Annotated in this window: 111 protein-coding genes and 1 tRNA gene (2 of these 112 running past the window's edge); 66 read left to right on the top strand and 46 right to left on the bottom strand. The window is 60.3% G+C overall.

The features are described 5' to 3' along the window. Positions 1-95, bottom strand: partial view of a cold-shock protein gene (locus ASD95_RS19780; protein ID WP_002554837.1) — the 5' portion only. The gene continues 115 nt to the left of window position 1, outside the view; only the first 95 of its 210 coding nucleotides appear in the window; its start codon is at positions 93-95; its stop codon lies beyond the left edge, outside the window. A 353-nt stretch (positions 96-448) separates the two neighbouring features. Here ASD95_RS19780 and dcd point away from each other — a divergent pair, with 353 nt between their 5' ends. Both dcd and ASD95_RS19790 read left to right on the top strand, forming a co-directional pair. Next, entirely contained in the window at positions 449-1,015 is a 567-nt protein-coding gene (gene dcd, locus ASD95_RS19785) for a dCTP deaminase (protein ID WP_007940589.1), read from the top strand. Positions 1,016-1,122: 107 nt separating this feature from the next. Then, entirely contained in the window at positions 1,123-1,332 is a 210-nt protein-coding gene (locus ASD95_RS19790; RefSeq protein ID WP_033047523.1) for a hypothetical protein, read from the top strand. A 132-nt stretch (positions 1,333-1,464) separates the two neighbouring features. Here the strand turns inward: ASD95_RS19790 and ASD95_RS19795 are convergent, their stop codons facing one another. The 6 genes from ASD95_RS19795 to ASD95_RS19820 form a co-directional block, all read right to left on the bottom strand. After that, positions 1,465-2,229: an ABC transporter ATP-binding protein gene (locus ASD95_RS19795; protein ID WP_056720881.1), complete on the bottom strand. Its 765-nt coding sequence runs from the start codon at positions 2,227-2,229 to the stop codon at positions 1,465-1,467. Positions 2,230-2,242: 13 nt separating this feature from the next. Further along, entirely contained in the window at positions 2,243-3,361 is a 1,119-nt protein-coding gene (locus ASD95_RS19800; RefSeq protein WP_056720879.1) for a succinylglutamate desuccinylase/aspartoacylase family protein, read from the bottom strand. A gap of 26 nt (positions 3,362-3,387) precedes the next feature. Beyond that, positions 3,388-4,098: an ABC transporter permease gene (locus tag ASD95_RS19805; RefSeq protein ID WP_056720877.1), complete on the bottom strand. Its 711-nt coding sequence runs from the start codon at positions 4,096-4,098 to the stop codon at positions 3,388-3,390. Then, positions 4,095-4,823, bottom strand: a complete 729-nt coding sequence (locus ASD95_RS19810; RefSeq protein ID WP_056720874.1) for an ABC transporter permease — start codon at positions 4,821-4,823, stop codon at positions 4,095-4,097. The genes ASD95_RS19805 and ASD95_RS19810 overlap by 4 nt, the downstream gene beginning before the upstream one ends. Positions 4,824-4,879: 56 nt before the next feature. Beyond that, complete coding sequence (locus tag ASD95_RS19815) at positions 4,880-5,662, bottom strand: transporter substrate-binding domain-containing protein (protein WP_056720873.1); 783 nt, start codon at positions 5,660-5,662, stop codon at positions 4,880-4,882. A gap of 353 nt (positions 5,663-6,015) precedes the next feature. Beyond that, a complete protein-coding gene (locus ASD95_RS19820; protein ID WP_056720871.1) occupies positions 6,016-8,466 on the bottom strand; it encodes a penicillin acylase family protein in 2,451 nt (816 codons plus the stop codon). A 186-nt stretch (positions 8,467-8,652) separates the two neighbouring features. On the opposite strand from ASD95_RS19820, the gene ASD95_RS19825 reads away from it, so the two are divergent. Further along, positions 8,653-9,210, top strand: coding sequence for a cysteine hydrolase family protein (locus ASD95_RS19825; protein ID WP_056720869.1), 558 nt, complete (start codon positions 8,653-8,655; stop codon positions 9,208-9,210). A 76-nt stretch (positions 9,211-9,286) separates the two neighbouring features. Here the strand turns inward: ASD95_RS19825 and ASD95_RS19830 are convergent, their stop codons facing one another. The 4 genes from ASD95_RS19830 to ASD95_RS19845 all read right to left on the bottom strand — a co-directional run bounded on the left by ASD95_RS19830 (position 9,287) and on the right by ASD95_RS19845 (position 11,061). Then, on the bottom strand, positions 9,287-9,505 hold the full coding sequence (locus tag ASD95_RS19830; RefSeq protein WP_056720867.1) for an SEC-C metal-binding domain-containing protein: 219 nt from the start codon (positions 9,503-9,505) through the stop codon (positions 9,287-9,289). Further along, on the bottom strand, positions 9,502-9,996 hold the full coding sequence (locus ASD95_RS19835; RefSeq protein WP_056720865.1) for an LEA type 2 family protein: 495 nt from the start codon (positions 9,994-9,996) through the stop codon (positions 9,502-9,504). The genes ASD95_RS19830 and ASD95_RS19835 overlap by 4 nt, the downstream gene beginning before the upstream one ends. An 86-nt stretch (positions 9,997-10,082) precedes the next feature. Further along, positions 10,083-10,559: a YchJ family protein gene (locus ASD95_RS19840; protein WP_056720863.1), complete on the bottom strand. Its 477-nt coding sequence runs from the start codon at positions 10,557-10,559 to the stop codon at positions 10,083-10,085. Positions 10,560-10,563: 4 nt separating this feature from the next. Next, positions 10,564-11,061, bottom strand: a complete 498-nt coding sequence (locus ASD95_RS19845; protein WP_056720861.1) for a DUF6231 family protein — start codon at positions 11,059-11,061, stop codon at positions 10,564-10,566. A gap of 189 nt (positions 11,062-11,250) precedes the next feature. Between ASD95_RS19845 and ASD95_RS19850 the strand changes: the two genes are divergently transcribed. The 4 genes from ASD95_RS19850 to ASD95_RS19865 all read left to right on the top strand — a co-directional run bounded on the left by ASD95_RS19850 (position 11,251) and on the right by ASD95_RS19865 (position 13,915). After that, the gene (locus ASD95_RS19850; protein WP_056720858.1) at positions 11,251-11,940 is read left to right on the top strand and encodes an OmpA family protein; all 690 of its coding nucleotides are present in this window, start codon (positions 11,251-11,253) and stop codon (positions 11,938-11,940) included. 89 nt (positions 11,941-12,029) lie between these two features. Continuing rightward, positions 12,030-12,737 (top strand): OmpA family protein, encoded by a 708-nt coding sequence (locus ASD95_RS19855; RefSeq protein ID WP_056720855.1) that lies wholly within the window; start codon positions 12,030-12,032, stop codon positions 12,735-12,737. 148 nt (positions 12,738-12,885) lie between these two features. Continuing rightward, positions 12,886-13,164 (top strand): DUF1145 domain-containing protein, encoded by a 279-nt coding sequence (locus ASD95_RS19860; protein WP_056720853.1) that lies wholly within the window; start codon positions 12,886-12,888, stop codon positions 13,162-13,164. Next, positions 13,157-13,915, top strand: coding sequence for a collagen-like triple helix repeat-containing protein (locus ASD95_RS19865; protein ID WP_056720851.1), 759 nt, complete (start codon positions 13,157-13,159; stop codon positions 13,913-13,915). Before ASD95_RS19860 ends, ASD95_RS19865 begins: the two co-directional genes overlap by 8 nt. Before the next feature lie 61 nt (positions 13,916-13,976). On the opposite strand, the gene ASD95_RS19870 is transcribed toward ASD95_RS19865, so the two are convergent. Then, positions 13,977-14,441, bottom strand: coding sequence for a CopD family protein (locus ASD95_RS19870; RefSeq protein ID WP_056720849.1), 465 nt, complete (start codon positions 14,439-14,441; stop codon positions 13,977-13,979). Positions 14,442-14,539: 98 nt separating this feature from the next. Here ASD95_RS19870 and dinG point away from each other — a divergent pair, with 98 nt between their 5' ends. The 5 genes from dinG (at position 14,540) to pdxH (ending at position 22,431) form a co-directional block, all read left to right on the top strand. Further along, entirely contained in the window at positions 14,540-16,684 is a 2,145-nt protein-coding gene (dinG, locus tag ASD95_RS19875) for an ATP-dependent DNA helicase DinG (RefSeq protein ID WP_007992389.1), read from the top strand. A 96-nt stretch (positions 16,685-16,780) separates the two neighbouring features. Beyond that, on the top strand, positions 16,781-19,273 hold the full coding sequence (locus ASD95_RS19880) for a beta-galactosidase (protein ID WP_056720847.1): 2,493 nt from the start codon (positions 16,781-16,783) through the stop codon (positions 19,271-19,273). Positions 19,274-19,492: 219 nt separating this feature from the next. Continuing rightward, entirely contained in the window at positions 19,493-20,638 is a 1,146-nt protein-coding gene (locus tag ASD95_RS19885; RefSeq protein ID WP_056720845.1) for a serine hydrolase domain-containing protein, read from the top strand. Positions 20,639-20,751: 113 nt separating this feature from the next. Beyond that, positions 20,752-21,759, top strand: coding sequence for an OmpA family protein (locus ASD95_RS19890; protein WP_056720843.1), 1,008 nt, complete (start codon positions 20,752-20,754; stop codon positions 21,757-21,759). A 24-nt stretch (positions 21,760-21,783) separates the two neighbouring features. Beyond that, positions 21,784-22,431 (top strand): pyridoxamine 5'-phosphate oxidase, encoded by a 648-nt coding sequence (gene pdxH, locus ASD95_RS19895; RefSeq protein ID WP_056720842.1) that lies wholly within the window; start codon positions 21,784-21,786, stop codon positions 22,429-22,431. Positions 22,432-22,436: 5 nt separating this feature from the next. Here pdxH and ASD95_RS19900 read toward each other — a convergent pair whose 3' ends face one another. Then, positions 22,437-22,673 carry a hypothetical protein gene (locus ASD95_RS19900; protein WP_056720840.1) on the bottom strand — a complete coding sequence of 79 codons (237 nt, stop codon included), beginning with the start codon at positions 22,671-22,673 and terminating at the stop codon, positions 22,437-22,439. A 165-nt stretch (positions 22,674-22,838) separates the two neighbouring features. Between ASD95_RS19900 and ASD95_RS19905 the strand changes: the two genes are divergently transcribed. Next, positions 22,839-23,303 carry a glycine zipper 2TM domain-containing protein gene (locus tag ASD95_RS19905; protein ID WP_056720838.1) on the top strand — a complete coding sequence of 155 codons (465 nt, stop codon included), beginning with the start codon at positions 22,839-22,841 and terminating at the stop codon, positions 23,301-23,303. Positions 23,304-23,407: 104 nt separating this feature from the next. On the opposite strand, the gene nhaA is transcribed toward ASD95_RS19905, so the two are convergent. Continuing rightward, on the bottom strand, positions 23,408-24,595 hold the full coding sequence (nhaA, locus tag ASD95_RS19910) for a Na+/H+ antiporter NhaA (protein ID WP_056720836.1): 1,188 nt from the start codon (positions 24,593-24,595) through the stop codon (positions 23,408-23,410). A gap of 247 nt (positions 24,596-24,842) precedes the next feature. Here nhaA and ASD95_RS19915 point away from each other — a divergent pair, with 247 nt between their 5' ends. Continuing rightward, on the top strand, positions 24,843-25,940 hold the full coding sequence (locus ASD95_RS19915) for a PLP-dependent cysteine synthase family protein (protein WP_177336453.1): 1,098 nt from the start codon (positions 24,843-24,845) through the stop codon (positions 25,938-25,940). 95 nt (positions 25,941-26,035) lie between these two features. On the opposite strand, the gene ASD95_RS19920 is transcribed toward ASD95_RS19915, so the two are convergent. The 3 genes from ASD95_RS19920 to ASD95_RS19930 all read right to left on the bottom strand — a co-directional run bounded on the left by ASD95_RS19920 (position 26,036) and on the right by ASD95_RS19930 (position 29,178). Continuing rightward, on the bottom strand, positions 26,036-27,649 hold the full coding sequence (locus tag ASD95_RS19920) for an NAD(P)/FAD-dependent oxidoreductase (protein ID WP_056720832.1): 1,614 nt from the start codon (positions 27,647-27,649) through the stop codon (positions 26,036-26,038). Positions 27,650-27,744: 95 nt separating this feature from the next. After that, complete coding sequence (locus tag ASD95_RS19925; protein WP_056720830.1) at positions 27,745-28,413, bottom strand: COG3650 family protein; 669 nt, start codon at positions 28,411-28,413, stop codon at positions 27,745-27,747. Between the two features lie 168 nt (positions 28,414-28,581). After that, positions 28,582-29,178 carry a short chain dehydrogenase gene (locus ASD95_RS19930; protein WP_056720829.1) on the bottom strand — a complete coding sequence of 199 codons (597 nt, stop codon included), beginning with the start codon at positions 29,176-29,178 and terminating at the stop codon, positions 28,582-28,584. Between the two features lie 105 nt (positions 29,179-29,283). Between ASD95_RS19930 and ASD95_RS19935 the strand changes: the two genes are divergently transcribed. Continuing rightward, the gene (locus tag ASD95_RS19935; protein WP_046041267.1) at positions 29,284-30,192 is read left to right on the top strand and encodes a LysR family transcriptional regulator; all 909 of its coding nucleotides are present in this window, start codon (positions 29,284-29,286) and stop codon (positions 30,190-30,192) included. Positions 30,193-30,352: 160 nt separating this feature from the next. Here ASD95_RS19935 and ASD95_RS19940 read toward each other — a convergent pair whose 3' ends face one another. The 5 genes from ASD95_RS19940 to ASD95_RS19960 all read right to left on the bottom strand — a co-directional run bounded on the left by ASD95_RS19940 (position 30,353) and on the right by ASD95_RS19960 (position 35,356). Next, entirely contained in the window at positions 30,353-31,054 is a 702-nt protein-coding gene (locus ASD95_RS19940) for an ABC transporter ATP-binding protein (protein ID WP_015093834.1), read from the bottom strand. Beyond that, a complete protein-coding gene (livG, locus tag ASD95_RS19945; RefSeq protein ID WP_056720826.1) occupies positions 31,055-31,822 on the bottom strand; it encodes a high-affinity branched-chain amino acid ABC transporter ATP-binding protein LivG in 768 nt (255 codons plus the stop codon). Further along, positions 31,819-33,075 carry a high-affinity branched-chain amino acid ABC transporter permease LivM gene (locus tag ASD95_RS19950; protein ID WP_056720824.1) on the bottom strand — a complete coding sequence of 419 codons (1,257 nt, stop codon included), beginning with the start codon at positions 33,073-33,075 and terminating at the stop codon, positions 31,819-31,821. Before ASD95_RS19950 ends, livG begins: the two co-directional genes overlap by 4 nt. Beyond that, complete coding sequence (livH, locus tag ASD95_RS19955) at positions 33,072-33,995, bottom strand: high-affinity branched-chain amino acid ABC transporter permease LivH (RefSeq protein WP_007947264.1); 924 nt, start codon at positions 33,993-33,995, stop codon at positions 33,072-33,074. The genes ASD95_RS19950 and livH overlap by 4 nt, the downstream gene beginning before the upstream one ends. Before the next feature lie 233 nt (positions 33,996-34,228). Further along, positions 34,229-35,356, bottom strand: coding sequence for a branched-chain amino acid ABC transporter substrate-binding protein (locus ASD95_RS19960; RefSeq protein WP_056720823.1), 1,128 nt, complete (start codon positions 35,354-35,356; stop codon positions 34,229-34,231). 350 nt (positions 35,357-35,706) lie between these two features. On the opposite strand from ASD95_RS19960, the gene ASD95_RS19965 reads away from it, so the two are divergent. Next, a complete protein-coding gene (locus ASD95_RS19965; protein WP_056720820.1) occupies positions 35,707-36,012 on the top strand; it encodes a DUF2288 domain-containing protein in 306 nt (101 codons plus the stop codon). Positions 36,013-36,266: 254 nt separating this feature from the next. On the opposite strand, the gene ASD95_RS19970 is transcribed toward ASD95_RS19965, so the two are convergent. Beyond that, positions 36,267-38,462, bottom strand: coding sequence for a hypothetical protein (locus tag ASD95_RS19970; protein ID WP_056720819.1), 2,196 nt, complete (start codon positions 38,460-38,462; stop codon positions 36,267-36,269). 196 nt (positions 38,463-38,658) lie between these two features. Between ASD95_RS19970 and ASD95_RS19975 the strand changes: the two genes are divergently transcribed. Beyond that, positions 38,659-39,555: an NAD(P)-dependent oxidoreductase gene (locus tag ASD95_RS19975; protein ID WP_056720818.1), complete on the top strand. Its 897-nt coding sequence runs from the start codon at positions 38,659-38,661 to the stop codon at positions 39,553-39,555. Here ASD95_RS19975 and ASD95_RS19980 read toward each other — a convergent pair. Together ASD95_RS19980 and ASD95_RS19985 are read right to left on the bottom strand one after the other, a co-directional pair. After that, positions 39,512-41,728 (bottom strand): putative bifunctional diguanylate cyclase/phosphodiesterase, encoded by a 2,217-nt coding sequence (locus ASD95_RS19980; protein WP_317850372.1) that lies wholly within the window; start codon positions 41,726-41,728, stop codon positions 39,512-39,514. The genes ASD95_RS19975 and ASD95_RS19980 overlap by 44 nt on opposite strands. Before the next feature lie 147 nt (positions 41,729-41,875). Beyond that, positions 41,876-42,241 carry a YkgJ family cysteine cluster protein gene (locus ASD95_RS19985; protein WP_046043993.1) on the bottom strand — a complete coding sequence of 122 codons (366 nt, stop codon included), beginning with the start codon at positions 42,239-42,241 and terminating at the stop codon, positions 41,876-41,878. 257 nt (positions 42,242-42,498) lie between these two features. Between ASD95_RS19985 and ASD95_RS19990 the strand changes: the two genes are divergently transcribed. After that, on the top strand, positions 42,499-43,848 hold the full coding sequence (locus ASD95_RS19990; protein ID WP_056720816.1) for a spinster family MFS transporter: 1,350 nt from the start codon (positions 42,499-42,501) through the stop codon (positions 43,846-43,848). Between the two features lie 169 nt (positions 43,849-44,017). Here the strand turns inward: ASD95_RS19990 and rapA are convergent, their stop codons facing one another. Beyond that, the gene (gene rapA, locus ASD95_RS19995) at positions 44,018-46,864 is read right to left on the bottom strand and encodes an RNA polymerase-associated protein RapA (RefSeq protein ID WP_056720815.1); all 2,847 of its coding nucleotides are present in this window, start codon (positions 46,862-46,864) and stop codon (positions 44,018-44,020) included. 217 nt (positions 46,865-47,081) lie between these two features. Here rapA and ASD95_RS20000 point away from each other — a divergent pair, with 217 nt between their 5' ends. The 3 genes from ASD95_RS20000 (at position 47,082) to ccoM (ending at position 47,939) form a co-directional block, all read left to right on the top strand. Further along, positions 47,082-47,423 (top strand): hypothetical protein, encoded by a 342-nt coding sequence (locus tag ASD95_RS20000; RefSeq protein WP_056720814.1) that lies wholly within the window; start codon positions 47,082-47,084, stop codon positions 47,421-47,423. 99 nt (positions 47,424-47,522) lie between these two features. Continuing rightward, complete coding sequence (locus ASD95_RS29470) at positions 47,523-47,684, top strand: hypothetical protein (protein WP_008074569.1); 162 nt, start codon at positions 47,523-47,525, stop codon at positions 47,682-47,684. A 144-nt stretch (positions 47,685-47,828) separates the two neighbouring features. Then, the gene (gene ccoM / locus ASD95_RS30165; RefSeq protein WP_007976669.1) at positions 47,829-47,939 is read left to right on the top strand and encodes a cytochrome c oxidase subunit CcoM; all 111 of its coding nucleotides are present in this window, start codon (positions 47,829-47,831) and stop codon (positions 47,937-47,939) included. Between the two features lie 177 nt (positions 47,940-48,116). Here ccoM and ASD95_RS20010 read toward each other — a convergent pair whose 3' ends face one another. Together ASD95_RS20010 and ASD95_RS20015 are read right to left on the bottom strand one after the other, a co-directional pair. Next, positions 48,117-49,592: an inorganic phosphate transporter gene (locus tag ASD95_RS20010; RefSeq protein ID WP_056720812.1), complete on the bottom strand. Its 1,476-nt coding sequence runs from the start codon at positions 49,590-49,592 to the stop codon at positions 48,117-48,119. A 376-nt stretch (positions 49,593-49,968) separates the two neighbouring features. Continuing rightward, positions 49,969-50,169, bottom strand: coding sequence for a hypothetical protein (locus ASD95_RS20015; protein ID WP_008054177.1), 201 nt, complete (start codon positions 50,167-50,169; stop codon positions 49,969-49,971). 690 nt (positions 50,170-50,859) lie between these two features. On the opposite strand from ASD95_RS20015, the gene pcaR reads away from it, so the two are divergent. The 11 genes from pcaR to pcaC all read left to right on the top strand — a co-directional run bounded on the left by pcaR (position 50,860) and on the right by pcaC (position 61,708). Further along, on the top strand, positions 50,860-51,702 hold the full coding sequence (pcaR, locus tag ASD95_RS20020) for a pca regulon transcriptional regulator PcaR (protein ID WP_008054175.1): 843 nt from the start codon (positions 50,860-50,862) through the stop codon (positions 51,700-51,702). A 123-nt stretch (positions 51,703-51,825) separates the two neighbouring features. Then, positions 51,826-53,172 carry an MFS transporter gene (locus ASD95_RS20025; protein ID WP_056720808.1) on the top strand — a complete coding sequence of 449 codons (1,347 nt, stop codon included), beginning with the start codon at positions 51,826-51,828 and terminating at the stop codon, positions 53,170-53,172. Positions 53,173-53,445: 273 nt separating this feature from the next. Next, the gene (locus tag ASD95_RS20030; protein WP_008054173.1) at positions 53,446-54,303 is read left to right on the top strand and encodes a CoA transferase subunit A; all 858 of its coding nucleotides are present in this window, start codon (positions 53,446-53,448) and stop codon (positions 54,301-54,303) included. Next, a complete protein-coding gene (locus tag ASD95_RS20035; RefSeq protein ID WP_056720807.1) occupies positions 54,303-55,082 on the top strand; it encodes a CoA-transferase subunit beta in 780 nt (259 codons plus the stop codon). Before ASD95_RS20030 ends, ASD95_RS20035 begins: the two co-directional genes overlap by 1 nt. Further along, complete coding sequence (gene pcaF / locus ASD95_RS20040; protein ID WP_177336451.1) at positions 55,079-56,284, top strand: 3-oxoadipyl-CoA thiolase; 1,206 nt, start codon at positions 55,079-55,081, stop codon at positions 56,282-56,284. The genes ASD95_RS20035 and pcaF overlap by 4 nt, the downstream gene beginning before the upstream one ends. 37 nt (positions 56,285-56,321) lie before the next feature. Beyond that, positions 56,322-57,026: a protocatechuate 3,4-dioxygenase subunit beta gene (gene pcaH, locus ASD95_RS20045; RefSeq protein ID WP_056720805.1), complete on the top strand. Its 705-nt coding sequence runs from the start codon at positions 56,322-56,324 to the stop codon at positions 57,024-57,026. Position 57,027: 1 nt separating this feature from the next. After that, positions 57,028-57,594, top strand: a complete 567-nt coding sequence (gene pcaG, locus ASD95_RS20050; RefSeq protein WP_056720804.1) for a protocatechuate 3,4-dioxygenase subunit alpha — start codon at positions 57,028-57,030, stop codon at positions 57,592-57,594. A gap of 192 nt (positions 57,595-57,786) precedes the next feature. Continuing rightward, positions 57,787-59,091: an MFS family transporter gene (locus tag ASD95_RS20055; protein ID WP_056720803.1), complete on the top strand. Its 1,305-nt coding sequence runs from the start codon at positions 57,787-57,789 to the stop codon at positions 59,089-59,091. A 45-nt stretch (positions 59,092-59,136) separates the two neighbouring features. Next, on the top strand, positions 59,137-60,501 hold the full coding sequence (locus ASD95_RS20060) for a 3-carboxy-cis,cis-muconate cycloisomerase (protein ID WP_056720801.1): 1,365 nt from the start codon (positions 59,137-59,139) through the stop codon (positions 60,499-60,501). Positions 60,502-60,513: 12 nt separating this feature from the next. After that, entirely contained in the window at positions 60,514-61,305 is a 792-nt protein-coding gene (gene pcaD, locus ASD95_RS20065; protein ID WP_056720799.1) for a 3-oxoadipate enol-lactonase, read from the top strand. Positions 61,306-61,315: 10 nt separating this feature from the next. Beyond that, positions 61,316-61,708 (top strand): 4-carboxymuconolactone decarboxylase, encoded by a 393-nt coding sequence (pcaC, locus tag ASD95_RS20070; protein ID WP_056720797.1) that lies wholly within the window; start codon positions 61,316-61,318, stop codon positions 61,706-61,708. Positions 61,709-61,803: 95 nt separating this feature from the next. On the opposite strand, the gene ASD95_RS20075 is transcribed toward pcaC, so the two are convergent. The 4 genes from ASD95_RS20075 to emhA all read right to left on the bottom strand — a co-directional run bounded on the left by ASD95_RS20075 (position 61,804) and on the right by emhA (position 69,185). After that, the gene (locus ASD95_RS20075) at positions 61,804-63,063 is read right to left on the bottom strand and encodes an OprD family porin (RefSeq protein WP_056720795.1); all 1,260 of its coding nucleotides are present in this window, start codon (positions 63,061-63,063) and stop codon (positions 61,804-61,806) included. Positions 63,064-63,402: 339 nt separating this feature from the next. Beyond that, positions 63,403-64,863: an efflux RND transporter outer membrane subunit EmhC gene (emhC, locus tag ASD95_RS20080; RefSeq protein ID WP_056720793.1), complete on the bottom strand. Its 1,461-nt coding sequence runs from the start codon at positions 64,861-64,863 to the stop codon at positions 63,403-63,405. Continuing rightward, positions 64,860-68,024 carry an efflux RND transporter permease subunit EmhB gene (emhB, locus tag ASD95_RS20085; RefSeq protein WP_056720791.1) on the bottom strand — a complete coding sequence of 1,055 codons (3,165 nt, stop codon included), beginning with the start codon at positions 68,022-68,024 and terminating at the stop codon, positions 64,860-64,862. The genes emhC and emhB overlap by 4 nt, the downstream gene beginning before the upstream one ends. Before the next feature lie 3 nt (positions 68,025-68,027). Then, positions 68,028-69,185, bottom strand: a complete 1,158-nt coding sequence (emhA, locus tag ASD95_RS20090) for an efflux RND transporter periplasmic adaptor subunit EmhA (protein ID WP_056720789.1) — start codon at positions 69,183-69,185, stop codon at positions 68,028-68,030. A gap of 264 nt (positions 69,186-69,449) precedes the next feature. Here emhA and emhR point away from each other — a divergent pair, with 264 nt between their 5' ends. After that, positions 69,450-70,082, top strand: a complete 633-nt coding sequence (gene emhR / locus ASD95_RS20095; protein WP_056720787.1) for an efflux system transcriptional repressor EmhR — start codon at positions 69,450-69,452, stop codon at positions 70,080-70,082. A gap of 260 nt (positions 70,083-70,342) precedes the next feature. On the opposite strand, the gene ASD95_RS20100 is transcribed toward emhR, so the two are convergent. The 3 genes from ASD95_RS20100 to ASD95_RS20110 are packed head-to-tail and all read right to left on the bottom strand — an operon-like array spanning position 70,343 to position 72,921. After that, positions 70,343-71,392, bottom strand: coding sequence for an alkene reductase (locus tag ASD95_RS20100; protein WP_056720785.1), 1,050 nt, complete (start codon positions 71,390-71,392; stop codon positions 70,343-70,345). A gap of 21 nt (positions 71,393-71,413) precedes the next feature. Next, positions 71,414-72,583 (bottom strand): MFS transporter, encoded by a 1,170-nt coding sequence (locus ASD95_RS20105; RefSeq protein ID WP_056720782.1) that lies wholly within the window; start codon positions 72,581-72,583, stop codon positions 71,414-71,416. 35 nt (positions 72,584-72,618) lie between these two features. Continuing rightward, positions 72,619-72,921, bottom strand: coding sequence for an ArsR/SmtB family transcription factor (locus ASD95_RS20110; protein ID WP_007976715.1), 303 nt, complete (start codon positions 72,919-72,921; stop codon positions 72,619-72,621). A 170-nt stretch (positions 72,922-73,091) separates the two neighbouring features. Here ASD95_RS20110 and ASD95_RS20115 point away from each other — a divergent pair, with 170 nt between their 5' ends. Continuing rightward, positions 73,092-73,670, top strand: a complete 579-nt coding sequence (locus ASD95_RS20115; protein ID WP_056720780.1) for an acyl carrier protein phosphodiesterase — start codon at positions 73,092-73,094, stop codon at positions 73,668-73,670. Positions 73,671-73,732: 62 nt separating this feature from the next. On the opposite strand, the gene ASD95_RS20120 is transcribed toward ASD95_RS20115, so the two are convergent. Beyond that, entirely contained in the window at positions 73,733-74,524 is a 792-nt protein-coding gene (locus ASD95_RS20120) for a lysophospholipid acyltransferase family protein (RefSeq protein ID WP_056720778.1), read from the bottom strand. Then, positions 74,524-75,279, bottom strand: a complete 756-nt coding sequence (olsB, locus tag ASD95_RS20125) for an L-ornithine N(alpha)-acyltransferase (RefSeq protein WP_046041475.1) — start codon at positions 75,277-75,279, stop codon at positions 74,524-74,526. Before olsB ends, ASD95_RS20120 begins: the two co-directional genes overlap by 1 nt. Positions 75,280-75,429: 150 nt before the next feature. Between olsB and ASD95_RS20130 the strand changes: the two genes are divergently transcribed. The 9 genes from ASD95_RS20130 to ASD95_RS20170 all read left to right on the top strand — a co-directional run bounded on the left by ASD95_RS20130 (position 75,430) and on the right by ASD95_RS20170 (position 84,743). After that, positions 75,430-76,308 (top strand): acyl-CoA dehydrogenase family protein, encoded by an 879-nt coding sequence (locus tag ASD95_RS20130; RefSeq protein ID WP_056720777.1) that lies wholly within the window; start codon positions 75,430-75,432, stop codon positions 76,306-76,308. Positions 76,309-76,477: 169 nt separating this feature from the next. Next, positions 76,478-77,572 (top strand): serine hydrolase domain-containing protein, encoded by a 1,095-nt coding sequence (locus ASD95_RS20135; protein WP_056720775.1) that lies wholly within the window; start codon positions 76,478-76,480, stop codon positions 77,570-77,572. Beyond that, positions 77,569-77,892: a hypothetical protein gene (locus ASD95_RS20140; RefSeq protein ID WP_056720773.1), complete on the top strand. Its 324-nt coding sequence runs from the start codon at positions 77,569-77,571 to the stop codon at positions 77,890-77,892. The genes ASD95_RS20135 and ASD95_RS20140 overlap by 4 nt, the downstream gene beginning before the upstream one ends. Positions 77,893-78,037: 145 nt before the next feature. Continuing rightward, positions 78,038-79,213, top strand: coding sequence for a M20 aminoacylase family protein (locus ASD95_RS20145; RefSeq protein ID WP_056720771.1), 1,176 nt, complete (start codon positions 78,038-78,040; stop codon positions 79,211-79,213). Between the two features lie 82 nt (positions 79,214-79,295). Further along, on the top strand, positions 79,296-80,606 hold the full coding sequence (locus ASD95_RS20150) for a citrate-proton symporter (RefSeq protein ID WP_056720769.1): 1,311 nt from the start codon (positions 79,296-79,298) through the stop codon (positions 80,604-80,606). After that, on the top strand, positions 80,603-82,051 hold the full coding sequence (locus tag ASD95_RS20155) for an amidase (RefSeq protein WP_269083132.1): 1,449 nt from the start codon (positions 80,603-80,605) through the stop codon (positions 82,049-82,051). Before ASD95_RS20150 ends, ASD95_RS20155 begins: the two co-directional genes overlap by 4 nt. Positions 82,052-82,120: 69 nt before the next feature. Further along, positions 82,121-82,891, top strand: a complete 771-nt coding sequence (locus tag ASD95_RS20160) for an IclR family transcriptional regulator (protein ID WP_056720768.1) — start codon at positions 82,121-82,123, stop codon at positions 82,889-82,891. A 102-nt stretch (positions 82,892-82,993) separates the two neighbouring features. Then, positions 82,994-83,584, top strand: coding sequence for a YceI family protein (locus ASD95_RS20165; protein ID WP_056720766.1), 591 nt, complete (start codon positions 82,994-82,996; stop codon positions 83,582-83,584). Position 83,585: 1 nt separating this feature from the next. Further along, positions 83,586-84,743, top strand: coding sequence for a phospholipase D-like domain-containing protein (locus ASD95_RS20170; protein WP_056720764.1), 1,158 nt, complete (start codon positions 83,586-83,588; stop codon positions 84,741-84,743). Between the two features lie 75 nt (positions 84,744-84,818). Here the strand turns inward: ASD95_RS20170 and bglX are convergent, their stop codons facing one another. Continuing rightward, entirely contained in the window at positions 84,819-87,110 is a 2,292-nt protein-coding gene (gene bglX / locus ASD95_RS20175) for a beta-glucosidase BglX (RefSeq protein WP_056720762.1), read from the bottom strand. A 262-nt stretch (positions 87,111-87,372) separates the two neighbouring features. On the opposite strand from bglX, the gene ASD95_RS20180 reads away from it, so the two are divergent. The 6 genes from ASD95_RS20180 to ASD95_RS20205 all read left to right on the top strand — a co-directional run bounded on the left by ASD95_RS20180 (position 87,373) and on the right by ASD95_RS20205 (position 90,574). Then, a complete protein-coding gene (locus ASD95_RS20180; RefSeq protein WP_056720761.1) occupies positions 87,373-87,978 on the top strand; it encodes a LemA family protein in 606 nt (201 codons plus the stop codon). A 135-nt stretch (positions 87,979-88,113) separates the two neighbouring features. Then, on the top strand, positions 88,114-88,869 hold the full coding sequence (locus ASD95_RS20185) for a TPM domain-containing protein (protein ID WP_056720758.1): 756 nt from the start codon (positions 88,114-88,116) through the stop codon (positions 88,867-88,869). Positions 88,870-88,897: 28 nt separating this feature from the next. Beyond that, entirely contained in the window at positions 88,898-89,515 is a 618-nt protein-coding gene (locus ASD95_RS20190; protein ID WP_056720756.1) for a TPM domain-containing protein, read from the top strand. A gap of 131 nt (positions 89,516-89,646) precedes the next feature. Then, complete coding sequence (locus ASD95_RS20195; protein WP_082562879.1) at positions 89,647-89,940, top strand: helix-turn-helix domain-containing protein; 294 nt, start codon at positions 89,647-89,649, stop codon at positions 89,938-89,940. Then, positions 89,937-90,296 (top strand): putative holin, encoded by a 360-nt coding sequence (locus ASD95_RS20200; RefSeq protein WP_056720754.1) that lies wholly within the window; start codon positions 89,937-89,939, stop codon positions 90,294-90,296. Before ASD95_RS20195 ends, ASD95_RS20200 begins: the two co-directional genes overlap by 4 nt. Next, entirely contained in the window at positions 90,293-90,574 is a 282-nt protein-coding gene (locus tag ASD95_RS20205; protein WP_056720752.1) for a phage holin family protein, read from the top strand. Before ASD95_RS20200 ends, ASD95_RS20205 begins: the two co-directional genes overlap by 4 nt. A 16-nt stretch (positions 90,575-90,590) precedes the next feature. On the opposite strand, the gene ASD95_RS28825 is transcribed toward ASD95_RS20205, so the two are convergent. After that, positions 90,591-91,019, bottom strand: a complete 429-nt coding sequence (locus ASD95_RS28825; protein ID WP_082562878.1) for a helix-turn-helix domain-containing protein — start codon at positions 91,017-91,019, stop codon at positions 90,591-90,593. 300 nt (positions 91,020-91,319) lie between these two features. Between ASD95_RS28825 and ASD95_RS20215 the strand changes: the two genes are divergently transcribed. The 6 genes from ASD95_RS20215 to ASD95_RS20240 all read left to right on the top strand — a co-directional run bounded on the left by ASD95_RS20215 (position 91,320) and on the right by ASD95_RS20240 (position 94,778). Continuing rightward, positions 91,320-91,598, top strand: coding sequence for an ogr/Delta-like zinc finger family protein (locus ASD95_RS20215; protein WP_056720750.1), 279 nt, complete (start codon positions 91,320-91,322; stop codon positions 91,596-91,598). A gap of 2 nt (positions 91,599-91,600) precedes the next feature. Continuing rightward, positions 91,601-91,963 (top strand): hypothetical protein, encoded by a 363-nt coding sequence (locus tag ASD95_RS20220; protein WP_056720744.1) that lies wholly within the window; start codon positions 91,601-91,603, stop codon positions 91,961-91,963. 132 nt (positions 91,964-92,095) lie between these two features. Continuing rightward, entirely contained in the window at positions 92,096-93,313 is a 1,218-nt protein-coding gene (locus ASD95_RS20225; RefSeq protein ID WP_056720742.1) for a class I SAM-dependent methyltransferase, read from the top strand. A gap of 134 nt (positions 93,314-93,447) precedes the next feature. Then, entirely contained in the window at positions 93,448-94,029 is a 582-nt protein-coding gene (locus tag ASD95_RS20230) for a DJ-1/PfpI family protein (RefSeq protein ID WP_008051822.1), read from the top strand. Between the two features lie 13 nt (positions 94,030-94,042). After that, the gene (locus tag ASD95_RS20235) at positions 94,043-94,348 is read left to right on the top strand and encodes a ribbon-helix-helix domain-containing protein (RefSeq protein ID WP_008051823.1); all 306 of its coding nucleotides are present in this window, start codon (positions 94,043-94,045) and stop codon (positions 94,346-94,348) included. 85 nt (positions 94,349-94,433) lie between these two features. Next, a complete protein-coding gene (locus ASD95_RS20240; RefSeq protein ID WP_056720740.1) occupies positions 94,434-94,778 on the top strand; it encodes a YegP family protein in 345 nt (114 codons plus the stop codon). Positions 94,779-94,936: 158 nt separating this feature from the next. Here the strand turns inward: ASD95_RS20240 and ASD95_RS20245 are convergent, their stop codons facing one another. Further along, positions 94,937-95,956: a DUF4917 family protein gene (locus ASD95_RS20245; RefSeq protein WP_056720738.1), complete on the bottom strand. Its 1,020-nt coding sequence runs from the start codon at positions 95,954-95,956 to the stop codon at positions 94,937-94,939. A gap of 130 nt (positions 95,957-96,086) precedes the next feature. On the opposite strand from ASD95_RS20245, the gene ASD95_RS20250 reads away from it, so the two are divergent. From ASD95_RS20250 to ASD95_RS20265, 4 genes are all read left to right on the top strand, one after another. Further along, positions 96,087-96,995, top strand: a complete 909-nt coding sequence (locus ASD95_RS20250) for a LysR family transcriptional regulator (protein WP_056722260.1) — start codon at positions 96,087-96,089, stop codon at positions 96,993-96,995. Between the two features lie 181 nt (positions 96,996-97,176). Further along, on the top strand, positions 97,177-98,370 hold the full coding sequence (locus tag ASD95_RS20255; RefSeq protein ID WP_056720737.1) for a CaiB/BaiF CoA transferase family protein: 1,194 nt from the start codon (positions 97,177-97,179) through the stop codon (positions 98,368-98,370). Next, positions 98,367-99,293, top strand: a complete 927-nt coding sequence (locus ASD95_RS20260) for a hydroxymethylglutaryl-CoA lyase (protein ID WP_056720735.1) — start codon at positions 98,367-98,369, stop codon at positions 99,291-99,293. The genes ASD95_RS20255 and ASD95_RS20260 overlap by 4 nt, the downstream gene beginning before the upstream one ends. A 185-nt stretch (positions 99,294-99,478) precedes the next feature. Next, positions 99,479-100,810: an MFS transporter gene (locus tag ASD95_RS20265; protein ID WP_056720733.1), complete on the top strand. Its 1,332-nt coding sequence runs from the start codon at positions 99,479-99,481 to the stop codon at positions 100,808-100,810. A gap of 78 nt (positions 100,811-100,888) precedes the next feature. On the opposite strand, the gene ASD95_RS20270 is transcribed toward ASD95_RS20265, so the two are convergent. Then, positions 100,889-101,377 (bottom strand): DMT family transporter, encoded by a 489-nt coding sequence (locus ASD95_RS20270; RefSeq protein ID WP_056720731.1) that lies wholly within the window; start codon positions 101,375-101,377, stop codon positions 100,889-100,891. Positions 101,378-101,454: 77 nt separating this feature from the next. Here ASD95_RS20270 and ASD95_RS20275 point away from each other — a divergent pair, with 77 nt between their 5' ends. The 5 genes from ASD95_RS20275 (at position 101,455) to ASD95_RS20290 (ending at position 105,367) form a co-directional block, all read left to right on the top strand. Continuing rightward, positions 101,455-102,390: a LysR family transcriptional regulator gene (locus ASD95_RS20275; RefSeq protein WP_056720729.1), complete on the top strand. Its 936-nt coding sequence runs from the start codon at positions 101,455-101,457 to the stop codon at positions 102,388-102,390. 59 nt (positions 102,391-102,449) lie between these two features. Next, positions 102,450-103,088, top strand: coding sequence for a LysE family translocator (locus ASD95_RS20280; protein ID WP_056720727.1), 639 nt, complete (start codon positions 102,450-102,452; stop codon positions 103,086-103,088). 79 nt (positions 103,089-103,167) lie between these two features. After that, positions 103,168-104,514: a sensor domain-containing protein gene (locus ASD95_RS20285; protein WP_056720726.1), complete on the top strand. Its 1,347-nt coding sequence runs from the start codon at positions 103,168-103,170 to the stop codon at positions 104,512-104,514. Between the two features lie 118 nt (positions 104,515-104,632). Then, positions 104,633-104,791, top strand: coding sequence for a KGG domain-containing protein (locus tag ASD95_RS28830; RefSeq protein WP_082562877.1), 159 nt, complete (start codon positions 104,633-104,635; stop codon positions 104,789-104,791). A gap of 72 nt (positions 104,792-104,863) precedes the next feature. Further along, complete coding sequence (locus ASD95_RS20290; protein WP_056720724.1) at positions 104,864-105,367, top strand: DUF4142 domain-containing protein; 504 nt, start codon at positions 104,864-104,866, stop codon at positions 105,365-105,367. A 55-nt stretch (positions 105,368-105,422) separates the two neighbouring features. Here the strand turns inward: ASD95_RS20290 and ASD95_RS20295 are convergent, their stop codons facing one another. Beyond that, entirely contained in the window at positions 105,423-105,833 is a 411-nt protein-coding gene (locus ASD95_RS20295; protein WP_056720722.1) for a low affinity iron permease family protein, read from the bottom strand. A 213-nt stretch (positions 105,834-106,046) separates the two neighbouring features. On the opposite strand from ASD95_RS20295, the gene ASD95_RS20300 reads away from it, so the two are divergent. Together ASD95_RS20300 and tam are read left to right on the top strand one after the other, a co-directional pair. Beyond that, a complete protein-coding gene (locus ASD95_RS20300) occupies positions 106,047-107,132 on the top strand; it encodes a type I restriction endonuclease (protein WP_056720720.1) in 1,086 nt (361 codons plus the stop codon). Between the two features lie 170 nt (positions 107,133-107,302). Then, on the top strand, positions 107,303-108,073 hold the full coding sequence (gene tam / locus ASD95_RS20305) for a trans-aconitate 2-methyltransferase (protein WP_056720718.1): 771 nt from the start codon (positions 107,303-107,305) through the stop codon (positions 108,071-108,073). 494 nt (positions 108,074-108,567) lie between these two features. On the opposite strand, the gene ASD95_RS20310 is transcribed toward tam, so the two are convergent. From ASD95_RS20310 to ASD95_RS20325, 4 genes are all read right to left on the bottom strand, one after another. Next, on the bottom strand, positions 108,568-108,837 hold the full coding sequence (locus tag ASD95_RS20310; RefSeq protein WP_007997797.1) for a hypothetical protein: 270 nt from the start codon (positions 108,835-108,837) through the stop codon (positions 108,568-108,570). A 463-nt stretch (positions 108,838-109,300) separates the two neighbouring features. After that, positions 109,301-110,845, bottom strand: coding sequence for a Fic family protein (locus ASD95_RS20315; protein WP_056720715.1), 1,545 nt, complete (start codon positions 110,843-110,845; stop codon positions 109,301-109,303). Between the two features lie 362 nt (positions 110,846-111,207). Then, positions 111,208-111,281 (bottom strand) — tRNA-Gly (locus ASD95_RS20320). A gap of 179 nt (positions 111,282-111,460) precedes the next feature. Further along, a protein-coding gene (locus tag ASD95_RS20325; protein ID WP_056720712.1) for an alpha/beta fold hydrolase crosses the window boundary here: on the bottom strand, positions 111,461-111,928 show its 3' portion. 417 nt of this gene lie beyond the right edge of the window; 468 of the gene's 885 nt are visible here — the last part of the coding sequence; its start codon lies beyond the right edge, outside the window — the gene reads right to left on this strand; its stop codon occupies positions 111,461-111,463.

Genomic DNA, 111,928 nt, shown 5'->3' on the forward strand with positions numbered 1-111,928 from the left:
TGAACGAACAGGTCGTCACCGGATTGTGGAGTGATGAAGCCGAAGCCTTTTTCATCGTTGAACCACTTAACGGTACCGGTTTGGCGATTAGACATGGTGTAACTCCTTGAACAAAGATAACTGCGACTCAGGAAGAACCCTGGCCGAGACTGAGTGCAAAGAGCAGGAAAAATTCTTGTAGATGGTTGGATCGAAATTCAACATATCGTGTAGAGATTCTCAGTGACACAAGCAGCACAGTGACGCCACCTTAACCCTTTTTCCGGGACGTGCCAATGCTTCTTGCACAGGTTTCTCTGTTTTAAGGATCGGCGGTGTGACGGTTCGTCGCCAGAGCCCGTAATTCCTGCCTGTTCGGCGAGAATTGCACCGCGGACTTTGAACCCGGCGGCGCGCCCGGTAAGATGCCGGACAGAATTTTTCGACCTCGCTATTCAGGACACCCGCCATGAGCATCAAATCGGACAAGTGGATTCGCCGCATGGCGCAGGAACACGGCATGATCGAGCCTTTCGTCGAGCGCCAGATGCGCGGCAGCGACGATAGCCGTGTGATCTCCTACGGCGTGTCGAGCTACGGCTACGATGTGCGTTGCACCAATCATTTCAAGGTGTTCACCAACATCAATTCGGCCATCGTCGACCCGAAGAACTTCGACGCCGGCAGCTTCGTCGATATCCATAGCGACGTGTGCATCATTCCGCCGAACTCGTTCGCCCTGGCCAGCACCGTCGAATATTTCCGCATTCCGCGCAACGTTTTGACCATTTGCCTGGGTAAAAGCACCTACGCGCGCTGCGGCATTATCGTCAACGTCACGCCGCTCGAGCCTGAGTGGGAAGGCCATGTGACCCTGGAGTTCTCCAACACCACCAATCTGCCGGCGAAAATCTACGCGAACGAAGGCGTGGCGCAGATGCTGTTCCTTGAGTCTGACGAAGAGTGTGAAGTGTCCTACAAGGACCGTGGCGGCAAGTATCAGGGCCAGCGTGGCGTGACCCTGCCGCGCACCTGAGTCAACCGTCTGACAAATGTCGGGAATTCCTGAGCGGGCGTACACTCTATGGGGTGTACTGTTCCGATCCGCGCAAGGCGGGTCGGGCCATCGCTCAGGAGTGCCGAATGAAGATCGATCCGCGAATCAGTGCCGAACTGGCAAGGCTTGAACCCAATCAGGTTGGCGTTCTGGCCTGGTCCTTGTTGGCGCACCCGCCCGTCAGCATGGCAGGGGGTATTCCCGGCCAGCCTGATCCTGATACCCCGAATGAGCAGCCTAACGAACCGGGTGAGCCTACGCTGCCGGATGAGCCGCCGCCTGCGCCTGTCGCCTGATTCTCAGTTATTACAGATCAAAAAAATGTGGGAGCGAGCCTGCTCGCGATAGCGGTCGATCAGTCAACTTCAATGCTGGCTGTACCGGCGCTATCGCGAGCAGGCTCGCTCCCACAGGTTTTGCTGTAGTCGTTACTTCAGGTTGCCGCTGAGGAACTGCTTCAACCGCTCGCTTTTCGGATTGCCCAGCACGTCTTCCGGCGCGCCTTCTTCCTCCACCAGGCCCTGGTGCAGAAACAAGACCTGGCTCGACACTTTGCGGGCGAAGCTCATTTCGTGGGTCACCATGATCATGGTCCGGCCTTCTTCGGCCAGGCCCTGGATCACCTTGAGCACTTCACCTACCAGTTCCGGGTCCAGCGCCGAAGTCGGCTCGTCGAACAACATGACCTCGGGCTCCATGGCCAGTGCGCGGGCAATCGCTACCCGTTGTTGCTGACCGCCGGACAGGAAGGCCGGGTATTGGTCAGCCACACGGGAAGCCAGCCCCACCTTGTCGAGGTAGCGCCGGGCGCGATCCTCGGCTTCTTTCCTGTCGCAGCCCAGCACCCGGCGCGGCGCCATGGTGATGTTTTCCAGCACCGTCATGTGGCTCCACAGGTTGAAATGCTGGAACACCATGGCCAGGCGGGTGCGAATCCGCTGCAGCTCATCGGCGTCGGCCACGTGCATGCCCTGGCGATCCTTGATCATGCGGATGTTCTGCCCGTCGAGGCTCATGGCGCCGTCATTGGGTTGTTCCAGGAAGTTGATGCAGCGCAGAAAGGTACTTTTACCCGAGCCGCTGGCGCCGATCAGGCTGATGACGTCGCCGGTCTTGGCCTTGAGCGAAACACCTTTGAGGACCTCATGGTCGCCGTAGCTTTTATGCAGGCCTTCGATGGTCAGTTTGTACATGGGGCGTGCATCCTCAAGGCGAAAGTAGATAGCCGCTGCGATAGGCTTCGGTGCCCGCGACATGGGCGATCACCATGCCGGCAGTGGCCATGCGGCGCAGCGAACGGGCATACATCAGCCCGGCTGTGGCGCAATGAACGGGAGTGACCAGATCGTTGACCGGATCAATGATCTCGGCGATCAGTTGCCCGGCTTCCAGGTACTGGCCCGGTAGCGCGCTGAACACCAGCAGGCCGCCCACCGGTGTGGCCACCGGTTCTACGCCGGCCAGCGGTGTCGCCGGGTAGGGCAGGTCGGGCAGGGGCGCGGTTTCGCCGGCGATCGCGCCGAAATGGATCAGGTAGTCGATCAGTGCCTGGCAATCGCGGCTGGCCAACGGGTGATTGACGTCGCCCTGGCCGCGCAGTTCGACGGTCACTGAAAAGCTGCCCGGCGGAATGTCGAAGTGCTCGCCGAAGCGTTCCTTCAACTGCCACCAGAGCAGGGTGAAGCATTCGTCGAACGACTGACCACCGGAATCGGTTGCCAGCAGGCTGGCTTGGGCGCCGATATAGCGGGCCAGCGGCTCGACCCGCGGCCAGGCATCCGGCGTGGTGTAGAGGTGAGCGACCGCTTCGAAATCGCAATGCAGGTCGAGCACCATGTCGGCGTCGCAGGCCAGTCGTTGCAGGGTCAGGCGCTGGGATTGCAATTGGGTGCCGGCGGTCTGCCGGGCCAGCGCATCGCGCAGGTTGCTGCGGATCAGTTGCAGGTTGTGCTGCGGATCGTCACTGAGCTTGCCTTCGATCGCGTTGCCGACTTCCTCACTGAGGTCGACGAACCAGCGGTTGAAGTTCTGGCCGCTTTCCAGTTCGTAGCGACCCAGCGGCACATCCATCAGTACCTGTTCCAGGCCCACCGGGTTGGCGATGGGCACCAGCACGATTTCGCTGCGCAGGCGACCGGCGGCTTCCAGTTCCGCCAGGCGTTGCTTGAGGTGCCAGGCCACCAGCATGCCGGGCATTTCGTCGGCGTGCAGGGAGGCCTGGATGTAGATCTTGCCGTTGGCCGGTTGGGGGCCGAAGTGAAAACTGTGGATTTGTCGTGCGGTCCCGGGCAGCGGGGCCAGCAGGTCATGTTTCTGGTGGCGCATCTGTTTTTCCTGAAACTGGTTGAGTCCTAGTGGGTCGGCCCGAGGAAGGCCAGCCATCGGCGTTCGGCAAGGCGGAACAGGCCGACCAGCGCAAAAGTGACGGTCAGGTAGATCAGCGCGGCGATGCCGAACGACTGGAAGGTCAGGAAAGTCGCCGAGTTGGCGTCCCGCGCGACTTTCAGGATGTCCGGGATGGTCGCGGTGAAGGCCACGGTGGTCGAGTGCAGCATCAGGATCACTTCGTTGCTGTAGTACGGCAACGAGCGACGCAAGGCCGACGGCATGATCACGTAGGCATACAGCTTCCAGCCGGTCAGGCCGTAAGCCTTGGCCGCTTCGACTTCGCCGTGGTTCATGCTGCGAATGGCCCCGGCGAAAATCTCCGTGGTGTAGGCGCAGGTGTTCAGGGCGAAGGCCAGGATCGTGCAGTTCATCGCATCGCGAAAGAATGCGTCCAGTACGGGCTGGGCCCGAATGGCGGCCAGGCTGTAGATCCCCGTGTAGCAGATCAGCAACTGGATATAGAGCGGCGTGCCGCGGAACAGGTAGGTATAGAACTGCACCGGCCAACGGATGTAGATGCGCGGCGATACACGGGCGATGGACAGCGGGATCGACACGATAAAACCGAAGAAGATCGAAGCGCTGAGCAGCCACATCGTCATGGCCAGGCCGGTGATGTTGTTGCCGTCGCTATAGAGGAAGGGTTTCCAGTATTCCTGCAGAAGTTCGATCATCGTACGGCCTCCCGGGTACCGGCGGAGTAACGACGTTCGAGCCAGCGCAGAATGAAGTTGGATGCGCTGGTGATCAGCAGGTAGATCAGCGCGGCAAGCACCAGGAAGTAAAACAGCTGATAGGTGCTTTTACCGGCGTCCTGGGCAGCCTTGACCAGATCGGCGAGGCCGATGATCGACACCAGGGCCGTGGCCTTGAGCATCACCATCCAGTTATTGCCGATACCCGGCAGGGCATAACGCATCATCTGCGGGAACACCACGATCCAGAAACGCTGGCCGCGCTTGAGGCCATAGGCGGTGGCCGCTTCGACCTGACCCCGTGGGACGGCGAGAATCGCGCCACGGAAGGTTTCAGTGAAATACGCACCATAGATGAAGCCCAGGGTGATGACCCCGGCACTGAACGGGTTGATCTCGATGTATTCCCATTCCATGTAATCGGTAAAAGAGGTCAGCCAGGTTTGCAGGCTGTAGAAGATCAACAGCATCAGGACCAGGTCCGGAACGCCGCGAATGAGTGTGGTGTAGAGTTGGGCAGGCACGCGCATCAGTTTGACTTTTGACAGCTTGGCACTGGCGCCGATCAGCCCGAGCAACACGGCTACCAACAGTGACAACGCCGACAACTTGATCGTCATCCAGGTGCCTTGCATCAGCAGCGGACCGAAGCCCTTGAGGCTGAAGGCAGAGAGCCCCAGATTTTCTAATAGGTTTTCGAACATAAATCAGCAACCTGATCGGATGAAAAAAGCGCCCATCGAAAGATGGGCGCCGGGCATTATTTGCCGCTGTACAGATTCAGATCGCCAAAGTGTTTCTTCTGAATGGTGGCGTAGGTGCCATCATCGTGTAACGCTTTGATACCTTTATCCAAAAGTGCTTTCAGCTCGGTGTTACCTTTCTTAATGCCGATGGCCGTTTTGGCTGGCAGCAAAGCGTTGTCGACCGGCTTGCTGACGTCGTAGTCGGCACCCTGTGGCGACTTCAGGAAGCCCAGTTCGGCTTGCAACATGTCCTGAATCCCTGCGTCGAGACGACCGGAAGTCAAGTCGGCGTAGACCTGGTCCTGATTGGCGTAGGCCTGGGTTTTCACGCCGGCCTTGTCCAGAACGGCTTTGGCATAGGCTTCCTGAATGGTGCCTTGTTCGTAGCCGACGGTCTTGCCCTTGAGCGAGGCGACGTCTTCGGTCACGCCAGAACCTTTCTTGGACACGTAGGCGGTTGGGCCGGAGAACAGTTCGCTGGAGAAGTCGATGACTTTTTCACGGGCTTCGGTAACGGTCATCGACGAGATCACACCGTCGAATTTATTGGCTTTCAGGCCCGGGATCATACCGTCGAAGTCACTTTCGACCCATTTGCACTTGACCTTCAGCTCGGCGCAGATCGCGTTGCCCAGATCAATGTCAAAGCCTACCAGGCTGCCATCGGCCGCTTTCGATTCGAACGGTGCGTAGGAAGGGTCAACGCCGAAACGCAGTTCTTTGTACTCCTTCGCCATGGCGGAGCCGGCAGCCATGCACAACGCCAGTGCAGAAAGGGTCAGCAATGCTTTTTTCATTATTCAATCCCTAAAAACCAATATGAGCGCTTGTGGCGCAGAATTATTGTTACTGGAAAGCGTAAGACCTGTTGAAAGTAGCAATTTCCGAACCAGAGTGCCGAACAAGCGTTTTAAAAGGTGCTTGGAAATGGCCGGAGACAGATTTATGCACGAAAACGGGCGCAGGGAAATGGGTGCACCAAATCATCTCGCCACAAAAAACGATTTGACTGAGCAGGGGCACCAGGCTCTCCACCGGGTGACACGACTCATCCTCGCGTCAGCGCAACGGCGATAGCGGTCTGACATTCAACCTCAATGTGAATGTCAGACCGCTATCGCGAGCAAGCTCGCACAACTAAAGGGCGCGGTTACTTTCCTGGGGTCAGCGTCAATCGCGCCTTGCCGTAGGCGTTGTCGAAGTTCTGCGGCTGCATCGGCAGGCTCATGTACTGGCCCTTGAGCCACGGCTCGATGCTGTTGAGGTAGTTCGGGCTGGCCGGGTTGCCGGACTGACCGGTGCCGTTCTGCGCCATCAGCGGTTCGGACTGGCCGAAGTCGACGATAAAGCGCATGGCTGGCGCCAGCGTGGTGTTGAAGTCCTGCCCCCAGGCGAAGGCGGCGGTGTTGAGCGTGGTGTGATCGCCACCGGCCGGCAGCGGTCCGCGTACGGTCTGGCCGCTGCTGTTTTTCCATTCATAGCGATGCAGTTTGCCCCACTGCCAGGCTCTGTGATCACCGCCCAACTGGCTGTCGCCTGTGCTGATCGCGGCGGCGAGGCTGCGAGCGAGGATCGCCGGCTTGTCTTCTTTCTGCGCGGTGCGCACGTCATCCCAGAACGGGCTGTCCTCACGCCCGAGCAAGTGATCGGCCTGGGCCGCGAAGGACAACTTGCCGTCGGCGACAAAGGCTTTCCACGCCGAGCTGGTTTCCGGGCCCAGTTCGTCGAGGAAGATCTGCCGCGTGCTTTCCTGCAGGAACAATTCGTAGATCGCCGCATCGGTGGAGCTCGGGCTGAGCTTGCCATCGAACGCCATCAAGCGGCTGTAGGCTTCATGTGCCTTGGTGCGATCGGCCGGCGGCAAGGCGTCCATGGCTTGTTTGAGCGGCTGGGCCATGCCCGGCGCTTCGAACATTTTCTTCAGCTTGGCAGCGAAGGTAGTGGTCTGGTCGTATTGCATGGCGATCAGGCTGCGGCTGTCGTGCTTGCCGGCGCCGGCCAGTTCGGCCAGGCGCTCGCCGCGCTCCGGAGCGGCCCAGGAATTGGACAACTGCATGCCGTAGCCATGGGGAATGACTCGCTGATTGGCGGTGCCGAGCCAGCCCTGGGCCGGGTCCTGGTCGTACGGGTGCAGCATCGGGTCGGCATAACCGTCCCAATCGTATCGTCCTTCCCAGCCCGGCGAAGGCAGCAGGCCTTCGCCTTCGCGGCGGTTCGGGTAACGGCCAGTGACTTGCCAGCCGATGTGACTGGCGTCGGCGAACACCAGGTTCAGCGCAATGGCGCGGATTTCGCGGCTGGCATCCGAGGCTTTCTCGACACTCTGGGCGCGGGACAGGTCGAAGAGCGCGTCCAGGGTTCTGTCGTCGGTGAAGTTCGGCGTCTGCAAGGCCAGGCCGAAACCATTGGCCAGCGTGGTGCCCTGGGCGCTGTTGAGCAGAGGGCCATGGCGGGTTTCGTACACCGCTTCACGAATCGACCGCTGGCCGTTGACGAAATAGGTTTCGTTGCGCACGATCGCCGGCTGCCATTTCCCGGCGTTTTCGTAGGTAAGCCCGTTGCCCAGGCGCTTGATTTTCTCCAGGAACAGGTCCTGGTTGTCGCCCATCACGGACGTCATGCTCCACGCCACTTTGCCGTTGAAACCGCCAAGCACCATTGGCAGCCCCGCGATGGTCACGCCGGACGCCTGATACTTCGGCGCGCGAATCTGCACGTAACTGAACAGCGAAGGCACGCCCAGCGGGCCGTGAGTGTCACTGGCCAGCAGGCTCTTGCCGCTGCGACTGCGTTGCGCGGCGATGGCCCAGTTGTTCGACGAGGTGGCGCCTAGCAGGTTGAGGTCCGATAGTTGTCCGGTGGCTTTGCTGAGTTCAGCCAGCCCCGGTACTTGCCCGTTGAGCTTGAGGCCTTGCAATTTTTCGCTTTCGGCGACCGGCAGTTTTTCGTCGGGAGCCGACGGCGTCAGCCACGCCAGTTTGTCGGTGGTGACGGTCTGGGCCAGTACCAGCGAGGAAACTTCTTCCGGCAGGTTGGTCGACTGGCTGAAGTTCAGCAGGCAGAAAATCAGCGCCGAATCCTCCGGCTGCCAGTATTCAGGCTTGTAGCCGGTGGCCGCCAGATCCGCCGGCAGTTTGTCGCGGTAGCGGAACAGGTAGGCGTTGACCCCGCGCGCATAGACTTCGAAGAAACGCTTGAGGCGCGGCGAAGAAGCCTTGTACAGCTCGCCAGCACTTTTCTTCAGGTTGACCGCCCGCATGTAGCGGTCGGCATCCAGCAGGTCGGCGCCGTGCATCTCGGCCAAACGGCCCTGGGCCAGCAGGCGCAGGGTGACCATCTGGGTGATGCGGTCGCTGGCATGCACGTAACCGAGAGTGAACAGCGCGTCGTGGAAGCTGTTGCTTTCGATCAGCGGCATGCCCATGGCATTGCGGCGCACCGAAACGCTCTGCGCCAGGCCTTTGAGTGGTTGTACGCCGGAGGTTGGCGGGAGGGTGTCCTGGGCGTTGAAGTTCTGACAACCGGTCAGGCTCAACACACCGGCCACTGCTGCGGCAACGCCGAACCGGGGTAGAAAATGAGTAAGGGCTGGCGAGGCCATGGCAAAGCTCCTGCGGGGGTGGTAGCGCAATAAAGGCGCTACGTTAGTGAGCAGGCGATGGCCGCGCAAGCGGGGTAAGAGGTTATTTCAGGATTTGTCAAAGATCGCAGCCTCAACAGTGGCTTGCCAGCCGTAACTGGTGATATTGAAGTGCGACACGCTCAACAATCCAGGAAGACAGTCGGCATGGAGCTCAAGGCAAACGCGGCACTGATCATCATCGATCAACAAAAAGGCATCCTGCATCCAAGGCTCGGTCGCAGGAATAATCCGGAGGCCGAAGCGCGCATGCTGGAAATGCTCGGCCATTGGCGGCGTACCGCCCGGCCGGTGATCCATGTGCAACACCTGTCCCGCTCGGAGGACTCGGTATTCTGGCCACTGCAGTCGGGGGTGGAGTTTCAGCAACGGTTCGAGCCAATGGCCGGTGAACGCTTGATCCAGAAGCAGGTGCCGGATGCGTTCTGTTCGACCGGGCTGGAGGCGCAGTTGCGCGAGGCGGGGATCGGGCAGTTGATCATCGTCGGTGTCGCAACCCACAACTCGGTGGAGTCCACGGCGCGTACCGCGGGCAACCTGGGGTTTGATACTTGGGTGGCCGAGGATGCGTGCTTTACCTTCGACAAGGCTGATTTCTTCGGCCATGCCCATAGCGCCGAAGAGGTGCATGGGATGTCGCTGGGGAATTTGCACGGTGAGTATGCGACGGTGGTCAGCAGTGCACAGATTCTGTCAGCCGACTAAGCACCTGTAGGAGCAAGCTCGCTCCCACAGGAGAGGATGGCGATTCAACAGGCGAAGCAAGTCTTCGCCAGAAGCATCAAGCGCCGTGGCACTTCTTGAATTTCTTGCCGTTGCCGCATGGGCACGGATCGTTGCGGCCGACGTCTTTCAATGCGTTGCGCACCGGTTCCTGGTGAGCGTGGCCGCAGTTCGGACCGTGGACATGGCCGTGGTCGTGATCATGATCATGGTGGTGATGGTCATGATCATGATCGTGGTTGCAGTCAGGGCCGTGGACATGGGGTTGCTGGGTCATCGGTGTTGCTCCGGAATTAAATCGGCGGCGATTATCACGCCATTGCGCGCCAGGTGCACGTAGTGGGCGATGAATATACCGGTTTCCAGTTCACCTTCCAGACGATAGGGAATGGGCTGATCGGATTTTTTCAGCAGTTTGGCCATTTCACGGACCTTGGACCACAGGTTGGTGCGGATCGGCACCTTGAAGTAAGCGCTGTGCCTGGGGCTGATGGTGAACCAGTGTTCGTACTCGCCATCGGCCAGCAGTATGTCACCCAGATGAACGCGGTACTCCAGGCTGCGCACCGTCAGGTCGCTGTCGTTGGGGTTGTCGATGCGAAAATGCAGGAGGAATTTCTGTTCCAGCATTTTGGCGCTGACCACCTCGATCTTCACCAGATGGACCTCGGGGTCCGGCAAGTCGTCGGCGAACCACGATGCACAGCCGCCGAGTCCCAGTGTCAGGAACAGCGTAAGCAGACAGCGTGCGCCGCGGCGGATGATCATCGTGGTGTTTCTCCCTTGAGCCCAGTCTAGACCCAAAAGATCGCAGCCTTCGGCCGCTCTTGCGCGGTGGACAGTCATTGCTTGTCCTAGCTGCTGAAATACCCCGCACAACACTTCTTGAACTTCTGCCCACTCGTGCACGGGCAGGGGTCATTGCGCCCGAGTTTGAGTTGCACGGTGGGGTCGATGAAATACCAGCGCCCGGTGTTCTGTACGAACGATGAGCGCTCTCGATGACTGTGCTCGCCATTACTGTCGTGCCAGCGCGCGGTGAAGGTCACGAACGCGTGTTCAGGCTGGCCGCCCAGCACTTCGGAGCTTTCGACCTCAAGGCCCAGCCATGTGCTTTGCGCACTCCAGTCGCTGATCGATTGACGGTCCAGGCCGGCCTGTTGGGCGGGCAGGGTGGTGGCTACCAGATAGTCGACCAACCCCAGCACATAGGCGCTGTAGCGCGAGCGCATCAATGCTTCTGCGCACGGTGCCGGGTGTCCGGCATGATAGTGACCGCAGCAGGCGTCGAGCAGGGTGCCGCTGCCGCATGGGCAAATGGATGTACTCATTGCATTACCACCAGTATTTCCCGAAGTTTTCCGGATTGGCCCAGAAGCGCGAGTTGAGCCAGTCGGGGACTTGTTTGTATTCAAGCAGATCGTAGGTGAACAGGGTCAGCACCTGTTCGTCCCGTTGGAAGCGTTCGCTGGCTTGCAGGGCCAGGGAGAAAAAGTCCGTTTCCTGCCAGCCACAGGCCGGCAGGTCCACCAGTACTGCGATGCGGCTGGCGTTGAGGTTGCGGATGCCGCCCAGCAGGTTCAGGCCGTCGCGCTTGGGCAAATGCTCCAGGCAATCGACTACCAGGGCCAGGTCGAAACGGCGGGCCGCCAGCTCGGCCGGCAGTGGCCCGGGGGCCGCGGAAGCGACACAGCTATCCGGGTGAGCGAGTTTGAAAGCCTCCAGTGCCGGGAATTCGCTGGCGCCGATCAACAACAGGCGTGCGGGGGCATATCGGTCAAGTAACGCGGCCAGTGCCTGTTGTGGCGTGCGTGAAGAAATACCTGCAGTCATCGAAGATCCTCAATCAGATCTGCCAAGACTAGCCTGCCCTAACGTTCGGGCCTAGAGCACCCTGGCGACAAAAGCGCCAACCTGCCGTTAATACGCGAATAAACAGCATGGCCTATTGCTGGCGGAGTTTAAAACTCGGGTCTTTACTACCTGAATCGGTTCTAAGCCGATCCCTCAGGAGAAAACTAGATGAGCATAGTTCGGACAGCATTACCCTTGGTTCTGCTAACCAGTGTCTTGACTGGTTGCGCAGGTTTGCAGAAAACCGACTGGCCGACCTGTGCGGCAGTTGGTGGTGTCGTGGGGGCGGGCATCGGTGCGACCGAAAGCTCGGCATGGGCAGGGTATGGTGCTCTGCTCGTCGGCGGTACGGCAGCGGCTTATTGCTGGGTGCACGGTGATGGCGATGAAGACGGCGATGGCGTACCGGATAGTCGCGACAAGTGCCCAGGCACGCCAAAAGGCGTTCAGGTCGATGCCAACGGTTGCCCACCACCAGCGCCTGTGGTCGAAGAAGCGGTTGTGGTTCAGGAAGAAACCATCGTTATCCGCGATGTTCACTTCCAGTTTGACAAAGCCACGCTTACCTCGTCCGACAAACAGGTACTCGACAAGATTGCCACTCGCCTGAAAGCCGAAGCCCCTACCGCTCAACTGACCGTGACCGGCCATACCGACAGCGTGGGCAGTGACACCTACAACCAGAAACTGTCGGAAAAACGCGCCCACTCGGTGGTTGAATACCTCATCGAACAAGGCGTACCTCGCAGCAACTTCGTGTCGGTTGTCGGTGCCGGTGAAAGCCAGCCGGTTGCTGACAACAAAACCGCTGACGGTCGTGCACAGAACCGTCGTACCGAAATCAAAATCCAGCGTTAAGTCCCCCTCGCATCCGCGCCTTGTGCAGTCGCGGATGCGGGTCTTTACTCCTGTGTAACCGGTATTGGCCGGACACAGGAGCTTTCAATATGATCGTTCTCACAAGGACCGTCTTGCCGGTTCTGCTACTTGGCAGCCTCTTGACCGGCTGCGCGACCCACAGCGATGGCACTGCCCCCCTCAATCAACGCACCTGGCCAATTTGCAGCCTCATCGGCGGCCTGGTCGGTGGTGGTCTGGGCGCAATCGAGAGTGGTGCCTGGGCCGCGGGCGGGGCAGCGCTGGGTATCTTGTCCGGCGGCTTGATCTGCTATGCCCAGGATGGCGACGAAGATGGAGACGGCGTTTTCGACCGACGCGACCGTTGCGCTGATACCCCTGCCAATACCCCGGTCGACCATCGGGGCTGCCCGGTGCCGCAATACCCGGACAGCGTCCAGGTCGAGCCTGCGCAATCCGAAGTCATTACTCTGAGCGATGTACTGTTTGTCTTCAATCAATCCGAGCTGACCCCGACAGCGAAGAGTCAACTGGATGCGTTGATGAGCAAGTTCGAGGATGCCGATGTGGTCAGCATCAAGGTGGTCGGCCATACCGACAGCGTCGGTTCGGATGCCTATAACCAGGCCTTGTCGGAGCGGCGTGCCAGCAGCGTGGCGGAATACCTGTTGAGCCAGGGCGTGGCGCCGAACAAAGTCACCAGCGAAGGCCGGGGTGAGAGCCAACCGATTGCCAGCAACGAAACCGAAGAAGGTCGTGCGAAAAACCGTCGCGTGGAACTGCATATAAACCGCTGAGCCAAGAGATAGAGCCGTCGGGCGACGGGTATGATCGCTACGACGGCCGTTTGGCGGCCTTCATGAAGATTTTTCCGTTGCCCTCTGGCTTATCCCGCGTGGAAGCCGTTACTGTGCGCGCAAACAATAATTCTCATCGGGGGCGCGTATGAACGTCATATGGGGACTGGGGCGGTTACTGACCTTGCTGTTCTGGGCGGTAGTGCTGGTCAATCTGCTCACACCGTTTGTCTTTCCGCTGCACCCGTTGGTCAACCTGGCCGGCGGCCTGTTGGGGTTCATCCATCTTCTGGAAGCGTTGCTGTGCTATCGCAGCCTTCGAGGTCGCGCCCATCCCTGGCTTGACCGCCTGAAGATCGTCATTTTCGGCGTATTCCACCTGCAAACCATTCCAGCTCCCAGCGCTTCGAAGGCTTCCCATGCGTAAACTCTGTCTGCTCGTCGCACTCATCAGCCCATTGGCCAGCGCACAGGTGGTGAGTGTCGAAACCAACTCGCTGATGCGCTTGCCCAACACCGCCAGCACCCTGCAACTGGAACGCCTGGTGGTGGCCGATTACGGTACCTTGCTGATTCCTTCGAACGTCACGGAAGTCACCGTGGGTGAATTGCATCTGGGGCGTGAAGCGCGCATTGCCATCGTGCCGGGGGAACAGGCGCTGGCGCTGAAGGTTCGTCGCGCTGATTTGTCCGAAGGCAGCCAGATCACCTCCCGTGGCTCACCCGGGACTTACCAGAAGGCCGCTCGATCCGGACGCAGCCTTGATTTGCAGATCAAGACACTGAACGCAGCGCAATTGAACGTTGATGCTCGCGGTGGTGCGGGCGCACCGGGGTTCATTGGCCTTGACGGGGCCAACGGCCAGGAACCGGGCTGCACCTGGGGGCAGGCGGGGCGCGGTGCCGATGGCAGTGATGGTAGCAATGGCCAGCCGGGAGCACCGGGGGCGCTGGTCAAGCTGGCAGTGCCGCACGACTTCCCGGCGGACCGGATCAAGGTTCAGGTGGCGGGCGGTGCCGGTGGCCTGGCCGGCCCTGGCGGCAAACCGGGGGCGGGTGGCAAGGCCAAGGGTTGCCTGATCTACAAGGCCGATGGCGGCAAGAGCGGTAAACCCGGGGCTGACGGGCAGCCCGGGCCGGAAGGGGCTGCGGGTTCGGTGACGGTTCAGCGCTTGTAAAACTTACCAGGCCCTCTGTGGCGAGAGGGCAATCCCCCCCTGCCACACCCGTCCGGCAGATTCAGAACATCGGCCGAGCCGCAGCAATCGCTACCAAGGCCAATCCCACCAACAGATTGATCCCCACCAACTTGCGGATCCGCCCCAGCACCGCTGCACCAACGGGCCAATCCTGCTCGGCCACGGCAGTGCGCAGCTCCGGCAGCATCAGCGCCTGAATCCGGATAAACAGCGCGGTCATCACCACATACAAGCCCATCATCACCTGCACATAACGTGGCGCAGTTTCAAAGCCACCGAAGTGCATGTGCAGCATGCCCACGCCGCTGACCGGCAACAGCACCACCGCCACCCAGACCCAGCGGAAAAATCCTTGAAACACTTCTACCCACAGCTTCAGCCGGGCAGGGCCTTCCAGTGCCGTCACCGCGGCGGGGCGCAGGACCATCCAGGCGAAAAACATGCCGCCGACCCAGACCAGGGCGGCCAGTACATGCAGGCTATAAATGAGGCTAAAAGGTGTCATTGGGTTACTCCGTTCTGCGCGGGATTCATTAGCGGGGTATGATAGCGACCAAACCGAACCACTGAAAATTTATCCAGCGTTTTTGCGCCCGACAATCCATGATCAGCACTGAACTCAAAACCACGATCCAGGGCGCCTACTCGCGTTTTCTCGAAGCCAAGAGCCTCAAGCCGCGTTATGGCCAACGCCTGATGATCGCCGAAGTCGCCAAGGTCCTGGGTGATATCGACACCGACGACGAAGGCCGGCGCAGTGGCGACCCCGCGATTGTCGCGGTGGAAGCTGGCACCGGTACCGGCAAGACCGTGGCCTACAGCCTGGCGGCGATTCCCACGGCGAAGGCCGCCGGCAAGCGCCTGGTGATCGCCACGGCCACCGTGGCCCTGCAGGAGCAGATCGTCTACAAGGACTTGCCTGACCTGATGCGCAACAGCGGGCTGAACTTCAGCTTCGCCCTGGCCAAGGGGCGCGGGCGCTACATGTGCCTGTCCAAGCTCGACATGTTGCTCCAGGAAGGCCACGCGCAGACCGCCACTGCTCAGTTGTTCGAAGAAGAAGGCTTCAAGATCGAGGTCGACGAGGCCAGCCAGAAGCTGTTCACCAGCATGATCGAGAAACTCGCCGGCAATAAGTGGGACGGCGACCGCGACAGTTGGTCCACCGCCCTGGAAGACGCCGACTGGGCGCGCCTGACCACCGACCACAGCCAGTGCACCAACCGTCATTGCCCGAACTTCGGCCAGTGCGCCTTCTACAAGGCCCGCGAAGGCATGGGCAAGGTCGACGTGATCGTCACCAACCACGACATGGTGCTGGCCGACCTCGCCCTGGGCGGCGGTGCCGTGCTGCCGGACCCGCGCGACACCATCTACGTGTTCGACGAAGGCCATCACCTGCCGGACAAGGCCATCGGCCACTTCGCCCATTACACGCGCCTGCGCTCCACCGCCGACTGGCTGGAGACCACCGCCAAGAACCTCACCAAGCTTCTGGCCCAGCACCCGCTGCCGGGGGACCTGGGCAAGTTGATCGAGCAGGTGCCGGAGCTGGCGCGGGAGATCAAGACCCAGCAGCAGTTCATGTTCACCGCCTGCGAGCAGATCGCCGACTTCAAGCCCGGCGAAGACGTCGAAGGCCGCGAGCGCCCGCGTCACCGATTCGTCGGCGGGGTGATCCCCGAGCACATGCGTGAAATGGGCATCGAACTGAAGAAGGGTTTCGCGCGGCTGACCGATCTGTTCACCCGCCTGACCGAGTTGCTCAAAGAAGGCATGGATGGCGAGGTCAACATTGGCATCGCCAGCAACCAGGCCGAGGAGTGGTATCCGCTATTCGGTAGTCTGTTGTCGCGTTCTTCCGGCAACTGGGAATTGTGGACTGCCTTCACCGTCGAGGACCCGGAAGACAACCCGCCGATGGCCCGCTGGCTGACCCTGGCCGAAAGCGGTTCGCTGTTCGACATCGAGGTCAACGCAAGCCCCATCCTCGCGGCGGAAATGCTTCGCCGCAACCTGTGGAACGTGGCGTATGGCTGCCTGGTGACGTCGGCGACCCTGACGGCCCTCGGCACCTTCGACCGCTTCCGCATGCGCGCCGGCCTGCCGAAAAAAGCCGTGACGGCCGTGGTGCCAAGCCCCTTCCATCACGCTGACGCCGGTGTGCTACGGGTGCCGAACCTGAACGCCGATCCCCGTGATGCAGCGGCGCATACCGCCGCGATCATTCGTGACCTGCCTGAATTGGTCGAAGGCTCGCGGGGCACGCTGGTGCTGTTTTCTTCGCGTAAACAGATGCAGGACGTGTTCGACGGCCTCGACCGCGACTGGCGCAAGCAAGTGTTCATCCAGGGCAACCTGTCGAAACAGGAAACCCTCAACAAGCACAAGGCGCGGGTCGATGGTGGGGATTCCAGCGTGTTGTTCGGCCTGGCGAGCTTCGCCGAAGGGGTCGACTTGCCCGGTGCCTATTGCGAGCACGTGGTCATTGCCAAGATTCCATTCTCGGTACCCGATGATCCGGTCGAAGCAGCGCTGGCCGAGTGGATCGAAGCCCGGGGCGGCAATCCGTTCATGGAAATCTCCGTGCCGGATGCCTCGCTGAAGCTGGTCCAGGCCTGCGGTCGCTTGCTGCGCACCGAAGAAGACCGCGGCACTATCACCTTGCTCGACCGGCGCCTGGTGACCCAGCGCTATGGCAAAGCCATCCTCAATGCGTTGCCGCCGTTCCGTCGAGAAATTTCCTGAAGCACCGGTGGGCAGTTTTGCCCGCCGCGTTGTCTATCTCTCTGCCATCGCTTTTCCACTGGCCCATTGAAGGTCGTTAGGGAGAATTTCGTTCTCATGATTTGCCGTTCGTTGCCTGCTGTTTTTGCCCTGATGTTCGCAACACCGCTGTTGGCCGCCCCCGCCGGCCAGCAGACGCTGTTCAACTTCGTGCGCCCCGCCGACGTGGTCCAGGTGGCGACTCAGGACGCCAGCCTGCCGCAATCCAACGCCGAGCAAACCCCCGAAGGCGAAGTGCTGCGCCGGGTGACGTTCAACCCGGTCGCCCGGCCGACGTTGCGCCTGACCCCGCAAACCGGCGCCTGGGACTGGTCGCAGTCGGGCGTCATGAGCCTGCGGATCCAGAGCGCGATGGACTGGGCCTTGACCCTGTACGTGACCATCCAGAGCAACGACGGCAAGACACTGGTCAGTCGCGTCGATCTGCCGGCGGGGCCTGCGCAAACCCTGTTGGTGCCTTTGCAAGCGACATCACCGCTGAGCCTGGGCATGAAGGCTGGCCCGCCTATGCCGATGACCGTTGAGGGGCAGCGAGTGTTGCTGGCCAGCAGCGCCGGTGAGCTGGATCGCAGCCAGGTGGTGTCGGTGAGCCTGTCGATGGACCAGCCCAAAGCCGCGCAAAGCATCCTGCTGGAACGCTTTGGTGTGCAGGACGGCGGGTCGGTCACCCAGGCCGTTTATGGCGGTTTGGTGGATGCTTACGGTCAGTCGACCCGGGCCAGATGGCCGGAAAAAGTCAGCAGCGACGAACAACTGAAAAGCGCCGCCAGCAAGGAGCTGCAGCAACTGAAAACCTGGCTGGCCGAGCGCGAAAAGTCCTCCCTGGACAAGTTCGGTGGATTGACCAAAGGCCCGTCCTTCAAGGCCAGTGGCTTTTTCCGCACCGAAAAGCGCGACGGACGCTGGTATCTGGTGACACCGCAGGGCCATCCGTTTTATTCGCTCGGGGTTAACACCGTCGCTGCAGACGTCAACCCGACCTACGTTGCCGGTCGTGAATGGATGTTCGAATCCCTGCCCAAAGCAGATGACGCACTCGCCAGCCACTATGGCGAAGGTGACAACCGTGGCGGCAATGGTGCCGATCAAGGGCGTGGCTACAATGCCGGTCGCTGGTACGACTTCTACGGTGCCAACCTGCAGCGCCTGTATGGCGATCCGTGCGCGGAGGGTAGCGATACCAAGGCCGGTGTCGCCGCGGCGGCCAAAGCCGATGCGATTGAAGCGACAGCGACCAAGGCGGCGGAACAACCCGTTGTTCCTGCAACCGCCGAGTCTGGCATCGCCGAAGCGGCCAAGACTGAAGCGACGGTGGCGGATGCCACCGAGCAAAAACCTGCCGAACCGTGCAAGGCGCTGTTCGACGAGCAGCGCTGGGCCAGTCACACCCTTGATCGCTTGCAGGCCTGGGGCTTCAACACCATCGGCAACTGGAGCGCACCCGCACTGGGCGACGCTGATCGTGTGCCCTACACCATGCCGCTGTCGATCGTCGGCGACTACGCCAGCATCAGCACCGGCACCGACTGGTGGGGCGGCATGCCCGACCCGTTCGACCCGCGTTTCGCCATGGCCACCGAGCGTGCAGTGGCGATTGCTGCCCGCGACCATCGTGACGATCCTTGGCTGATCGGTTACTACGCCGACAACGAACTGGCCTGGGCCGGTCCCGGCGATGACCCGAAAGCCCGTTATGCCCTGGCCTACGGCACCTTGAAAATGACCACCGACGTGCCGGCCAAGCGCGCATTCCTCAAGCAACTGCGTGACAAGTACCGCAATCAGGCGGGCCTGTCGAAGGCCTGGGGCATTGAGCTGCCAGCCTGGGAACTGATGGAGGATCCGGGGTTCGTACCGCCGCTCCCGAGCGCCGAGCACCCGGAAATCGAAGCCGACTTCAAATACTTCCAGAAGGTCTTTGCCGACACTTACTTCAAGACCATCTCCGACTCACTCAAGTGGCACGCGCCGAACCAGTTGCTGCTCGGCGGCCGCTTCGCGATCAGCACACCGGAAGCCGTGGAGTCCTGCGCCCAGTACTGCGACGTGTTGAGTTTCAACATGTACACCCTGCAACCCCAGGATGGTTACGACTTCGCCAAGCTGCGCAGTCTCGACAAACCGGTGCTGATCACCGAGTTCAATTTCGGTTCGGCCGATCGTGGCCCGTTCTGGGGCGGCGTTACGCCGTTGGCGAAGGAGGAAGACCGCGGTCCGGCGTACGCCAACTTCCTCAAGCAGGCATTGAGCGAGCCGTCGATTGTCGGCGTGCATTGGTTCCAGTACCTCGATCAACCTGTAACCGGACGCCTGCTTGACGGTGAAAACGGTCACTTCGGGTTGGTGGGCATCACTGATCTACCGTTCCAGGGTTTTGTCGACAGTGTTCGCAAGAGCAACCTGGCGACAGTCGAGCAACTGGGCAAAGAGGCCGAGAAGGCTGCAACCGCCGCCGACAAAGCCAGCCACGACGCCGAGGGCGGCCGCAAGGCCGAGGCCGGCAAGGGGCCGGGGAAAGGCGCGGGTGGGCACTCCGGCAAAGGCCATTAATCGCTGAAACCGTGTCATCGTTCTTCGCGAGCAGGCTCGCTCTCACTTTGGAATGCATTCTCCTGTGGGAGCGAGCCTGCTCGCGAAGGCGTCATTGGCATCACCACTGCATTTCAAGTTGATGGCAGAGCGACCGCCCGGCCCAACCCTGTTCCCAAAACCCTCAAGGGCTGGAACAATGCCGACCACTTTGTAGAGCGTTAATCCGGGGAGTTGCGGGTGCAGATTCAGGGTCATTACGAGCTTAAGTTCGAAGCGGTGCGAGAGGCGTTCGCGGCGCTGTTCGACGATCCCCAGGAGCGTGGCGCCGCGTTGTGCATCCAGGTCGGTGGCGAAACCGTTGTCGATCTGTGGGCCGGCACTGCCGACAAGGACGGGGCCGAGGCCTGGCATAGCGACACCATCGCCAACCTGTTCTCCTGCACCAAGACCTTTACCGCCGTCACCGCGCTGCAGCTGGTGGCCGAAGGCAAGCTGCAACTGGATGCCCCGGTTGCGCGCTACTGGCCTGAATTCGCCGCAGCGGGCAAAGCGTCCGTCACCCTGCGTCAACTGCTCTGCCATCAGGCCGGTCTACCGGCATTGCGCGAGTTGTTGGCCCCCGAAGCCCTTTACGACTGGCAAACCATGGTCGACGCCCTGGCCGCCGAAACGCCGTGGTGGACGCCGGGCGAAGGCCACGGTTACGCGGCGATCACCTATGGCTGGCTGATCGGCGAATTGCTGCGCCGTGCCGACAGTCGCGGGCCGGGTGAATCCATCGTCGCGCGGGTCGCCAAACCGTTGGGCCTGGACTTCCATGTGGGCCTGGCCGACGAAGAGTTCCATCGCGTGGCCCACATTGCGCGGGGCAAGGGCAATGTCGGCGATGCCGCGGCCCAGCGCCTGCTGCAAGTGACCATGCGTGAGCCAACGGCCATGACGACCCGGGCGTTCACTAACCCGCCGTCGATTATGACCAGCACCAACAAACCCGAGTGGCGACGCATGCAACAGCCGGCCGCCAATGGTCATGGCAATGCCCGCAGCCTGGCCGGATTCTACGCCGGCCTGCTGGACGGCAGCCTGCTGGAAAGCGAAATGCTCGATGAATTGACTCGCGAGCACAGCCACGGCGAGGACAAGACTTTACTGACCCGGACCCGTTTCGGCCTGGGTTGCATGCTTGATCAACCGGATGTTGCCAATGCCACTTTCGGCCTTGGCCCGCGGGCGTTTGGTCATCCGGGTGCCGGCGGCTCCATCGGTTTTGCCGATCCGGAGCACGATGTGGCTTTCGGATTTGTGACAAATACCCTGGGGCCGTACGTCTTGATGGACCCGCGCGCGCAAAAGCTGGTGCGGGTTCTGGCCACTTGTCTGTAAAAGCGGCTATCGGGTTCCAGGGCTGGAACCCGATAACCTTTTCAGTTTCAAACCGTCTGCTTCTACCGGCCAATGTGGCCTGATTTTTTTGACTTCATTTTTGTGGATATCCAATGTCATCCAATAAAACCCTCGCTTTGGCCCTGTGCTTCGCTATTACCGGTTGCGCACAGACTCCACAGAAAGACGCGACGGCACCTGTCGCCAAGACTGAAAGCGGCAGCCACTGGTACTGGCCGTTCGGTTCCGACGACAGCGCCGGCAAGCCCGTGGCCAAGCCGGAGGTGAAGCCCGCAGTCAAACCCGTTGCGGCGGCCAAGGCTGAAACCGATAGCGGTAGCAAGTGGTGGTGGCCGTTCGGCGGTAGCGAGCAGAGCACCGCCAAAGTTGTGCCGATGCCTGACCCGAAAGTCACCCAGGCCTGGCTTGACGACTACGAACCGCGACTGCGCGAGGCGGTCAAGGGCAGCAACATGCAACTCGAGCGCCGCGAAAACGTGCTGGTGGTGACTGCGCCGGTCGAAGGCTCGTTCAACCCGGATCGTCCGGCCATGCTGCTGCCGGTCACACTCGGTCCGTTCACCCGCGTTGCCAAGATCCTTGAAGCCGATCCAAAGACCGCTGTGTTGATCCTCGGCCACAGCGATACGTCCGGCGCGGCGCCGGCCAACGTCAAGCTGAGCCAGGAGCGTGCCCAGTCCGTTGCGGCGATTTTCCGTCTCAGTGGTTTGCAGCGTGATCGCCTGATGCTGCGTGGCCTGGGCGGTGACGCGCCGCGTGCCGCCAATGACAGCGTGCAAGGGCGTGCGTTGAACCGTCGCGTGGAACTGCTGGTGACCCCGCAAAACACCATGGTCGCGCTGCTGAGCAAGTACAATATGCCGGCTCCGGCACCTGTGACCATGGTCGCTGCCGCGGACGCCAAGCCGGTCGCAAAACCTGTGACACCGGCCCCTGCGACTAAAAAGGCTGCTGTTCCAGCGACGAAAAAAGCGCCCGCGAAAAAAGCGTCGGCCAAGAAAGCACCGGCGAAAACCGCAACGCCGGCAAAAAAGACCACACCAGCCAAAGCCTCCACGGCTGACAAGAAAGTCGTCGCCACTGATACTGCAAAGCAGTGATTCGTTAACCAAAAGGAATGCGCCATGACCCAGGGCCTGGCTGATATGCGTCGTGACTACACCCGTGATGGCCTGACCGAGGCACAAGCCCCGGCCGAGCCGTTCGCACTGTTCCACCAGTGGTTCGCCGACGCGGTGAAAACCGAGCAGGCACCGGTGGAAGCCAACGCCATGACCCTGGCCACCGTTGACCAGGACGGTCGACCGCACTGTCGCATTCTGTTGCTCAAGGGCCTGGACGAGCAGGGCTTCACCTTTTTCACCAACTACGAAAGCGCCAAGGGCCAGCATCTGGCCGCGAATCCGTTCGCGGCCATGACGTTCTTCTGGCCGGCGCTGGAGCGCCAGGTGCGTATCGAAGGACGGGTGGTGAAGGTGACGCCTGAGGAGTCCGACGCCTATTATCAGGTCCGTCCGCTGGGCAGTCGCCTGGGGGCCTGGGCGTCACCGCAGAGCCGGGTGATCGCCGGTCGTGGCGAACTCGAAGCGCTGCTCAAGAATACCGAGCAACGTTTCAGCGACACCCAGCCCCATTGCCCGGAACACTGGGGCGGTTATCGCCTGCTGCCGGAACGCATCGAATTCTGGCAGGGCCGCCCAAGCCGCCTGCACGACCGCCTCAATTACCGCCAGCAGGGCGCCGACTGGATTCTTGAACGTCTGGCACCCTGAGCAGTCTACCGATCGGGATAGCCTGCCGCAGCGGCCTCCAGCCACTTCGGCAGGTCTCGACGCTTGATCTTCTGCGCCCGGGCACTCGCCAGTCGTTCGAGCATGAAGGCTTTTTTCTGCTCGTCCTTGCCCGCCAGCGCTAGCGCCAGGTCGCGGTCCATCCAGCGTTTGATCCGCACGTACAGCCACCAATGGAAGTACAAACCGGCAACAGTCGTGACGACGATGATAAAGTAGTCCATTGAAATCCTTGGCCAGTGGGGCAGTTTTCAGAGTTTGCCGCTACTGTGTGAGTTCGTGGAGGCGCCTTAACGGAGCCTGAATCAAAACAATTTTACCCGGGCGATGCCGTGACAGGCGTCAAGCCGCGGAGTTTAATGAACAACTGTTTCTTTGGAGTTGATGCTATGCGTAAGTCTGTCCTGCTGGTTGCTTCCTTTTCCACGATGGCGATGTTGCTCACTGGTTGCCAATCGAGCCTGACCGGTGACTCCTACTCCCGTGACGAGGCGCGTCGGGTGCAGACCGTTCGCATGGGCACCATCGAAGCATTGCGCCCGGTGAAAATCGAAGGCACCAAGACCCCGATCGGCGGCGCTGCAGGCGCAGTGGTCGGTGGCGTTGGCGGCAGCTCCATCGGTGGCGGCAAGGGCAGTATTGTTGCGGCGGTCATTGGCGCAGTCGCCGGCGGCCTGATCGGTTCGGCCGCGGAAGAAGGCCTGACCCGCACCCAGGGTGTGGAAATCACCGTGCGCGAAGACGATGGCAGCATGCGCGCCTACGTACAGGAAGTTCAGCCGAACGAAGTGTTCCGTGTTGGCGAGCGTGTGCGCATCGCAAGTGTGAATGGCACCAGCCGCGTTTCGCACTAAACGCAAACACTGGATAAACAAAAAACCCGATCAGGTGACTGATCGGGTTTTTTGTTTTGCGGCTCAGGCGAGTCTTGATTGGCGCCAGGGTTTATTGCGGTTTATCAGGAGGCCAGCGCACTGTTCTTGCGGCTCGCCATCGCCGTCACCACATAACCGATCAGCGCCGCCAGAATCGAACCGGTCAAGATCCCCATGCGGTCCATCCCGGCGAAATCACTCACGCCCGGCTCGAAGGCCAGCGAGCCGACAAAGAGGCTCATCGTGAAACCAATGCCACAGAGAATCGCCACGCCCAGTATCTGACCCCAATTGGCGCCTTGGGGCAGGGCGGCGATACCGGTTTTCACCGCCAGCCAGGTCAGGCCGAAGACGCCGACGGTCTTACCCAACAGCAACCCGATGGCGATGCCCATGGGGACGTGGTGAGTGAAGCTTTCAACGGTGACACCGCTCAGGGACAGGCCGGCATTGGCAAAGGCGAACAGTGGCAGGATGCCGTAGGCCACCCACGGATGCAGGGCGTGTTCCAGGGCCAGCAATGGCGAAGGCTCGGCATTTTTCGTGCGCAGCGGAATGCAGAAGGCCAGGGTCACGCCGGCCAGCGTGGCGTGGACACCGCTCTTGAGCACGCAGACCCAGAGGATCAAGCCAATGATCATGTACGGCCCGAGCTTGACCACGCCGAGCCGGTTCATCCCGATCAGCGCCGCAATACAGGTCGCGGCCAGCGCCAGGGACAGGGTCGACAGCGCGCCGGAGTAGAAAATCGCAATGATGATGATCGCGCCGAGGTCGTCGATGATCGCCAGGGTCATCAGGAACAGTTTCAGCGATACCGGAACCCGTTTGCCCAGCAGCGCCAGCACGCCAAGGGCGAAGGCGATGTCGGTGGCGGTCGGGATTGCCCAGCCGTTGAGGGCCGCTGGCGTGTCGCGATTGAGGTACCAGTAGATCAGCGCCGGCACCACCATGCCACCAATGGCGGCGGCACCGGGCAGGACGATTTGCGACGGTTTGGACAACTGGCCGTCGAGGACTTCGCGCTTCACTTCCAGGCCGATCAGCAGGAAGAACAGCGCCATCAGGCCGTCGTTGATCCAGAGCAACGCCGGTTTGGCGATTTTCAGCGCGCCGATCTGGGCCACCACGGGAGTGTCCAGCAGGCCGTTGTACAGCCACGACAGCGGCGAGTTGTTGATAATCAGAGCCAGAACGGCAGCGGCGATCAGTAACAGACCGCTGGCAGCTTCCAACTGAAAGAAACGCGTGAAAGTGCTACGCAGAGGCAAGGTCGCTCTCCATCTGTGAATTCAAAAGGTGTTACACCCTAACAAGTACTGTTAGTTGTTAAAACAAAAGTTATATTCTTTTTTGTTATATGTCGTTACAGACTGATCCCTCAGCATCGACCTGAGCCTAGCAGTTGCCGGGCGTATTGGATTTCAGCTGTACCTGTGCCGGACGCGGGTTTTTTCCTAAGCTTGTTGGATGAGCCTTTTCAAAAGGCCGACTCCTGCCCGATACAACGAGAAAACCATCATGAGCGACAACCGACAGTGGTCCCGCGAAGCGATCCGGATCATCGAAGCCGATTTCCAGCGCAGCGCCGACACCCACTTGATCCCCTTGCCGCTGCCGGGTTTTCCAGGCATCGAGTTGTACTTCAAGGATGAGTCCAGCCACCCCACGGGCAGCCTCAAGCATCGCCTGGCCCGTTCGCTGTTCCTGTATGCGCTGTGTAACGGCTGGCTCAAGCCCGGTGCGCCGGTCATTGAAGCTTCCAGCGGTTCCACGGCGATTTCCGAAGCGTACTTCGCGCGTATGCTGGGCTTGCCGTTCATTGCGGTGATGCCGGCGACCACGTCCAAGGAAAAGATCGCGCAGATCGCCTTCTACGGTGGTCAAAGCCACCTGGTGGACGATCCGACCCGGATCTATGCGGAGTCCGAGCGTCTGGCTCGAGAACATGATGGACACTTCATCGACCAGTTCACCTACGCCGAGCGCGCCACCGACTGGCGGGCGAACAACAACATTGCCGAGTCGATCTTTCAGCAGATGCGTTTCGAGCAGCATCCCGAGCCGAGCTGGTTGATTTCCAGCCCCGGAACCGGCGGCACCACGGCCACCCTGGGCCGATATGTGCGTTATCGCCAGTATGGCACCCGCGTACTGTGTGCCGATGCCGAGCGTTCGGTGTTCTTCGATTACTACCAGACCGGCGATGCCAGCCTGCGACTGGACCACGGCTCGCGTATCGAAGGCATCGGCCGGCCACGCGTGGAAGCGTCGTTTCTGCCCAAGGTGATCGACGCGATGGTCAAGGTGCCGGATGCCTTGTCACTTGCGGCCATGCACTACCTGGCGGAGCGTCTGGGACGGCATGTGGGTGGGTCGAGCGGGACCAACCTGATCGGCGCACTGATGGCCGCCCAGCACATGAACGCAGCGGGGGAGACGGGCTCGATGGTGGCGATTCTGTGTGACAGCGGCGAGCGCTACGCCACGACCTATTACGATCAGGACTGGCTCAAGGCTCAGGGGTATGAGTTGAGCGGTTTGGTGGCTGTTGTGGCGGCGACGGTGGAGCGGGGGGAGCCGTTGCCGGCGAGCGTGCTGCGCGCCAATATCTGACACAAATGAAAAGATCGCAGCCTTCGGCAGCTCCTACAGGAGATGGTGTAAATCCTGTAGGAGCTGCCGAAGGCTGCGATCTTTTACTTTAAACCTTAAGCCTCCAGGCCAAGGATATCCCGAGCCACAGCCTCGGCAATGCGAATCCCGTCAACACCCGCCGACAGAATCCCGCCCGCATAACCGGCGCCTTCACCGGCCGGGAACAAGCCCTTCACGTTCAGGCTCTGCAACGACTCGTTACGGGTAATGCGCAACGGCGAGGAAGTGCGGGTCTCGATGCCGGTCAGCACTGCGTCGTGCAGCGAGTAACCACGAATCTGCTTCTCGAACGCCGGCAAGGCTTCGCGAATCGCTTCGATGGCGAATGCCGGCAGCGCCAGCGCCAGATCACCCAGGGCTACGCCCGGCTTGTAGGACGGCTCGACGCTGCCCAGTTCGGTGGACGGTTTGCCCGCGATAAAATCGCCGACCAGTTGCGCCGGGGCTTCGTAGTTGCTGCCGCCGAGCACGAATGCGTGGGATTCCAGGCGTTCCTGCAACTCGATACCGGCCAGCGGGCCGCCCGGATAATCGACTTCCGGGGTGATGCCGACGACGATACCGGAGTTGGCATTGCGCTCGTTACGCGAGTACTGGCTCATGCCGTTGGTGACCACGCGGTTCGGCTCGGACGTCGCCGCCACCACGGTGCCGCCCGGGCACATGCAGAAGCTGTAGACCGAACGGCCGTTCTTGGCGTGGTGCACCAGTTTGTAGTCGGCGGCGCCCAGTTTCGGGTGGCCGGCGTACTTGCCCAGGCGCGCACGGTCGATCAACGACTGGGGGTGCTCGATGCGGAAACCCACCGAGAACGGCTTGGCTTCCATGAACACGCCACGGCCGTGGAGCATGCGGAAGGTGTCGCGGGCGCTGTGGCCGAGGGCGAGGATCACGTGTCTGGAGTGGATCTGCTCACCGCCATTGAGTTCGACGCCGACCAGTTGGCCGTCTTCGATCAACACATCGGTGACACGCTGCTGGAAGCGCACTTCGCCGCCCAGGGCGCGAATCTGCTCACGCATGTTTTCCACAACGCCAGTCAGGCGGAACGTACCGATGTGCGGCTTGCTGACGTAGAGGATTTCTTCCGGGGCACCGGCCTTGACGAATTCGTGCAGGACTTTACGGCCGAGGAATTTCGGGTCCTTGATCTGGCTGTAGAGCTTGCCGTCGGAGAACGTCCCCGCGCCGCCTTCACCGAACTGCACGTTGGATTCCGGGTTGAGCACGCTTTTGCGCCACAGGCCCCAGGTGTCCTTGGTGCGCTGGCGTACTTCGGTACCGCGCTCGAGGATGATCGGCTTGAAGCCCATTTGTGCGAGCAGCAACCCGGCGAAAATCCCGCACGGGCCGAAGCCGACAACGATCGGCCGCGCGCTCAGGTCGGCTGGTGCCTGGCCGACTTCTTTGTAGCTGACATCCGGCGCCACGCTGACGTTACGGTCATCGGCAAACTTGTGCAGTACCGCCGCCTCATCGCGAACTTCAAGGTCGATGGTGTAGATGAAGCACAGTTCGGAGGACTTTTTGCGCGCATCGTAGCTGCGCTTGAACAAGGTGAAATCGAGCAGGTCATCGCTGGCAAGCCCTAAGCGCTGCACGATGGCAGGGCGCAGGTCTTCTTCGGGATGGTCGATCGGCAACTTGAGTTCGGTGATTCGTAACATGGCGGGATCCGGTTCGCGGGGCGCACAACTGCGCCAGGGCGTTTGAAGCCCGCGATTATAAGCCTCAAAGGCGCAGGCCCGTGAGGCTAAAACGATCAGTCGTCGCGCGATCCGCCGAAATACCCGCAGCCGCGCTGCACCTGACCGTCGATGCGCAGTTCGGCGCTCATGTGCTGGATGCTGCCGGTGCTGCTGTCGACGCAACGTTGCGGTGCAACCCACAGTTCGATGTGCTGGTTGTTGGCTTCGGTACTGAGGTTGAAACGGCCATCGCCCAGTTGCTCCTCGACGTAAGGCACGGCCAGTGGCGGCTGGCCGGCCCGGTCGAGGACCATGCCTTTGCCGCTGACTTTCACGCTCCACTGCGGGGTGTGGCCGGCGGCGCGCAGGATCAGCAGCTTGAAATTCGGATCGTCGCACGCGTTGCCCGAGCGCTCGACGCGGTACAACTGCTCCAGATCGAGCTGGCCGTCACCACCGCTGCCGGCCACAACCCGCCCGCGCACGTCGGCAAACAGCTTGCCCTGCTTGTCCGCCAGGTTTGCGGCCTGCTGCAGGACGCTGGTACCGCCCGTGTCGTTGACCACGTAGCGGTTTGTCTGGTTGCACGGCTGGAACAGCAGTTTGCCGTCCGCCGCGGTCAACTGGCCTTGCATGCGTGTCTGGCCGACATGGGAGGCGTTCTGCCGCTCACCCTCGAACAACTGGCAAGCGGCGAACAGCGGAAGCAGGGCAACGAGGACTAAGGAACGGGCAACACGCATCTTGGGGTCTCCTGACAAGTGCCGCCACGTTACTCAGCCTGACCGTTCATCACAACCCGTTATCGTCTCCACTTTGTATTGGCGCGGAAGGATCGCAGCCTTCGGCAGCTCCTACGGAATACGCGCACGCCTCTGTAGGAGCTGGCGCAGCCTGCGATCTTTTGCTTTTCAGATGTGAAAGGTCTGACCTGTTTGCAGGCCTTCCACGCTTTTGGCGTAGGCCAAAGCCACATCCGCCGCAGGAACCGGCTTGAAGCCACGAAAATACGGCGCGTATTTGCCCATGGCTTCGACCAGGACATTCGGGCTGATCGAATTCACACGCAGGCCGCGGGGCAGTTCGATGGCGGCGGCGCGGACGAAGCTGTCCAGCGCACCGTTGACCAGTGCTGCCGAGGCACCGCTGTAGATCGGATCGTGGCTGAGCACGCCGGTGGTGAAGGTGAACGAGGCACCGTCATTGGCGAACTCGCGGCCAATCAGCAGCAGATTGACCTGGCCCATGAGCTTGTCTTTCAGGCCCAGGGCAAAGCTTTCTTCTGTCATCTCGTTGAGCGGTGCGAAGGTCACGTTGCCGGCGGCACACACCAGTGCATCGAATTTGCCGGTCTGCTCGAACAGTTTGCGAATCGAGGCGCTGTCACTGATGTCCACTTGAAAGTCGCCGCTGGTGCGACCGATGCGGATGATTTCGTGACGTTGCGACAGTTCCCTGTCGACGGCCGAACCGATGGTGCCATTTGCGCCGATCAAAAGAATTTTCATGGGGGGGATCCTCGTGTGGGTTGAACGAGGTTTCAGTTTAGGGTGGTTTTTTCTCCGGATAAGCGCACTAATAGGCAACCTTTGGTTTTCAAATGGAAACAATCCATGAGCGAGATGGATGACTTGGCGGCGTTCGCGGTATTGATCGAAGCGGGGAGTTTTACCCTGGCGGCGCAGCAGCTCGGTTGCAGCAAAGGCCAGCTGTCCAAGCGCATCAGCCAGTTGGAAGCGCAGTTTTCCGTGGTGTTGTTGCAACGCACCACCCGCCGCTTGAGCCTGACCGCCGCCGGTGCTGCGTTGTTGCCCCAGGCCCAGGCGCTGGTGGTGCAAGTCGAGCGGGCCCGCCAGGCCCTGGCGCGTCTGAAGGACGACATGGCCGGCCCGGTGCGGATGACGGTACCGGTGTCGCTCGGGGAAACCTTCTTCGATGGCCTGTTGCTGGAGTTCTCTGCCAAGTATCCCCAGGTACAGATCGAGTTGGAGCTCAACAACAGTTACCGAGAACTGTCCCGCGACGGCTTCGATCTGGCGATTCGTTCCGACGTGGCCATTGACCAGCGACTGGTGGCGCGTCCACTGCTGGCGTGGCAAGAACTGACCTGTGCCAGCCCGGCCTATCTGGAACAATACGGTGAACCGCAAACCCCCCAGGCGCTGGCCGAACATCGCTGCCTGCTCAACAGCCATTACAGCGGTCGCGAAGAATGGCTGTATCACCAGCAGCACGAGTTATTGCGGGTGCGGGTGTCGGGGCCGTTCGCCAGCAACCACTACAACCTGTTGAAGAAAGCCGCACTGGTCGGCGCCGGTATTGCGCGCTTGCCGTCCTACTGTTTGCCAACGGAACTGGCCGACGGGCGTTTGCGATGGCTCCTGCGCGATTATCAGACCCGCAGCATGCCGATGTACCTGGTGCATCCGTATCAGGGCGGATTGCCCAAGCGCACGCAGGTGCTGGCGGATTATCTGATCGGGTGGTTCAAGCGCAGTGGGGAGGTGCTGGATCGGCTTTGAACCATCACACGGACCCTGTAGGAGCCGCCGAAGGCTGCGATCTTTTGACTTTGGTTTTTTAAGATCAAAAGATCGCAGCCTTCGGCAGCTCCTACACCGATCTCATTCGCAGGCATAAAAAACGGCCCGCAAAGGCCGTTTTTTTGTTTACCGCAATGGCTCAACCACCGAGGTACGCTTCGCGCACTTTCGGGTCGGTCAGCAGGGCTTCACCGGTGCCTTGCATCACCACCCGGCCGTTCTCCAGAACGTAGGCACGGTCAGCGATTTTCAGCGCCTGGTTGGCGTTCTGCTCGACCAGGAACACCGTCACACCGTCCTTGCGCAGCTGTTCGATGATGTCGAAGATCTGCTGGATGATGATCGGTGCCAGGCCCAGGGAAGGCTCGTCGAGCAGCAACAGCTTGGGCTTGCTCATCAGCGCACGGCCGATGGCGAGCATTTGCTGTTCGCCGCCGGACATGGTGCCGCCGCGCTGGTTGAAGCGCTCTTTCAGGCGTGGGAAAAGTCCGAGAACCTTGTCCATCTGTTCCTGATAGTCGCCCTTGGCGGTGAAGAAACCGCCCATGGACAGGTTTTCTTCCACGGTCAGGCGGGAAAACACCCGGCGACCTTCCGGCACAACCGCGATGCTCTTGCGCATGATCTGCGAGGAGTCCTGGCCGACCAGTTCCTCACCCATGTAGCGGATGCTGCCGCTGTGGGCGCGCGGCGAACCGCAAAGCGTCATCAGCAGCGTGGACTTGCCGGCACCGTTGGCGCCGATCAGGGTCACGATCTCGCCCTGGCGGACTTCGACGTTGACGCTGTGCAGGGCCTGGATCTTGCCGTAGAAGGTGGAAACGTTTTCGAACTGCAGCATTTACGCTTCCCCCAGGTAGGCTTTGATCACTTCAGGATTGTCGCGGATCTGTTCCGGCGTGCCGTTGGCCAGGGGCGTGCCCTGGTTGATCACGACGATGTGGTCGGAAATGCTCATGACCAGCTTCATGTCGTGTTCGATCAGCAGCACGGTGACGTTGTGCTCTTCACGCAGCATGCTGATCAGCGCCTTGAGGTCTTCGGTTTCCTTCGGGTTCAGGCCGGCGGCCGGTTCGTCGAGCATGAGGATGCGCGGGCGGGTCATCATGCAGCGGGCGATTTCCAGGCGACGTTGCTGACCGTAGGCCAGGGTGCCGGCCGGACGGTTGGCGAACTCGCGCAGGTTGACCTTGTCCAGCCAGTACTCGGCGTATTCCATGGCCTCGCGCTCGCTCTTGCGGAACGACGGGGTCTTGAACAGTCCGGACAGGAAGTTGGTGTTCAGGTGACGATGCTGGGCGATCAGCAGGTTCTCGACCGCCGTCATGTCCTTGAACAACCGCACGTTCTGGAAGGTGCGCACCACGCCCTTGAGGGCGATCTTGTGGCCGGGCAGGCCTTCGATCGCCTCGCCGTCGAGCAGGATGCTGCCGCCGCTCGGCTTGTAGAAGCCGGTCAGGCAGTTGAACACGGTGGTCTTGCCGGCGCCGTTGGGGCCGATCAGCGCAACCACTTGTTTCTCTTTCACGCTCAAGGCAACGCCGTTGACCGCCAGCAAGCCGCCGAAGCGCATGCTCAGGTTTTCTACTTTGAGGATCTCGCGGCTCATTTGCGCAGCTCCATGTGAGGACGTTGCATGGGCAGCAGACCCTGAGGGCGCCAGATCATCATCAGTACCATCAAGGCACCGAACATCAACATGCGGTACTCACTGAACTCACGCATCATTTCCGGCAGCAGGATCATCACCACGGCAGCGAGGATCACGCCCAGTTGCGAGCCCATGCCACCCAGCACCACGATGGCGAGGATGATCGCCGACTCGATGAAGGTGAAGGACTCCGGCGTCACCAGGCCTTGACGGGCAGCGAAGAAGCTACCGGCAAAACCGGCGAAACTCGCACCCAGGGTGAAGGCCGACAGTTTGATGATGGTCGGGTTCAGGCCCAATGCGCGGCAGGCAATTTCGTCTTCACGCAACGCTTCCCAGGCACGGCCCAGGGGCATGCGCAGCAAGCGGTTGATGACGAACAGCGCACCCAGGGCAAGCAACAGCGCAACCAGGTAGAGGAAGATCACCTTATTGATCGAGTTGTATTCCAGGCCGAAATACTCATGGAAGGTCTGCATGCCTTCCGCGGCCTTGCGTTCGAAGGTCAGGCCGAAGAACGTCGGTTTCTCGATGTTGCTGATGCCGTTCGGACCGCCAGTGAGGCCGGTCAGGTTACGCAGGAACAGACGGATGATTTCACCGAAGCCCAGGGTCACGATCGCCAGGTAGTCGCCACGCAAGCGCAGCACCGGGAAACCGAGCAGGAAGCCGAAGGTGGCTGACATCAGGCCGGCGATCGGCAGGCAGATCCAGAAGCTCAGGCCGTAGTAGTGCGACAGCAGCGCGTAGCTATAGGCGCCGACGGCATAGAACCCGACGTAACCGAGGTCGAGCAGACCGGCCAGGCCGACCACGATGTTCAGGCCGAGGCCGAGCATCACGTAGATCAGCACCAGCGTGGCGATGTCCACCGCACCGCGAGAGCCGAAGAACGGCCAGACCAGGGCACCGGCGATCAGCGCGATGATGATCCAGCGCTGAGTGGTCGGCAGGGTCAGGAAGTTGCTGGCCTTGGCCGGGATCAGCGGCATGCTCGGCGAAGAGCGCCAGGCCGAGCTGATCTGCTGGTCGAATAGCACACGCAGGAACATCAGTACCGAGCACACCGCGATGGTGATCAGGGTGGCGTCGCTGGTGCCATGAACTTCGAGGTTGATGCCGACGATGGTCAGCTTCAGACCGAGTACCGGGTAGGCCACGGCCCACACCAGCAAGGCACTGAACAGTGCCTGTTTAAGATTCCTAGTCATACCTTCTCAACCTCCGGACGGCCCAGCAGGCCGGTTGGCCGGAACAACAACACCAGGACCAGCAGACCGAACGCCACGACGTCCTTGTACTGGTCGCCGAAGATATCGGCACCAAAGGCTTCCGCCACGCCAAGTACCAGCCCGCCGAGCATGGCGCCCGGAATACTGCCGATACCGCCCAGCACGGCTGCGGTGAAGGCCTTGAGGCCAACCAGGAAACCGGCGTTCGGGTTGATCACGCCGTATTGCATGCTCAGGAGCACGGCGGCAATGGCTGCCAGTGCCGCACCGATGACGAAGGTCAGGGCGATGATGTTGTTGGTGTTGATACCCAGCAGGTTGGCCATCTTGATGTCCTCGGCGCAGGCGCGGCAGGCGCGACCCAGGCGAGAGCGGGAGATGAACAGGGTCAGGCCGAGCATGGCGACCAGGGTCACCACGAACACCACGATTTGCATGTAGGAAATCAGCACTTCATGTGCGCCACCTGGCCCAAAGGCAAAGTTGCCCGGAATCAGGTTGGGGATGGATTTGTCCTTGGAGTCTTGCGCCAGCAGAACGGTGTTCTGCAGGAAGATCGACATGCCGATGGCGGAGATCAGCGGGATCAGACGGTTGCTGCCGCGCAAGGGGCGGTAGGCGATCCGTTCGATGCTGTAGCCGTAGGCACTGGTTACAACGATGGTGGCGAGAAAAGCGGCGGTCATCAACAGCGGCACGCTGTCGAGTCCCAGCATGGCCAGCCCGGCGATGGCGATGAACGCCACGTAGGAACCGATCATGTACACCTCGCCGTGGGCGAAGTTGATCATTCCAATGATGCCGTAGACCATCGTATAGCCGATGGCGATCAGGGCATACGTGCTGCCAATGGTCAGGCCATTAACCAGCTGTTGGAAGAAGTGATAGATGTCAGGCATTACAGCGCTCCTAAAAACCTGATACGCATTTCACTGGTGGAGTCATTTTCCCGCCCGGGCCCCGTGGATCTGCATCCACTTCGAATCCGGGGTTTGCCAGCGAACCGCTGATGACGGTTTTGAGATTTTCAGGTGGGGAGACTGGCGGATCACGCCAGCGCGGCCCAGATACGTTCGTAAAACAAAGCCCACGGCACGCCGTGGGCTTTGTTGGCAGTCAGTCAGGCAATGCCTTACTGAGGCTTGGCTTCAGTTTTTGGTTTGCCGAAGTGCCACTCGTAAACCACGAATTTGAAGTCTTTCAGGTCGCCTTTTTCGTCGAAGCTCAGGTCGCCGGTAGGCGTCTTGAAGGTGCCGGCGTGGATGGCTTCAGCCACTTTGGCGGAGTCTTCGGACTTGGCAGCCTTGATGCCGTCGGCGATCACGGTCACAGCCGAGTAGGCCGGGAACACGAACGGACCGCTCGGATCTTCTTTCTTGGCTTTGAACGCATCAGCCAGGGCAACGTTGGCCGGATCCTGGTCGAAGGATTTCGGCAGGGTCACCAGCAGGCCTTCGGAAGCGTCCTTGGCGATCTGCGAAATGGAGTCGTTACCCACGCCTTCCGGACCCATGAACCTGGCTTTCAGGCCTTTTTCCTGGGATTGACGCAGGATCAGGCCCAGCTCCGGGTGGTAGCCGCCGTAGTAGACGAAGTCGACGTTGGCTTGCTTGAGCTTGGAGATCATCGACGAGAAGTCTTTGTCGCCGGCGTTGACGCCTTCGAACACGGCGACTTTCACGCCTTTGCCTTCCAGGGTTTTCTTCACGGCGGTGGCGATGCCTTCACCGTATTGCTGTTTGTCGTGCAGAACAGCAACGATCTTCGGTTTTACGAAGTCGGCAATGTAGTTACCGGCGGCAGGGCCCTGGGCGCTGTCCAGACCGATGGTGCGGAACACCATTTTGTAACCACGGGCGGTGATGTCCGGGCTGGTGGCAGCCGGGGTGATCATGATCACGCCTTCGTCTTCGTAGATGTCCGAAGCCGGTTGAGTGGAGCTGGAGCACAGGTGACCGACTACGAACTTGACGCCGTCGTTGACGACCTTGTTCGCGACTGCCACAGCTTGTTTCGGATCACAGGCGTCATCGTATTCAACGGCTTCGAGTTTCTTGCCGTCCACGCCGCCCTTGGCGTTGATTTGCTCGATGGCCATTTTGGCGCCACTGAACTGCATGTCGCCGTATTGGGCTACAGGGCCGGTCTTGGGGCCGGCGATGCCGATCTTGATGGTGTCAGCTGCGAACGAATGGCTGGCAACCCCGGCCAGAACCATAGCGGCAAACAGTTTGGAAATCTGCTTAGTAGCCTTAGTCATAGTGCTCCACTCTTACTGTTGTAGTTTTTATAGTCCTGGCGCCGAAAGCAGCAGAACCGGGTCAGATATCTGCGACATTCCCCGGAAAAGTCCCTCGGCAACTGTACCGGTACAGTGTAGAGCGCCGATTGTCAGCCTGGGAAGGCAGCGCCGGGGGACAAAACCTGCAAGTGTCGCTTTATTGAAAGTAAAAGACAGAATTGCGGCGGGGTGTTGAGGGGCTTATAGCCATATTCAGTGCATTCCCTGGCTTTCCTGCGCTTTTCATTTCGGTCACTCAATTGCATCCGGGTTTTTCTGCCAGACCACCGACGTTATCATCTACGTCGATTTCTTTTCCGGACAGTCCCATGAATCAAGAACCTAGCACCCTCTATGCCAAGCTGCTTGGTGAAACCGCATCTATTACCTGGAAAGAGCTGGAGCCGTTCTTCGCCAAGGGTGCCCTATTGTGGGTCGATCCTGGCCTGGATCTGATCGCCGCCGCCGAGGCCGTGGCCCAGGATGAAGGGGAGAAAGTGGCTGCCTGGCTGGCCGCTGACAAGGTCGCCAAGCTGTCTGAAACGCGGGCGCTGGATCTTTTTGAGCGTGATCCGCAGTTGTGGGCCGTGGTTGTTTCGCCGTGGATTCTGATCCAGGAAAGAGCGCAGGTATAAAAGGCCGCACCTGATTGGTGCGCTTCTTTCGGAGGGAAAAGTGTGTAGCCGAGTAGCGTGATGGCATGTTGCCGTAGAGAAAGGCCACAGCCTCACGGTGACGTAAACGTAACGGGAACAGTTGGGAGGGCAGCTGAACGTCTGCTCAATTGTTTCTGAATGTGGATAAAAGAAAAAGATCGCAGCCTGCGGCAGCTCCTACAGGACCAGGTGTACGCCCGTAGGAGCTGCCGCAGGCTGCGATCTTTTCAGGTTTAAGCAGTCTTGCCCGTATGGTTATTCAACGAAATAACCTTGGTCTTGCCGATGCGGTGACGGTAGATCTCACGCAGGTACTTGATCGATTTCTTCACGCAATCCCGGGACAGGCGGATGTCATTGATCGAGACAAATTTTTCCTTGTCGTTGATCAGTTCGCGGTACTTCTTCTCGTACATCGGCTTGATCGCGTACCAGTTGGTATCGAGGATCTTCGCCGGGTTCTCGAATTCGTTGAGCAACTCGTCGATGCGGTCTTCATCGAATTGTTCGTTGATGATGAAGTCCAGGATCGAGTTGTCCAGGGTCTCGTCGAATCGGTACGGGTTTTTCGCGAAGCAGCGCTTGATGAACGCCACGATCAGCGTCAGGAAGTCGTCCGACAGGCACGGGCTCTTGGCGATCAGGGTGGTCAGCGACAGGTTGGCCGAAGCACCGATCACCAACGCGTAGCGCTTGAGTGTAGTGTTGGGGAACAGGCTGTTGAGGTGGGTCTTCAACCGGTTCAAATCCATGTAGGACAGCTTGTAGTCCTTCGGCAACGAAACGATAGACACCACCGACGAGCAATTCTTGAAGAAGTGCAGGTCATGCAGGGCCGCCGCGTCGTAACCCGAGTTCTTGTACTGTTCCAGCGACGCGCGATAGCGCTTGGACTCGATCGGCAACAGGCTGATGCCTTCGATGGCCTGGGTGACCTTGTTGAAGTGCGGCAGATCGATCGAACGGAAGAACAGGTCGTCGATGTTCAGGCGCTGCGGCTCTTTCTCGAACACTTTGAATTTGTCGCTGCTCGGTGCCGGGGTTTCCGGCACCACGGACTCGGCGTAGGCAATCGCCACCGGGCCGGCCAGGCTCATGAACAGGTCATTGGCGTCCAGGCGGATGGTTTCGCCGATATCGATGCCGGCGCGACGGAAATAGTTCTGGTCGTAGTCAGTCGTAACTGCCTGCGCCGTCAGAATGTTGAAGATCTGCTGCGAGATGTACTGGTTGGCGTGCTTTTCCATGGCATTGACATCAATGTTCTGGATGTTGCCGTCATCGTTCTCTTCGGCGTAACGCATGATGTCGTTGGAGATCAGCATCATCGCGTTCCACGGGCGGATGCGGCCCATGACGCTGGCTTCGCTGCTGTCTTCGTTGGCGAAGTTGTAGGAGAAGTCCCACTCTTCCGACAGGTATTTGCACAGCAGTCGACCGGCGTTGATGTGCAACGCCTCGGACATTTCACTGCGGTGATCGGAAATGTTCGGCAGTACACAGATGCCACTGGTGAAGATCGGTTCGAAGACGAAGGAGTGGCCGCTCTTGCTGTCGTGCTCGTCCATCGGCTTGGTGTCGAACGTCTTGTTCATATACGAATGCTGCTGGGCCAGGCCGAATTCCGAGGCCATGCCCGAGCCGGTACCGCCGCCGGCACTGAAGATCGAGAAATACAGGCGCGACTGGTTGGCCTTGATGCCACAGCTGTCGATCAGGTACGAGTGAATCATCTTCCAGTCGGGGCTGGAGAAACGCTGGGTGTCCTTGTTCAGGATGATCTTGGCCAGGTACTGGCCGAGGATCGGCGCGTTACCGGCGCCACCGGCATGGACTTCCGACAGGTCCATGATTTTCATTTTGCTGTAGTCGCGCAGGAAGCCGCTTTTTTCGCCCTTGCGCGAGAAACGGATGCGTCCGGCGATGTCTTTGTCCAGGTCCCCGAGCATCACCAGCGGCTCGACCAGAAACACTGGCTTGGTGTTTTTGTTCTGGCCCAGGCGCAGGTTGTTACGGATCCACTGGGCCGGGCTGTAGCCCTTTTCGGTAAAACGCTTGTCCGGCGACAGGCGATCTTCGTTGTTGAATTCATTGAGGTAGAACTTGCGGGCGTTATACACAAGCTCCGCCACGTCCAGCGCAATGTTCGAGCCGCAGCGGCCCAGGCCGATCAGGCACACCGACGGGAATTCCTGATCGCTGTGCTGTTCGCTGTCGCCTTCCAGGTGCGGTGCGCGCGGGAACACCATGTCGCGCAGGCCGTCGAGGTTGTCGAGGATGCGGTCGGTGTTGGTTTCGGTGAAGTAGAGGTATTGCTGGGTCGCCAACGGGCGCGATTGAATCAATGGCTTCGGTGATGACGGGCTGTTGGCCGCGGGGCTCAACGTCAGATCGGTTACCGCAGTGGCCGGGTTGTTTTTAGAAGTCATTGTTCGCCATCTACCTGGGCTGATTGGTTGGCCGACTCGCAGTCGTCGAACCGTCACGGAATACAATCGCGTCTTTTTTCAGCGCGTACTTGGACCATGCCTTGGTCTTTAGCCTGAGCATTGCTCGGGGTGAATCCTTTCCTAAGTCATGATGAATCGGCCAATATTCGGTGATCTTTAATCAAGAAGAGGCAAAATGATGTCAACGCTACCTTCGCTAGGGTTTGCCGGGATCGGCCTGATGGGGCTGCCGATGTGCCGGCGCCTGCTGGCCGCGGGTTACCCGCTGGCGGTGTGGAATCGCAATCCGGACAAGTGCAGGCCGCTGGTGGAGGCGGGCGCGCGTCAGGTCGCCAGCCCGGCCGAGCTGTGCCGGCACGCTGACGTGGTGATGCTGTGCCTGGCGGATACTTCGGTCGTACGCGAGGTGGTATTTGGTCCGGCAGGCGTTGTGGAGGGCGCAAAAAAGGGCCAGCTGCTGGTGGATTTCTCCAGCCTGGAGCCCAACGCCACGCGGGAAATGGCCGCAGAACTTGCCGCTAGAACGGGCATGGGCTGGCTCGACACGCCGGTGTCCGGCGGCGTGGTCGGTGCCGAGGCTGGAAGCCTGGCGATCATGGTCGGCGGTGAATCACAGGATCTGGAGCGGGTCCGGCCTGTGCTGTTGAACCTGGGGCAGCGTGTAACACACATGGGCGGCGTCGGGGCAGGGCAGTTGACCAAGGCGTGCAATCAGATGATCGTCGCCTGCAATGCATTGGTGATTGCCGAAGTGGTCGCGCTGGCGGAGCGTTCCGGGGTCGATGCCAGCCTGATCGCCGAAGCGCTGGCCGGCGGCTTTGCCGATTCGAAACCCTTGCAGATCCTGGCCCCGCAGATGGCGCAAAACCGTTTCGAGCCGGTCAAGTGGCACGTGCGCACCTTGCTCAAGGATCTGGATACAGCGGTGAAGTTTTCCCGTGAGCAAGGCTCGGCAACACCGATCAGCGGCCTGGCCGCGCAGTTGATGCGCCTGCATGGAAGTCAGGGTTTCCTTGAAAAGGACCCGTCTACATTAGTGCAGATGTACCGTGAGCCAGGCTCAGCGTCGTGACGGTGCAGGTGTCCTTGCGCTGGTTGATTTCGTTCAGCACCGGAAGCAACTCGACCAGTGGCACCGGCCGGCTCAGCAGATAGCCTTGAACGAAGTCACAACCGTGGTTTTCCAGGAATTGGTACTGCTCGAAGGTTTCGACCCCTTCGGTGACCACTTGCAGGTGCAGGGTATGGGCCATGACGATGATCGCCTGGACAATCTCCATATCCTGGGTCGCCTTGGGAATGTCCTGGATGAACGAACGGTCGATTTTCAGCGTGTTAAGCGGCAAGCGCTTGAGGTAGGCCAGGGATGAATAGCCGGTGCCGAAGTCATCGATCGACAGCGAAACGCCGAGAGCGCGTATCTGCCGCAGTAGCACCAGGGTGTTGGCGATATTGCCCATCAAGGCGTTTTCGGTAACCTCCAGTTCGAGCCGGTGGGGCTGCACACCGGAGGCTCGCAATGCGTATTCGATTTCATCGGCCAGTTCTTCGCGCGCCAGGTTCAGGGGCGAACAGTTCACGGCGATCTTCAGGTCCTCACAGCCTTGGCGCGACAACTCGCCCAAGTCTTCGCAGGCCTTGCGCAGCACCCAATTGTCCAACTCGGCGATCAGGCCGTTGGCCTCGGCGATGGCGATAAAACGATCCGGTACGAGAAAACCGTGGACCGGGTGTTGCCAGCGGATCAAGGCTTCGAGTTTGCTGACCTGGCCGGTCTTGAGGTCATAGATGGGCTGGTAATAGAGCATCAAACCGGTGTCTTCACGCAGGGCGTGGCGCAACTCTTCTTCCAGTTGCAGCTCGAGTGTGGCGCGGGTCTTCAGGTTGGCGCTGAAAAAATTCAGTCCATTGCGGCCGCTGCCTTTGGATTGATACAGCGCCAGGTCGGCGTTCTTCAACAGTTCCTCACAGGTCTTGCCGTCCTCCGGAAACAGGCTGATGCCGATGCTTGTGGTCATGACCATGCGCCTGCCGGCCAGCTCGATGGGCTCCTTCATCTTGAGCATGATGCGTTGGGCCATATGCCGCGCTTCTTCACGATCACGCAGGTCGATGAGCAGGCAGAACTCGTCACCACCGAAGCGCGCGACCACGTCCTCGTGACTGCGAATCGAGCTCTTGATGTGCCCGGCAAGCACCTTTAGCAGTTCGTCACCGGCATCGTGGCCAAGGCTGTCGTTGATCCGCTTGAAATGGTCGATGTCCAGGAACAGGACCGCCAGCATTCCACCTTCGTTGGTTTTCTCGATGAGTTTTTCGGCGAAGATCTGGTTGAACCCGCGGCGGTTGATCAGGTTGGTCAGCGCGTCGTAGTGCGCCACCTGTTGCAGCGACATGCGCGCCTGGTCCAGTTGGCTGAGCAGGGAGTTGACCCGTTGCAGGTCGTGGTCCTTGTGTTGCAGTTTTTTGTCCGCCAGTGCCGCGCTGATGCTGCTGCCGATGATCAGCAGGGCCATGACCGTCACGGTCAGTGCCAGTTGCAGGTGGCTGTGTTCGCCCGATTGCTCCGGCACGCTGTCGCTGGGCAGCACCAGGTTGAAAGCGGCCATGGCCGTGAGGTGCATGCCGAGGATACCCGCCCCGAGCACCAGGCTGGCGCAGCATTTGAAGAGCTGATGCAGCATGCCGACGCCGTCGCGCAGATACCATGCCAGCAATAAGGCGGCCAGCGCGGCACCGATCGCGATCGCGATGGAAAGGGCGAACAGGCCCGGATGGTAATAGACCGAGGCCTCGGAGTGCATGGCCGTCATGCCCACGTAATGCATGGTCGCGATGCCCAGGCCGATTCCGATTGATGCCTTGAGACAGCGCTGCAAACTCAAGTCCGGGAGGCTGAGGGTATGCATGGCCAGCCACGCGGCGAGCAGCGCGATGGTCAGCGAAAACAGCGTGACAGGCAGTTGGTAGTGAAGATCGACAGGCGCCTGGAAGGCCAGCATCCCGACGAAGTGCATGGCCCAGATACCGCCGGCCAGGCATCCGCTGCCTACCCAGCGCCAGAGTGTCTTGGACGCGGATTTCTCAGCGTGAGCAACCCGTTCGGCCATGTCCAGTGTCGCGAAACAGCCGACACAGGCGACCAGATAAGCCAGCAGCACCAGAAAAGGGTCATGTGTGCAATTGAGTATGACCTGCCCGCTCTCTGGTAGCTCGGTAATGAAATGCAAACCAAGCCACTCCATAGCATGCCCCATCGTTATCCTTCAGGCCGGCGCAAGTGGCGACGGCGAATGCCTTGGAGTATAGAGGGCGTGGATGGAGCGCAAGCGGTAGTGGCACATTGGTGCCAATGATTTTGACATTAGCCTGATAGCGATTAGTGCTAGTAGTCAGGCGATTTGCTTCTGAGGCGTCTCGAACGCAGGTTGCAGTGCCGGCAAGCCGAAAGCGGCACGGGCCGCATCGCAATCGGGATTGGCCAGGCCATCGACCCAGGAAGCGTCGAATTCCCGACAGGTGCTGGAGCGTTTTTCGTAAATCGAGCACTGCACCGTACTGCCCACGTCTCCGACCAGGCTGGTGCAGCGTACGGGTTTGCAGCCGGTGCCGAGCATCGCGACCCGACTGGGGCTGATCTGCTCGACAAGCTCATCGGGTACCGTCCCCCCGGACGAGGCGCATTCACCCCAGAAAAATGACACGCGAAAGTGAGAACAGCAGGCACCGCAATTCAGACACGGACTGGCTTCGGACATGGGCAATTATCTAAGGAGAAGTGGAGACACAGGGGGGGAAACAAGGCCGCTATTCTAGGCTTCGCCAACGGCTTGGGAAGGGGGGCTCAAAGGTATTTTTCATAGACCGGACGGGCTACGAAATACCCTGTGGGAGCGGCGGTGCGCGATGGGTTGATATCAGCCTGGCGAATAATGAAAGACAGTCGTGGCCGGCCTGTCTAGATTGCAAAGTCCGGGGGCAGTGACGCCCCAAAAACAATAAAAGAGACGGACCCATGCAGAACTCGACCCAAGCGGCCAATGCCTGGCGCATTCTGTTCCTGTTGTTCCTGGCCAACCTGTTCAATTTTTTCGACCGCACCATCCCGGCCATCATCATCGAACCCATTCGCATGGAATGGCACCTCAGTGATTTCCAGTTGGGGATCATCGGGACGGCATTCACCATCGTCTACGCCATTGCCGGCTTGCCGCTGGGGCGCATGGCCGATACCGGTTCGAGGAGCAAACTGATGGGCTGGGGGCTGGCGGTGTGGAGCGGGTTGACCGCCGTCAACGGCATGGTGGGCAGTTTCTGGAGTTTCCTGATCGTGCGCATGGGCATCGGCATTGGCGAGGCCAGCTACGCGCCAGCCGCCAACTCGCTGATCGGCGACTTGTTTCCGGCTCACCGCCGGGCGAGGGCCATGGGGATCTTCATGTTGGGGCTGCCATTGGGGCTGTTGCTGGCGTTCTTCACCATTGGCTGGATGGTCAAGGTCTTTGATAGCTGGCGCGCGCCGTTCTTTATCGCGGCGGTACCCGGGCTGATCCTGGCGATCTTCATGTTTTTCATCAAGGAACCCAAGCGCGGCGCCGCCGAGAGCGTTCAGGTTTCGCAGGAAAAGATCGATCGACCGATCCGGCGGGTACTGGCTGTGCCAACCTTCCTGTGGCTGGTGATGGCCGGCCTGTGTTTCAACTTCGCTACCTATGCCTGCAATTCGTTTCTGGTGCCGATGCTGCAACGCTACTTCCTCATGCCGTTGCAGGATGCCGCGGTCGCCACCGGGGTTATTGTCGGTGTGACCGGGTTGGTCGGCCTGACCCTCGGAGGCTGGATTGCGGACAAGATTCACCAGCGGGTCGCCAACGGGAGGCTGTTGTTTGCCGCCTTCAGCCTGGTGATTTCGACGGTTTGCACCGCATGGGCGTTGCATTCCGGGCGAATCGAGATCGGTGTGTTTGTTGCGGTGTTTAGCCTGGGTTGGTTGTTTGCCTACAACTTCTACACCTGCGTGTACACGGCGATTCAGGATGTGGTCGAACCGCGTTTGCGGGCAACGGCGATGGCGCTGTTCTTTGCCGGGCTGTACCTGTTGGGCGGTGGCCTGGGGCCGGTAGTGGTCGGGGCCTTGTCGGATCACTTCGCCCACACGGCGATGCTTGCGGCGGGCGCGGAACAGATGACCGAGGCGTTTAAAGCAGTCGGCCTGCATGACGCTATGTACCTGATTCCGGTGGCGCTGTTGTTCACCGTGGTGTTTCTGTTCCTGGCTTCACGGTGTTTCGTGCGCGATGCCAAGCGGATGAAGGAAGGGTTGGTGGCGGTGGTTGAGCCTGACAGTTCTGCAGTGACTGCTTAACCGCCTTCGCGAGCAAGCCCGCTCCCACATTGGTTTTGTGAACGCCACAGATCAAGTGTGGGAGCGGGCTTGCTCGCGAAGAGGCCCTGCGCATCACTACAAAAACCAGATAAACAAAAAAGGCCCGCATCACTGCGGGCCTTCTTTTTATAGCGGTGTTGGAGAGTTGTTAACCCGCCACCAATACTCGAATCGCTTCCAGTCGCAGCGCAGCCTTGTCGAGCATGGCCAGGCCTTGCTCGCGTTGTTTGCGCAGGGCCACCAGTTCGCTGTCGCGCACGGTCGGGTTGACCGCTTGCAAGGCGGTCAGGCGCGCCAGTTCTTCGTCGGTATCGGCGGCCAGGCGACGTTGCGCCTCGGCGACACGTTCAGTGTGGCGCGGCAGGATCTTCGCTTCACCGGCGTTGATCCGTGGCGTCAGTTGGTCACGCTGGGCCTGGATGAACTTGTTGGCGCTGGCACGCGGCACGCTTTCGAGCTGGTCGTTCAAGGTCTCGAACGACACTCGGGCCGACAGGTCGTTGCCGTTGGTGTCGAGCAGGCAGCGCAGGGCGGCCGGCGGCAGGTAACGGCCCAGTTGCAGCGAGCGCGGGGCAACCACTTCGCTGACATACAGCAGTTCCAGCAACACGGTGCCCGGCTTGAGTGCCTTGTTCTTGATCAGCGCCACGGCGGTGTTGCCCATGGAACCGGACAGCACCAGGTCCATGCCGCCCTGGACCATCGGGTGCTCCCAGGTGATGAACTGCATGTCTTCGCGAGACAGCGCCTGGTTACGGTCGTAAGTGATGGTCACGCCTTCGTCATCGCCCAGCGGGAAGCTGGCGTCGAGCATTTTTTCGCTCGGCTTGAGGATCAGTGCGTTTTCCGAATGGTCTTCGCTGTCGATGCCGAAGGCGTCGAACAGGGTTTCCATGTAGATCGGCAGCGCGAACTGATCGTCTTGCTCAAGGATATCCTCCACCAGCGCATCGCCTTCGCCCGCGCCGCCGGAGTTCAGCTCCAGCAAACGGTCGCGACCGGTGTGCAGCTCGGCTTCCAGACGTTCACGCTCGGTGCGGGCTTCGTCGATCAGCGCCTGCCATTCGCCATCGTCGGCTTCTTCGAGCAGTGGCAGCAGGCGCGGGCCGAACTGGTGCTGCAAGGCGTTGCCGGTCGGGCAGGTGTTGAGGAATGCGTTCAGCGCTTCGTGGTACCACTGGAACAGGCGCTCTTGCGGGCTGGTTTCCAGGTATGGCACGTGCAGTTCGATGATGTGCTTCTGGCCGATCCGGTCCAGACGACCGATGCGTTGTTCCAGCAGGTCCGGGTGGGACGGCAGGTCGAACAGCACCAGGTGATGGGAGAACTGGAAGTTGCGACCTTCACTGCCGATTTCCGAACAGATCAGCACTTGCGCGCCAAACTCCTCATCGGCGAAGTAGGCAGCGGCGCGGTCACGCTCGAGGATGTTCATGCCCTCGTGGAACACCGTGGCCGGGATGCCGGAACGCACGCGCAGGGCGTCTTCCAGGTCCATGGCGGTTTCGGCGTGGGCGCAGATCACCAGTACTTTGGTGCGCTTGAGCATCTTCAGCTGGTCGATCAGCCATTCGACGCGCGGGTCGAATTTCCACCAGCGTTCCTCTTCGCTGGCGTCCGGTTGGGCCTGGAAGCTGACTTCCGGGTACAGCTCGGCGTGATCGCCCAACGGCAGTTCGAGGTATTCGTCCGGGCACGGCAGCGGGTACGGGTGCAGCTTGCGCTCCGGGAAACCCTGCACGGCGGCGCGGGTGTTACGGAACAGTACGCGGCCGGTGCCGTGTCGGTCGAGCAGTTCGCGCACCAGACGGGCGCTGGCTTCAGTGTCGCCATCATTGACCGCGGTCAGCAGGGCTTCGCCTTCATTGCCGAGGAAACCGTGGATGGTCTTGTGCGCTTCAGGCGACAGGCGTCCCTTGTCGAGCAGTTCCTGAACGGCTTCGGCCACCGGGCGATAATTTTCGCTCTCGGCGCGGAAGGCTTGCAGGTCATGGAAACGGTTCGGGTCCAGCAGGCGCAGACGAGCGAAGTGGCTGTCCTGGCCCAGTTGTTCCGGGGTGGCGGTCAACAGCAGCACGCCGGGAATGGTCTCGGCGAGTTGCTCGACCAGCGAATATTGAGGGCTGACCTGATCTTCATGCCACACCAGGTGGTGAGCTTCGTCGACCACCAGCAAGTCCCAGCCTGCCGCGAACAGCGCGTCCTGGGCCTTCTCGTCGTCCACCAGCCACTCAAGCGCGACCAGCGCAAGCTGGGTGTCTTCGAACGGGTTGCTGGCATCGCTTTCGATGAAGCGTTCTTCGTCGAACAGAGCGACCTGCAGGTTGAAGCGGCGGCGCATCTCGACCAGCCACTGGTGCTGCAGGTTTTCCGGAACCAGGATCAGCACGCGGTTGGCACGGCCCGAGAGCAATTGGCGATGGATCACCAGGCCGGCTTCGATGGTTTTGCCCAGGCCCACTTCGTCGGCCAGCAGAACCCGTGGCGCGATACGGTCGGCGACTTCGCGGGCAATGTGCAACTGGTGCGCGATCGGTTGCGCACGCACGCCGCCCAAGCCCCAAAGGGCGGACTGCAACTGGCGGCTGGTGTGTTCCAGGGTGTGATAGCGCAGGGAGAACCAGGCCAGCGGGTCGATCTGGCCGGCGAACAGACGGTCGCTGGCCAGGCGGAACTGGATGAAGTTCGACAGTTGGGTTTCCGGCAGGGTGACCACTTCGTTCTGTCCGTTGAGGCCGTGGTAAACCAGCAGGCCATCGACGTCATCGACTTCGCGAACAGTCAGCTTCCAGCCTTCGAAGTGAGTGATGGAATCACCGGGCGAAAACCGCACACGGGTGAGGGGCGCATTCCTTAGCGCGTACTGGCGAGTGTCGCCAGTGGCCGGATAGAGCACGGTCAACAAGCGGCCGTCCTGTGCCAGAACGGTGCCTAAACCCAGCTCGGCTTCGCTGTCACTGATCCAGCGTTGCCCCGGTTGATACTGCTGCGCCATGCTGCCTGACTCCCACCTGAAAAAGCGGGCTATCTTAACGGAATGAGGGCTTGAGGGCCAAAGGACTCTCAGAAAAACTCACAGTCATACGTTAGTCCACCTGTGCATGACGCGCCGCCCGGTGCACTAATGAGTGCCAAATGAGTCACAGTTTGCGACCGATGGCTCAAGTCGCCATCCCCGCAGCCGACAGCCTGCTGACAGGAGACTGAAAACCATGCTGCCACCGATGCTCCCCTTGAGTGCCGTGCCGATCACTTCACAGACCGACCCGATCCGTCAGCGTCCGGATATTCCTCCGGTGGTGCCGGTGCAGGAAAGCTCCAGTGAAAGTACGATCGACCTGCAAAAGCGCAATCCTGAAGAGGACGGGCTGGTGCTGCGCGAGGAACAGCGCCGCAGACAGGAGCAGGAACGACGTCGCCACGAGGCCGATCATGACCCCGAGGCTCACATGGCGATTCCCGGGGATGAACTCAATGCCGATAACACCGTGCCGGTGGCACCGCTGATGGAAGATCAGCCGCGGCAGGGGCTGTGGGTCGATATCGAGATTTGAGCGCAGGCTGGTCAGCTCACTCATCAAGCCGCATTATTAACGCAGGGTTGCCGACCGCTACGGCAGCTGAAACTCATTTCAAGCGATGCACTGACCGCCATGAGCCAAGACGACAAACTGATTGACCTCAATGCCGAGCGCGCCAAGCGTGTTCATGACCTCAATGAAAAGCGGCTCAATGAAGTTCGCCAGGCGTTCGAACAGGCCATGCCGTTGGGCAAGGCTAAAAAAAAGCCGAAGAACAAACCGAAGAAACGCTGAAATCCCCCCGCATTCATTGATGCGGGTCAAACTTCTCCCTTCCTCTTGCCCAGTCTCGGGCGACATTGATCCCGGTCAATATTCTCTCCTGCCCGATTGGTTAACTTAGCCCTATCGCAACAGGGCAGGTACAGGAGACGCGTCATGTTTTTCGACAACGTGGTGATCGCCGGAGTGCTGACTGTCAGCCTCATGTTTGTATTTTTTGCAGGGTTCGGACTTTTTATCTGGAAGGATTCACACAAGCGGAAATAACCGCAGTTCTTTCCAGATGTAATGAGCACGCAAGGCATTTTGGGCAACTTCGGTTGCCCTTTTTTTTGCCTTTGAAAATCTGCCGGAGTGCATGGAGCCACTGTGGGAGACTTAAGTGTTTGGCAATAAAAAAGGCGCGTTCCTTGCGGAGCGCGCCTTTTCTGATTTGGCTGCTTATCAGCTGCCAAGGGCCTTCGAGGCCAGCCAGAACAACCCGGCCGACAGGGCCACGGTGGCTGGGAGGGTCAATACCCAGGCCAGCAGGATGGTTCTGACGGTGCCGCTTTGCAGGCCGCTCTTGTTGGCGACCATGGTGCCCGCCACGCCCGAGGACAGCACGTGGGTGGTGGAAACCGGCAGGCTGAAGATGTTGGCCATGCCGATCAGGCTGGCGGTGGTGATCTGCGCCGACATGCCTTGGGAGTAGGTCATGCCTTGCTTGCCGATTTTCTCGCCAATGGTCAGTACCACGCGTTTCCAGCCGACCATGGTGCCTAGGCCCAAGGCCAGTGCAACCGCCAGGATCACCCAGAACGGAGCGTATTCGGTGGTGGTGGTCAGGTCCTTGCGCAGTTTGTCCAGGTCAGCCTTTTCACGGGGGGCGAGCGTTGGCAGCTTGCTGACTTTCTTCGCCGTGTCGTCCAGGCAGAGCAGGTAGCGACGTACTTCGATGCGGCTTTCCGACGGCAGCGAGTGGTAGTCGGCTACACCCTTGAGGGTGCCGAGCAGGGCGGTGATGGTCGGTTCGGTCTGTTGCGGGTTGCAACGGAATTTCTCCGGCAGATCGCCATCCAGGCTCTTGCCCAGGGCCAGGAACTCGCCCAGTGTTTCGGAATTACGCTGGTAGAACTGGCTCAAGTGCAACGTGGCGTCGCGAGTCCGCTCGATCTGGTAGGTCGTGCTGTTCAGGTCGAGGACGAACTGCGCCGGCACGATACCGATCAGGACCAGCATGATCAGGCCGATACCTTTCTGGCCATCGTTGGAACCGTGCACGAAACTCACGGCCATGGCCGAGATCACCAGTACCAGGCGATTCCAGAATGGCGGGTGCTTCTTGTCGTCGATCTTGCGGCGCTGTTCCGGCGTCTTGTGCATCTTCGACAGTGGACGCCACCATTTAAGGCCGATCAGGATCAGCGCGGCGATCAGGAAGCCGGCCATCGGCGAGAACACAAGCGACATGGCGATATCGATCGCCTTCTGCCAGTTCACGCCATCGGCCAACGGTATGTCGTTGATCAAGGCGTTCGCCAGGCCCACACCGAGAATCGAACCGATCAGCGTGTGGGAACTGGACGCGGGAATACCGAAGTACCAGGTGCCCAGGTTCCAGGTAATGGCGGCGGCGAGCAACGAGAACACCATGGCCAGCCCGTGACCGGTGTTCACATTGATCAGCAGTTCTACCGGCAACAGGTGGACGATGGCATACGCCACGCCGACCCCGCCCAGCAGCACGCCGAGGAAGTTGAACACACCGGAGAAGAACACCGCCAGATGAGGCGGCATGGCTTTGGTGTAGATAACGGTCGCCACCGCGTTAGCGGTGTCATGAAAGCCGTTGATGAACTCGAAGGCGAGGACAAAGGCCAGGGCGAGCAAGAGGCTCACAAGCACCCAAGCATCCAGTCCGCTGAATAAATCGATCATGAAGGTTTTCTGACCCGGTCATAAGGGGGCGCGATTATGCCAGAAAAGACTGCTAATCAATGCACTAGCTGCTCATCGGTAACATTCTTCAACGAATTTTTTTGCCGCCGTGCCTGAAAACCCACGGTTTTGCTGCGTTTTTTAAGCCATTGATTTAATTGAAAAAACACACTGTCACAAAACCTTCACGGCCCGTTAAGAGGGGCTTGAACGGATGTGAGAAAAATCTGAGAAATAGGTCAGATCCCGGAATTCTGTCGGATTCGGCGACGGTGATGGCCGCTGCCCGCTCGTAGCGGGCGCGAAAGGCAGCATCCATACATCCCGCTTTTAGCGGGTGCAGAGGCAGGCCTTTGTCAGGATCAGGCCGAAGCAGTCATGGCTCTTCGGCTTTGAGTTCCTTTTCCATTTTTTGAATTTCCTGCTGGAAAACCTGATCCTGAACAGTGGCGCGTTTACGCCAGGGTTTGCGTTCCGGTTCGGGCTGAGCGGCGTAAGTGGTGACTTCTCCGCCGTAAACTTCCTTGTAACGTTGTTCCTGGCGCTCTAGTTCCGCGCGCAGTTCGTCTTTCGTCACAGTGCTACCTGATTGAGTTGGGATAAATTCTGGTGAAAACGCGCTGCATCAAATCGTTTGATCACGTTCGTCGAATGAGACAGTGCCGTCAAGGCATCGTTTTTGACAACAACGTGATCAATACTTCCATGTCACAGGCGGCCACGGCACCAGAGATAAACAGCTGACGTAGCTTCAGTTTCCTGGTTCGGCAAGCGCATCGGCAAGGCTGTGCAATGCGAATCTGGCGCTTGCAACGGGCAACGGCGATGGATCAGCGCATTGCCGGGCAGCGGGTTCGGCAAGTAAAAAACCGGAGCGCTACTAAATTGTATTATAGCGGCCGATTTGAAGAACACTATCTCCAAAGAGTTAAAAGTTGTTCTTGGTGTGTGACCGTTTTGTTGCCTGCAACTTTACAATGAAGTAGAGCGTCGACTGATACCAGATCGCTGCGATGCCTTTCTGACGCCATTAAGTCAGGTAAGTTTCGGTAATTGGATTGCCCCATTAAGTCCTGTGCCGAGTCGACGTAAACATAGGGGCGAGAGTCGGCGAAAACCGGGCGTCGGTGGATCGGGTTGTTCATAGGGTGGATTGCGATTATCGGTCGATCGTTCGATAATCGCACGGAGTTGGCAGGCTGGGCTTGAGCGTCAGGCGCCAGCCCTTTGTAATAGTCGCTGATCCGAATGGGTAAAAGGACCTTGTATGAACGATCAAATGCGCAATTCCTTCGCTTCAGTGGCTCCTCCCATCGTTGCCTCACCAGCCAAACGGATCCAGGCACTGACCGGCGACCCGGATTTCATGACGTCCCTGGCCCGTGGCCTGGCCGTGGTGCAAGCGTTCCAGGAGCGCAAGCGGCACCTGACCATCGCCCAGATCAGCCACCGCACGGAAATCCCCCGCGCCGCCGTGCGCCGTTGCCTGCACACCTTGATCAAGCTCGGCTACGCCACCACCGACGGCCGCACCTATTCGCTGCTGCCCAAAGTGCTGACCCTCGGTCATGCCTATGTGTCATCCACGCCGCTGGCGGTTTCCGCCCAGCCTTACCTGGACCGCATGAGCGAACAACTGCACGAGGCCTGCAACATGGCCACGCTGGAGGGTGATGACATTTTGTACATCGCCCGCTCCGCGACCACCCAGCGCCTGATTTCGGTGGATCTGTCGGTGGGTGGGCGCTTGCCGGCCTATTGCACGTCGATGGGGCGCATCCTGCTGGCCGCGCTGGATGACACGTCCCTGGGCGAATACCTTGACCACGCCGAATTGCAGGCCAAGACCAGCCGCACGATCCACACCCCCGAGGCGCTACTCGAATGCCTGCAAGAAGTACGACTGCAAGGCTGGTGCATCGTCGACCAGGAACTCGAGCAAGGGCTGCGTTCGATTGCCGTCCCGGTGTACGACGCTTCCGGGCAGGTGGTTGCGGCCCTAAACGTCAGCACCCATGCGGGGCGGGTCAGCCGCAATGAACTGGAGCAGCGTTTCCTGCCCGGTTTGTTGAGTGCCAGCCGAGACCTCAGCGCCCAGCTGTTTGCCTAAGCTGTTCGATAAACGCACAGAGTCGCGTTTATCGAATTGACGCTGTTTCCTCCGGATCATTACTGTCGCGGCTTCGTCAGCATCTGCTGACACCGTTCGACTGCGATCCGTGGAATAAAAATAATGAACCAGCCTCAGTCTGCTGTAGGTAACTGCCTCGACGTGCAGTCCTTCATCAATGCCCAACCCATTTCGCGCTACCAGTGGCGCGTGGTGATCCTGTGTTTCCTGATTGTCTTCCTCGATGGCCTCGACACCGCGGCCATGGGTTTCATCGCCCCGGCCCTGTCCCAGGACTGGGGTATCGACCGCGCCAGTCTCGGCCCGGTGATGAGTGCGGCGTTGATCGGCATGGTCTTCGGCGCTCTGGGCTCCGGCCCTCTGGCTGACCGCTTCGGGCGAAAAGTCGTACTGGTCGGCGCGGTGCTCTTGTTCGGTGCCTTCAGCCTGGCCTCGGCCTACAGCACCAATGTCGATCAGTTGCTGGTGTTGCGCTTCCTGACCGGCCTGGGTCTGGGTGCCGGCATGCCAAACGCCACCACGCTGCTGTCGGAGTACACCCCTGAGCGCAAAAAGTCCCTGCTGGTGACCAGCATGTTCTGCGGCTTCAACCTCGGCATGGCTGGCGGCGGATTTATCTCGGCCAAGCTCATTCCGGCCTTTGGCTGGCACAGCCTGTTGCTGATCGGCGGAGTTCTGCCGCTGATCCTCGCCGTCGTTCTGCTGTTCTGGCTGCCGGAGTCGGCGCGTTACCTGGTGGTGCGCAACCGCGGCACGGACAAAGTGCGCAAGGCACTGGCGCCGATCGACCCGACGGTAGTGGCCCAGGCGTCCAGCTTCAGCGTGCCGGAACAGAAATCCGTGAAGGCACGCAATGTGTTCGCGGTGATCTTCTCCGGTACCTACAGCACCGGCACCTTGCTGTTGTGGCTGACTTACTTCATGGGCCTGGTAATCGTTTACCTGCTGACCAGTTGGCTGCCGACCCTGATGCGTGACAGTGGCGCGAGCATGGAGCAGGCCGCCTTCATCGGCGCGCTGTTCCAGTTCGGTGGCGTTTTGAGTGCGGTAGGCGTGGGCTGGGCAATGGACCGGTTCAATCCGCACAAGGTCATCGGCACTTTCTACCTGCTGGCCGGGGTGTTTGCCTACGCGGTAGGGCAGAGCCTGGGCAACATCACAATCCTGGCGACCCTGGTACTGGTAGCCGGGATGTGTGTCAACGGTGCGCAATCGGCAATGCCGTCACTGGCGGCGCGGTTCTATCCGACTCAGGGGCGGGCCACCGGCGTGTCGTGGATGCTCGGCATCGGCCGCTTCGGCGCCATTCTCGGGGCGTGGATGGGTGCGACGCTGCTGGGGCTGGGCTGGAACTTCGAGCAGGTGCTGACGGCGCTGGTGATTCCGGCGGCGCTGGCAACGACGGCGGTGGTGATCAAGGGCATGGTCAGTCATGCGGATGCGACCTGATTCCGGTTTGAAATAGTGGTGTAGCAGTAAAAGATCGCAGCCTGCGGCAGCTCCTGCAGGGGAATGTGTAAATCTGTAGGAGCTGCCGCAGGCTGCGATCTTTTGGGGGGCAGGCTATAAAGATAGCCAGGCAACAATATGTTCGATAATCGAACGGTTAGTCGATTATCGGATTGTTTGGCGTTTTGCACGGGCTTAATCTTCAGTCATTCCGGCGCTGCGCATCGGCGCCTTCTTCCACTGTCGGTTAACAATAAACGGGAGCCTGCCCCAATGGCTGAAATCCTTTCGCTGCACGACGCGGTGAAGCAATTCGTAAACGACGGCGATACGGTCGCGCTCGAAGGCTTTACTCACCTGATCCCGACGGCGGCGGGTCACGAAATCATTCGCCAGGGCAAGAAAGACCTGACCCTGGTGCGGATGACCCCTGACTTGATCTACGACCAGTTGATCGGTGCCGGTTGTGCTCGCAAGCTGATTTTCTCCTGGGGCGGCAACCCGGGTGTCGGCTCCCTGCATCGCCTGCGTGACGCCGTAGAGAAGCAGTGGCCCCACGCGCTGGAAATCGAAGAACACAGCCATGCCGACCTGGCCAATGCCTACGTCGCCGGCGCTTCCGGCCTGCCGTTTGCGGTGCTGCGTGCCTACGCCGGTTCCGACCTGCCGAAGGTCAATCCACTGATCAAATCGGTTACCTGCCCGTTCACTGGCGAAGTGCTGGCCGCCGTGCCTTCGGTGCGCCCGGACATTACCGTGATTCACGCGCAGAAAGCCGACCGCAAGGGCAACGTGCTGCTCTGGGGCATCCTCGGCGTGCAGAAAGAAGCCGCACTGGCCGCCAAGCGCTGCATCGTCACCGTTGAGGAAATCGTCGACGACCTCAATGCACCGATGAACTCCTGTGTATTGCCAACCTGGGCCTTGAGCGCGGTTTGCCACGTACCTGGTGGTGCGCATCCTTCCTACGCCCACGGTTACAACGAGCGCGACAACCGCTTCTACCAGGCCTGGGACCCGATTGCCCGCGACCGTGAAACCTTCACCGCGTGGATCAACGAATACATCCACGGCAGCGCTGACTTCAGCGAGTTCCAGGCCAAACTGGCCGCCGCTTCGGAGGCGAAGTAATGACTTACACCACCAATGAAATGATGACCGTCGCCGCCGCTCGCCGTCTGAAGAACGGTTCGGTGTGCTTCGTCGGTATCGGCCTGCCGTCGAAAGCGGCCAACCTGGCGCGCCTGACTTCCTCGCCTGATGTGGTCTTGATCTACGAATCGGGTCCAATCGGTGCCAAGCCAAGCGTACTGCCGCTGTCGATTGGTGACGGTGAACTGGCGGAAACCGCTGACACCGTAGTCCCGACCGGCGAGATTTTCCGTTACTGGCTGCAGGGCGGGCGCATTGACGTCGGCTTCCTCGGCGCGGCGCAGGTCGACCGTTTCGGCAACATCAACACCACCGTCGTGGGTGATTACCACTCGCCGAAAGTGCGTCTGCCAGGTGCCGGTGGCGCGCCGGAGATTGCCGGATCCGCCAAGAGCGTGTTGATTATCCTCAAGCAGTCGTCGCGCTCCTTTGTCGACAAACTGGACTTCATTACCTCGGTCGGCCACGGCGAGGGCGGTGATTCGCGCAAGCGTCTCGGCCTGCCAGGCGCCGGTCCGGTAGGGATCATCACCGACCTGTGCATCATGGAACCGGAGGAGGGCACCCACGAATTCGTGGTCACCGCACTGCACCCGGGCGTGACCCGCGAGCAAGTGGTTGCGGCCACCGGTTGGGCGATTCGCTTTGCCGACCATGTCGAGCAAACCGCCGAGCCGACTGAAGTCGAACTGACCGCGCTGCGCGACCTCGAGGCCCGCACCGCTGCCGCACACGGCCAAGCCCCCGGAGAAGCGTGATGCGTGACGTTTATATCTGCGACGCGATTCGTACCCCCATCGGCCGTTTTGGCGGTGGCTTGTCGACGGTGCGTGCCGACGACCTGGCTGCCGTGCCGATCAAGGCCTTGATGGAGCGCAACCCGTCGGTGGACTGGAACGCCGTGGACGAGGTGTTCCTCGGCTGCGCCAACCAGGCCGGTGAAGACAACCGTAACGTCGCGCGTATGGCGCTGTTGCTGGCGGGCCTGCCGGAAAGTATTCCTGGCGTGACCCTCAACCGCCTCTGCGCTTCGGGCATGGATGCCATCGGCACCGCGTTCCGCGCCATCGCCAGCGGCGAGATGGAGCTGGCAATCGCCGGTGGCGTCGAATCGATGTCCCGCGCACCGTTCGTGATGGGCAAGGCCGATGCCGCGTTTTCGCGCAACATGAAGCTCGAAGACACCACCATTGGCTGGCGCTTCATCAATCCGTTGATGAAAGCGCAGTACGGCGTGGACGCGATGCCGCAGACTGCTGACAACGTGGCCGACGACTACAAGGTGTCCCGCGCCGATCAAGACGCGTTCGCCCTGCGCAGTCAACAACGCACGGCCGCTGCGCAAGCCGCCGGGTTCTTCGCCGAAGAAATCGTTGAAGTGCGCATTGCCCACAAGAAGGGTGAAACCGTGGTCAGCCAGGACGAACATCCTCGCGCCGACACCACCCTGGAAGCCCTGAGCAAACTCAAACCGGTCAACGGCCCCGAAAAAACCGTCACCGCCGGCAACGCCTCGGGTGTAAACGACGGCGCCGCCGCGTTGATCCTGGCCTCGGCCGAAGCGGTGAAAAAACACGGCCTGACTGCCCGCGCCAAAGTGCTGGGTATGGCCAGCGCTGGTGTTGCCCCGCGTGTAATGGGCATTGGCCCGGTGCCGGCGGTGCGTAAACTGATCGAACGCCTCGGTGTGGCGGTCAGCGATTTCGACGTGATCGAACTCAACGAAGCCTTTGCCAGCCAGGGCCTGGCGGTGCTGCGTGAACTGGGGATCGCGGACGACGCGGCCCAGGTCAACCCGAACGGTGGCGCGATTGCCTTGGGTCATCCATTGGGCATGAGCGGTGCGCGGTTGGTAATGACCGCTTTGCATCAACTGGAAAAAACCGGCGGCAAGAAAGGTCTGGCGACCATGTGCGTCGGTGTCGGCCAAGGTCTGGCTTTGGCGATCGAGCGCGTCTGACGCGCTCTGAAGACTTATAAGAACTGAGGAATGTTTCATGACTGACAAGCCTGGTTACCGTCGTCCGCAGGAAGGCACTCAACCGCCGTACCTGCATCCGACCTACCAATCAACCAACCTGCGCTCGCCGTCGAAACCGTTGGTGTTCCTGCCGCATTCGTTGTCGGAAATTACCGGTCCGACCATCGGCGCCGAGCGCGTCAATGAGAAGGACAGCGACCTGACCGCCCAGCACGAGGGACAGCCACAGGGTGAGCGCATCATCATCCACGGTCGCGTGCTGGATGAAAACGGTCTGCCGGTGCCCGGGATTCTGGTGGAGATCTGGCAGGCCAACGCCGCCGGTCGCTACGCCCATGCCCGCGACCTGCACGACGCACCGTTGGACCCGAATTTCACCGGCACCGGCCGCACCGTGACCGATGCCGATGGCTGGTACCAGTTCCAGACCATCAAGCCTGGTGCCTATCCGTGGGGCAACCACCACAACGCGTGGCGCCCGGCGCACATCCATTTCTCGCTGTTCGGGCCGAGCATCCTGACGCGCCTGGTGACGCAGATGTATTTCCCGGGCGACCCGTTGCTGGCGTACGACCCGATCTACAACTGCGTGCCCGATACCAGTGCCAAGGAGCGCTTGATCGCCGCGTTCGATCTGGAAAAAACCATCCCTTCCTATGCCCTCGGTTATCGCTGGGACATCGTTTTGCGCGGCCGCGACGCCACGCCGATGGAGAAATAAGATGACGCTGACTGCTACCACGTCCCACACCGTCGGGCCGTACTACCACATCGGCCTGACCTGGCTGAACCGCGAAAACCTGACCGTCGAACAAACCCTGGGCGAACGGGTGGCGATCACCGGGCAAGTGGTCGATGGCAATGGCGACATCGTCAACGACGCGATGCTGGAAGTCTGGCAGGCCAACGCCGCCGGCAAGTATGACCACCCGGAAGACGACCAGGACAAACCCCTGGACCCGAACTTCGAAGGCTTTGGCCGGGTGCCGGTGGATGCCGAAGGGCGTTTTCGTTTCACCACCATCAAGCCCGGTACGGTCGAGGGGCTCAAAGGCACGACCCAGGCTCCGCACCTGGTGGTACTGGTGTTTGCCCGTGGCCTGGTCAAGCACTTGCTGACGCGGATTTACTTTGATGGCGAAGCCGCCAACGTCAACGATCCGTTACTGGAATGCGTGCCGGCCGAGCGTCGCCATACGCTGCTGGCCAAGCGGGATGCGGCGGGTGTGTACCAGTGGAACGTGATTCTGCAGGGCACCGATGCCGAGACGGTGTTCTTCGACTATTAAGTGAACACCATCCCCTTGTGGGAGCGGGCTTGCTCGCGAAAGCGGTATGTCAGGCAACATTTTTATCAACTGACACTACGCCTTCGCGAGCAAGCTCGCTCCCACAGTGGATTTTTGTTGCTGACGTATTGTGGAACGGGAGTGTTGCTAAGTGTGTCTAGACTCTCACTGTCCCCAAAGAGTGAAAAAACAATGACAACACCCACTGCGTCCATAGCTCTTTATACCGGCGAAGAACGCAAGAAGCGGATCTTCGCCATTGTCGGTGCCTCGTCCGGCAACCTGGTCGAATGGTTCGACTTCTACGTCTACGCCTTCTGTGCGATCTATTTCGCACCGGCCTTTTTTCCGTCCGATAACCCCACGGTGCAACTGGTCAACACCGCTGGCGTGTTTGCCGCCGGGTTCCTGATGCGACCGATTGGCGGCTGGATTTTCGGGCGGTTGGCGGACAAGCACGGACGCAAGAATTCGATGTTGATCTCGATTCTGATGATGTGCTTCGGCTCGCTGCTGATCGCCTGCCTGCCGACCTATAACAGCATCGGGGTCTGGGCACCTATCCTGTTGCTGTTCGCCCGTTTGCTGCAAGGCTTGTCGGTGGGCGGTGAGTACGGCACTACCGCGACCTACATGAGTGAAGTGGCGCTCAAGGGCCAGCGCGGTTTCTTCGCCTCGTTCCAGTACGTGACCCTGATCGGCGGCCAGTTGCTCGCGGTGTCGCTGGTGGTGATCCTGCAACAGTTCCTCACCGAAGATGACCTGCGTGCCTACGGCTGGCGGATTCCCTTCGTGGTGGGTGCCATGGCGGCGCTGGTTTCGCTGTATCTGCGTCGTTCGCTGAAAGAAACCACCAGCAAGGAAATGCGCGAAAACAAGGATGCCGGCAGCATCAGCGCGTTGTTTCGCGACCATAAAGCCGCGTTCATCACCGTGCTCGGTTACACCGCCGGTGGCTCGCTGATTTTCTACACCTTCACCACGTACATGCAGAAGTACCTGGTAAACACCGCCGGCATGCCGGCCAAGACCGCCAGCTACATCATGACCGGCGCGTTGTTCCTCTATATGTGCATGCAACCGATTTTCGGCATGCTCGCCGACAAGATCGGCCGGCGTAACTCGATGCTCTGGTTCGGCGCCCTCGGCACGCTGTTCACCGTGCCGATCCTGTTGAGCCTGAAAAGCGTGACCAGTCCATTCCTGGCCTTCGTGCTGATTACCGTGGCGCTGGCAATCGTCAGTTTCTACACCTCCATCAGTGGCCTGGTGAAAGCCGAGATGTTCCCGCCCGAGGTGCGTGCACTGGGTGTCGGCCTGGCATATGCGGTGGCGAATGCAATCTTCGGTGGTTCGGCGGAATATGTGGCCTTGAGCCTCAAGGCCGTGGGCATGGAAAACTCCTTCTATTGGTACGTCACGGTGATGATGGCGGTGGCATTCCTGTTCAGCCTGCGCCTGCCGAAACAGCCGAAGTATCTGCAGCAAGACCTTTGATCTTCACGCGCGGGTCGCAAAGGCCCGCGCCTTCAGGAACTGTTTATGAACCAGCGACCGGGCAATCAATTGTTCGATGCCTATTTCACTGCCCGCGATATGCGTGAGGTGTTCTGCGATCAGGGCCGGGTCCAGGCCATGCTAGATTTCGAAGCGGCACTGGCCCGGGCCGAAGCGCGGGCAGGGTTGATTCCGTCGAGTGCTGTCGCGCCGATTGAAGCGGCTTGCCGTGCCGGGCTTTACGACTTTGCGGCGTTGGGCGAGGCGATTGCCACGGCCGGGAATTCGGCGATTCCGTTGGTCAAGGCGCTGGGCAAACAGATCGCGGCCACCGATGCCGAAGCTGAGCGCTATGTACATCTGGGCGCGACCAGCCAGGACGTGATGGACAGCGGCCTGGTGCTGCAACTGCGCCGCGCGCTGGAACTGATCGAAGGCGACCTGGCACAACTGGGGCAGACCCTCGCGTCCCAGGCCCAGCGCTACGCGACCACGCCATTGGCCGGACGCACCTGGCTGCAGCATGCGACGCCGGTCACCCTTGGCATGAAGGTCGCCGGCTGGCTGGGGGCAGTGACCCGCAGTCGTCAACGTTTGGCCGAACTCAAGCCGCGTGTGCTGGTGCTGCAATTTGGCGGCGCGTCCGGAACCCTGGCGGCCCTTGGCGAGCAGGCCATGCCGATTGCCCAAGCGCTGGCCGAAGAGCTGCAACTGACCTTGCCCGATCAGCCGTGGCACACCCAGCGTGATCGCGTGGTGGAGTTCGGCGCCGCGCTCGGCCTGATCGCCGGCAGTCTCGGCAAGCTTGGGCGTGATATCAGCCTGTTGATGCAAACCGAGGCCGCCGAAGTGTTCGAACCCTCGGCGCCGGGCAAGGGCGGTTCCTCGACCATGCCGCACAAGCGTAATCCGGTGGGCGCGGCGGTGCTGATTGGCGCGGCGACGCGTGTGCCGGGTCTGCTGTCGACGCTGTTCAGCGCCATGCCTCAGGAACACGAGCGTAGCCTGGGCCTGTGGCATGCCGAGTGGGAAACCCTGCCGGAGATTTGCTGCCTGGTGTCGGGCAGCCTGCAGCAAGCGCTGTTGATCGCCAAAGGACTGGAAGTGGATGCCGGGCGCATGGCTCGCAACCTTGATTTGACCCAGGGCCTGGTGCTCGCCGAAGCGGTGAGCATCGTCCTCGCGCAGCGGGTTGGGCGCGATACCGCGCACCATCTGCTGGAGCAATGCTGCAAACGCGCCGTTGCCGAACAACGTCACCTGCGCGCGGTCCTCGGCGACGAACCGCAAGTGACCGCCGAGCTGTCGGCGGCTGAACTCGATCATCTGCTGGACCCCGCCCACTATCTCGGTCAGGCCCAGACCTGGGTCGAGCGGGCGGTGGCTGAACATTCTGCATTGACTGCCTGAAGGAGACTTGCTGTGGCTTTTGTACAACTCGCCGAGGGCGAACTGCATTACCAACTCGATGGACCGGTCGATGCGCCGGTGCTGGTGCTGTCCAACTCCCTGGGCACGGACCTGCACATGTGGGACGCGCAGATCCCGGCGTTCACTGAGCATTTTCGCGTGCTGCGTTTCGACACCCGTGGTCACGGCCAATCGCTGGTGACGCCGGGCCCGTACAGCATCGAGCAACTGGGCCGCGACGTGCTCGCCTTGCTGGATGCCTTGCACATCGAGCGCGCGCATTTCTGCGGATTGTCCATGGGCGGGTTGATCGGCCAGTGGCTGGGGATCAATGCCGGCGGGCGCCTGAACAAACTGATCGTGTGCAACACAGCGGCAAAAATCGGCGATCCGTCGGTGTGGAACCCGCGCATTGAGATGGTGCTGCGCGATGGACAGGCGGCCATGGTTGCCCTGCGCGATGCGTCGATTGCCCGCTGGTTCACCCCGGATTTCTCCGAAGCCAACCCGGCGGCAGCCAAGCAGATTACCGACATGCTCGCGGCCACTTCGCCAGAAGGCTATGCGGCCAACTGCGGGGCGGTGCGCGATGCCGATTTCCGCGATCAGCTGTCTTCGATCAAGGTGCCGTTGCTGGTGATTGCCGGTAGTGAAGATGCGGTAACGCCACCGTCCGGTGGGCACTTTATTCAAGAGCATGTGCACGGGGCCGAGTACGCCGAGTTCTACGCCGCGCACTTGTCCAACGTCCAGGCAGGCAATGCGTTCAGCGAGCGCGTGCTGGCGTTCCTGTCGGCTGACTGAGGGTTTTCCTGTGGATGAGAAACAACGTTACGACGAGGGGATGGAAGTCCGTCGCGCGGTCCTCGGCGACGCCCACGTCGACCGCAGCCTGACCGCCCTGACCGAGTTCAACTCGGAGTTTCAGGAAATGATCACCCGCCACGCCTGGGGCGACATCTGGACCCGCCCGGGCCTGCCGCGCCACACCCGCAGCCTGATCACCATCGCCATGCTGATCGGCATGAACCGCGAGGGCGAACTCAAACTGCACCTTCGCGCCGCCGCCAACAATGGCGTGAGCCGTGGCGAGATCAAGGAAGTCATCATGCAGAGTGCAATCTACTGCGGGATTCCGGCGGCCAATGCGACGTTCCACCTGGCCGAGTCGGTGTGGGATGAGTTGGGGGTTGAGTCGCGGGAATAGGGTGGCAGCTTCAAAAAAGATCGCAGCCTGCGGCAGCTCCTACAGGGGTAAGTGAACACCTGTAGGAGCTGCCGCAGGCTGCGATCTTTTGATTTTTAAAGCAGGCTGATCGGATAGCTGATGATCACGCGGTTCTCATCGAACTCGTTGTTGCTGTAGTCGCGACGCATGGTCGAGTTGCGCCACTTCAGGTTCAGGTCCTTCAGCGCACCGCTTTGCACGGTGTAGCCCAGTTCACTTTCCCGTCCCCATTCCTTGCCATCGGTGATGCTACCGGTGTGCACATTGTCACCGCTGATGTAGCGGTTCATGAGGGTCAGGCCCGGTACGCCCACGGCGGCGAAGTTGTAGTCGTGGCGTACTTGCCAGGATTTCTCCTGGGCATTGTCGTAGCTGGAGTTGTAGCTGTCGTTGGCCAGTGTGCCGCCGCTGGTGCCGTTGACCCGCATCCAGGCGTTGTCGCCGGTGAGTTTCTGCAGTCCGACATAGAAGGTGTGGCCGCCGTGCTTGGCCGAAAACAGGCCGTACAGGGTCTTGTTGTCCAGCTCGCCGGCCTGGGCGCTGCCGTCATCCTTGCCGTAGAAGAAACCCAGGTTGGCGCCCAGGGTCCAGTCGCCGATCGGCTGGCTGTGGATCAGATTGATGAATTGCTGGCTGTAGATGTCCTTGAGCTCGGCATTCCACAGACCGATCTGGGTGCGCTTGTCGTTGAACACGTACTCGCCGCCCTGAAAGTTGAAACGGTCGGAGGTGAACGCGGCTTTGCCGGTCATCGACATGTCATCCATGCTGCTGTCGTCCCGTGGGCTGTTCTGGCGGAACTGGCCGCCGTAGAGCGTCAGGCCATTGATCTCCTTCGAGGTGATCTGGCCACCACGGAAGGTTTGCGGCAACGAGCGACCGTCGTCCGAACGCAGGATTGGCAGCACCGGCATCCACTCGCCGACTTTGACTTCGGTCTGCGACAGCTTGGCCTTGAACGCCACGTTGGTGCGGCCAAAGTTGTCTGCCGGGCGACCGTCATGATTCAGCGGCAGCAGTTGCGTACCGCCGGTGCCTTTACCGCCGTCGAGCTTCACCGAATACAAACCGAGCACATCCATGCCGAACCCGACGGTGCCCTGGGTGAAGCCGGATTTGGCGTCGAGGATGAAACTTTGCGTCCACTCTTCAGCCTTGCCCTGAGCCTTGGTCGGGTTGGTGAAGTTGCGGTTGATGTAGAAGTTGCGCAGGTTCAGGTTGACCTTGGCCCCTTCGACAAAACCCGACTCCTCGGCGTAGGCGGGCAGGGCGGCGCTGGCCAGGGCGGTGGCGATCAGGCCGGGAACGAAATACTGCGCGGTGGAAGACGTCATGAGCTCGGGTCTCTCTAATTCTTGGGGATAAAGCGCGGTGATGCCGCAACCCGGGGTTGCAGACGAATATTCGAAATCAGCACAAAACGAAGCGGGTCAGCCGGAGAGGGCAGGGCGCGGGGGCATGGTGTCGAACCTGTTGTTATTGGTTTTGTGGTTCGGATGGTGCGTGGAATGTACTGGATGGTTCAATCGTAATAAACGTGTTTTGGGCGATTATCGAACGCAAGATTGATTCGGGTTTTGTGGTGTGTTGGCCGGCCATAACGGACAACAAAGATTTTCAGACTGCCAACAAAAAGCCCACCAATCGGTGGGCTTCGTGTTTTCACAGCGCTATCAGAAGTACTTCATCTTCGGCGCTTCTTCTTTCAACGGCTCGTTCTTCGCCGTCTGTTCGTTCCAGCCACCACCCAGGGCCTTGTACAGGTTGACCTGGCTGACCAACTGCGCCAGACGGTCGGTGATCAACACCTGTTGCGCACTGAACAGCTGACGCTGGGCATCGAGGAAGGTCAGGTTGCTGTCGACACCGATGCGGTAGCGACGCTCGGCCAGGCGGTAGTAGTCCTGGTTGGCATTGACGAAATCTTTCTGCGCCTGCAACTGCTGGACGTAGGTCTGGCGGGCGGCCAGGCCGTCGGCGACTTCCTGGAAGGCCGTTTGAATGGACTTCTCGTAGTTCGCCACGCCAATGTCTTTCTGGATCTTCGAGTAATCCAGGCTGGCGCTCAGGGCGCCGGCGTTGAAGATCGGCAGGTTGATTTGCGGCTGGAACAACCAGGTGCCCGAGCCACCCTTGAACAGACCGGACAGGTCCGGGCTCAGGCTGCCCGCATTGGCTGTGAGGCTGATGCTCGGGAAGAACGCAGCCCGCGCCGCGCCGATGTTGGCATTGGCGGCCTTGAGGTTGTACTCGGCCTGAAGGATGTCCGGACGACGATGCAGCAGGTCCGACGGCAGGCCGGGCGGAACGTCGCTCAGCAGGTCGTCGTCAAGCGGTTTGGCTGCTTGCAGGTTGGCCGGGACGCCGGTACCGAGCAGCAGCACCAGGCTGTTTTCGTCCTGGGCGACCTGACGGGTGTACTTGGCCAGTTGCGCACGGGCGTTTTCCACCGAGGTACGCGACTGCGCCAGGTCCAGGGCCGAGGCGACGCCGACTTCGTTGCTGCGGGCGGTGAGCTTGTAGCTCTCCTCGAAGGCAGCCAGGGTGTCCTGGGTCAGCTTGTACAGTTCCTTGTCGGCCTGCCAGGTCAGGTAGGCATTGGCCACGCTGGCCACCAGGCTGATCTGCGTGCTGCGGCGGCCTTCTTCCGTGGCGAAGTACTTCTGCAGCGCTTCTTCGTTCAGGCTGCGCACCCGACCGAACAGGTCGAGTTCGTAGGCGCTGACGCCAACAGTTGCCGAGTAGGAACTGGTGATGCCTGCTTCGCCGGTCTGCGAAGCGTCAGCCGGAAGCCGCTGACGGCTGCCGGTGCCGTTGGCCGAGACGGCCGGGAACAGATCGGCACGGGAGATGCGGTATTGAGCCGCAAACGCGTCGATGTTCAGGGCCGCGACACGCAGGTCACGGTTGTTTTCCAGGGCCACCTGGATCAGCTGTTGCAGCGCCGGGTCATGGAAAAACTGCTTCCAGCCCTGCTCGGCAGCCGCTTGCGCCGGTGCCTGGGCCGGCGAGTATGCCAGGCCCTGCGGGTACTGGCCCGCCACCGGCGCTTCGGGCTGCTGATAATCAGGTATCAGCGAGCAGCCACCGAGCACGAAGGCGGCGACTGCCAGGGAGAGTAGCGACTTGCTCATTGGCCAGCCTCTTTAGGAGTTTCAGTAGCATCATCCTGGTCGGCGATTTTGCGCTGGCCTATGGACGACACGGTGACGAAGAACAGCGGGACCCAGAAGATCGCCAGCACAGTCGCCGTGATCATACCGCCGATCACGCCGGTACCGATTGCATGCTGGCTACCGGAACCTGCGCCCGTGGATATCGCCAGTGGTACCACACCGAGGACGAAGGCGAGCGAGGTCATGATGATCGGTCGCAGACGCATGCGGCAGGCCTCGATCGCTGCATCGCGCAGGCTACGCCCTTGTTCGTGCAGTTCCTTGGCAAATTCGACAATCAGAATGGCGTTTTTCGCCGCCAGACCGATAGTCGTCAACAAACCTACCTGGAAGTACACGTCGTTGGACAAACCGCGCAGGCTAGTGGCCATCAGTGCACCGATGATCCCCAGCGGCACCACCAACATCACCGCGATCGGAATCGACCAGCTTTCATACAACGCCGCCAGACACAGGAACACCATCAGCAGCGACAGGGCGTACAGCGCCGGTGCTTGCGAACCGGACAGACGCTCTTCATACGACAGGCCGGTCCATGAAATACCGACACCCGCCGGCAGTTTCCTGGCGATGGCTTCGACTTCGAGCATGGCTTCACCGGTGGAGTATCCCGGAGCCGGGGCGCCGAGGATTTCCATCGCTTCCACGCCGTTGTAACGGGCCAGTTTCGGCGAACCGTAGATCCACTCGCCCTTGGCGAACGCCGAGAACGGAACCATGGTGCCGGTGGCGTTACGCACGTACCACTTCTGCAGGTCTTCAGGGCTCATGCGAGCACCGGGCTGGCCTTGCACGTAAACCTTCTTCACACGACCGCGGTCGATGAAGTCGTTGACGTAGCTACTGCCCAAGGCAATCGACAACGTGTTGTTGATGTCAGCGATGGTCACGCCCAGGGCGCTGGCCTTCTCGTCATCGATCTCCAACTGGTATTGCGGTTCGTCGTTCAGGCCGTTCGGACGGACCTGGGACAGGATCTTGCTTTGCGCCGCCATGCCGAGGAACTGGTTGCGCGCCTGCATCAGTTTTTCGTGGCCGATACCGGCACGGTCCTGCAGGAACACGTCGAAACCGGTGGCGTTACCCAGTTCCAGTACCGCTGGTGGCGCGAAGGCGAACACCATGGCATCGCGGAAGGTGAAGAAGTGCTGCTGGGCACGGGCCGCCACCTTGAACACGTTGTTGTCGGCGTTACGTTCGTCCCACGGACGCAGCATGATGAACGCCATGCCCGAACTCTGGCCACGGCCGGCGAAGTTGAAGCCGGTCACGGTAAACACAGAGTTCACCGCATCGCCTTCGCCGCCATCCTTGCCAGGGCGCAGCAGGAATTCACGCATTTCATCCACCACCACCTGGGTGCGCTGGGCCGTGGAGCCGGCCGGGGTCTGCACCTGGGCGAACAGTACACCCTGGTCTTCTTCCGGCAGGAACGCCGTTGGAATGCGGGTGAACAGCCAGATCATGCCCACCACGATCAGCAGGTACGCCAGCAGATACGGGATCTTGCGCTGCAGGATATTGCCGACACCGCGTTCGTAGCCGCGAACGCCGCGGTCGAAATTGCGGTTGAACCAGCCAAAGAAACCACGCTTGGGTACACCATGCTCGCCTTTCGGGATCGGTTTGAGCATGGTGGCGCAAAGCGCCGGGGTGAAGATCAGCGCGACCAGTACCGACAGGGCCATGGCCGAGACGATGGTGATCGAGAACTGCTTGTAGATCACACCGGTGGAGCCGCTGAAGAACGCCATCGGCAACAGAACCGCCGACAGCACCAGGGCGATACCGACCAGTGCGCCCTGGATCTGGCCCATGGATTTCTTGGTGGCTTCCTTGGGCGACAGGCCTTCTTCGCTCATTACCCGTTCGACGTTTTCCACCACGACGATGGCGTCGTCCACCAGCAAGCCGATGGCCAGCACCATGCCGAACATGGTCAGGGTGTTGATGCTGAAGCCGGCGGCCGCGAGGATCCCGAACGTACCGAGCAATACCACCGGCACAGTCATCGTGGTGATGATGGTGGCGCGGAAGTTTTGCAGGAACAGGAACATCACCAGGAACACCAGCGCGACCGCTTCGACCAGGGTGTGAACCACGCCTTTGATCGATTCGGTCACCACCGGGGTGGTGTCGTACGGGAACACCACTTCCATCCCTTCAGGGAAGAACGGCTTGAGGCTGTCGATGGTCGTGCGCAGGGCTTTTGCGGTGTCGAGAGCGTTGGCACCGGTGGCCAGTTTCACCGCCAGGCCGGAAGCCGGGGCGCCGTTGAACTGGGCGTTGATGCTGTAGTTCTCGCCACCCAGACCGACTTCGGCGACATCCTTGAGGCGAACCTGGGAGCCGTCCTTGTTGACCTTGAGCAGGATCTTGTCGAATTGCTCTGCGGTCTGCAGGCGGGTCTTGCCGATGATGGTTGCGTTCAGCTGGGTGCCGGGCAGGGCAGGCAGGCCGCCGAGCTGGCCGGACGACACCTGGACGTTTTGCGCGGCGATAGCGGTCTTGACGTCGATCGGGGTCAGGTTGAAGTTGTTCAACTTGGCCGGGTCGAGCCAGATACGCATGGCGTACTGCGAACCGAACACCTGGAAGTCACCGACACCGGCGGTCCGCGAGATCGGGTCCTGCATGTTCGACACGATGTAGTTGGACAGGTCGTCCTTGGTCATGCTGCCGTCACGCGACACCACGCCGATCACCAACAGGAAGTTCTTCACCGCCTTGGTGACGCGGATACCCTGTTGCTGCACTTCTTGCGGCAGCAGCGGGGTGGCCAGGTTCAGCTTGTTCTGGACCTGAACCTGCGCGGTATCGGAGTTGGTGCCTTGCTCGAAGGTCGCGGTAATGGTCATGGTGCCGTCGGAGTTACTTTCCGACGAGACATAACGCAGGTGGTCGATACCGTTGAGCTGTTGCTCGATCACCTGAACCACGGTGTCCTGAACCGTTTGTGCCGAAGCACCCGGGTAGGTCACGGAGATCGCAATCGCCGGAGGCGCAATGCTCGGGTACTGGTTGATCGGCAACCGGAGGATCGATAGTGCCCCGACCAACATGATCACCAGGGCAATTACCCAGGCGAAAATCGGACGGTCGATAAAAAATTTCGACATGGTTTACTCCCCTTTGCCGCCAGACGCTTTATCAGCTGCCTGGGCGGGGGCCGGGTTCTTTGCGGCTACGTTGGTCGCTTCACTGGCCTTGACTTCGATGCCGGGTTTGACGAATTGCAGACCTTCGGTGATCAGGCGATCGCCGGCCTTCAGGCCGTCTTCGATCAGCCATTGATTGCCGACGGTGCGGTTGGCCTTGAGTTGACGCAGTTCGACCTTGTTGTCCGGGCCGACAACCAGTGCGGTTGGCGTCCCCTTGAGATCGCGGGTCACGCCTTGTTGCGGGGCCAGGATCGCCGCGCTGTTCACACCGGCCAGCAACTTGGCGTGCACGAACATGCCAGGCAGAAGGGTGTGCTCAGGGTTCGGGAAGATGGCGCGCAGGGTGACAGAACCGGTGGTCTGGTCAACCGAGATTTCGGAGAACTCCAGCTTGCCGTCCAGCTTGTACTCGCTGCCGTCTTCGAGGGTCAGCTTGACCGAGGCTGCGTTATCGCCGGCCTTTTGCAGGCGACCGCTTTCCAGCTCACGGCGCAGTTGCAGCAACTCGACCGAGGACTGCGTCACGTCGACGTAGATCGGGTCGATTTGCTGGATCACCGCCATCGCGTCGACCTGGGCATTGCTGACCAGCGCGCCTTCGGTCACCGAGGAGCGGCCGATGCGGCCGGTCAGCGGGGCATAGACCTTGGTGTAGCGCACGTTGATCTGTGCGGTCTGCAGCGCGGCTTCCGATTGCAGGCGATTGGCCACGGCAGTGTCGTATTCCTGACGGCTTACGGCTTGTTCGTCGACCAGTTGCTTGTAGCGGTCGGAAATCGACTTGGTCGAACGCAGGTTGGCTTCGGCGCTGGCGAGCGTTGCTTCATAAATCGACGGGTCGATCTGATAGAGCTGCTGTCCGGCCTTGACGTCACTGCCTTCCTTGAACAGGCGCTTGAGAATGATGCCATTGACCTGCGGGCGGACTTCGGCAATGCGGAACGCACTGGTACGGCCTGGCAGATCGGATGTCAGGGTGAAAGCTTGCGGTTGCAGAGTCACGACGCCGACCTGAGGCGGTGGGGCGGCCGGTGCTGCCTCTTCCTTTTTGCATCCGCTGAGCAGCGATGCCAGGGCGACGGCGGCGACCAGAGCGGTAACAGCTGGCTTGAATTGCATGAAAATCCTCGGGTCAGGCGCGCAAGGTGCGCACTAGAAAGGTGGAAGGTTGAAAAATGTTTGCCGAGTGGATAAGTAGCTTGCTAAGGAATATACTTACGTACATGGCTGTTTGTAAATACCCAGGCTATGTACCCGCGCCGTTACACAAGCCGTTGAAAGGTTGAAATTGTAGGCCGGGGACGCCCCCCAGAACGTTCGCCCCACTTTTATTCAGCCGATGTTCAGGCATCGCTGAAGCACCCTGATTGAGGTTGTACTGCCATGGTCCGTCGTACCAAAGAGGAAGCTCAGGAAACCCGCGCGCAAATTCTCGTGGCGGCCGAAAAGGCCTTTTACGAGCGAGGCGTGGCGCGCACCACCCTGGCGGACATCGCGACCCTGGCCGGCGTCACTCGAGGGGCCATCTACTGGCATTTCAGCAACAAGGCGGATCTGGTGCAGGCCATGCTCGACACCCTGCATGAGCCGCTGGAAGAAATGGCCAAGGCCAGCGAGAGCGAAGACGAACTCGATCCCCTGGGCTGCATGCGCAAGCTGTTGATTCATTTGTTTCATCAAATTGCGCTGGACCCGAAAACCCGACGCATTAACGAGATTCTTTTTCATAAGTGCGAATTCACCAATGAAATGTGCGATCTGCGCCAACAACGGGTGTCAGCCAGCCTCGAATGTAATGAGCGGATCGGCCTGGCCCTGAGCAATGCCGTGAACCGTGGCCAGTTGCCGGAAAACCTCGACACTGCCCGCGCCGCGATCAGCTTGCATGCTTATATTGATGGCATCCTGTACCAGTGGCTGCTGGCCCCCGACAGTTTTGAATTGCACGCCGAAGCCGAGCGTTGGGTCGATACCGGTCTGGATCTGTTGCGCTTTAGCCCCAGCCTGCGCAAATAAAGCAAAATGCGTAATCGGCGCCTTGTGTGTCAACCGTTGAAGCCGAAGATGAACAGTTCTTCACGCGCCCTTCCACAATGGGGTGCTTTTATATACTTACACTCGGCAGGTTGACAGGTAGCAAGCTCAGTAATTTGTAGTGAATTTGTGTCGAGTGCTGTGAGTACCTGCCGATGATCGTGGGGATAGTGTCAAACCGTCACATATTAAAAAGCCCCGGCTCTTTCGAGTCGGGGCTTTTGGTTTTCAACAGTTGTCGATTACAGCGTCGGGTAGTCGATGTAACCAACCGGACCCGGGGCGTAGAACAGTTCCGGGCGCGCTTCGTTCAGCGGTGCATCAGCCTTCAAACGTGCCGGCAGGTCAGGGTTGGCAATGAAAGGTACGCCGAATGCGACTGCATCGGCCTTGCCGCTGGCGAGCAACGCGTTGGCGCTGTCCTTGGTGAAACGCTCGTTGGCAATGTAAGGGCCGCCGAAGGCTTCCTTGAGTTGTGGACCGAGGCTGTCGGCACCTTCTTTCTCCCGCGAGCAGATGAAGGCAATGCCACGCTTGCCCAGTTCGCGAGCGACGTAGGTGAAGGTTTCGGCCAGGTTGTCGTCACCCATGTCATGCAGGTCGGCGCGTGGCGACAGATGCACGCCCACACGGCCGGCCCCCCAGGTTTCGATCGCCGCGTCAGTCACTTCCAGCAGCAGGCGGGCACGGTTTTCCAGGGAGCCGCCGTAGTTGTCGGTGCGTTGGTTGGTGCTGCTTTGCAGGAACTGGTCGAGCAGGTAACCGTTGGCGGCATGGATTTCCACACCGTCGAAGCCGGCGGCCTTGGCGTTCTCGGCACCGACGCGGTAAGCGTCGACGATGTCGGCGATTTCAGCGGTTTCCAGGGCGCGCGGCACCGGGAAGTCGGCCAACGGACGCACCAGGCTGACGTGGCCCTTGGGCTGGATGGCGCTCGGGGCGACCGGGGCTTCATCGTTCAGGTACAAACCGTGGGAAATGCGACCCACATGCCACAGTTGCAGGAAGATCTTGCCGCCCGCGCCATGGATCGCCTTGGTCACGTTGGACCAGCCACGCACCTGATCGTTGGACCAGATGCCTGGGGTGTCCGGGTAGCCGACGCCCATTGGCGTGACCGAAGTGGCTTCGCTGAGGATCAGGCCGGCGGAGGCGCGTTGCACGTAGTACTCGGCCATCAGCGCGTTGGGCACGCGACCTTCGTCGGCGCGGCAGCGGGTCAGTGGCGCCATGATGATGCGGTTGGCCAACTCGAGGTCGCCCAGTTTGATCGGATCGAAAATAGTCGTCATTTAATGGCTCTCTTTTGGAGATCAGTTAGAAGTAGCTGGGGCCAGATCGGGATTGCCGCTCTGACGGAAAGTAATCAGGGTCACCAGCAGGGCGAGTACCGCCAGTACGGCTGCCGCGAGGGGCACGCTGGTCAGGCCGAAGCCGTGGGCGATCACGCTGCCGCCGACCCAGGCACCCACGGCGTTGCCGATGTTGAAAGCGCCAATATTCAGGGTCGACACCAGGTTCGGTGCGGCCTTGCCGAAGGTCACCACGTTCACTTGCAGCGCCGGTACGGCGGCGAAGCACGCGGTGGCCCAGAGGAACAGGGTGATTTCGGTCGGGATCAGCGCGACACTGGTCCAGGTCAGCACGGTGGACACCACGGCCATGGTGATGAACACGCCGATCAGCGTCGCGGCCATGCCTTTGTCGGCCAGCTTGCCGCCGATGATGTTGCCGACCGTCAGGCCCAGACCGATGAGCATCAGGGTCCAGGTCACGCCACGGGGCGAGACGCCGGTCACTTCACCCAGCAGCGGGGCGACGTAGGTGAACAGGGTGAACACCGACGCGGCAAACAGCGCGGTCATGCTCAGGGACAACCAGATACCGCCGCCCTTGAGTGCGGCCAGTTCGGCGCGCATGTCGAGTTTTTCTTCATCACGCTTGGCCGGCAGGAAGCGGATCAAGCCGATCAGTGCGATCACACCGATTACGGTCACGGCCCAGAAGGTCGAACGCCAGCCGGCTTCCTGACCGAGGGCGGTGCCCAGCGGTACGCCGAGGACGTTGGCCAGGGTCAGGCCGGTGAACATCAGGGCCACGGCCGAAGCGCGTTTGTTCGCAGGCACCAGTCCGGCGGCTACCACCGAACCGATACCGAAGAAGGCGCCGTGGCACAGGGCGGTGACCACACGGGCGAACATCAGGACGTTGTAGTCGCCGGCGACTGCGCAAAGCAGGTTGCCGACAATGAAGATGCCCATCAACGCCACCAGGGCTGCCTTGCGCGGCAGTTTGGCGGTGGCCAGCGCCATGAACGGCGCACCGATGGCCACGCCCAGGGCGTAACCGGTCACCAGCCAGCCGGCACCGGGAATCGACACACCGAGGTCAGCCGCCACGTTGGGCAGCAGGCCCATGATGACGAACTCGGTGGTGCCGATGGCGAAGGCGCTCAAGGCCAGGATGAGTAGCGAGAGGGGCATTGGTTAATTCCTTGTCGGCTGGCTGACGTTAAGGGTCAGAGCTCTTTGTTGAATATGCGGAGGAACTCCTGAATGGTTTCCTCGTTACGTTTGAAAAAATGCCACTGGCCGACTTTACGGCTGCTGATCAGGCCGGCGCGTTGCAGGGTCGCCAGGTGTGCGGACACCGTGGACTGCGACAGGCCGCAACGTTGATCGATCTGCCCGGCGCAAACGCCGTGCTCGTTACTATGGGACTGGTCGGGAAATTCGACGGTCGGGTCCTTGAGCCAGTGCAGGATTTCTCGCCGTACTGGGTGTGCCAGGGCTTTTATTATTTCGTCGAGATTGATGGTCATGATGTGGGCTCGTGATGTTTAAAACGCTATATCGCGATGAGGCGAACTTTAAATCGGTATTTCGCGATATACAAATATGATTTGGCTCTGACCAGCTCGCATTTCGGTATATCGAGTTATAACGATATGGTGAGTGTAACAAGACAAGGGGGCAGTGCTAAGCTGCGCCCATGAACTATCTCGCACATCTTCACCTCGGTGGCCAGCGTCCTGGCCAATTGCTCGGCAGTCTGTATGGCGATTTCGTCAAGGGACGGCTGCAAGGGCAGTTCGCTCCGGAAATCGAGGGGGCTATCCAGTTGCACCGCAGCATCGACGTGTTCACCGATCGCCATCCGCTGGTGGACGTCGCGTTGTCGCGTTTTTCCCTGACCCGTCGTCGCTACGCGGGGATCGTGCTCGACGTGTTTTTCGACCATTGCCTGGCTCGTGACTGGACTCTGTACGCCGACCGGCCGCTGGAGCTGTTCACTTCAGACGTGTACCGGGTGCTGTCCAGCGAACGACAACTGCCGGAGCGGCTGGCGAAGATTGCGCCGCACATGGTGGCCAATGACTGGCTGGGTTCGTATCAGGAATTCGAAGTGCTGGAGCAGGTGTTGCGCGGGATCTCGCGGCGCCTGACCCGGCCGGAAGAGCTGGCGGCGGCGATGCAGGAGTTGCGGCGGTTGTATGAACCGTTGAGCGAGGACTTTCGGTTGTTCTATCCGCAGTTGCAGGATTTTGCCCGGAACTATCCAACACCATAGAACCCCTGTGGGATCGCCGCACCGCCGCTCCCACAGGGTTTACTGTTGAATCGGAGATTGAATCAAGCCGCAATGGCAGGGCGCATCGGTGCGCGCTGAGGTTCTGCGACAGCTCCAAACAACGCCTTCTGCACCGCCTGCTGTGCCTCGAACGCCAGGGCCGCGCGTTCCCGACCTTCGCAAGCGATTGGCTTGAGCAGATGAATCTCCACGCCGCCACGGTCATTGGCAAACAAGCGCATCAGATGCGAAAGCAAGTCATCGTCGCCAATGAACGGCGCCAGCGCGCAAGGCTGGCCGTCGCGCACATAACGAATCGCCACCGGCTGCATCGCCACTTCGGAATCGATGGCGGCGGACAGCAAGCGGCCGTGGAAAGTACGCAGCGAACGGCCGTCGGTGGTGGTGCCTTCCGGAAACATCAGCAGGGGGTGTGCCTGTTCCAGGTGACGGGTCATCTGCTTGCGGATCAACTGGCTGTCACCCGAGCCACGGCGGATAAACAGGCTGCCGGCCTTGGCCGCCAACCAGCCGGCCACCGGCCAGGTGCGCACTTCGGCCTTGGACAGGAACGACAGCGGCGTGAGCATCCCCAGCAACGGGATGTCGGTCCAGGACACGTGGTTGCTGACCCACAGCATCGGCGTCTTCGGCAGCTCGCCGTGGACGGTCACGTCGAAGGGCAGGGCGTTGCTCAGGCGGGCCATGAAAAAACGCGACCAGCGCTGACGACGCGCCATCGAGTGGGCCAGGCCCAGGCGCTCGAACAGCCCGAACACACTGGCCATACAAAGGCCCAGCGTCACCACCAGCAGCACTCGCGCGATTCGCGCGTACACCCGCAGCCGGCTCATTACACAGCCGCCTTGAAGTGTTTGGCGTAACGCGGGCACAGCTCGTCGCGTTTGAGCAGGATGAACACGTCGGCGACCTGGAAATCTTCGTCCCAGCATGGCTCGCCGCAGATCTTGGCGCCCAGGCGCATGTAGGCCTTGAGCAGCGGTGGCATTTCGGCGATCACGTTCGAAGGGATGGCCAGGCTCGGCAGCGGGTTTTTCGGTTCGGCGCGCAGGTGTTCGGTGCACAGGTAGCGTTCGCGCAGACGCTGCATGATCGCGTGGGCCTGTACACCGCCGTCCTGCATCGGAATGCTCGCGCAACCCATCAGGTAGCTGTAGCCGCCCTGGTTCAGGACTTCGGCCAGTTCGCCCCAGAGCACGGCGATGGTGCCGCCGTTGCGGTAGGCCGGGTCGACGCAGGTGCGACCGATTTCCAGGATCGGGCCTTGCAGGTGCACCAGGCCGTGGAGGCTGAATTCTTCTTCGCTGTAGAATTTGCCCAGGCTGCTGGCAGCCGTGTGGTCGAGCAAACGGGTGGTCGCCACCAGACGGCCGGTATTCAGGTCACGCACACCGATGTGGGCGCAGTGAACGTCGTAGTCATCCATGTCCAGACCCAGTTCCGCGCCTTTCAGCTTGGCGTTGAACTCACCGCTGAACACGTTGAAGCGCAAGGCCTGGGCCTCCTGCAATGCCTCGGCGCCCACCAGGCGTTCGGCTTGCAGGCGGCGTTCGTTGCCGGTGTCGCTGATGCGGGCGATCTGAGTCATGGCGAATCTCCGTGCGGGCTGCTCACCTGTCTTTGGGCTACAGCGAATCGACTTGTCTAGCCGTGTTGTGCAAAGTCAGGCTATGTAGCCCCGGTGTCATCGCCATTAAGCTTTGGTGATGCTTATATGACAGCCCTCGAGGAGCCCCTTATGCCCTGGCAAACCCTGTTGTACCGCCGTGATCGCTTGCCCGCCAACCCGGATCTGGCCGAAGGCTTCGCGACTTTGTTGCAGCAGTTGGGCACGGTCGCGCCGTTTGAACTGGCGGTGCTTGGCGGGCGGCTGATGGCGACGCCGGGGCTGGCGTTTCTGGTGGGGTATCAGGCGGCCTTGCGCATGCTCTGGCCAAGCGCGCCACTGAGCCTGGGTGCGCTGTGCGCCACCGAACAGCGCAGCCTGCGCCCGGCCGACATGCAAACCCGGTTGAGCGGTTTGCGCCTGAGCGGACGCAAGGATTTCGTCACCGCCGGTAATGCAGCCGACTGGCTGCTGGTGGCTGCGCGCAGTGAGGAGCCCGGCGCAGATCCACGCTTGAGCCTGGCGGTGATCTATCGCGACGAGCCGGGTGTGCGGGTGGAAAAGCTGGCGCCGATCCCGTTGATGCCGGACATCAGCCATGGCCGCCTGTTTCTGGATAACGCGCTGTGCGAGTTGCTCGCGGGGGATGGTTGGGACGCGTACGTCAAACCGTTCCGCACGCTGGAAGACATCTATGTACTGAGCGCCATGACGGCGTGGTTGTATGGCGTCGGTCAGGAATGCGATTGGCCGCAAGGCTTGCAACTGCGATTGCTGGGGTTGCTGGCGGGGTGTGCGGAAGCCAGCCGCCAGCCACCGACCCATCCGGCCGGGCATGTGATGCTTGGCGGGTTGTTTGCTCTGTTCGATGGGCTCAAGGCTGAGGTGAATGAAGCGCTGGCTGGAGGGCCTCCAGAGTGGGCGACGATGTGGCAGCGGGATCAGGCGGTGATGGATTTGGCGGCAGGGGCTCGGGGCAAGCGGTTGGCCAAGGCAATGGCAGACCTCTGACGATTCCGGGTAGGAGCTGCCGAAGGCTGCGATCTTTTGATCCTGTTCTTTTTGGTATGGCCAAAGAGCAAAATCAAAAGATCGCAGCCTTCGGCAGCTCCTACAAGGGTCGCGTGAGTGTCATTTAACTGGGCTAGGCTGATCCGGTTATTCCCTGTGAGCCCCCGCCATGCCCAAAGGCTTGTCCCTGATTTTCCTGCTGTTGCTCAGCCTCACGGCCCAGGCTGAAAACTGGCCCGCCGAGCAATGGCCGACCGCCCCGACGCCCGCTGGCCCGGCGCTTCAAGCCCTGGAAGCCTATGCCTTCCCACCCCGCGACGACACTACTCGCCAGGGCATTCGCACCGATGCCTTGCTGGTGATCCGCGACGGCCAGTTGATCTACGAACGCTACGCCGGCCCGACGACGGCCGAGACGCCGCACCTGACCTGGTCGATCAGCAAGAGCCTGATGGCGACGGTCCTCGGTGTGGCCTACGGCGAAGGCTTGTTCAAACTCAGCGACCCTGTGGTGAAGTTTTATCCGCCCCTGCAAAAATACCCCGACATGACCATGGCCGACCTGCTGCACTGGGCCTCGGGCCTGGACTGGCAGGAAGACTACGAATACGCGCCGCTAAAGTCTTCGGTGGTGGCCATGCTCTACACCCGTGGTCACCACGACATGGCGGCGTTCACCGCGGCCCATGCGGAGTACGCAGCGCCCGGCCAGGCATTTCGCTACTCCAGCGGTGACAGCAACCTGTTGTCCGCCGCATTGAAAACCATCGTCGGCCCCAGCCGCTATCCCGACTATCCGTGGACTGCGCTGTTCGAGCCGCTGGGCATTCGCCATGCCATTTGGGAAACCGATGACACGGGCACTTTCGTCGCTTCTTCCTATGCCTACCTCACTGCAAGGGACCTGGCCCGGGTCGGTCTGTTGATGGCCCGCGAGGGGCGCTGGGCAGACAAGCAATTGCTGCCCAAGGACTGGGTGGCGTTCAACCGCGAGCCGTTCACTCACTATCACGCCGGTCAAGACGATGCCGTCCCCGGCGGCCAGTGGTGGCTCAATCGAGCTGTTGAGGGCGTGGCACGACCCTGGCCCGATGCCCCCGCCGACACCTTCGCCGCGTTGGGTCATTGGGGCCAGGCAATGTATGTGATCCCCAGTGAACAACTGGTGATCGTCCGCTACGGCGATGACCGCGACGGTCGTTACCGGCACAACCAATTGCTGCAGCTCGCGCTCAAGGCCTTTGCCGGGAAGGTGCGGCCATGAGCGGTTTCATTCGTCGTCGACCGGTCAGTTCCCTGTTGCTGATCCTGCTGATCGCCTTGCTCGGCTGGATCTGGCATGAGCGGGTGGCGTTGTGGGCGTTCCCCGACATCATCAGCGCCTACACCGCCAAGGAATACTGTTCGTGCCGCTACGTGATGAACAACGACGCCGAGTACTGCCGCGGCTATGTGAAACAGTGGCTGCCCGCCAGCGGCTTTACCGATGACCCGTTCGGCAAGCGCGTCACGGTCAGCGGCATGGGCCGCAGCAACAGTGCGGCGTGGATCGGCGAGCGCCAGGGCTGCCGCTTGCGGCCCTGATTTCCCTTCAGGTTCCACTCTGTGGAACCACATTCGATTGTCCTGGCGCGCGACTCGCGGTTATCTGGCGGTGAGCGCGACCTGCTGTCGCGAAATCACAGCGAACAACAAGAACGGGACTACACCCGGCCCGAGGACAATCGTCATGACCCGATATCAGCACATCCTTGCCTGGCTCAACGACGTGGCCAGCGACCTGCACGCCACCCGCCAGGACATCCACGCCCACCCGGAACTCGGCTTCGAGGAAAACCGCACTTCGGCGCTGGTGGCCAAATCCCTGGCGGATTGGGGCTACGAGGTGCATACCGGCATCGGCAAGACCGGTGTGGTTGGCGTGCTGCGTAACGGCAGCAGCCCGCGCAGACTCGGCTTGCGGGCGGACATGGACGCGCTGCCGATCAACGAGAACACTGGTGCAACCTACAGCAGCCAGCATCAGGGCTGCATGCACGCTTGTGGGCATGACGGCCACACCACGATGCTGCTGGGCGCGGCGCGCTACCTGGCGGCGACCCGCCAGTTCGATGGCACCCTGACGTTGATTTTCCAGCCTGCCGAAGAAGGCCAGGGCGGTGCCGAAGCGATGCTCGCCGATGGCCTGCTCGAACGTTTCCCCTGCGATGCGTTGTTCGGCATGCACAACATGCCGGGGCTACCCGCCGGCCATCTGGGGTTTCGTGAGGGGCCGATGATGGCCTCGCAGGATTTGCTTAACGTCACCATCGAAGGTGTCGGCGGCCACGGTTCGATGCCGCATCTGGCAGTCGACCCGCTGGTGGCGGCGGCCAGTGTGGTCATGGCCCTGCAGACCGTGGTCGCGCGCAACATCGATGCGCAGCAGGCGGCGGTGGTCACGGTGGGCGCGTTGCAGGCCGGGGAGGCGGCCAACGTCATTCCACAGCAGGCGATCCTGCGCCTGAGCCTGCGGGCACTGAATGCCCAGGTGCGCGAGCAGACCCTCGAACGCGTGCGCGCAATCATCGAATCCCAGGCCCGGAGTTTCGGATGCAGTTCGCGCATCGAACATCGCCCGGCCTACCCGGTGCTGGTCAACCACGCGGCCGAAACCGAGTTCGCCCGGCAGGTCGGTGTCGAGTTGGTTGGCGCTGATGCGGTGGACGGCAACACCCCCAAACTCATGGGCAGCGAAGACTTCGCCTGGATGCTGCAACGCTGCCCCGGCGCCTATCTGTTCATCGGCAATGGCGTGTCGCGGCCGATGGTCCACAACCCCGCCTATGACTTCAACGACGACATCCTGCTGACCGGTGCCGCGTATTGGGGCGCGCTGACCGAGAGCTGGCTCAAGCCTGCCTGACTCCTGGCACTTTCTACTGCCGCTGGACCGGGTGCGCGCTGCCGTGCCCGCCGTTTCCCAACAGGTTTCTGGAGAGCTCCCCATGCACACTTCGAGCACAGGCGTTTCGCGCACCCGGCAGGTGGTCGCCGCGGTTATCGGCAACGCGCTGGAATGGTATGACTTCATCGTTTACGGCTTTCTGGCCAGCATCATCGCCCGGCAATTTTTCCCCTCTGACGACGAATACGCATCCTTGCTGATGGCCCTGGCAACTTTCGGCGTCGGCTTCTTCATGCGTCCGGTGGGCGGCATCCTGCTGGGGATGTATTCGGACCGCAAAGGACGCAAGGCGGCGATGCAGATGATCATTCGCCTGATGACCGTATCCATCGCACTGATTGCGTTTGCGCCGAACTACGCCGCTATCGGCATGGGCGCGCCGCTGTTGATCGTGGTTGCGCGGATGCTGCAAGGCTTCGCCACAGGTGGCGAGTACGCCAGCGCCACGGCGTTCCTGGTGGAGAGCGCCCCGGCACACCGCAAGGGTTTGTATGGCTCGTGGCAATTGGTCGGGCAATGCCTGGCGGTGTTCTCCGGGGCGGCGATGGTCGCCTTGTTCACCCACCTGCTGTCCCCTGAGGCACTGGAGAGCTGGGGCTGGCGGATTCCGTTTGTGCTGGGCTTGCTGATCGGCCCGGTGGGCTTGTGGATTCGCAAGCACATGGAAGAACCGGAAGAATTTCTCGAAGCACGCAAACAGGCCAAAGGCGCGAGCCCAAGCCTGATGCAAGTGATCCGCGAACACCGACGCAGCATTCTGGTGTCCATGGGCCTGGCCTGTGGCGCGACCGTGTCGTTCTACGTGGTGTTGGTGAACATGCCGACTTTCGCCCATAAGAATCTCGGCCTGCCGCTGGATCAGGTGCTGCTGGTGCAAATGCTCGCGGTGGCGCTGATGACCGTGATCATTCCCTTGTCTGGCGCACTGTCGGACCGCCTCGGCCGCCGCCCGGTGTTGATGGCCTTCACCCTGGCGTTTTTCCTGATGGTTTATCCCTTGTACGTGTGGGTGGCGGCGGCGCCATCGGTGGAGCGTTTGCTGGTGATGCAACTGTTGCTGTGCAGTGCGATCGGTGGTTTTTTCGGCCCGGCTCCGACGGCACTGGCCGAGCAGTTCCCGATCGAAGTGCGCTCCACCGGGGTGTCGGTGGCTTACAACGTCGCGGTCATGGTCTTCGGCGGGTTCGCGCCGCTGATCGTCACCTGGCTGAGCAAGGTTTTGGCGACTCCGGTGGCGCCATCGTTCTACGTGTTGTTCGCCTGCTTGCTGACGTTGCTCGGCACCTACTGCATGCAGGAAGCACCACGGGCAAAAAGATCCGTTGAACTCAATCTTGGGGTGAAACCTTGAGCAGCAATCCGATTGTTGAAATGGAGGCCGATGCGCTGTCCCGGGCCATTCATGGGCGGCAGGTGTCCTGTCGCGAGGTGATGCAGGCGTATCTGGCGCAGATCGAACGCTTCAATCCACAGGTCAATGCGCTGGTGTCCCTGCGTCCGGCCCAGGCGTTGCTGGCAGAGGCCGACGAGCGTGATAGCGAACTCAACCGGGGTCAGTCCCGAGGCTGGATGCACGGCATGCCGCAAGCGGTCAAGGACCTGGCGGCCACCGCCGGTTTGCGCACCACCATGGGCTCGCCGCTGTTCGCCGAGCAGGTTCCGCAACACGACGCCATCAGCGTGGCGCGGGTGCGCGACTGCGGGGCGATCATCATCGGCAAGAGCAACGTCCCGGAGTTCGGCCTCGGCTCGCAAACCTACAACAGCGTGTTTGGCACCACCACCAACGCCTACGACCCGACCCTGGTTGCCGGCGGCAGCAGCGGCGGGGCGGCGGTGGCGCTGGCGTTGCGCATGCTGCCGGTGGCCGACGGCAGCGACATGATGGGCTCGCTGCGCAATCCGGCGGCGTTCAACAACGTCTATGGATTGCGTCCGTCCCAGGGGCGCGTGCCGTTCGGGCCCGGGCCGGAAATGTTCGTCCAGCAACTGGCCACTGAAGGCCCGATGGGCCGCACGGTCACCGATGTTGCCCGTTTGCTCGGCACCCAGGCCGGGTATGACCCGCGCGTGCCGTTGTCGCTGACTGAAGACCCGGGGATATTTCATCAGTCGTTGCAGCAGGATTTCAGCGATGTGCGACTCGGCTGGCTGGGGGACTACAACGGCTACCTGCCGATGGAGCCCGGCGTCATGAGCCTGTGTGAATCGGCGTTGCAGGACTTCGCCGCCCTGGGTTGCAAAGTCGAGGCCTGCCAGCCGGACTTCTCCCTGGAACGCCTGTGGCAAACCTGGCTGGTGCATCGCCACTGGCTGGTGCAAGGCAGCCTCGGCGGGTTGTATGCCGATGCGCAAAAACGCGAACGACTCAAACCCGAAGCCCGATGGGAAGTCGAGGGCGGGCTGCGTCTGACGGCGGCGGATGTCTATCAGGCCTCGGTCAGTCGCAGCGAGTGGTATCGAGCGCTGAACGAATTGTTCGAACGTTACGACTTCCTGCTGCTGCCTACCGCCCAGGTGTTTCCTTTTGATGCACAAACCCCTTGGCCGCGCGTCGTTGGCGGGCAGGCCATGGACACCTACCACCGCTGGATGGAGGTTGTCATCGGGCCGACCCTGGCCGGGTTGCCGAGCATGAATGTGCCGGTGGGATTCAACCAGGCCGGACTGCCGATGGGCCTGCAAATCATAGGTCGGGCCCAGGCTGACCGCGCGGTGTTGCAACTGGCGTTTGCCCATGAGCAGTTGACTCAATGGGTCAAGCGCAGGCCGCCCGGCTGTCTGCAAAATGCCTGAGACTGGCCGACAGGCCCGCATCTTGCTGCGCAAAGTGAACATCCATGTGCGCTTAGGGAGATCGAACCTATGGAGAGCAAGGCAGAATCCGGCAGCGTGCGTTCCGTCGAGCGCGCCCTGGCGATTGTCGAGTTGCTGGGTGAGCATCAGGCGTTGGGGCTGGAGGAGTTGCACTACTTGACGAACCTGCCCAAGGCCACGGTGTCGCGCATGTTGCTGACGTTGCAGGAGCGGGGCTGGATCTATCGCGGCCTGAGCGATCGGCGCTACCGGTTGTGCGCCAAGCGCCTGTTTGGTGACAGCCAGCAGCGCTTCAAGCGGCGCCTGGTGGAGAACGCCGCGCCGCTGTTGCTGGAGTTGAGCGAGCGCACCGGGCTGGTGGCGGACTTGTCGTGTTTTGATGGCGAGCGGATCGAGGTCATGGAAAGCGCGATTCCCACGGTGCTGCGCAAGCGATACCCGAACAACTGTCAGATCGTCGGCCAGCACGCCAGCCTGTTCCATTCGGCCATGGGCCGGGCGTGCCTGGGCGAACTGGACAGCCATGAAGTGGAGCGTCTGGCCAGCCGTGAGCGAGTGACGGACGAAGCCTTGTTCAACACCACTGAGCAGGCATTGCATCAAGGCTTCGGGCAGCGCACCGAGGGTTATTGGGAGTATCCGGTGCGCCTGCCGTTCCTGATTCGCGCGGTGGCCCTGCCGATCCGCACCGATGGCCGCCTGGTCGGCAGCATGGCGCTGCACTGGCCGATGGATCAGGCGCCGGTGGAGCGGGTACTCAACCTGCACCTCAACAGCCTGGCCGCGACCATTGGTAATGTGCAACAGGCGATGGCCTGAGTGGAACTTGTGATGGTTTAGAGACTCAAGGCAACACATTTCTTGCAACCTGTGTCAGGCCGGTTAAGGTTCAGCACAGGTTTCTCTGCCTGACGAGTCTCTATGTTCAAGCGCTCCGCCCTCCGATCCCTCGTTTTTCTGCTACTGACGGGTGCCGCATTGTCGGCCCGCGCCGACTGGTACCTCGACGGCGAGTCTTCGCGCCTGTCGTTTGTCAGCACCAAGAATGCCAATGTCTCTGAAGTGCAGCGCTTCCTGGTCCTGCACGGCAAAGTCGATCCCGAGGGGCTGGCGCAGGTGGAAGTCGAGCTGGAGTCGATCAACAGCGGCATCCCGCTGCGCGATGAGCGCATGCGCAAGGAACTGTTCCAGATCGACCGGTTTTCCGACGCCTTGATCACCACGAAAATCGATCTGCGCCCGATCAACGACCTCGCTCCCGGCGCGCAACTGGAGTTGCGCCTGCCGCTGACCGTCGACCTGCATGGTCAGAAACACACGTACAACGCCCAATTGCTGGCGACCCGGCTCGATGACCGGCGCTTTCAGGTGGTGACCCTCGAACCGCTGGTGATCAATGCCGAGGATTTCGATTTGGCTCCCGGGTTGGAAGCGTTGCGCAAAATGGCCGGCCTGTCGGCGATCAGTCTTTCAGTGCCGGTGAGTGCGGTACTGATATTCACGGCGCGCTGACATGGCCGGAGCGATTTTTCCCTGGCGTGAAGGCAACCACTTCGAACTGCTGATCGATGGTCCGCAATTCTTCCCGCGCATGCTGGTGGCGATTGCCCGTGCCGAAGAACAGGTCGAACTGGAGCTGTATCTGGTGGAGGCGGGTGCCTGCGCCGAAGCCATGGTCCAGGCGCTGGTCCAGGCTGCCGAGCGCGGTGTGCGGGTGCGTTGCCTGTTCGATGACTACGGCAGCCTCGCGTTCACACTGACCTTGCGACAGCGCCTGATGGCGGCCGGGGTCGAATTGCGTTTCTACAATCGCCTGAACTGGCGGCGCTGGGTTGGTAATTTCTACCGCGATCACCGCAAGCTGTTACTGGTGGACCAGAGCCTGGCCGTGGTCGGCGGCACCGGTGTCACCGACGAGTTCTGGACACCGGGCGAAGACGTCAGCGAATGGCACGAAGTGATGGTGGAAATCACCGGGCCGCTGGTGCTCGACTGGCAGTTGTTGTTCGATCGTCAGTGGATTGCCAACCGCCATCGACGTGCCTGGCGACCGGCCTCGCATTTCGGTCTGCCGCGCCTGCCACGGGTGCCGTCCGTCGGCGAGGGCATGGGTCGGGTGGCCTATGCCGACGCCCGTCAACACCGTGACATTCTGCAATCGCTGGTGCGTGCCCTGAACAGCGGTCAACGACGGATCTGGCTGGCCACGCCGTACTTTCTGCCGACCTGGAAAGTCCGCCGTTCCCTGCGCCGGGCCGCTGCCCGTGGCGTCGATGTGCGGTTGCTGCTGACCGGGCCCCGTACCGACCATCCGTCCGTGCGCTATGCCGGGCATCGCTACTACCCGCGACTGCTCAAGGCGGGGGTGAATATTTACGAATACCAGCCGTGCTTCCTGCACCTGAAAATGGTCCTGGTCGATGACTGGGTGAGCATCGGCTCGTGCAATTTCGATCACTGGAACCTGCGCTTCAACCTGGAAGCCAACCTGGAGGCCCTGGACCCCGGATTGACCCGCTCGGTGGCGGCGAGTTTCGAACGGGACTTTGGGTTGAGCGAGCAAGTCAGCCTGGAGGAATGGCAGCGCCGACCGCTGTGGAAACGGGTCAAGCAGCGGGTGTGGGGATGGGTGGATCGGGTGGTGGTGAATCTGCTGGATCGACGGGGATAACCCGTATTTTTTGACCACCACAAACCACTGTGGGAGCAAGCTCGCTCCCACAGGGTTATTGCGGTGTTTGATTAATTACAGCAACTCAAAACTCTGCTGCGTCACGTCCTCTGAATCCAGGCCGATCTGCACGTTGAACTTGCCCGGCTCCGCCGCGTACTTGAGCTGGGTGTTGTAGAACTTCAGATCGTCCTCGGTGATGGTGAAGTGCACGACTTTCTGTTCGCCGGCCTTGATCATCACCTTCTGGAAGTTCTTCAGTTCCTTGATCGGGCGGATCATCGAGCCTGCCACGTCCTGGATATACAACTGCACCACGGTTTCGCCGTCGCGCTTGCCGGTGTTTTTCACTGTGACGCTGGCGTCGAGCTTGCCGGTCTTGTTCAGCGTGGTCGACGACAGGGCCATGTCGCTCAGGCTGAAGTCGGTGTAGCTCAGACCGTAACCGAACGGGTACAGGGGACCGGTGGTGTCATCGAAGTACTGCGAGGTGTAGTTGCCCGGCTTGCCCGGGGTGAACGGTCGGCCAATGGTCAGGTGGTTGTAGTAGGTCGGAATCTGGCCTACCGAGCGCGGGATGCTGATCGGCAGTTTGCCCGACGGGTTGTAGTCGCCGAACAGCACGTCGGCGATGGCGTTGCCGCCCTCGGTGCCGCTGAACCAGGTTTCCAGGATGGCGTCGGCCTGTTCCTTCTCTTCGAGGATCGTCAGCGGACGGCCGTTCATCAACACCAGTACCAGCGGTTTGCCGGTGGCTTTCAGGGCCCGGATCAGCTCGCGCTGGTTTTCCGGGATGTTCAGGTCGGTGCGGCTCGACGATTCGTGGGACATGCCACGGGATTCGCCGACGGCGGCAACCACCACATCAGCATCCTTGGCCGCTTTTACCGCTTCGTCGATCAGCACCTTCGCCGGGCGCGGGTCATCCACCACTTCCGGGGCGTCGAAGTTGAGGAAGTTCAGGTAACCGAGGATTTTCGGGTCGCTGGTGATGTTGGCGCCCCGGGCGTAGATCAGTGTCGATTTGTCGCCCAGGGCGTTGGTCATGCCGTCGAACAGGGTCACCGATTGAGCAGGGCGACCGGCGGCGGCCCAACTGCCCATCATGTCGATCGGTGCCTTGGCCAGCGGACCGACCAGGGCAATTTTCGCTGTTTTCTTCAGGGGCAGGGTTTCGTTGCTGTTTTTCAGCAGCACCTGGCTGCGGCGTGCCACATCACGGGCCTCGGCGCGGTGCAGGCGGCTGTCGGCGTAGGTGTCGACCGGATCATCCTCGGCCTTGCCGATGCGCAAGTACGGGTCCTTGAACAGGCCCATGTCGTACTTGGCGCCGAGCACCGCACGCACGGCGTTGTCGATGTCGCTCTGCTGGATCTCGCCGGCCTTCAGCAGCCCTGGCAGCTCTTTGCCGTACAGGGTGTCGTTCATGCTCATGTGGATGCCGGCCTTGATCGCCAGCTTCGCCGCTTCGCGACCGTCGGCGGCAACGCCGTGCTTGATCAGTTCGAAAATCGCCCCGTGGTCGCTGACCGCCAGGCCCTTGAAGCCCCACTCCTTGCGCAGCAGGTCGTTCATCAGCCAGGTGTTGGCGGTGGCCGGCACGCCGTTGATCGAGTTCAGCGCGACCATGACCCCGCCCGCGCCGGCATCGATGGCGGCGCGGTACGGCGGCAGGTAGTCCTGGTACATCTTGACCGGGCTCATGTCGACCACGTTGTAGTCGCGGCCACCTTCAACGGCGCCGTACAGGGCGAAGTGCTTGACGCTGGCCATGATGCTGTCGGCGGCGTTGGCGCCCGTGCCCTGGAACGCCTTGACCATCACACCGGCAATGCGCGACACCAGGTAGGTGTCTTCGCCGAAGCCTTCGGAAGTACGGCCCCAGCGCGGATCGCGGGAGATGTCGACCATCGGCGCAAAGGTGATGTCGAGGCTGTCAGCCGCGGCTTCCTTGGCGGCGATGCGCCCGGACAGGCCGATGGCGTCCATGTCCCAGCTCGAGGCCAGGGCCAGCGGGATCGGGAAAATGGTGCGGTGGCCGTGGATCACGTCGTAGGCGAAGAACATCGGGATCTTCAGGCGGCTGCGCATGGCCGCGTCCTGCATCGGGCGGTTTTCCGGGCGGGTGATCGAGTTGAACGTACCGCCGATGTTGCCGGCCGCGATTTCCTTGCGGATCATTTCGCGCGGCATTTCCGGACCGATGCTGATCAGGCGCAGTTGGCCGATTTTTTCATCGAGGGTCATTTGCTTCATCAGGTTGCTGACGAAGGCTTCCTTGTTCTCCAGGGGTGCGGGCGTCGTGGCGGCCAATACGTTATGACTGGCCAGGCTGACGAACAGGCCCAGCAAACACAGCTTCTTCATGAATAGTTTTCTCAAGGGCCCAAACGGCGATGTACACGCCGGCCAGCCAAAATTTAGGGAGCGTCTATTGTTGTTCGGGTGCCGGCTCAAAAGACCAGAGCCAAAAAACACAGCCAGATGGCGGATGCGTTTTCGCGCAGGGCCTCTTTTTAGCCCATCGGCCCGTTGCAATCCAGAGGCGCGGGCGATTATGCCCCAAGAGCCGGCCCAGAAGGTTTCACGGTCGGTTTTTTCATGAAATGCACAAGGGAGCATCATCCTGATGAATGTAAGTCCAACCTACCGCTCGCGTTTGCAGGTCGTCACGCTGCTGATGCTGGCCTCGTTGCTGACCGCCTGTGGCATCAACAACATCCCTACCCTCGACGAACAGGCCAAGGCCGCCTGGGGCCAGGTGCAGAACCAGTATCAGCGGCGCGCCGACCTGATTCCCAACCTGGTGGAAACCGTCAAGGGCTATGCGGCCCACGAGAAGGAAACCCTGACTGCCGTCATCGAGGCCCGGGCCAAGGCCACGTCGATCCAGGTGGATGCCTCGACTCTGGATGATCCGGAAAAACTCAAGCAGTACCAACAGGCCCAGGATCAGCTCAGCGGCGCCTTGAGTCGTTTGATGGTGGTCTCCGAGCGTTATCCGGATCTCAAGGCCAACCAGAACTTCCTCGCCCTGCAATCGCAGCTTGAAGGCACAGAGAACCGCATCAGCGTGGCCCGTCGCGATTTCATCCTCGCGGTGCAGAAGTACAACACCGAGATCCGCACGTTCCCCGGTCGCCTGTGGCACACCGTGATGTACAGCGACCTGCCGGTACGCGAGACCTTCGAAGCCACGCCGGGTTCGGAAAAGGCCCCCGAGGTCAAATTCTGAATCAACCCTGTAGGAGCTGCCGTAGGCTGCGATCTTTTGACTTTGATTTTTTCGCGAGCGCTAAAGGTCAAGATCAACAGATCGCAGCCTGCGGCAGCTCCTACAGAGCCAGGCTTGGAACGGAAGAGGTTGCCAATGCGTGTGTTTAAAACGGTCCTGTTGCTGTTGTTGTGGGTGGTGGCGATCGCTGCCCGGGCCGAGCTGAACTTTCCGGCGCTGACCGGGAGGGTGGTCGACAATGCGCAGATGATCGAGCCATCGGTGCGCCAGCAGCTCACCCAACAACTTCAGGCTCATGAGCAAGCCACCGGCGAGCAGCTTGTGGTCGTGACGTTGCCGGATTTGCAAGGCACCGACATCGCCGACTTCGGTTATCAACTCGGGCGCCACTGGGGCATCGGGCAGAAGGACAAGAACAACGGTGCCCTGCTGATCATCGCCCGGGACGAGCGCCGGCTGCGTATCGAAGTCGGTTACGGCCTGGAGGATCGCCTGACCGATGCCCAGAGTTCGGTGATCATCAACCAGGTCATCACCCCGTCATTCAAGACCGGCAATTTCAGTAAAGGCATCAGTGACGGCGTAGCGGCGATGCTGGTGGTGCTGGGCGGCAACCCCCTGGACGAACCCTCCACGGCGTATGAATCCAGAGGCGATCCGGGGGAGGATTTCATCGCGCGGCATCCCGGGTTGTTCGTGTTTTTGGTGATGTTATTCATCCTGACTGTTTTTGTGTGCCAGATGCTCGGTATCCTTCCTGCCGGCCGGGGCGGCTCCGGTGGATCCGGGGGCGGCTTTGGCGGTGGTGGATTTGGCGGCGGCGGTGGAGGGGGAGGTTTCAGTGGCGGCGGGGGCAGTTTCGGCGGGGGCGGTTCGTCCGGCGGCTGGTGATAATAAAAACGAGCAGGCACTTCACGACATGGCATTACTGACTGAACACGAACAACGCAAGGTGGCCGAGGCCATTGCCCGGGTCGAGCGCGAGACCGACGCAGAACTGGTGACCGTGCTCGCGGCCCGCGCCGACGACTATGCGTACATCCCGTTGCTGTGGGCCAGCCTGCTGGCGCTGCTGGTGCCGGGCATCGTGCATTACTTCACCGGTTGGCTGACCCTGCACAGCCTGCTGCTGGTGCAGTGGGCCATCTTCATCGTGCTGTGCCTGGTGTTCCGCCTGCCGAAAGTCACCACCCATCTGGTCCCGCGCTCGGTGCGACACTGGCGCGCCTCGAACCTGGCGCGTCGGCAGTTCCTGGAGCAGAACCTGCACCACACCGAGGGCAGCACCGGCATGCTGATTTTCGTTTCCGAGGCCGAGCGTTATGTGGAGATCCTGGTGGATGAAGGGATTTCCAGTCGCCTGGACAACAAGAACTGGGACGCGATCGTCGCGACGTTCACCCAGCAGGTTAAACAGGGGCAGACGTTGCAGGGCTTTGTCAGTTGCGTCGAGGCCTGTGGCGAGTTGCTCAAGGTGCATGTGCCGGTGACCCATGTGCGCAACGAGCTGCCGAATCGTCTGGTGGTGTTGGGTTAAGCCAGGGCTTCATCCACTTTTGTAATGCGCCGCGACACAGTTGCGGAGCGTTGTCCGCCGCGGAGCTTGTCTTCAACATCTCTCTCATGGTGCGCGCCCTGCGATGGGCGTTCTGTATAGAGGGAGTTCTTATGAAAACGCAACAATCGCTGGATACCCGGGTGGAGGATGCACCCGCAAACGCAATGTTTACTCCGCGAGTGCAACTGACAACGAAAGAGACACAAGCCCTGGAGTGGTGCCTCAAAGGCAAGACCACCTGGGAGATCGCCAGGATTCAGAGTTGCTCGGAATCCACCATCAACTTCCACTTCTCCAATATCCGTCGCAAGTTTGCCGTCAGATCTCGCAACGCTGCCGTGTTCAAAGCGCTGGAGTCGGGAGCCATCACTGTTGATCCATCGCAGTCGCGAGATAATCCATGAGCCTGACTGATTCGACCTACAACAGTATCAGCGGACTCATGGTGGGGTTGGGTATTGCGACGTTGCCGGTTATCAATGGAGAAGTCCTGTTCGGCGCGACGCTTGGCGCGTGGCTGGTCACGACCACTCGCGCCAACTTCAAGGCCTGGCAACGCATCGGTTCCTGGCTGTTGTCGGCGGGTGTCGGTTACCTGTTTGCCCCGGTCGCCCAGCCACTGGCGCCTTTTCTGACCGCCGGTGTGACGGCCTTCCTGTGCGCGCTGCTGGTTATTCCCATCAGCATCAAACTCATGCAGTGGATCGATGGCGCCGGCCTCGGTGACATCCTTCGTCATCTCAGAGGGCGAGGGCAATGACCTTTGAGATGGCGGCCCTGGTGTGGGTGACGGGGGTGGCTCACCTGATCAGTGCGTTCAGGCTGGCGTGTTACCAGCGCGACGAGCTGCGTTACAGCTGGCGCGACAGGATATTGATCAGCTTGTGTGGCGCAGTGTTTTGCCATGCCGGCATCGATGTATTGCTGACATTCCTGCCGGTGAGCCCATGGCATGCAGGGGTGAGTGTTTTTTCATGCGTAATGATTGTTCGCAGTAGTGGCAACATTATTGTTTTGTGGCATGCCTTCAAGCATTGAAGCGTCGGACTTCAAGTCAGGTTTTGTTCGAGTGTCCAAGTGTTGCCAGGATGGCGGCCATTTCCGAAAGTTGCGTTTCCAGATCCCTCAGGCGTCGCTTTTCCTCCAATGCGCTTTGTATTGCGCAGCGGTCATCCTCATCAAGCAATCGCCACAGCGAAAGGATGGTGTTTTCCTGTGTTGTTGCAGTTTCCGCAACATTTGCAGTCGCGTTGACATGGGTTTGCCGCAGCATCGGCCCATCGCCCAGCAGCAACCAGTCAAGGGAGATGCCGCGAGCTTGTGCAATGTCTACGCATAATGAGTATGGCGTGCTGTCACGGCCTTTCCAGCTACTGAGTGTCTGGGGGCTGATCTGTAGTGCAGTAGACAGGGAAGCGTCAGTTTTTGTACCCGTTACTTGCTTCAGGCGGGCCAAAACAGCTTGTGATTTTTTGCTACGCAATTTGAGCCTCTTCCTTTTGACATATGCTTTTTGAGTGCTTAACGTATGCGTAATGAGTACTTTTTTTCTTGTAAGTAATCAATCATCAACTATGAATCAGAAGAATACGATGTCGAAACTTCCTAATGGTATCAGGGTGATTTCCTACGAGCTTGGCTCGTATCTATTACGTGTCCGCCCGTTGCACTTCCTTTTGTCTGGCGGACGTTATTTGCAGCACCGGACTTTTACGAATTGTGTTTCAAACAGTATTGCGTTTGATCAATTCGATTACCACCGGATGGCCCAAGGGAAACATATATGAGTACTTACAAGATGGTGTGCCCGCACTGCCTGAGCAGGATGCGCATACGTACCAGCGAAGGACGGCATATTTTCCTGCGGGTGGCGTACCTGCAATGTACGTCGGAGGCCTGTGGCTGGTCGGTGCGGGCCGAGTTCGAAATGACCCATGAGCTTTCCCCCAGTGGCATGCCCAACCCGGCCGTGCATTTGCCGTGCGCCGGGCCTGATTTGCGCCGCGCCGCGAAGCCTGTCGCCGAGAGTGCTCCGGCGGCGCAAGCGCAACAGGAGCCTTGAGCATGAAGGAGGTTGATGAACAGGCCCATTTGAATGCGGAACTATTGGCCATAGCTCAGGCGTTTCTGGCCCGTCATGAAGGCGAGGGTGTGATTGATGATCAAGTGTTGTTCTGCCGTGCGGTGAGGCATTTGCAGAGTCTGGATATGCCGATGCACCAGGCGGAGCGGCTGGTCAGCCACGCGTACGGATTACTCAAGTCCAGCAACGATCGCCGACGTCTGGATCTGGCTGCAAGCTCCGAAACTGTCGCCGTGGTCACTGATCCGGTCAACGGTCTGACGTGGGCGGTGCCGGTCGGATTGATCGTCAAGTTCGTCATCAACTCGCCGACCAACCGCAAACTTCGACTGGTGGAGCCATGATGTAGCGATGGTTGGATTCAGGTCCCGATCGGCGGGAACGGGGCCTGGCGCAAAATTACTCCGTGCCCAAAACACTCGTCCCCCCTAAAATACCCGGCATTCCCCGATTCGTATTGCCGAGGCCGTTTTTCCATGTCCGTCACCGCCACTCCCGCCAGCCTCGCGCCGGATCATCACGCCCAGTTCATCGACCTGCTGCAATCGAGCCTGGAGCACAACGCGTTCATCAAACTGGTGCTGGCCAAGTACGTGGGCGATGAAACGGACCTGCAGCGGATCATCATCAAGCCGGTGACGGTCAAGGCGCAGCCATGCCTGTCCTTCGTCTACCGCTACAAGACTCGCGATATCACCAAGAACCTGCCGCTGGCCGAAGGCGTGGCGAGCATTGCCGGGCTGCTGCCGGCGTCGTTCAAAAATGCGCATTTGTTGTCGTTGACCGACGAAGCCCAGCTCGAATACAGCAAAAAGGGCAAGTCATCGCTGTTCAAGAGCCAACCTCAGCAATTGCGCGAAGTGCCATCGGCCGAGCACAACCGTGAGAAAAACCGTTTTCTTGACCTGAACCGGCCGTTTCTCGCCGACCTGGGTGTGACCAACAAGCAGCATGAGCTGATCCCGGCGATGTCGCGCAAGTGGAAGCAGATCAACAAGTTCATCGAAGTGTTCAGCCATGCGCTGACGTCGTCACCCCTGGCGCTGGACAAACCGGTGCGTGTGGCGGACTTCGGATCGGGCAAGGGCTACCTGACCTTCGCCATCCACGATTACCTGCGCAACACCTTGAAGGCCGAAGGCGAGGTGACCGGCGTCGAACTGCGCGAAGACATGGTCAGCCTGTGCAACACCGCCGCCGCCAGGCTTGAACACCCCGGCCTGGTGTTCAAGTGCGGTGACGTGCGCAGCGTGGCGCCGAGCGAGCTGGACGTGATGATCGCCCTGCATGCCTGCGATATCGCCACTGACTATGCGATCCACACCGGCATCCGTTCCGGCGCTTCGATCATCATGTGCTCGCCGTGCTGCCACAAACAGATCCGCCTGCAAATCCAGAGCCCGGCGCTGCTCAAGCCGATGCTGCAGTACGGCTTGCACCTGGGCCAGCAGGCCGAGATGGTCACCGACAGTTTGCGCGCGTTGTTCCTTGAGGCCTGCGGCTACGAGACCAAGGTGTTCGAGTTCATCTCGCTGGATCACACCAACAAGAACAAGATGATCCTGGCGGTCAAGCGCGCCGAGCCGGTGGACCCGGCCCAGTTGCTGGCGAAGATTCAGGAGTTGAAGGATTTCTATCACATCAGCGAGCATTGCCTGGAAACATTGCTGCGCGCTGACGGTTATTTGAGCTGACCCAAAAAAGATCGCAGCCTGCGGCAGCTCCTACAGTGGTCCTGTGCATTCGTAGTAGCCGGTTGTTACCCACCCCACCGGATAAGGACTACCTTGAATACTCCTGCACGCCCACTTCCAGAGGAGTTCTCCCCATGGCTGCGAAAAAAATTCTGATGCTGGTCGGTGATTACGTCGAAGACTATGAAGTGATGGTGCCGTTCCAGGCATTGCTGATGGTCGGCCACACGGTACACGCCGTTTGCCCGGACAAAGCCGCCGGCCAGACCGTGCGCACGGCGATCCATGACTTTGAAGGCGACCAGACCTACAGTGAAAAACCCGGTCACCTGTTTGCCCTGAACTTCGATTTCGCCAAGGTCAACGCGGCCGATTATGATGCGGTGCTGATTCCGGGCGGACGCGCGCCGGAGTACCTGCGCCTGAACGAAAAAGTCCTGGAACTGGTGCGCGCGTTCGACAAGGCCGGCAAGCCGATCGCTGCCGTGTGCCATGGCGCGCAGTTGCTGGCGGCCGCGGGTGTTCTCGAAGGTCGCGAATGCAGCGCTTATCCGGCCTGCGCTCCGGAAGTGCGGCTGGCGGGCGGTACGTATATCGATATTCCGGTGACGGACGGCCATGTCCAGGGCAATCTGGCCACGGCTCCGGCCTGGCCTGCGCACCCGAACTGGCTGGCCGGTTTCCTGGGATTGCTGGGTACCAAAATCACGCTGTAACGAGGCCGTGTCCATGTGCGAGCTGTACGTCAAAGCCGACCCGATACTCTATGAATCGCGCTCCCGCTCTCTGCGCATCTGCGGGGTGGTCACCACCCTGCGGCTGGAGAATCAGTTCTGGGACATCCTCAGCGAAATCGCCGAGGTCGACGGCATGACCACCAATCAGTTGATCGCCAAGCTGTATGAAGAGGTGATGGACTACCGCGGCGAGGTGGTCAATTTCGCGTCGTTCCTGCGGGTGAGTTGTACGCGGTATTTGAGCCAGCGACGGACGTCGGCGCCAGAGCTGTCGGTGGTGCGGGCAGTGGTGAAGTAGTGAAAACTGCCGTTCAGGCGACAGAAATCCCGGCTTGGTCTTTACTGTGAAGCGCGAAACCTCTCAATCGCCAAGGAGAAACAGCATGTCCGGATGGTATGAAGTGAGCAAAAGCAGCAATGGCCAGTTCAGGTTTGTCCTCAAGGCAGCCAACGCCGAGACCATTCTGACCAGCGAGCTGTACACCACCCACGCCGCCGCCGACAAAGGCATCGCCTCGGTCCAGGCCAACAGCCAGCTGGATGAGCGCTACGAGAAGAAAACCACCAAGGATGGCCACCCGTATTTCAACCTCAAGGCGGGTAACCACGAGATCATCGGCAGCAGCGAGGCCTATTCCTCTGATGCCGCCATGGAGAAAGGCATTGCCAGCGTGAAAACTAATGGCCCGAGTAAAGTGGTCAAGGACAAGACCTTGCCGGTGCTTTGAACGCTACCTTCACATCCAGTACAAATCCTGTGGGAGCGAGCTTGCTCGCGATGGCGGTCAGACAATCAACATCTGTGTTGAATGTAATGGCCTCATCGCGAGCAAGCTCGCTCCCACAGGGGTAATGCGATCCGACAATGGCGCCAGCCGCGTCGCCGCTAAACCTCGACAGGAACCGTGAGCTTCGTGCCGCCCAACGCATGGCTCTTGGAATCGAAGAACCGCAACTCAACCCCCGTCCCCTCAAACACCTTCGCGTAATGCCGCTTCTGATGCTGGATGAAGGCCTTGCTGCGCGGGTAAATCGAGATCGCCAGCACCTGCGGCTTTGCCTGGCGCAAGGCATGAATGATATGGCTGTCCTGCTCCCCCAGCGCATGGCCGAAGATGCACAGCGCCTGGCCGTGACCGAGTAGTTGCTCGTAGCAGAACGACAGATAGTCCGAACTGCGGATGGTCTTGAGCTTGTCCGCACTCGGCCCTTCGTTGACGAACAGCGGCACGTCGTCGAGGGTCTTGATCGTGTTGTTGATGGCGAAACTGCCCAGCAACGTGCCCTCGGTCGACATCAGCTTGCGCGCCGTACCGTCCTGGTTGCGCACCAGATGCAGACCGCCGTGCAGGTACAGCAAACGGGTTTTATCGGTGGCGGTGTCGCTCAGGTCGAAACCGGGCTCGGCCCCCTGGAACAGATCGCTGATCGCTTCTGGCCGGTGTTGCACTGCCCAGTAGTTGAGCAAGTCGTAGTTGGTGGTGAACACCGTGCGGTAACTGGTCAGTTCCTGATTGATGGTCGCCAGTGTCGAAGGCACCACCAGCCGCCACGGGATATGCACTGCATGCACGCTGTTGATCAGCGCTTCCTTGATCGCGTAGTAGCGATTGCGCGGGGCGGCGGAGCTGACGGCCAGGGCTTTGTTGACCCGACTGGTGGTTTTCAAGGCGCTCAGTACCTGCTCGAAACTGCGGGTCTGCATCGCATCGAACACGCTCAGCTCGGATGGGCTCAGGGGTTTTTCCTCTACGGTGCGGGCGTTTTCGAACAGCGACTCGTAGCCGAAATCGTCCCACACCGCGCGACTGGCACCGTTACCCACCAGCAAACCACTGAACGAAGCGGTGCTGCGCAAGGCGTTCCAGTCTTCAAGTTGAGCATCGACATCCTGGAAATCGGTCATTGCGGTCTTCGTCTCACGGCAAAAGGTCTGTGGGCGGCGACTTTATCACGACCGGTGACCGGACCACGGCACGACGCGGGTGAAGAACGCTATGCTGCGACTTCGCCTGAGCCGACTCGCCGAGTACCCGATGCTGCAAAAAAGCCTGATCCGCCGTCTCGACCTGATCACCCTGCAACTGTTCGTCGCCGTGCATGAAGAGGGTACGCTGACCCGCGCCGCCTCGCGCGAAGCGATTGCAGTCTCGGCGGCGAGCAAGCGCTTGATGGAACTGGAGGAGGCGCTGGGCATCAGCCTGTTCGTGCGCCAGGCCAAGGGCATGTCCCTGACGCCGGCCGGTGAAACCCTGCTGCACCATGCCCGGCAGATGTTGTTTAACGTCGAGAAAATGGGGCTTGAGCTGGGGGAGCACAGCCACGGTGTGCGCGGCTATGTGCGGATGCTCGCCAACCTGTCGGCGATCATTCAGTTTTTGCCCGAGGACCTGCGGGATTTTTCCGAACGTCACCCACAGGTCAAGACCGATCTCGAAGAGCGCCCCAGCTCCGGGGTGATTCAGGGGGTGCTCGACGGGGTGGCCGACTTCGGGATCTGTTCCATCGACAGTGACATCAAGGGCCTGCACAGCGTGCTGTATCGCCAGGACAAGCTGGTGGTGTTGATGCCGCCGTACCATTCATTGGCGGGCCGGTCGAGCGTGGCGTTCGCCGATACGCTGAGCAGTGATTACGTTGGCTTGCATGCCGCCAGTTCGATCAACATGCGCACCCACGCGGCGGCGCGCGAGGCCGGCAAGGTGCTGCGGGTTCGTATTCATGTGCCGGGGTTCGATGCGATGTGCCGGATGATCCAGGCCAACATGGGGATCGGCATTTTGCCGCACAGGGCTTATGAATTGTTTGGCCGGGCACTGGGTTTGCACGCGGTGCCGTTGACGGATGAATGGTCCGATCGGGCCTTGATCCTGGTGGTGCGCGATGAGGCGTTACTGTCGCCGGTGAGCAGGATGTTGTTTGAGCATTTGCGGGGGCCAGCCTGATAGTTCTTCGCTGACTAGGCCGGCCTCTTCGCGAGCAAGCCCGCGAAGGCGGCCCTGAGGTCGCGACAATCTCCCCGAGCGTTCGCATTTCGCGAACGCTCGTTGCCAACTGAAGGTTGGATTCCCGAGTCCCCTGTCCTCTAGCCTTGGCGCATATTCCAAGAACAAGAGGTACCCCGCGATGACTGCCCCCTTGAGTGCGATCAAAGTGATCGAGATCGGCACGCTGATCGCCGCGCCGTTTGCGGCGCGCATGCTGGCCGAGTTCGGCGCCGAGGTGATCAAGATCGAAGCCATGGGCCAGGGCGATCCCCTGCGCAAATGGCGCAAGCTGCATGAAGGCACCTCGCTGTGGTGGTACCTGCAATCGCGCAACAAGAAGTCCCTGGCGCTGAACCTCAAATCCCCCGAAGGCATCGAACTGGTCAAGCAACTGGCGACCAGCGCCGATGTGCTGATCGAAAACCTGCGTCCTGGCGCCCTGGAGAAACTCGGCCTGGGTTGGGACGTGTTGCACGCGCTCAATCCCAACCTCACACTGGTGCGGATCTCCGGTTACGGCCAGACCGGCCCGTACCGCGATCGTCCCGGTTTCGGTGCCATAGGCGAAGCCATGGGCGGGATTCGCTACACCACCGGTACCCCCGGTTCGCCGCCAGCGCGGGTTGGCGTGAGCCTTGGCGATTCCCTGGCGTCGCTGCACGCGGTGATCGGTGCGCTGATGTCGCTGCTAAGGGTCAAGACCGGGCAGGGCGGCGGGCAGATCGTCGATGTGTCCCTGGCCGAAAGCGTGTTCAACGTCATGGAAAGCCTGGTGCCGGAATACGACATGCTGGGCCATGTGCGCGAACGCAGCGGCGGCGCCTTGCCGGGCATCGCACCCTCCAACACCTACCTGACGGCCGACGGCGCCTACGTGGTGATTGCCGGCAACAGCGATCCGATTTACAAGCGCCTGATGCAAACCATCGGCCGCCCCGATCTGGCCGATGCGCCGGAATTCGCCCACAACGACGGGCGTGCAGCCAAGAGCAATCTGCTCGACGCCGCCATTACCCACTGGACCAGCAGCCTGCCCATCGACGAGGTGCTGACCGCCCTTGAAGCCGCCGAGGTCCCGGCCGGCCGCATCTACTCGGTGGCCGACATCGTCGCCGATCCGCACTATCAGGCGCGGGACATGCTGCTCAATGCCGAGCTGCCCGGTGGCGCCACGGTGAAGATGCCGGGCATCGTGCCGAAACTCTCCGAAACCCCCGGCGGCGTGAATTGGTCCGGTCCCGGTTTGGGTCAGCACACCGACGGCATCCTCGCGCAATTGGGCCTGACCGCGATGGACATCGAACGCCTGAAAGTCGAAGGAGTGGTGCAATGATCAGCGATTATTCCGACAGACTGATCGTGCAGGAAGTGTCCCCGCGCGACGGATTGCAAATCGAGCCGACCTGGGTTGAAACCGACGACAAGATTGCCCTGATCGATCAACTGTCGCAGGCCGGATTCAGCCGCATCGAAGCCGGTTCGTTCGTGTCGCCCAAGGCCATTGCGGCGCTGCGCGATGGCGAACTGGTGTTCAAGGGCATCGCCCGGCAACCGGGGGTGATCTACGTCGCGTTGATCCCCAACCTGAAGGGCGCGCAACGGGCGCTGGCGTGCCGTGCCGATGAGCTGAACCTGGTGATGTCCGCCAGCCAGACCCACAACCTGGCGAACATGCGCATGCGCTGTGAAGATTCGTTGGCCGCGTTCGGCGAGATTGTGCAATTCGTTGGCGACAGTCCTGTGCGACTCAACGCCAGCATCGCCACCACCTTCGGCTGCCCGTTCGAGGGCAAGATCGATGAGGACCGCGTACTGCAAATCGTCGAGGCCTATCAGGAACTCGGCATCCAGGGCATCACCCTGGCCGACACCACCGGCATGGCCAATCCGCGTCAGGTCGACCGCTTGGTGCGGCGAGTGTTGCAGCGTGCATCGCCAGTGGACCTGACCCTGCATTTTCACAATACCCGCGGCCTTGGGCTGTGCAACGTGCTGGCTGCCTATGAGGCCGGTGCCCGACGCTTCGACGCGGCTCTCGGTGGCCTAGGCGGCTGCCCGTTTGCGCCGGGGGCATCGGGAAACATCTGCACCGAGGATCTGGTGAACCTGTGCGATGAAGTCGGTATTCATACCGGCATCGATTTGCCGCTGCTGCTGAAACTGTCCCGGGGACTGCCGGCACTGCTGGGTCATGAAGTACCGGGGCAACTGGCCAAGGCCGGGCGCAATTGCGATTTGCACCCGATCCCCACCTGACACCGCAGAGCCCCTGTGGGAGCGAGCTTGCTCGCGATGACTGAGTCACAGTCAACATCAATGTTGGCTGACCCGACGCAATCGCGAGCAAGCTCGCTCCCACAGTAAAAGCACTACCGCTGAGATACTCAACCAGACAACAAAAACAATCGGACACCCACGGGAAGTCCGCCTGGAGAACTGCAATGAGCCTTAAAGCACTGGAGGCCGGCGCAAACACGGCCGTTAGCCACGACGAAGAAAAAGCCCTGGTCAGCAAAGTCGCCTGGCGCCTGATGCCGCTGATCATGGTCTGCTACCTGTTCGCCTTTTTCGACCGCATCAACATCAGCTTCGCCAAGTTTCAACTGCAGGCCGACCTGAGTCTGAGCGACACCGCTTACGGCCTCGGTGCCGGGTTGTTTGTGGTCGGTTATGTAATTTTCGAAGTGCCCAGCAACATGATGCTGTACAAGGTCGGCGCCCGGCGCTGGATCGCCCGGATCATGATGTCCTGGGGCCTGGCCACGGCGCTGATGGTGTTCGTCAACAGCGAATGGCAGTTCTACGTGCTGCGCTTCGTGATCGGCGCGATGGAGGCCGGTTTTGCCCCGGGCGTGCTGTATTACCTGACGTTGTGGTTCCCGCAGCACTATCGCGGGCGCATCACCTCGATGCTGTTCCTGGCGTCGGCGTTCGCCGGCCTGGTGGGCGCGCCGTTCTCGGGCCTGGTGCTGCAACACCTCGACGGCGTGCTGCAAATGCGTGGCTGGCACTGGTTGTTCCTGCTCGGTGGCGTGCCGTGTATCGGCCTCGGTTTGCTGGTGCTGACCCTGCTCAAGGATCGCATCGAAGATGCCCATTGGCTGACTTCATCGGAGAAGACCCTGCTGGCCAGCCGCATCGCCCGGCATGAGCCGCACAAGAGCGGTGGATCGCTGCTCGCAGCGCTGCGGATTCCGGGTTTCCTGACCTTGGGCCTGATCTATTTCCTGATTCAGGTGGCGTCCTACGGCTTGAATTTCTGGGCGCCGCAACTGATCCGCAGCGCCGGTACCGAGAGCCCGGTGATGATCGGTTTGCTGACGGCCATCCCATACATCTGTGGTGCCATCAGCATGGTGGTGATCGGACGCCTGTCCGATGCTACTGGCGAGCGACGCAAGTTTGTCGCCGGTCTAGTGGCGGTCGGTGCGATCGGGTTCTTCTGCGCGGGAATCTTCGCCAACCACACGACTTTCCTGATTGTCGCGCTGGGCCTGCTGGGTGCCGGGATCATCGCCTCCATCCCGAGCTTCTGGACCCTGCCGCCGAAACTGCTGGCCGGTGCCGGTGCGGGCGCTGCGGGCGGGATCGCGGTGATCAACACCCTGGGCCAGTTCGGCGGCATCGTCAGCCCGGTGATGGTCGGCCGGATCAAGGACCTGACCGGCAGCACCACACCGGCGCTGTATGTCATTGGTGTCTGTGCGTTGATCGCGGTGGCGCTGTTGCTGTGGGGGCTGCCGCAGAAGTTGCGCACACTCGACAAGTTTTAAAAGATCGCAGCCTTCGGCAGCTCCTGCTCGGACCACGCATCCCCGTAGGAACTGCCGGAGGCTGCGATCTTTTGACCTTCAAGAAGTCGCTGTCATCGCTTTTTGCGCCGCGTCACTGAACTGAATCAACACCACCCCGGCCATCAACAGCACCACCCCAACCACCTTTGGCAAAGTGACCTGTCGCTCCACCAACCCAAACCAGCCGTAGTGATCCAGCAACAGCGACGCCACGACTTGCCCCGCCAGCGCCAATGCCATGAACCCCGCGGCACCCAGCTTGGGCAGCAGTACCAATGCCAGGGAAATAAAGATCACCCCAAAAGCGCCACCGGCCCACATCCAGAGCGGAGCCTTGCTGATGAATGCCAGTGACGGCAATGGCAAGCGCATCGCAACGATGATCGGCAGCAGCACGATAACGCTCACCAACAGCGAAGCGAGCGTCGCCCACAACGGATGGCCCAACCCGCGTCCGAGGTTGACGTTGATCGCGCTCTGAAACGGCACCACCGCCCCGGCGATCATCGCCAGCCCTATCAGGCCGGCCCAATGCAACGTACTCATGATCGATCTCCAACAGGTTTTGCTGGACTCTAGGGTATTCGTCGCGCAGATTTAAATTCCGTTTTGTTATCCAGAACATGCAGCAAATGAATGATCTACGACGCATCGACCTCAATTTGCTGGTGATCCTCGACGCTTTGCTCAGCGAGCAGCACGTGACCCGGGCGGCCGAGCGTCTGCATTTGAGCCAGCCAGCAGTCAGCCATGCGCTGGCGCGCTTGCGTGACCTGCTCGGCGATCCGCTGCTGGTTCGCGCCGGTGCCGGCCTTGTACCGACTGCGCGAGCGCTGGAGCTGGTGGCACCGCTGGCCGAAGCCTTGGCCCAGGTGCAAGCGCTGCTGGCGCCGAACGCCTTCGATCCCGCGACCACCCGGCGGACCTTCCGCCTGGCGATGTCCGACTACGGCGCCGCCATTGTCTTGCCGGGACTGATCCGAACCTTGCGCCGCGAAGCGCCGGGCATCGACCTGCAAATCAGCCATGGCAGCCGCGAAAGCATGCTCGAAGGCGTGCTCAATGGTGACATTGATGTCGCCGCCGGGGTTTTCCCGGAAATGCCCAACGAATTGCGCAGCACCCCACTCTTCGAAGAGCACTACGCCTGCCTGGTGGACCGCAATAGCTTGCCCGCCGACGGTGGTCTCGACCTGCCCACCTACCTGGCTCGGCCCCATGTACTGCTGGAAATGCGCGGCAGCGGCACCCCGGAGATCGAACGCGCGCTGACCGCCTTGCGCGAACGCCGGCGTGTCGCCATCAGCCTGCCGCACTGGAACGTCGCCCCGCAGCTCATTAGCGGCACCGACCTGATCCTCACCGTCGCGTCGCGCGGCTTGCGCGATATTGGTGAGCCTTCATTGGTTGTCGTGCCGCCGCCGTTTCACATTCCGTCGTTCACCTTTGTGTTGGCGTGGCATAAACGGCGGGGTGGGGATCAGGCATTGAACTGGTTGAATGAGCGAGTCGTGCAGGGGGCCACCGCTGAAGAATTTCTGTCGCGATCAGGCAGCTGACAGTTGAAGACCTGATATAGACTGGTGGCCATTCACCATGCCGTTCATAAGGACTTTCCATGACCCCATCGTTGCTAATGGCCGTGCTTGCCTCGGGTTTTATCTACGGCATCACCCCGGGGCCGGGTGTGCTGGCAGTGTTCGGCATAGGCGCGGCCCATGGACGACGGGCCGGGGCGGGGTTTCTGTGCGGGCATTTGCTCGGCGATGTGGTGTGGTGCAGCACGGCGCTGATCGCGATTGTCGGTGCGCGGGAGATCGGCAGTACCGCGTTCGACGTGCTCGGAGTGCTCAGTGGCCTGTACCTGTTCTGGCTCGGCTGGCGTGCGGTGCGCGCCCGACGCAGCAGCGCGGATGCGCCACAGGGCCCGGCGCGACAGCCGTTCTGGCACGGCATTGTGTTTGGCTTGACCAACCCCAAGGCCTATCCGGTGGCGGTGGCAACGTTCACGGCATTGCTGTCGAGCCGCGCGGAACTGCTCAACTGGTCAATGCTGCCGGGGCTGATCGCACTGAGTTTCGTCGGCGGGTTGCTCGCCTACGCCATTCTCATTGGCGTTGTCGGTGCGCGGCGGGTGCGCAGCCTGTACCAGCGTCATGAATTGGCAATCACCCGGTTGTGCGGGGTGATGTTCATCGGTTTTGCCATCAACGCGTTGGTACATGCGTTGCCGGGGCTGATGCCGAACAAGGCTTGAACGAGATCACAAGGATGCAAGACTGACAGGGCAGGGATGATTGATGAGCGCTGTATTATCGGGACACCCACGCTGAACCATGGAAAACCGGAATTCCGCGCCGCTGGCGAGTTATATCGATCTGTTACTGGATGCCGTCTGTGCGGTGGATAAACAGGGCCGCTTCGTTTTTGTCAGCGCGGCGTGCGAGCGTATTTTCGGCTACAGCGCCGATGAGATGATCGGCGAGGCGATGATCGACATGGTGCACCCGGGCGACCGCCAGCGCACCCTCGACGCCGCCCGGGAAATCATGGACGGCGAGCCCAAGCTCAACTTTGAAAACCGCTACCTGCGCAAAGATGGCAGCGTGGTGCACATCCTCTGGTCGGCACGCTGGTCCGAGGACGATCAGTTGCGCATCGCGGTGGCACGCGACATCACCGAACGCAAGCAGGCCGAATCCCGGCAGGCAGCGTTGTATGCGATTTCCGAGGCTGCCCATGCGGCAGAGGATCTGCTGGCGTTGTTCAAACGCATCCACCTGATCATCGGCGAATGGTTGCCTGCACTGAATTTTTCCGTGGCGCTGTACGACGAACACTGCGCGCAGCTGAATTTCCCTTATCACGTCGATGACCACGAGCCTCAGCCCGAACAGCCCGGAACCATGACCGGGCGTCTGTGTGCCGAGGTAATCCGCACGGGGTTGCCGATCCTGTTGACCCCGGATCAGTACCCACCTCCCGCCGGCTTCGAAATGCTGCAGGACGAACAGAGCGCACCCTGTTGGTTGGGTGTGCCGCTGAATTCGCAAAACGGCACCATCGGCGCGCTGATCGTCAAAAGCATTCCGGGCGGCGAGCGCTACACCGAGCAAGACAAGGAACTGCTGCAATACGTCTGCGCCCAGGTCGCGACCGCCATCGAGCGCAAGCAATTGCACGCCCGCCTGCAACACATGGCCCAGTACGACCAATTGACCCAGTTACCCAACCGCGAGCTGCTGCGCGACCGGCTCAAGGTATCAATGCAAGCGGCCCGGGAGGACGGCGGGCGCATGGCGCTGTTGTACGTCGACCTCGACCGCTTCAAGCAAGTCAACGACACCCATGGCCACGCGGTCGGCGACATGTTGCTGCAAGCGGTGGCCAACCGGCTCAAGGGCTGCGTGCGGGAAACCGACACCGTGGCCCGCATCGGCGGTGATGAATTCGTGGTGTTGTTGCACAGCATTCACGCGGCGGACGATACCGATATCGTGGTTGAAAAAGTCCGTCAGGTCCTGGCCCAGCCCCTGCGACTGGACGGGCATAGCCTGAACATCCAGCCAAGTATCGGCGTCGCCCGATACCCCGATCACGGCACCGAAGAGAAGCAATTGTTCCGGCATGCCGACGAGGCGATGTACTGCGCCAAACGCGAGCATCACCTGCGACTCGTCTGAAAACCCGGGCACCGTTCGTCGTGGCATCCACGTAATTTTCTAAACCTTTTGGAGCGCGCAAATTCAGATTCTATGCGGGCGCAAGCTCGCCGCGACTACTACCAAGAGGAAGAGAATCATGCCTAATTCAAGAAACTCGAACTCGGGGAACTTCGCCAACGATCGAACGAAGGCCTCTGAAGCCGGTCGCAAGGGAGGGAAAACCACTACCACGACCGTCGATAAAGATCCGACGAAACCCGACATGGGTCGCAAGGGCGGTCAGAAATCCCGCTAAGGGGTTCAGGTGGTTTTGATTGAGAGGCGGGGGCGAAAGCTCCCGCTTGAATTTGAAGAGGAGGGCGCGACCATGAACCGGATGGCCACCCGATTATGTAGTACCAGTCTTGCCACGTTACTGGGCCTGTTTGCCAGCGGCGTCTTTGCCCAGTCGACTGCCGAATTCATCGACGAGGCCTCGGCAAAAGGTATCGCCGATATTGAAGCAAGTCGCCTGGCGCACCAGAAGGCCGAGTCCAAAGAGGTCAAGGACTACACCATTATCGTCATCAACGACCGTACCACCGCGAACCAGCACCTGGCGAAAATCGCCAAACAACTGGATATACCGGTCGCCCCCCGGGAAGAGATTGTCGAAAAGGCCAAAGCCCTGATGCCACAGGTCATGGACGGGGCGACCTACGACGAGGCCTATACCGCCAGTCAGGTGAAGACCACCCAGGAAGCCATCGATCAGTTGCAGCAGGAGGCGCAGACCACCGACGTGCCGCAAATCAAGGCATTCGCCGAAGAAACCCTGCCTAAATTGCAAAATCATCTGCAAATGGCCAAGGCGCTGCAAGCCAAAAGTTGAGCGCAAGATTTGAACATGAACGGCGCGGGGCTTGAGTCACGCGCCGTTTTTCTGTTCAGCACTGATCCAGATGTGGCTTGGGATTATGCGTTGGGTTTAGGCCATCGAGGTCGAACACCTGGTTCTCGCCCATGGCGCGGTAGTGCCTGCGCAGCGCCTCCAGTTGCTTGAGGTCCAACGCCTCAAGCCCGAGCATGGCCTTTTGCGCCTCCTTGTTCACCCGCAACAACTCATCGACTTTCAAGTGCAGGATGTCGGTGTCGCGGTTCTGCGTGTTCTGGATCAGGAACACCATCAGGAACGTGATGATGGTGGTCGAGGTATTGATGATCAGCTGCCACGTATCGTTGAAATGAAAAATTGGCCCGCTCAGCCCCCACAGGAAAATCAGGAGCAACGCGCTCATGAACGTCTTGGGGCTACCGGCCCAGAGGGCGAGTTTCTGCGCGATTTTTGCGAATTTCATGACCGAGTTCCTTTTGAGGGGGGCGCCTGATTTTTCAGACAGTGGCGGCGGGATGAAAATTCGGCTGGTGTTGCAACCCAATGAAGCGTGGAGGTGGGCAAGATCTTAATTTTGGGTGGGAATCTTCCTTTGTGTCGGTTTGTGTCTAGTATCAATGGCAGTCAAATTGCCAGCATGTGTTCACACGGATCGAAACCGGAAAAGAGGCTACTCATGGAATTCTTCGAAAAGTTAACAAGTCTCGCTGCCAAAGTTCGTTTGCAGAGCGCTGCCATTCAAACGGAAGAAGCGACCAAGAATGCTTTTGTCATGCCCTTTATCAGTACGGTACTGGGCTACGATGTTTTCGATCCGACGGAAGTGACACCTGAATTCGTTTGCGATATTGGAACGAAGAAAGGGGAGAAAATTGACTATGCAATCATGAAGGCTGGCGAGGTTCAGATCCTCATCGAGTGTAAAAAAATTGGTGAGCCGCTGCACATCAATCATGCCTCCCAACTGTTTCGCTATTTCCATGTCACCAGCGCTCGAATCTCCATTCTCACCAATGGCCAGGTTTATAAGTTTTTCACTGACCTGGACGCTCCAAACAAAATGGACGAGAAGCCATTCCTTGAACTCGACCTGCTGGATATCGACGAGTATTCCGTCCCAGAACTGGTGAAACTCACCAAATCTGCATTCGATGTGGAGTCGATTATCAGCGCCGCAGGTGAGCTGAAGTACGTCAGCCAAATCAAGAAGGTGATTGCTACTCAGGTCAGCAAGCCTGACGACGACTTTGTGAAAGTGTTTGCTTCTCGGGTTTACGACGGGGTGATTACTCAGAAGGTCCGCGAACAGTTCCATGAACTGACGAGAAAAGCTGTGGTGCAGTTTCTCAATGACCAAATCAATGACAGGCTCAAGTCGGCAATGAGTGGCACCATCCAGCCTGCGCTGGCCTCTTTACCAGTCGCTACTGGTGACACTGAACAACCCAATGTTCGAGATGAGTCGGAGGACAAGGTTCTGACGACATTGGAAGAGCTGGAGGGCTATCACATCGTCCGGGCTGTGGTTCGGTCGGTTGTTGATGCCAAGCGGATTGTTCAGCGCGACACACAGAGTTACTTTGGTATCCTGCTCGACGACAACAACCGTAAGCCGATCTGCCGACTGCACTTCAATCGATCACAGAAATATATCGGTATATTTGACGAAGAGAAGAATGAAACCCGGCATGCAATCAACTCCGTTGATGACATTTACGAGTACTCGGATCATTTGAAGAAGACTGTCGGGTATTACGATTAACGTTGTTATCCAGTAATTAAAAGAACCGGCCAATAGTGCCGGTTTTTTTGTTGAAGGGCTCATCGACGTTCTCCACCAAAGGTCAGGATAGGGCAACACCCTCCAGTCGAGGTATCGTAGCGATCCGGTTGCTGGTCTCGGCCAGAACGACATACCGACAGGAGAACGCAATGAGTTGGTCCGCCAAACAGTACGTCGCTTTTGAAGATGAACGCACCCGTCCCGCCCGTGACCTGCTGGCGGCCGTCCCCGCCGGAGACGTGCGCTCGGCCATCGATATCGGTTGCGGGCCCGGCAACTCCACCGAGTTGCTGGTGGAGCGCTTTGCCGATGCCAAGGTGCGTGGGCTGGACAGTTCCAGCGACATGATCGAAGCCGCTCGCAAGCGCTTGCCGCAAGTGCAGTTCGACATCGCCGACATCGACACCTGGAATGACAGTGGTCCCTTCGATGTGATTTTCGCCAACGCGGTGTTGCAGTGGGTGCCGGATCACGCGACTTTGCTACCGTCGCTGGTGAGCAAACTGGCGCCGGGTGGCAGCCTGGCCGTCCAGATGCCTGACAACCTGAATGAACACTCGCACCGCTTGATGCGCGAAGTCGCCGCTGATGGCCCATGGGTCGGCAAACTGGCAGGCGCCGCGGGGCAGAGGACTGAAATGGCCGATGCCAGTGGCTATTATTCGATATTGAAAGCCTGTTGCACCCGCGTCGATGTCTGGCGCACCACTTACCATCATCCGCTCGCAGGCGGCGCGTCTGGCGTGGTGGAGTGGTTCAAGGGCAGTGGCTTGCGGCCGTTTCTCGATCCGCTGGACGAGGCGGAACGGGCGCAGTATCTGAAGCAATATCAGGTTGCTATCGAGCGGGCGTATCCGGCCCTGGCCGATGGTTCGGTGCTGTTGCCGTTTCCGCGACTGTTTATCGTCGCAACTCGCTGATGCGCAAAGGGGACAGATGACCTTGAGAGTCATCTGTCCCATTTTTTGAGCGCTCGAGAAAATCACTACGACTTGTTCTTTTTTGAGCGTCGGGCGCTCAAATATTCAAACGCAAACGAGGCAAAGCCGAACAACCCGATCAATGAAATGATCATGATTCCCAACTCTGAATTGTGCATGTTGATCTCGGGGTGAAGGGTGAAGGGTGAAGGGTGAAGGGTGAGCCGGGAGCATAAGGGATCAACTGCCAGGCTCAACGCTGCACTACGGCCTCTTTACTCGCGAGCGATGATCTATACGCAAACGATATGAGCGTCTGGGTGGCGGCGAATAATGGCAACCTGTGGCGAGGGAGCTTGTCGGATCGCCGCACCGTCCCGTTGGACTGCGCAGCAGTCCCTTTCCGGGGTCGCTTCGCAACCCAGCGGGAGCAAGCTCCCTCGCCACTATCGCCCACGCTATCTCTTAACTGGCCGCGTTTGGCCGATGTGACGTCAGGACGGTTCTGCGTCCATTCGGCGAGCGATCACATCCAGTACATCGCAACCGTCACGCAAGGGCACACAGCACAGCAACGCAAAGTCACTGAGTACAACCGAGTCAGAGGTCAGGTCGCCGCGCATCGCGAGGTTTTCAAGAAGCTGCGTCACGGCGCGAATTCTGTAGCTGGCGGTGCTGAGCAGGGAGTGCAGGGGTTGGGTGGTATTGACATACAGGGAGGGAAGGTCGTCGGCATTGCTGGTTAAAGCCATGAACTCTTTCATGAGTGATTCCTTGAATTGAGGTGAACTACCACTCAGTGTCGCCAAACAATGGGTGGCAGCTGTACGCAGGTTGGCGAACCGGGACAAGGCAAACCGGCAGACCCATAGGTCTCCCACGCACAGCCACCATAAACAGGTAGCCAAGTGCGTTCAGAAACGCTCCGAGATAGCTCGGAGGTTTCTATGCTTTGCCATCGAGTCGCCAAACCCGATACGCCATTTGGGCGCGATCGGACTATAGGTCTCATGGCAAAGGCACAGCAATGCGCAAGTGTACGGACAATTCCCAGTGTCGTGTAGGACGTTGCTTTTTCTGGCGTTGATCTCCGTTGGGCCTTTAAAAGTGGGCGCTTAACACTAGCGTTGACAGGCGCATCACCAAATCTCGCGCACAAAAAAAACCGGTCACCCGGACCGGCTTTCTCCTGAGTTGCAGATGTAAGCTATCCAGTTCTACCGGAGATCACTCTTCACCGGCCCCCATCAATTGATCCTCAAACGCCGAACGCACTGCATCCACAACACGTTGCGCCATGCGCTCATCTTCAAGTATTGGGTACCCTTTTTTCAGCTTGCCGGAGACCTTCCAACCGTTTTCCTTGATCGAGCGGATGATGCGATTGGCATCCTGATCCGGCATCTCGAGCACTTCTTTGAGTTGTTCCTGCGCTCGCTGAAAGATCACCAGTACTCTGGCCTCATCTGCCATCTCCGTACGAATCGTATGTTCGACAACGCGTGCGGTGTAGAGAACGTGCTCGGTCAGGTCTGGGTACCGCCAGGCAAAGCTTGCGTCTACGTATTCATCGAAGTTGAAATTGCTAAGCGTTCCGTCCTCGTAGGTCTCCAGTTCGCCAAATCGATAGGCTGCCGCGTAACGGCGCATGAACGGTCGTGAGAATACTTCAAGCGTACGATCGTAGCCGGCCCTGAAGTCGATCGAGCTGGTGATCGTGGCTGACACGGGCAGGATCACTCCATCGGGCACTGCCTCGTCTCGTATCAAGGTGTCGTTGATCAGGAAGCGATGAATCCGGCCGTTACCGTCACGCATGGGATGGATGTACACGAAGCTGAATGCAAGCACTGCGGCACGTGCTACTGACTCCGCTCCACGTGTAGCTATCTCGAACTCGTTGAGGCCGTCCAATAACTGGGCAAGATCTTCAAAGTGCGGGGCAATGTAATGCACGATGTCCTCGCGCATTGTGGCCTGACCTACAAATACCGGGGAGCGCCGCAAGCCGAGCCCAATGGCATCTCGACCCAGAATGCCGGCTTGCAGGGAACGTAGGCTGTCATTGCTTAATGGGGCTTCGATATGGCCGCAGTGCTGGGCAATGACATGCGCAAAACGCTGGATACGATCAGCCTGGTCGGCCTCTTTTTCGATGAGAAAGCTGGCTCGCGACTCCTTGAACGTCAACCAACTGGCCGTACGCATCAAGATATCGGCACCAAAGGTTCGATCCAACTCCTTCAACGCCGCGCCGAGATCGAATTGCAGAGCCTCTTTGACTGCCGCCGTACGACGAACCAAAGGGCAAAAACCGGGCGTACCGGGCAGGTTGTTTTTGACTCGCCAACGTCGAACTCGTGGTGGTTCGCTACGGGTGAGGTAGTCCTGCGCAGAAAGTGCATCGACATAGCCACCGTTGGTTACATCCGGCACATCCAGGCTTAGCCCTGTCAGCCATTCGTAGAGAAACCCCGTGCGGCGAGCGTATTGGCCGAAAGGCTCCCGTTGGCACCAGGCTACGATAGGGGCGGGACCGGTCTTCGCAAACAGGCGGGCAAAGAATTCGAGATGAATCTCTTCGTACTTGAGGCCGAATTCGAAATGCCCTGAAAAATCGTCGGCAGGCCGGTAGCTTGGGGGATACTGATTCTGCGTATGCCCGCTACTTTCGCGACTGACACGTGTCGTGCCAATCGTCGATTCGACGCGCAGTGGCTGTGCCAGAGCGATGTCGTACTGGTTTGCGAGTGCCTTCAAACCGACCTGCATTGATGAAATCCTTTACTGGGGCGATAAAAACGCTAACAAATGCCTGATCCTACGCGAAAACGTTAATTTTGCGGAGGTGAAAAGGCTAACGGTCACCGAAATTCGCTAACAAATCCCCATCTTGCGAAAAAAACGCTAACGGGACTTTTATAGTAGTCGCTTCTGCGCAGGAGCACTTTGCGTATGGATGGGCACCAGGTAAGCCTTCTAAACGGAAAAGTTGCGGAAGGTTCGGATGAAGGGAACCCCCTATACCTGCGAGTCCCTCAAATTGCGGACATAAAAAAACCGGCCATCAAGGCCGGTTTTTTCTGTCTCTGCATCCCCGTCAAAACCACCCTGACGTGAGATCAAAATTCGATTGGAGCGGGTGAAGGGAATCGAACCCTCGTTATCAGCTTGGGAAGCTGGAGTAATGCCATTATACGACACCCGCTCAGAGCGGTGACTTTGTACCAGATACGGCCGCGAATTTGAAGTTTTTCTTTACGTGGAGCGGGTTTAACACGATATGACAAAAAGCCCGGACCCCATGACGGTCGATCGCGGGCAAACCTCGCGCCTGCAGAATACGTTTAACGCAGCAGGGCGGGGCTTGCTCGCGATGACGCTGTTTCAGATGGACAATGCATGGTGGTCCTGGACGTAGTGGTAACGCGGTCGGCTTTCATGCGGTGCCGGCTTCAGGAAGCCCATCAGTGCATTGCGGCTGTCCCGGCAAGCGGCTTTGTGTTCCATGTCGAGAAAGTGCCCGGTGGCCTGCAAGGTAGTGAAGGTGGCGTGTTGCACGTGATTGGCGAACAATCGGGCGCCATCGGCGGCGGTGTATTCGTCCCATTCGCCGTTCATGAATAACACCGGTACGTTGATTTTCTCCGCAGCTTTGAAAAAGCACTGGCGATCACTTTGCAGCAGGTCGTTGATGTGGAAGTGCATCTGCCCGTATTCATGCTCGGCCAGGGAACTGACGTGCCGATAATTGAAGCGTTTGAACAACGTTGGCAGGTGTTTGCCGATGGTGCTGTTCACCAGGTTGCCGACCCGGTCCCCGTCCCGGTTGCCGAGGTAATCCACGCCGCGCTC

The sequence above is a fragment of the Pseudomonas sp. Root71 genome (assembly GCF_001429045.1).
Taxonomy (GTDB): domain Bacteria; phylum Pseudomonadota; class Gammaproteobacteria; order Pseudomonadales; family Pseudomonadaceae; genus Aquipseudomonas; species Aquipseudomonas monachiensis.

Excerpts from the sequence above, each read along its gene's own strand:
- ASD95_RS19825 (WP_056720869.1), top strand. The coding sequence starts at position 8,653 with ATGGAGCTCAAGGCAAACGCGGCACTGATCATCATCGATCAACAAAAA.
- ASD95_RS20170 (WP_056720764.1), top strand. The coding sequence starts at position 83,586 with ATGGCCGGAGCGATTTTTCCCTGGCGTGAAGGCAACCACTTCGAACTG.
- ASD95_RS20240 (WP_056720740.1), top strand. The coding sequence starts at position 94,434 with ATGTCCGGATGGTATGAAGTGAGCAAAAGCAGCAATGGCCAGTTCAGG.
- ASD95_RS20270 (WP_056720731.1), bottom strand. The coding sequence starts at position 101,377 with ATGAGTACGTTGCATTGGGCCGGCCTGATAGGGCTGGCGATGATCGCC.
- pdxH (WP_056720842.1), top strand. The coding sequence starts at position 21,784 with ATGACCCAGGGCCTGGCTGATATGCGTCGTGACTACACCCGTGATGGC.
- ASD95_RS19865 (WP_056720851.1), top strand. The coding sequence starts at position 13,157 with ATGCGTAAACTCTGTCTGCTCGTCGCACTCATCAGCCCATTGGCCAGC.
- ASD95_RS20120 (WP_056720778.1), bottom strand. The coding sequence starts at position 74,524 with ATGAGCCGGCTGCGGGTGTACGCGCGAATCGCGCGAGTGCTGCTGGTG.
- ASD95_RS20235 (WP_008051823.1), top strand. The coding sequence starts at position 94,043 with ATGTGCGAGCTGTACGTCAAAGCCGACCCGATACTCTATGAATCGCGC.
- pcaR (WP_008054175.1), top strand. The coding sequence starts at position 50,860 with ATGAACGATCAAATGCGCAATTCCTTCGCTTCAGTGGCTCCTCCCATC.
- ASD95_RS20010 (WP_056720812.1), bottom strand. The coding sequence starts at position 49,592 with ATGATCGATTTATTCAGCGGACTGGATGCTTGGGTGCTTGTGAGCCTC.
- pcaG (WP_056720804.1), top strand. The coding sequence starts at position 57,028 with ATGACGCTGACTGCTACCACGTCCCACACCGTCGGGCCGTACTACCAC.
- ASD95_RS19985 (WP_046043993.1), bottom strand. The coding sequence starts at position 42,241 with ATGTCCGAAGCCAGTCCGTGTCTGAATTGCGGTGCCTGCTGTTCTCAC.
- ASD95_RS19980 (WP_317850372.1), bottom strand. The coding sequence starts at position 41,728 with ATGGAGTGGCTTGGTTTGCATTTCATTACCGAGCTACCAGAGAGCGGG.
- ASD95_RS20295 (WP_056720722.1), bottom strand. The coding sequence starts at position 105,833 with ATGAAATTCGCAAAAATCGCGCAGAAACTCGCCCTCTGGGCCGGTAGC.
- ASD95_RS20135 (WP_056720775.1), top strand. The coding sequence starts at position 76,478 with ATGCCCAAAGGCTTGTCCCTGATTTTCCTGCTGTTGCTCAGCCTCACG.
- livH (WP_007947264.1), bottom strand. The coding sequence starts at position 33,995 with ATGCCTGACATCTATCACTTCTTCCAACAGCTGGTTAATGGCCTGACC.
- ASD95_RS19860 (WP_056720853.1), top strand. The coding sequence starts at position 12,886 with ATGAACGTCATATGGGGACTGGGGCGGTTACTGACCTTGCTGTTCTGG.
- ASD95_RS20035 (WP_056720807.1), top strand. The coding sequence starts at position 54,303 with ATGACTTACACCACCAATGAAATGATGACCGTCGCCGCCGCTCGCCGT.
- ASD95_RS20030 (WP_008054173.1), top strand. The coding sequence starts at position 53,446 with ATGGCTGAAATCCTTTCGCTGCACGACGCGGTGAAGCAATTCGTAAAC.
- ASD95_RS19840 (WP_056720863.1), bottom strand. The coding sequence starts at position 10,559 with ATGAGTACATCCATTTGCCCATGCGGCAGCGGCACCCTGCTCGACGCC.
- ASD95_RS19870 (WP_056720849.1), bottom strand. The coding sequence starts at position 14,441 with ATGACACCTTTTAGCCTCATTTATAGCCTGCATGTACTGGCCGCCCTG.
- ASD95_RS19935 (WP_046041267.1), top strand. The coding sequence starts at position 29,284 with ATGAGCGAGATGGATGACTTGGCGGCGTTCGCGGTATTGATCGAAGCG.
- ASD95_RS19990 (WP_056720816.1), top strand. The coding sequence starts at position 42,499 with ATGCAGAACTCGACCCAAGCGGCCAATGCCTGGCGCATTCTGTTCCTG.
- ASD95_RS20215 (WP_056720750.1), top strand. The coding sequence starts at position 91,320 with ATGAGTACTTACAAGATGGTGTGCCCGCACTGCCTGAGCAGGATGCGC.
- ASD95_RS20060 (WP_056720801.1), top strand. The coding sequence starts at position 59,137 with ATGAACCAGCGACCGGGCAATCAATTGTTCGATGCCTATTTCACTGCC.
- rapA (WP_056720815.1), bottom strand. The coding sequence starts at position 46,864 with ATGGCGCAGCAGTATCAACCGGGGCAACGCTGGATCAGTGACAGCGAA.
- ASD95_RS19880 (WP_056720847.1), top strand. The coding sequence starts at position 16,781 with ATGATTTGCCGTTCGTTGCCTGCTGTTTTTGCCCTGATGTTCGCAACA.
- ASD95_RS19810 (WP_056720874.1), bottom strand. The coding sequence starts at position 4,823 with ATGTTCGAAAACCTATTAGAAAATCTGGGGCTCTCTGCCTTCAGCCTC.
- ASD95_RS20275 (WP_056720729.1), top strand. The coding sequence starts at position 101,455 with ATGCAGCAAATGAATGATCTACGACGCATCGACCTCAATTTGCTGGTG.
- ASD95_RS19890 (WP_056720843.1), top strand. The coding sequence starts at position 20,752 with ATGTCATCCAATAAAACCCTCGCTTTGGCCCTGTGCTTCGCTATTACC.
- ASD95_RS28830 (WP_082562877.1), top strand. The coding sequence starts at position 104,633 with ATGCCTAATTCAAGAAACTCGAACTCGGGGAACTTCGCCAACGATCGA.
- dinG (WP_007992389.1), top strand. The coding sequence starts at position 14,540 with ATGATCAGCACTGAACTCAAAACCACGATCCAGGGCGCCTACTCGCGT.
- ASD95_RS19975 (WP_056720818.1), top strand. The coding sequence starts at position 38,659 with ATGATGTCAACGCTACCTTCGCTAGGGTTTGCCGGGATCGGCCTGATG.
- ASD95_RS20130 (WP_056720777.1), top strand. The coding sequence starts at position 75,430 with ATGCCCTGGCAAACCCTGTTGTACCGCCGTGATCGCTTGCCCGCCAAC.
- ASD95_RS20285 (WP_056720726.1), top strand. The coding sequence starts at position 103,168 with ATGGAAAACCGGAATTCCGCGCCGCTGGCGAGTTATATCGATCTGTTA.
- ASD95_RS20115 (WP_056720780.1), top strand. The coding sequence starts at position 73,092 with ATGAACTATCTCGCACATCTTCACCTCGGTGGCCAGCGTCCTGGCCAA.
- ASD95_RS19845 (WP_056720861.1), bottom strand. The coding sequence starts at position 11,061 with ATGACTGCAGGTATTTCTTCACGCACGCCACAACAGGCACTGGCCGCG.
- livG (WP_056720826.1), bottom strand. The coding sequence starts at position 31,822 with ATGAGCCGCGAGATCCTCAAAGTAGAAAACCTGAGCATGCGCTTCGGC.
- ASD95_RS19920 (WP_056720832.1), bottom strand. The coding sequence starts at position 27,649 with ATGTTACGAATCACCGAACTCAAGTTGCCGATCGACCATCCCGAAGAA.
- ASD95_RS19930 (WP_056720829.1), bottom strand. The coding sequence starts at position 29,178 with ATGAAAATTCTTTTGATCGGCGCAAATGGCACCATCGGTTCGGCCGTC.
- ASD95_RS19795 (WP_056720881.1), bottom strand. The coding sequence starts at position 2,229 with ATGTACAAACTGACCATCGAAGGCCTGCATAAAAGCTACGGCGACCAT.
- ASD95_RS19850 (WP_056720858.1), top strand. The coding sequence starts at position 11,251 with ATGAGCATAGTTCGGACAGCATTACCCTTGGTTCTGCTAACCAGTGTC.
- pcaH (WP_056720805.1), top strand. The coding sequence starts at position 56,322 with ATGACTGACAAGCCTGGTTACCGTCGTCCGCAGGAAGGCACTCAACCG.
- ASD95_RS20315 (WP_056720715.1), bottom strand. The coding sequence starts at position 110,845 with ATGCAGGTCGGTTTGAAGGCACTCGCAAACCAGTACGACATCGCTCTG.
- ASD95_RS20140 (WP_056720773.1), top strand. The coding sequence starts at position 77,569 with ATGAGCGGTTTCATTCGTCGTCGACCGGTCAGTTCCCTGTTGCTGATC.
- ASD95_RS20245 (WP_056720738.1), bottom strand. The coding sequence starts at position 95,956 with ATGACCGATTTCCAGGATGTCGATGCTCAACTTGAAGACTGGAACGCC.
- ASD95_RS19820 (WP_056720871.1), bottom strand. The coding sequence starts at position 8,466 with ATGGCCTCGCCAGCCCTTACTCATTTTCTACCCCGGTTCGGCGTTGCC.
- ASD95_RS19950 (WP_056720824.1), bottom strand. The coding sequence starts at position 33,075 with ATGACTAGGAATCTTAAACAGGCACTGTTCAGTGCCTTGCTGGTGTGG.
- ASD95_RS20075 (WP_056720795.1), bottom strand. The coding sequence starts at position 63,063 with ATGACGTCTTCCACCGCGCAGTATTTCGTTCCCGGCCTGATCGCCACC.
- ASD95_RS19805 (WP_056720877.1), bottom strand. The coding sequence starts at position 4,098 with ATGATCGAACTTCTGCAGGAATACTGGAAACCCTTCCTCTATAGCGAC.
- ASD95_RS20220 (WP_056720744.1), top strand. The coding sequence starts at position 91,601 with ATGAAGGAGGTTGATGAACAGGCCCATTTGAATGCGGAACTATTGGCC.
- ASD95_RS20195 (WP_082562879.1), top strand. The coding sequence starts at position 89,647 with ATGAAAACGCAACAATCGCTGGATACCCGGGTGGAGGATGCACCCGCA.
- ASD95_RS20280 (WP_056720727.1), top strand. The coding sequence starts at position 102,450 with ATGACCCCATCGTTGCTAATGGCCGTGCTTGCCTCGGGTTTTATCTAC.
- ASD95_RS20055 (WP_056720803.1), top strand. The coding sequence starts at position 57,787 with ATGACAACACCCACTGCGTCCATAGCTCTTTATACCGGCGAAGAACGC.
- ASD95_RS20310 (WP_007997797.1), bottom strand. The coding sequence starts at position 108,837 with ATGAAAGAGTTCATGGCTTTAACCAGCAATGCCGACGACCTTCCCTCC.
- tam (WP_056720718.1), top strand. The coding sequence starts at position 107,303 with ATGAGTTGGTCCGCCAAACAGTACGTCGCTTTTGAAGATGAACGCACC.
- olsB (WP_046041475.1), bottom strand. The coding sequence starts at position 75,279 with ATGACTCAGATCGCCCGCATCAGCGACACCGGCAACGAACGCCGCCTG.
- emhC (WP_056720793.1), bottom strand. The coding sequence starts at position 64,863 with ATGAGCAAGTCGCTACTCTCCCTGGCAGTCGCCGCCTTCGTGCTCGGT.
- ASD95_RS20205 (WP_056720752.1), top strand. The coding sequence starts at position 90,293 with ATGACCTTTGAGATGGCGGCCCTGGTGTGGGTGACGGGGGTGGCTCAC.
- ASD95_RS19905 (WP_056720838.1), top strand. The coding sequence starts at position 22,839 with ATGCGTAAGTCTGTCCTGCTGGTTGCTTCCTTTTCCACGATGGCGATG.
- emhR (WP_056720787.1), top strand. The coding sequence starts at position 69,450 with ATGGTCCGTCGTACCAAAGAGGAAGCTCAGGAAACCCGCGCGCAAATT.
- ASD95_RS20150 (WP_056720769.1), top strand. The coding sequence starts at position 79,296 with ATGCACACTTCGAGCACAGGCGTTTCGCGCACCCGGCAGGTGGTCGCC.
- ASD95_RS19855 (WP_056720855.1), top strand. The coding sequence starts at position 12,030 with ATGATCGTTCTCACAAGGACCGTCTTGCCGGTTCTGCTACTTGGCAGC.
- ASD95_RS19965 (WP_056720820.1), top strand. The coding sequence starts at position 35,707 with ATGAATCAAGAACCTAGCACCCTCTATGCCAAGCTGCTTGGTGAAACC.
- ASD95_RS19835 (WP_056720865.1), bottom strand. The coding sequence starts at position 9,996 with ATGATCATCCGCCGCGGCGCACGCTGTCTGCTTACGCTGTTCCTGACA.
- ASD95_RS19800 (WP_056720879.1), bottom strand. The coding sequence starts at position 3,361 with ATGCGCCACCAGAAACATGACCTGCTGGCCCCGCTGCCCGGGACCGCA.
- ASD95_RS19900 (WP_056720840.1), bottom strand. The coding sequence starts at position 22,673 with ATGGACTACTTTATCATCGTCGTCACGACTGTTGCCGGTTTGTACTTC.
- ASD95_RS19790 (WP_033047523.1), top strand. The coding sequence starts at position 1,123 with ATGAAGATCGATCCGCGAATCAGTGCCGAACTGGCAAGGCTTGAACCC.
- ASD95_RS20025 (WP_056720808.1), top strand. The coding sequence starts at position 51,826 with ATGAACCAGCCTCAGTCTGCTGTAGGTAACTGCCTCGACGTGCAGTCC.
- ASD95_RS19815 (WP_056720873.1), bottom strand. The coding sequence starts at position 5,662 with ATGAAAAAAGCATTGCTGACCCTTTCTGCACTGGCGTTGTGCATGGCT.
- ASD95_RS29470 (WP_008074569.1), top strand. The coding sequence starts at position 47,523 with ATGAGCCAAGACGACAAACTGATTGACCTCAATGCCGAGCGCGCCAAG.
- ASD95_RS20290 (WP_056720724.1), top strand. The coding sequence starts at position 104,864 with ATGAACCGGATGGCCACCCGATTATGTAGTACCAGTCTTGCCACGTTA.
- ASD95_RS20100 (WP_056720785.1), bottom strand. The coding sequence starts at position 71,392 with ATGACGACTATTTTCGATCCGATCAAACTGGGCGACCTCGAGTTGGCC.
- ccoM (WP_007976669.1), top strand. The coding sequence starts at position 47,829 with ATGTTTTTCGACAACGTGGTGATCGCCGGAGTGCTGACTGTCAGCCTC.
- ASD95_RS20190 (WP_056720756.1), top strand. The coding sequence starts at position 88,898 with ATGGCATTACTGACTGAACACGAACAACGCAAGGTGGCCGAGGCCATT.
- ASD95_RS20145 (WP_056720771.1), top strand. The coding sequence starts at position 78,038 with ATGACCCGATATCAGCACATCCTTGCCTGGCTCAACGACGTGGCCAGC.
- ASD95_RS20000 (WP_056720814.1), top strand. The coding sequence starts at position 47,082 with ATGCTGCCACCGATGCTCCCCTTGAGTGCCGTGCCGATCACTTCACAG.
- dcd (WP_007940589.1), top strand. The coding sequence starts at position 449 with ATGAGCATCAAATCGGACAAGTGGATTCGCCGCATGGCGCAGGAACAC.
- ASD95_RS20265 (WP_056720733.1), top strand. The coding sequence starts at position 99,479 with ATGAGCCTTAAAGCACTGGAGGCCGGCGCAAACACGGCCGTTAGCCAC.
- ASD95_RS20185 (WP_056720758.1), top strand. The coding sequence starts at position 88,114 with ATGCGTGTGTTTAAAACGGTCCTGTTGCTGTTGTTGTGGGTGGTGGCG.
- ASD95_RS20230 (WP_008051822.1), top strand. The coding sequence starts at position 93,448 with ATGGCTGCGAAAAAAATTCTGATGCTGGTCGGTGATTACGTCGAAGAC.
- ASD95_RS20110 (WP_007976715.1), bottom strand. The coding sequence starts at position 72,921 with ATGACCATCAATCTCGACGAAATAATAAAAGCCCTGGCACACCCAGTA.
- ASD95_RS20105 (WP_056720782.1), bottom strand. The coding sequence starts at position 72,583 with ATGCCCCTCTCGCTACTCATCCTGGCCTTGAGCGCCTTCGCCATCGGC.
- ASD95_RS20250 (WP_056722260.1), top strand. The coding sequence starts at position 96,087 with ATGCTGCAAAAAAGCCTGATCCGCCGTCTCGACCTGATCACCCTGCAA.
- ASD95_RS20225 (WP_056720742.1), top strand. The coding sequence starts at position 92,096 with ATGTCCGTCACCGCCACTCCCGCCAGCCTCGCGCCGGATCATCACGCC.
- ASD95_RS19960 (WP_056720823.1), bottom strand. The coding sequence starts at position 35,356 with ATGACTAAGGCTACTAAGCAGATTTCCAAACTGTTTGCCGCTATGGTT.
- ASD95_RS20160 (WP_056720768.1), top strand. The coding sequence starts at position 82,121 with ATGGAGAGCAAGGCAGAATCCGGCAGCGTGCGTTCCGTCGAGCGCGCC.
- ASD95_RS20260 (WP_056720735.1), top strand. The coding sequence starts at position 98,367 with ATGATCAGCGATTATTCCGACAGACTGATCGTGCAGGAAGTGTCCCCG.
- ASD95_RS19830 (WP_056720867.1), bottom strand. The coding sequence starts at position 9,505 with ATGACCCAGCAACCCCATGTCCACGGCCCTGACTGCAACCACGATCAT.
- ASD95_RS20255 (WP_056720737.1), top strand. The coding sequence starts at position 97,177 with ATGACTGCCCCCTTGAGTGCGATCAAAGTGATCGAGATCGGCACGCTG.
- ASD95_RS19940 (WP_015093834.1), bottom strand. The coding sequence starts at position 31,054 with ATGCTGCAGTTCGAAAACGTTTCCACCTTCTACGGCAAGATCCAGGCC.
- emhB (WP_056720791.1), bottom strand. The coding sequence starts at position 68,024 with ATGTCGAAATTTTTTATCGACCGTCCGATTTTCGCCTGGGTAATTGCC.
- ASD95_RS19925 (WP_056720830.1), bottom strand. The coding sequence starts at position 28,413 with ATGCGTGTTGCCCGTTCCTTAGTCCTCGTTGCCCTGCTTCCGCTGTTC.
- emhA (WP_056720789.1), bottom strand. The coding sequence starts at position 69,185 with ATGCAATTCAAGCCAGCTGTTACCGCTCTGGTCGCCGCCGTCGCCCTG.
- ASD95_RS19970 (WP_056720819.1), bottom strand. The coding sequence starts at position 38,462 with ATGACTTCTAAAAACAACCCGGCCACTGCGGTAACCGATCTGACGTTG.
- ASD95_RS20180 (WP_056720761.1), top strand. The coding sequence starts at position 87,373 with ATGAATGTAAGTCCAACCTACCGCTCGCGTTTGCAGGTCGTCACGCTG.
- bglX (WP_056720762.1), bottom strand. The coding sequence starts at position 87,110 with ATGAAGAAGCTGTGTTTGCTGGGCCTGTTCGTCAGCCTGGCCAGTCAT.
- ASD95_RS20300 (WP_056720720.1), top strand. The coding sequence starts at position 106,047 with ATGGAATTCTTCGAAAAGTTAACAAGTCTCGCTGCCAAAGTTCGTTTG.
- ASD95_RS20165 (WP_056720766.1), top strand. The coding sequence starts at position 82,994 with ATGTTCAAGCGCTCCGCCCTCCGATCCCTCGTTTTTCTGCTACTGACG.
- ASD95_RS20200 (WP_056720754.1), top strand. The coding sequence starts at position 89,937 with ATGAGCCTGACTGATTCGACCTACAACAGTATCAGCGGACTCATGGTG.